A 115,343-nucleotide genomic window follows, 5' to 3' on the forward strand; every position below is an offset into this window, starting at 1 on the left:
CTCAACGGGTGAAGGAACTTGCGCAGCAGTTAAAGCTTGAACATAGAATGCTGCTTAAATCTTCCGGTATGAGTTCAAGCTCTTCCGAAACACTCGCTGTTGAAAAAATCAGTAGCCGAGTATATCTTGTCGAGCAATACACAAATGAGGCTCAGCAATTAGTTGACCAGTTCAATGGCTTGACGACCGCATCGGAAGAAGACATTGCCAGCGCTCTTTCCAGAGTTGAATACCGTTTACTTCAAGTTCGTAATCAACTTAAAGCTCTTGAGCAAGAAAAAACTGAAATCACAAACGCAAAGAATGAAATTTTGCGGACACAAAACAAATTCGACTAACTCCATTGTCGATAGGGAACGCAGCAAGGTCTAATTGCAATACTTCCTGTGCTTCTCACTTCGCTACCTAATATCGTTGGCTTCGGGCTTTGAGCGACAGCTTTAGGATTCGATGCTGACATACCCTAAAATCTTTGAATGTCACTTAATGGCCGCTTGGTTGAGTTCGCCAACGGCTGGTTTGTAGTTCGCCGGTGTGCAGAACCTGGCTTTGGCCGACTGACCGGTTTGGAGAGTCTCGATAGGCGGGTTTGGGTCGATAGCGGTAAGTCAACAATCTCAATCCTCCCGTTTTGCCCTGAACACCGGACTTCCCTGTTGGTTATTCAGCCGCAACTTGCGCAAGACAGAAATATTTTCAGCTACCGGCCAAGATGATGTTTGGACCTGATAATGTATATAGCGGAAATACAAAGGGGACAGCAGCCAGTTTGCCAAGCTTTTACAAAAACCTTAGCCACTGCCCCTTAACTTCAGCGGCGACTCAAACCGCCACGCCCTGCGCATCGAACAAGCCTTCGAATAAAGCAGAGCTCAAATACCGCTCGCCGGAGTCCGGCAGTACCACCACAATGGTCTTGCCGACGTTTTCCGGCCGTTTTGCCACCCGCACTGCCGCCGCGACCGCCGCGCCGCAGGAAATTCCGGATAACAAGCCTTCTTCCCGCGCCAAACGCCGCGCATATTCAATCGCTTCATCATTACTGACTTGTTCGATGGCATCGATCATGGATAAATCCAATACATCGGGCACAAATCCGGCCCCTATGCCCTGGATTTTGTGCGGCCCAGGCTGTATATCTTGGTCGCTGCGATACTGAGTTAACACCGGGCTGGCTTCCGGCTCCACGGCAATAGAAACGATGGGTTTGCTTTGCGTGAGCTTGATATAGCGCGATACGCCGGTAATGGTGCCGCCGGTGCCGACGCCGGCCACTAAAATATCGACCGCGCCATCGCTGTCATGCCAAATTTCCGGGCCGGTGGTCTGCTCGTGGATTTGCGGGTTAGCGGGGTTTTTAAACTGCTGCAACAGTACATAGCGTTCCGGATCGGAAGCGACAATCTCTTCCGCCTTGGCGATGGCACCTTTCATGCCTTTGGCGCCCTCGGTCAGCACCAGTTTGGCGCCGTAGGCCACCAGTAATTTGCGGCGCTCGATACTCATGGTATCCGGCATCGTTAAAGTCAACGGAATGCCGCGGGCGGCGGCGACAAAGGCCAGTGCGATGCCGGTATTGCCGCTGGTTGGCTCGATTAACTCTTTGCCGGGTCCCAGCAGGCCGCGCTGTTGCGCATCGTTGATCATTGCCGCGCCGATGCGGCATTTCACCGAATATCCTGGGTTACGCCCTTCCACTTTAGCCAATAGTGTGACTTGAGCGCCGTCGGTAATGCGGTTAAGCCTGACCAGCGGTGTTTTGCCGATAGACTGCGAATTGTCGGGATACCAATATGCCATAACATTTTCCTTCAAAATGGATAGTCCAAAAAAAGCCAGTGCGCATTGACCTGCACTGGCTGTTTGTGGGGTTGAATTAAGCTCATACCGCTAAATCAGAAAAACGTGCTGCACACGCCCTGAATAGCCGTAGTACCACAGCTCCAAGATTGCGCCTGTTTGAAGATTTTTGCAACCTGCAGCCAGGCGCATCGTGCATCCCTGGGATAGCCGGCCATCAATCAAAGACAGTAAATTCAAGCCGCAAGAAAGCTCCGCCAGCCAAAGCCTAGCGTTACCGGAAAGTAATTGAAGGTTGGAAGAATGATCCTAAATGCGCACACCGGTGAAGGCATGCGCGAAATCGGCAGAATTTACTTTTTGGATGTTCTGATAATTGAAGTCAGATGACGACCGCATTGTGCACAAACGAAGTTTCCGGTGGGTACGCCGGAGACATATTCTTTGGCTAAGGACGGGTGGTCGCAGTGCTCGTCATTTCTGCTTTTAGTTGATGTATCTAATTTCTTTGCGTCCATAATCTTCCCCTTGCTTTACGCATACTTACAGGATTATTTAACAAATTTTTTACGTTAAAAGTTAAGCAAAAAACATACACACAGAACACAAGCTTATGTACTTAAAAGACTTTTAATAGCCGCAGACCAAACCCAGCAAAAGTCGAACCGTCAGGTGTAAATTTTCTCGACTTAGCCATTGACGCTAACCATCCGCTTTACCGATACAACAGCCGCTTAATACGCCAATTTGCAGAATTTGAGCAGCTAATAGAGTGAAATCGAAAAAATCAACTGAACCAGTTTGTTTGCTTGCAAAAAAGCTGCTGTAAAAAATTCCGACAGCTGATAAACGCCGGGGATCTGGCCGGCTACCAGGGAATTTACCGGGCCAAATACCATTATTCAAGCCGCCGGACCGCGCAACCATTTCGGAAAATAATCAATGTTCGGCAAACCGACAGGCACAAAAAAGGGGCTCGTAAGCCCCTTTTTACGATTGCGTGGAGCAGTTTATTTAACCGCTTCAGCAATTTTGTTGAACGCTTCAACCCGTTGCTTGCCGGTATTGGCTAAATCGATGCCATTCTCGACGATCATTTGAATCAAGCCCGGTGTGCTGTAAACGATTTTGCCCATGTAAGCCACTACCGGCACGGCAACAATCGCACCGAACAAGGTACCGATACCTACCATATGTAGCATTTTGGTAATCAACACCACTATATCCAGCGGCAACAAAATCAAAGTACCGAAGTACAACAATACGATGAATGTGAACAGCGCGAACACCACAAACTGCAGCAGTCTTACCAATGCGACATTAAGGTTTTTCATGTTAATTTGTCTCGAATGAATGAAGAATCTTTTGCAAACACAGGCAACGAACTTGTTTTTCGTTGCCATTTCAGCCGGTTAGCCAACTGGCGGCATTATAAAATAAAAGCCCTACTGTTTCTTGCTTTTTTGCCGACTAACCGTGGCTTGGACGCCTATTCATCTGACTGGAATTGATATGCCGCGGGTTTCTTTTCGATAAAAAACGGATGCAGCAAAGCGCCGGCAACGAAACCACCCAGATGCGCCCACCAGGCCGAATCTACTGCGACATTATCTAAAACCGCTGCGGTGAATACATCGCCGATTTGGATAATCACCCAGAATCCAAGAAAGGCTATCGCCGGCACATGGAAAAACAGCGGATAAAACAGGATGGGAACCAGTATCACTACGGTAGCTTGCGGGAAGCGAAAAAAATACGCCCCCAACACGCCGGCGATGGCGCCGGATGCACCCACCACCGGCACCGCCATCTTGGGATAAAAATACCACTGCGCATAGGTTGCCAACAGTCCGCACAACACATAAAACGCCGCAAAGCGTTTATGTCCCATCAAGTCTTCGATGTTGTCGGCGAATATCCATAAAAACACCATGTTCATCAACAGGTGCAGGAAACCGCCGTGCAGGAACATATTGGTAAAAAACGACAGATAATGATCCGGCGGCAAACCAAAACTATAAGCCCAATCCGGATTGGAATAGCGAATCGGCACCATCCCGTACATGTAAACAAAGTGCTGCCCCATTTCGTCCGGCATAAACAGCATCGCTACGTACACTGCTATGCAAATAGCCATGATGCCCCAGGTCACATAAGGCTTGATGTTACAAGGTATCGAATCTCGAATGGGTATCATCTTGGGCTTCCTTCTGTAGTGGGCACAAAAATCAGAGGCTGATTAAAACTTTTCGTTCCAAGTCTTTTCCAGACGCTGCACCGAAACCGGATAAGCCGTTTTCAGTTGCTGCGCAAACAAGGACACACGCAATTCCTCCAAACTCCAGCGGAAGGCTTCGCGTTCCGGCATCGGCACCAAAGTCTTCATTTGCTTTTCGACATGCTGCCAAAAGCGTTGCGATAGCCTGTGCAGACCTTGGATGTCCGCCGAATCGGGCTTTTGCTTATCCAGACGACACTCAATGGCTTTTAAATAACGCGGCATTGCTTGTATCTGCGCCAACGGCGTATATCGTAAGAAACCACTAAACAGCAGCAAACTCAGTTGTTTTTCCAAGTCTTCCCGCAAATTTGGGCTGATGCCAGGCTGCTTCAATCGCTGTCTTACCGTTTGATAGTTTGCCATGATTTCCGTGACATGCTTGCCCACCTGATTCCCAACCGTGACCAGCGTAGCCTTTTTGGCCGCCAACGCTGCTTCGAACTGCTGTTGACTGCGGATCGCACTATCAGCAACAAACACACTGTTAAAGATCAAGAATAGTAGATCCTCCTTAAAATCGCCGCCCGGCCGTTCTGTCAACAACGGATGCTTGGGCAGTTGGTTATAGGCCAATTGCAAAGTAGCCTGGACCCCACTGTTTTTTAACAAATACTGCGCGTCCTTGCGGCATTGCAATTGAAACAATTTGGTTAAACCGTCGAAATGCGCCAGATCGGCCTTGTGCTGGGTATCTAGGATCTTCACCCCCACCGTTTCGCCTTCATCGACAATAGCCGGAAAGCCGATAAAAGTCTGGCCTTTTTGCATGAACTGCCAGGTCTCCGGCAAGTCGTCGAAGGCCCAGGCAATGCAGCCGGTATGGTTCATCTCCTCTTGCGCCAGCTTGTCGAAACTGTCGCCAGCCTTGGTGGCATAGTCGGCTTGCAGCTTGGCCAGGTTACGGCCATAACCCAAGGCCCGGCCATGATCGTCAACGATGCGGAAATTCATCTTCAAATGATCCGGCAAGACATCCGGCTGCCATTCATTCAAGGGTATCGACTCGCCGGTCAACTTGCGCAAGCGCCCGCTCAACCACTCGAACAACGAGCCTTTAAAATCCGGCTCGATCTCCAGGCAAGCCTTGGCGGTATTCGGTACAGGTACGAAATGTTTACGCAGATGCTTAGGTAGCGATTTGATCAACGCCGTGACTTTTTCTTCCAGCATCCCAGGCACCAACCAATCGAAGGGTGCTTGGCGGATTTGATTGAGCTGATGCACCGGCACGATGGCTGTAACCCCATCTTCGTCATGGCCGGGTTCAAAGCGGTAATGCAATTCGATAGTTAAATCACCAACCTTCTTGCTATCCGGAAAGTCCCAATCGTTGATCTTGCCGTCGTCGTGGCGGGTCAAATCCTCCTTGGTCAGAAACAAAATCTTCGGATTATCGCGCTCAACTTTCTTGCGCCATTGATCGAGGGTAATGCCGCTGACCACCTCGGCCGGCAGCTTTTTATCGTAAAACTGATACAGCCATTCCTCGTCTTCCACCAAATCGACGCGACGGCCCTTGTGCTGGATGTAACCCACCTCTTCCAGCAAGGCCTCGTTGGCCTTAAAGAACGGCGCATTGCTGTGATAATCATGATTCACCAGCGCGTGGCGAATAAACATCTCCCGCGCGGCTTTAGGATCGACATTTTCGTAGGGCACTTTGCGCTTGGCCTGCAAGGTCAAACCGTACAATAGAGTGCGCTCGTAAACCCCGCTGCGGCCGGCGTTTTTTTCCCAATGCGGGTCGTAGTAATTCCGTTTAACCAAGTGCTGCGCGGCAGCTTCTATCCATTCCGGCTCGATCTTGGCCACAGTGCGGGCATAGACCTTACTGGTCTCCACTTGCTCGGCGGCCATGATCCACTTCGGCCGCGCTTTGTGCTGGCCGGAACCAGGGAAAATGAAAAACTTCAGGCCACGCGCACCCAAGTATTCGTATTGTTCGTGGCGGAAACCGATGTTGGACAGCAAACCCGGCAGCAGCGCCATGTGGATTTGCTCGTAATTAGCCGGATTGCCGCTAGTTTTCAAACCCAAATCGCCGCGCGCCACCTGCATAATTTGAGTATGAATATCGTGCCATTCGCGCATACGAATGTAGGACAAAAAATTGTCCTGGCAGTATTTGCGGAGCTTGCTGTTGGTCAAATGCTTTTTCTGTTCTTCAAAGGCATTCCACAGATTCAGCAAACTCAAAAAGTCCGAATCTTCGGCCTTGAACTGGGCATGTTTGGCTTCTGCCTGCGGTAGCTTATCGGCCGGCTTGTCGCGTGGGTCTTGAATGCTCAAAGCCGATACGATGATCGCGACCTCGTGCAGCGAACCCAATTGCGCGGCCGCCAGCAGCATGCGCGCCAGTTTGGGGTCGGTCGGAATCTTCGCCAACTGCCGGCCGGTTTCCGTGAGATTGCCCTGCTTATCCAGCGCATCGACTTCGAACAACGAAGTCTTGCCGTCGCGCACCATTTTTTCATCAGGCGGCTCGACGAACGGAAACTCCTCGATGTCGCCCAACTTCAAGGCCGCCATCTGCAAAATCACCGACGACAGATTGGTGCGCAAGATTTCCGGTTCGGTAAATTCCGGCCGCGCCAGATAATCCTCTTTCGAATACAGCCGGATGCAAATACCCTCAGCCACCCGCCCGCAGCGCCCTGCCCTTTGGTTGGCGCTGGCTTGGGAGATACGCTCGATAGGCAAGCGTTGGATTTTACTTTTGTGACTGTAACGACTGATACGGGCATGACCCGAATCGATCACGCAGCGGATACCCGGCACGGTCAAGGACGTTTCCGCCACGTTGGTGGCCAGTACGATGCGCGGCTTGTTGCCGCTGGGTTTGAACACCCGCTCCTGCTCGGAAACGCTGAGTTTGGAATACAGCGGCAACACCTCGTAGCGGGTATTATTGTGCGACTTGCGCAAGGACTCGGTGGTCTCGCGAATTTCGTGCTCGCCACTTAAAAAGATCAGAATATCGCCGCGCATATCCCGATACAACTCGTCCACCGCATCCAGAATGGCTTGCTGCAAATCGGCGGAAGTTTCGTCGTCTTCCTCGATCAGTTCGATGGGCCGGTAACGCACATCCACCGGATAGGTACGACCGGAAACGTTGACAATAGGCGCATCGTTAAAATGCTTGGCAAACCGCTCCGGGTCGATGGTCGCAGAGGTAATCACCACTTTTAAATCGGGACGTTTTGGCAACAACCAGCGAAGATAACCCAGTAAAAAATCGATATTCAGGCTGCGCTCGTGCGCCTCGTCGATGATGATGGTGTCGTATTGATTTAAGTAAGGATCGTTCTGCGACTCGGCCAGCAGGATGCCGTCGGTCATCAGTTTAACCAGAGAATTGGGATGCGTTTGGTCATGGAAGCGCACCTTGTAACCCACCGCCTGACCGATGGGCTGGCCCAGTTCCTCGGCAATGCGGTCGGCGACGGTGCGCGCAGCAATTCGGCGCGGCTGGGTGTGGCCGATCAAACCGGTTAAGCCACGGCCGATTTCCAGACATATCTTCGGCAACTGCGTGGTCTTGCCGGAACCGGTCTCGCCGCAGACGATGGTGACCTGGTGGCTTTTAATCAGCTCGGCAATCTCGTCCTTCTTGCCGCTGACCGGCAAATCCGGGTAATTAATCACCGGCACCGAAGCCCGGCGCTGATTGCACCGCCCGACCGAACGCTCGATCTTATCCGCCACTTGCTGCACTTGTCCGGTCACATCCTTTCCTTTACTCGCCTCGCTGCGTAAGCGGTCGAGCTGGCGCTTCAAGCCGTGGCGGTCGGTGCCCATGCAGTTTTGGAGATTTTTGGCGAGTTGTTTCAGGGTGTCAGCAACAGACATGAGGACGGAGAATCTGATAAAAGCCCTGCATTATAAGGGCAGACGGGGCGGGTTTACATTTGACTTGGGAGAATTAACTTGGCTCCGGGCTGTAAAGTTTTGCCACATATTCCACTGGTTACCAAGCTCCAGCTTGGTAACCGAGGCTCGAAAGCTCCAGCTTTCTTATTAGCCAGGAAGCAATAGCTTCCAATATTTAGGTTCCATACGAGAGCTTGGAAACCAGAATCAACAATTCGCAGGCATTCATAACGGCACACCGTCGCGTTTAACATTTTCCAATAAGCGCGGATGCGCGGAGCTTTCCGGGCAATCCCATTCGGATTGCCAGATAGGCAGGGGCTGGATCAACACCCCGGTTTCCAGCAATACATCGTAGGCAATGTCCGCCAAAGCTAGCTTGGTTTCCAGGAATGGACCGGGCGCACCGGATAACAACACCGCCACGTCGGTGTCGCTTTGCGGCTGATAATCACCACGCGCCCGACTGCCGAACAGCAACGCTCCGACTAAACGGAACTGGCCAGCCGTACGATCAGAGAAAAGCCGCGCAGCCGCTAGGGTGTTAGGGTCGATTGGACGTGGAGGCATAGGTAACGGTAGATCTATAAAACCAAGCCGTATCTTACTATTAGCCGACTCATTGCGAATCGGAATTTTCGCTTAATCTCAGCTACTCCCCTAACATATACTCGCGGCCACGAATCCGAAAAATCAACTAGCTGGATCACGGGCCTAGCGCAGCTCCGCTACGCGCCTATTCTTTGGCCAACATCCGGTATTCAAAGTTTGATTGGATTTTTATCGGAGTGAACGTGGTCTTGATCGGAAGTCGCACTGTGAGGGCTTAGAAAAATCCAATCTTCGCCTTAACCTACCGAGATTAAACCCAATAAATCGCGTATTTCCTTCTACCAGCCACCGATTCCGATAAGATTACGCCATAAGCGAATCACGGCTTTTGGAAGTAGCAAATTGTCGCAATCGACCCGTTGCGGACAGCCCCCGATTTCTGGTGAGCGACTAATTTAGCCTTTACATTAGCCCATGGATCCCGACAGTTTGTTCACAATTTCAAGGTGGCTGTAGGGCGGATAAGCGTAGCGTCATCCGCCAAATGGGTTAAACTCTTTTCATGCCAAACTATCGACGCAATCGCATTCCCGGCGGCACCTATTTTTTCACCGTTAACCTGCTCGAACGGAAATCGATGCTGTTGATCGACCATATTGTAGCGTTACGGGAAGCGGTACGAGTGGTACGGGAAAAGCAGCCATTTTACTTGTGCCCTATGGGTATATCGATGCTTGGGTGGTTTTGCCTGATCATATGCATGCGATTTGGACATTACCGGCCGGTGACGATCTATATTCCAACCGATAGCGAGCTATAAAAAAGCCTTCTCGAAAGCAATCCCTAAAACCGAATATCGTTCAGCAACCGGAATAAAACGCCACGAACGCGGCATATGGCAACGCCGTTTTTGGGAGCATACCATTATCGATGACTCCGACTATTCGGCACATATGGATTATATTCATCATAATCCGGTCAAGCATGGTTGGGCGACAGCGGTTAAAGATTGGCCGTATTCAAGTTTTCACCGCTTGGTCAAGAAGGATATTTATCCATTAAATTGGGCGGGGTTAGATTTGGCATCCTTCGAAGTGGGCGAACCGGATAATTGACGGATTGTCGGCGGATGACGCTTTGCTTATCCGCCCTACGGCCCTAAATACTAAAAGCCAGCGCAAATTATTGGGTTTAGTTTTTCGATCACTTCAAATCGCTTTCCATCAGGATCAATACCGAACAAATTCCAGTTGAATCGATATAGTTTGCCACGAAAACATAGCGGTTCTTTTGTTATGGCAATGCTATCGATTAACTGCGCGATATTTACCTTACTCGACACAGGAATAATCGTCTCGCCATCTAGCTCGCCTCCTTTGCTTTTCTCGACGGTCAAATGATAGCAGCCTTCACAAGCAAGCATCTCGTATCGCGCACTGACAATTGACTCTTCAAGCTGAAGTTTAGATGCCACGAGTAACCCACTAATGGCTATGGCGATTAAACCCAATATAATAATATTAACCTTCATTACTTGATAAGCCTCTGTATTTCATCGTGTTCAATAATGCCTTTTTTAGTTGTTTTTAAAAGCAATCAGCCATTGTGATAGATAGAACGTTTCCCACTGGTTACCAAGCTCCAGCTTGGTAACTGAGGCTCGAAAGCTCTAGCTTTCTTTATTTGCCGGGAAGCAATAGCTTCCAAGATTGAGTTTCCAAGCCAGAGCTTGGAAACCAGAATCCAACAGAGAATCAACCAAAACCAGCCCAGATTCTAGCAAACAAAATCACGCGCGCCCCCAAGAATGGCCTACGCTTTTCTTCTGCGGACCACACCCCGCCATCCGCACTATCAGCCACGCTAAAAGGAGATAAACATGAGTCAAAATCTGATTTCTTTAAGCCTATCCGATAATGATCTGACCGACATAGACGCTGCGTTAAAGATATTGGAAGACCGCTTCGCCGGCTTCCTGGTCTTAACCCCGTAAGAGCGCCGCACTATCCTGAAGATGGGCGATAAAACCGAAGCTTTCTGCCGCCAGACGCTGACGGTGGCCACCCAAAACACGCATGCCATTCCGCCAGGTCTCGATGTCGTCGAAGCGCAAGCCGATCTGGTGACGCTCGATAAACTCCGCCCTCGCCTGCATCGCCTGCGTGATTTAATGAGCAGAGGCGAAGATACCGACATGGCGCTAGGCAGCGACATTTATAGTTTTAGCCTTGATGCTTACGCCTCGTTGAAAATCGCCGGCAAGGGCGCGGACTTGGAAACGCTGCGGCAGGCGATGTCTGTTCGGTTTAATCGCGGCGCCAAGGCCAAAACCCAAGCCACCCAGCCTACCGGCTAAGCAAGATAAGCATAATGATTGCCCGGCAAGGCATTCCGGCTTACCGCCTAAGCTTTATCCCTTGGCGGAATAGATAAAAGCATAGCGCGCAAGCCTTCCCGCTAAAGCCGCAAGCTTATTAGAGTCGCTCGCCACTTTCAAAGCCTTGCCCGCAAGGTAAATCGGCTCGCGGGCAAGGCGATTTGCAATAAACGCAAACCGAAATGGCTTAAGCGCAAGGCCTTGAGGTCAAACCGCCACCTTATTTGGTTCGCGCGCTAGCTTCAATGGTTTGCGCACAAGGAAAAAAGCCTTGCCCGCCAGGCCAATAAGCTTGCGCGAATCCGGAAAAGCCTAGCTCACAACTCTAATAGGCTTGCGCGCAAAGCGCTGAATCTTGCGGGTATGGCAAAAACCGGTGGTGTCCCGAATTTTTGCAAAGCGGACCGACCGACCTGCTTACGAAGACTTGCTTCAATCCAGTCTTACTCGGCCCGCGGTACCATCGACTGTGACTTTGTCGCCGTTCGTCAAAGCATCCAGCACACCTCTGACGCTCATTACTGCGGGTAACCCCACCTCTCGCGCAGTCACTGCGCCATGCGACAAAGGTCCGCCGCTTTCCGTGATCACAGCCGCCGCCTTATAAAATAAAGGCGTCCAGGCGGGATTGGTGGTACGAGCAACCAGTACCGCGTTGGCGGGAAAATCGGCGAAATCGTCCTGCGACAACACCTTAAAAACCACGCCGCTGGCAACGCCGGGGCTACCGGGCAAACCAACAAAATCCCCGTCTTTAGCGGAACAGGCTTGTGACTTACCCAATTCCCATTCCGGTGAATGCCGCCTATGGTTTTGATAAGCCTGTTTTTCCCGGACTATGCTATCCGCCAAACAACGCCACGACGCGGCGTCGTTGAGGCGGATTGTTTCCGAGAGCTGTTCGGCTCGGGCAAAGAACACATCCATCGCTTCCGTAATGATGCCCCTCGCCTGCAAGGCGACACCCAAGGCTCGTAAACCCTTGCGGAACGGCAATGTCAGCCGTGTTGTTTGGTAATGTTCTATGTCGTCCAATGCGGTATAAACCCGCGTCAAGCGCAACAACTCCTGCACAGGAAACCGCAAATCCTCCGGCAATCCGACTATCAATTGCCGCTCGGTTTCCAACATCCGGATTTTCAGAGTACGTTCTTTTTCGGCAGGGTCTTCCAGGGCCGAGTCCAACATCATTTTCAGATTTTCAATCACCAGCCATGGCGCTTCCAACCAGGTCGGATGATAGGGATCAAACTCCACTTCCCGATGCCCATGATCCTGTAAAAAACGCTGGAAAGCGGCCGCAATACCTGCTTCTTGTATAAATCCGCCGGACGCCAGAAATTGCTGACCCGTTTGGGTGCGCAACGCTTGTACGAGTTTGGGGCATTCGGCTATCCGCCGTGCCAGTCGGTACAGTTCCTTATTGACGAAACCCGTTTTGGTTTCACAGTACGCCAACAAGCGATCAAAGGTAGACGGTGCATCCGTTTCGCCAACGGTCGCGCCGACGATGCTGTACACCAGTTTGTAAAGCGTGCGCTGAGTAATGGAAATGGCAATATTAGGAAGAAAATATTCTGCACCCAGCTGCTTCACCCGCAGTACAAAATCCCACAACTCGGGAATCGAGCGTCCTGTCAGCGGCTCGGCCATTAATTCGCCGAGACCGAGTAAATAGCGATCCAAATCGCGCGACCACGTCATCGGTAACTCCTGCACCCAGGCATAGCGTTTGCGCAGTGTCGGTAAAGCGGACAGCAGTTCGGCAACTGAACGCACGTTTAAGGAATTTGCAGTGCCTTCGGCATAAACTTCCACGGCATTCTGATTGCCGTATACATAATTATCGAACAAGGCGAACCACTTGCCGTGAAACGGCGGCAAGCCCATCAATTCGAAAGAATGCGACAGCGATTGGTGAAAACCCTCCGCCACCAAGTCCCAAGCCAGCGGCGTAATCACCGAGGGAAACCGCTCGGCGGATTCGTCACGGGTCCAGCGCGGCGGGATACGGGTAATCGGCCGTGCTTGCAACAGCCATAACTGTTCACCCTCAAAACCCCACTCTATATCCTGCGGATAACCGTAAAACTTTTCGACGCGGCGCATCAAATCGGATAACTCAGCCAATTCAGGTTCACTGAGACAAGGTAAATTAGCTTGATCATCTGACAAGTTCTCGCTGCGCGTACCGGTGCGGTCGGCGACGATGCATGAGGATTTATGGGCTAAAACCGCATCCAATACTCGCCCGGACGACTTATCCAGCAACCAATGATCAACTTGATGCTCACCGCCCACCACCGATTCACCCAAGCCAAAATTGGCATCCACCGATTGCTGCGCAGGATCGCCGGTAACCGGATTGATGCAAAACCCCACGCCGGCGACCCGATTGAAGGCCATTTTTTGCACCACCACCGCCATCGCGGTGTTAGACAAGCCGATGCCGGCCTGCAAGCGGTAAGCTATGGCGCGGGCACTCCACAGCGACACCCAGCAATCCCTGATGCGCGATACAATGTCGTCGATGCCCATGCAATTCAGATACGTTTCGTGCTGCCCGGCGAATGCGGCGCCGCCCAAGTCCTCGGCAGTGGCGGAGCTACGCACGGAGAATGCCGTGTCGCCCGGAAACTCAGCCAACATCTCCGCAATTGCCTGCTTCAAGCTTTCTGGCACCGGTAGCTGGATCAGCTGCTCGCATATACGTGTGCACGCCTGTTCCAAGGCCAGGGGTTCGTCTATAGGCAAATTCTGAAGCAAATCCGGCAATGCATCGTATTGCTCAATGAACGAGTAATAACCCTCCGGCGGCAACACAAAGCCTGGTGGTACCGCAAACCCTCCCTGAGTCAAGCGGGCAAGGTTGGCGCCTTTACCGCCGGATATGGCGGAATCGAGAGCAGACGGATGATAAAAATCAAACAGCGTTGGCATAAGTATCCTTCTTGCTGGGGTTTATGGCAGGGTGATCGGCATGACGGCGAGCTTCGTACAAACCAAAGCCGGCCAACGCCAAGCCGCTGAGGACATCGACAAAATAGTGATAACGCAAATAAAAAGTAGCGATCCATAAACCCAATATCGGCAATAACAACACCCAAAACTCAAGGCGATGATGCCGTCCGGCAAATCCCAGTATATAGAGCGTCACCGCAACATGTAGACTCGGCCAGACATCGACTTTATTACTGCCCTGCTCAACCATCGCTTGATTAAATGCAGTTACCGCGCCGCCGCTGAATTTCACGTTGAACAACTCCGGATAGGCCAGCCAAGGCCCCGCAGCCGGTACCAGCAGATAACCGAGAAACCCCAAACCGTAAACCGCGAATAGGCCGGTGTAAAATTCCCCGAGCAACTCCCGGCGCCGGAAAAAATAACGCAGCAGGCTGACCAGCAATAATGGCATCAATAACAAGTAGCAAGCGCTCATTAGCTCGGTGAGCGGCGGGCTAATCCATTGTTCCAACCATACCGACGGCGTTTCGCCTATCAATAACCTATCCAATGCCAATAACTGGGCATCGAAGCGTACGCTCCTGACAGCGGGGATCGCCCCGGCCATGGCTTGATACGACACATTCATACCAACCGCCAGACTGACGCAAATGGCCGCCAATAACCCCCAACTGCGTTGCCTGGAATACCTGCGTGCCAACCCCGCCATGCCGGCCAGCATTGGACAAAACAATAGACTCCAAACCGTCAGGTGCGCGATTTCTATGGCTGAAACGGCGCCCAGATAGATACTGAAATAGCGTAAGGGCGGGTCGAGAAGTTTATTCATGTGCTTTCCGCTCCGCCAAATTCCGATAGGTTGTTACCAATACCGCCCTCACCTCAGGATGAAAAACCGCGTTACCGAGTGCTACCGTCAATTTACGGAATCGGTACCAAGCCAATAGGCCAACGGTGCTGATCGCGCCGTAAAGAACAAACCAACTCGGCCCGGCTAATAAAAACAAACCCGCGCAAACGGTCACGACCCAAAATAATCCTACCGGCAAACCGACGACCATGCGCCAAAAGGCAATGACATTCGGCTCGTCCGGCAGAAGCTGACTAGCGATATGCCCAGCAGCCAGTACCGGGAAATTCAATATGCTGAAACACCCGATGACAGGCGCCAGCAGTAACCATTTAACTAAATCCCGCTGCCACAACCGGAGCGGTATTAAAGGAAGGCCTTGATGAAGAAAAAGACCTTTATCCTTGGCAACTGCCTCCAACTGCCTTAGCGACTCGGATAAAGCAGGCGCAATCTGCCCCTCGAGTTTTTTTAAGTGTTCAGCGTAAGAAAGATCGGTACTTAAAATACGGGCATAAGCCAATTTTTCTGCCGTTTGCTGAGCTTCGGTATCGACAAAATTAGCCCCAACAGCCTCCAGGCCATCGGTAATCGACTGGTGTATCGCTATCTCGTCGACATTTTGTGGAATGATGGGTTCACCTATCAAAACCTCAACACGGCTTTGCCAGCGAGTAGGGTCTTCATAGTGAACAGCCAAGGGCTGGATAATGGGCCTGACTCCAGCAGCCATGGCTTGGGCTACGATACGCGCGGCACCACGATTAAACGGTAAATGTCGGCAACCGAGCGAACTGGTGCCTTCCGGCATGATGAAGAGTTGTCCACCCACTGTCAGTAACTCTATACATTCCGCCAAGGCTTTGCCGTTATCGGCCTTAATGCCGCGAGCCTTATCCTTGGCACGGGCTACCGCGATACCACGGAACAAAAATCTGCCCAACGGTAAGCGCTGCAGCTGCGCCGATACCATCGGCATGGCCAAAGGAACAGCCAGCGAATACGGTGCGGCATCGAGTGCGCCATTGCGGTGAGTGGCTACAAACACGACAGGGCCGACTAACGTTAGCCGCTCTTTGCCGACGACTCTTATTCGGCTGAATGCCAGATAGCCAATACAGCGCCATACGCCGTGGTGAAGCAATCCCGCAATATTTAGACTCGTCATACTAACGCCCTTCCTTGTCAGGCAATATTCGTAGCACGAAATATAGCTGGAGAATCCGGTTAAGGTATGTCGCTTAGCGGACGCATTGCGGTAAGCCGTATTTGTCAGAACTTTTAAAATTGAAGCTAGCCATCAACCAGCAAACGAAATCCAAAGAATTCGCTGCGTTGGGATTTATCGAAGTGGTATCGGTAGGCGGAACGGGCGAAGGTCGCATCGGCATCCCAGGAGCCGCCGCGAGCAATTCGTTCTGTTGCGGATTCCCAAGACAACGGCGTACTAACTGAGCTTCCGACACTGAAATTCTCTCGCCAAGCATCCTGGCACCACTCCCAAACATTGCCGTGCATCTCGTAAAGCCCCCAGGCATTAGCGGGCAAACTCTTTACCGGCACGGGTTTACCGCGAAATTCGCACTTCGGCGCGTTTGCATAGGGGTAGTCGCCGTTAAAATTCGCTTGCTGCGAATCAATCGTTTCACCAAAATTGAACGGCGTATCGCTACCGCTACGACAGGCGTATTCCCATTCCGCTTCGCTAGGTAGCCGGCCTTGAAAACCAGGGATAGCCTCGTTTAACTGCGCAATAAACGCTTGGGCATTGTCCCAACTCACCCGATGCACGGGAAAGTCGCGATGTTCCTGATGGCGGCTGGGATTATCACCCGGATGAACTTGCAACCAAAGCGCTTGAGTCACAGCGGTGTCGGCCAGCCAAAAACCTGATTCGAAGTCCACCCGCTGCCGGTATTCGTAGTTGTAGCGTCCTGTTTCAGTCTCCGGGGAACCCATCAAAAATGTCCCCGGCTCAATCCAGCGAAACACTTGCCTGACATTGTTGAATATTAAAGTCTGCCATAAGCCATAACCATCCTCGCCCCATTCGCTGGCCCAAGCCAGGGGGAACATCGGAGGCGACAAGTGATTGCGGTAGGGTGAGCTCATAATTTACAGGCAGATAAACATCAGCGGCAAAATTCGCGTTTAGTCTTTGGCAAAAGATACTTCATCATTTTTGACATTCGGCCAGCTTACGCCAATATTTAGGCATCTTCGCCGTCAACCAGGCCGGCGGCGGCTCCGCGACGCCCGCTGTCTGGCCAGGGCGTGTCCCTGGCCGTCACCGGCTCTACGGCTCCGCCTGCCGTTGCTGGCCTGAGCTCAGATTGACCTAGGGCAAGCCGAAAACCGATGCTGAGGTAGCGGTAGTCCTGCGCGTGGCGGTTACGGATGGCTGAGCGCACGTCCCTACCGTAGCTGAGCCAAGAGCCGCCGCGCAACACGCGGTCGCCGCTTGCGTCGGTATCCGCAGGCGTTAACGGATCGACCACGGCCGCAGTGCCCAGATCAGCATGCCACGCATCCCGACACCATTCCCAGACGTTGCCGTGCATTTCGTATAGCCCCCACGGGTTGACCGGCAGCGACTTCACCGCAACGGTCTTTTCACGGTCCCAACTCCAGCCTCGTTCACCGCCAGCATAGGGACGGTCTCCTTCATAGTTGACCTGTTGCGGCGTGATCTTGGCGCCGAATGCAAACGGCGTGGCCGTGCCGGCTCGACAGGCGTATTCCCATTGCGCCTCGGTCGGCAATTGGGCTCGCAAGCCGGGCACCAGAGTATTCAGACGTTCGATAAACCGCTGGACATCGTCCCAACTGATCTGATCTACCGGGTTTTGCGGATCCTTTTTGAAATAACTAGGATTGTCGCCGCCGAGCACCGCCAGCCAGAAAGCCTGGGTGACGACGGTGTCGGCCAGCCAGAAGCCTTGAGTTAAGGTGACCGCATGCAGGGTTTCGTCGTCGTAGCGTCCCGGTTCGTCTTCCGGCGAACCCATCATAAAAGTGCCCGGCTCGATCCAGCGGAAACGCTGGGTGACCCGGTTGACGGTGAGGTCGGCGTAGAGGCCGTATTCATCAAAACCAAGCGACTGGCCGTCATCATTTTTAATCAACCAACCGAAACTTTGCTGCGTATGAAAGGTATGTACATCAGCACTAACCCGAAGGCCACCTTCTACCAACGATCTCAACTCGTAACGCTTACCGGCAAAAAACAGGCTGACAATCAATCCTTCATCAGAACAAAAAATGCTATCCGCCCAATTCGGTTTTCGGAAAGGCATCAGCGTCAATCGGTTCATTCCAGTATCAATCGTCAGGATTTGGCCTTGCAAACGAGGGATAATTTGTAGCGGCTCATTTTCGAGTGGCAATTTAACGAACGATTCCGCGATATTCCAGCGATCATTATCAAGTTCTCTAGTTATCAATCTAATGCTGTCGTGCACTGCAATAAATTGACTGAATTGCACGCCACCAAACTCGGCCGGACGTTGGTCAACACCCGTTAACCATATACTTTCGCCATATTGCCAGACCGCATATCGAGCAAGGTGCGTGGGCTCTCGAATGATAGTCTGAACGACTTCTGCATCATATTCCGCAGGCAACGGAGCGCCGGCCCGCAGTTGCTCGCGGTATGCCAGTCCATACAGCGCGCTGGTATAGCGGTCGTTATAGTGACAAATCGCTTCACCGCTTAACCGGTTTAAATGCCGCCGGGCAAATTGCGTCATGCCGCTGTCGGCCTGGGCACCCTGCAGGGTTTTGGCGAAGCGTTGCATAAAAGCCTCCGCCTGTTGGACATCGGCCAATTGTTCGAGCGGGAAAGCCACCAAAGGCAAGGCGTTGATGACTTCCTCCGCCCAAATCGCCGGAAACTGGCCGATATGCTGGCGTTTGAGCAAACTCAAGACTTGATATTGCAAGCCGGCGTCCAGCTGTTTAAATTCGGCCTGATACTCGGCCCGTTTTTCCGGGCGCATGCTGATGGCGGTATAACCCCATTGCATATCGGCATGCTGATACACCGCCGCTTCGATGCCGCTATCGGCTTGTTCAGCGGGTAAACAGCTTAGCACGGCGCGCAGCAACTCAGGTTCGACGTGTACGGCGACGGATAACAATGCCAAGACCTTGCGGACATGCTCAGCGTGGGCCTTGATATCCGGATCGATCTTTTCCGGTTTGAGCTTGCCGTGTTTGTTCCACAACACTTGGCGGATGGTTTTTAGGCGCTCGGGCTGTTGCTGGGCCGCCGATACGGGTGCCAGCACGATCGGCGTAGTGTTTTTGCGGCTTAGTTGCCGGAAAAAACTGTCCCACCGCGTGCGTATCGGGCTGTGTTGTTCAGCCAATTGCCCCAGGTCGCTGACGATGAACACCACACTTTGCGCGGTGAGCGCTTGCCACTGCTTAAGCTGTTGCTGTTGCTGTTGATCAAACCAATCCCAATATTCGCCTTGCGGGTCATCGTCAATCACGCGAATTTCCAGGCCGTTCAAGCCGTACTGACGGACGATACTTTCACACAAACGATGGGCGTCCAACCAGAACGGCAGCAAGCGTTTGTTCAGATCGAGGACGACATAAACCCGCCCGGCCGGCAGCACTCGTGGCTTGCGCGGTAGATGATACAAGGTTTGCAGGCGGGCGATACGTTTGACCAACTGCGGTATATCCAGTCGCTGCCCCGAGCTATTGCTTATGGATTGCCGCAAAAAATCGCGCATACGGGCTTCGGGTACGATGGCTTGATGCGGCAGCGGTTCTCCGCTGGCAAAGGGTTGCAAATCGGCGTCGGAAAGCGGCTCAACGCCTTGAAGCGCGGGCGGCAAGTTGTCGCCAAGCTGTTGCGGATCGGCATAATGCTCATAATGAGCAAGGGCGTAGAACAATGCTTGCGGGCGTTTCTGAGCGAATTTAGCCGGCGTAGGAACAGGGGCTGGGTCTATTTCGGGTGGCTCCCGAGGGGAAACTTTAAAATCAATTTCATGGCTTATCGTGACTGGCGCAGACCATTCGTAACCCAATATCGTCGCGCCCAGGCATTTTTCGTCCTGAGTTTGACAGCGCTGCAGCCAGCGCAGTAAGTCGCCGCGGCTGGTCTGAGTATGAATCGGCATTACAACGCTTTGCGCAACACAAAGTGCTGGATCTCAGCCAGCAAGCATTGCTGATAAGTATCCCGCTCTTGGCCTTGCACTGAGGAATCAGTCATTTCATCCAGCGCTGCCAATAAATCCAGGTATTCCGCCAAGCCGGCCTTGATGGTGCCGTGGCGCTCAGCCTCCTGCCGGTCGGCGATTAGTTGTTGTAGCGCCAGGCGTTTGATAGCGTGACTGCACTGGCTATCATTGAAATGCACCTTGGCGCGCTCCAAAAACCAGGTTTCAAGGTTTTTATCATCCACCGCCAAATGCAGCACCAGACAGCGCCGAATAAACGCCGCCGGCAATTCACGCTCGTCGTTGCTGGTGATGATCACTAGCGGCGGCGCAGCTTGTTTGTCTGCCGTCTGCAGTGTCTTACCGATGGTTTCTCCCAACAGCGGTACGTCAAAGCCGCCGTTACCCAGCACTTCTAATAGTGCGTTCGGCAACGAAGGTTCGGCTTTGTCGATTTCGTCGATGAGCAAAACAATGCCGTTGTCCAGTTCCCCGTCGTCGGAAATCTGCGGACGGTAGACTTTATGACGGCAGACATCGTTATATTGCTTGGCCGCACTATCCCAGCCAAAGGTCCACCACAGCACACCGGGATTGAGATAATGCTTGGGGTTGAGTTTGTCATCATCTTTGATACCGGCGTGAGCGTCGTTGAGGCGTGCGACCGGATCGTAACGCCAGAGCAAATCCTGACCTTCGGTGTTGATGTTGACGACTTCGGCGATGAATTTGCGCTTGAGTTTGGCCGCAGCCGCGCGCGCCAAGTAGCTCTTGCCGAGCCCCGGTTCACCTTTAACCAACAAAGGCCGGCGGGTCGCCAAGGCCATTTCCAGGGCATAAGCGCTGGCTTTATCCAGAAAATAACGGCCTTGCCGCCAGGAACCACAGTCCGCGTAATCGATAACGCTATCGGCTTGAAAATGTTTGAGGGTGGTTGCTGTCATGTGCTTGGTTGGCTGGTTTCGAGTATGTTGAAGAGCTCTGTGATTTTGGCACTCAACTTGGCTTCTTTTTCCGCTGCGGCTTCGCCATAGTGAACAATAGGTAAATCCGGGAGGCAGTCTGCGGCAATTAAAGCCTGGCAATTGGCGGCATCAAGCAAAGGGTTGTTAGTCAAATTAGTATCCCGCCGATTTAATTCCAGGCGATGCAGTTGGTTTAAGGAGCGATTTTGCCGCTGTTTTATCGTGGAATTCAAAGCCTCAAGCTCAAAGGCGTCAATCGGCTCGGGCGGCGGCGCTTTGTGAATTGCCTTGTAAATGGTTTCGGTGGCGTCTTTTATAAACTCTGTCTGGCTCCAACCGGTTTCACGGGTAAACACGGCAGCATTGATCGTATGCCTGCCATGCACTTTACCGTCATTTCTCACGAACTCGGGATTGGTATCGTAAAGCGCCGCCAGCGACAATTCAGCCGCCATCGCGGTGCGCACCGGCAAGTTAATCAAAGCCTGCTTGATTGCTTGGCATTCCGGGGCCATCAGGCCAGCAAACAAACAGAATAGTTGCCTGAGATTCTGGCGTAGTAACTCGCCGGAATCTTGTTTGAACGCATCGGCACCGGCGCGGAGCAACACATCTAAAACCGCTAAATCATCCTCCTTAAAGGCTTCCAGCAATTTGTCTGTTAATTTTTGATTGGTAGTATTCGCCACATTCAAATTTAATTGACCGGCAATTTGCTTGAACAGAGCGTCCTGCGTGGTCATTTTTGACAAGACATCGCTAATTTGTCGTTTCTGCTCGGCAACGAATTTTTGATGTTTTTGAATCTGGCCTTGTATACCCGTTATTTCTTGGAATTCTTGGTCATTTCGAATTAACCAGGGTATGGAAATAGCAGTGAAACATTCATCACGCTTTTGGGGCGTCGCGGTGATAATCGCAAATAGTTGCGGCCCGTGAAATACCGGCGCCCCCGATAATCCGCACCAACCGGCTTTCTCCAAAGCATCACTTTTGCAGGAAATGGTGAGTTTAGGCGTGGCGACATTCGGTGGAAAGAACTCCCCCATCACCGGTATTTTTTCGCGCAATCCCGATCCAGCTTCCTTGCCGATAGCCGGATAGCCATAACCGCTCCACTGTTCATGGCTTTTTGGATCGCGTGACGCCAATAGGTCTGATGAAAGCGACATGTTTGGTGGGGTTTGGCACCTGAGAATGGCCATGTCGTGTTCATCGCTGCCCCAAACAATTTCGGTGACATTCGTATCGACATGCTTTGAATCCGGCCATTCAATCGCAATAGGCACCGCCTTATCACGCTCATCAAAAACAACGACGTGGCGTGCTGTCAATACCAACCCCTCAGCGATGGGATAACCAGTGCCAATAGCGCGCTTGCCATCCTTTTTCGTCGGCAGAATCTTTGCAATCAGCTTGGTATCCATAATTAATCCCCGCTAAATGCCTCGGTTATTCATCACCTGACAACAATAGTTTACTGGGCTCACCCGTCTGCGGGTCCGGATTCTTCACATCCACCGGTTGTAAACTTAATTTGATCTTATGCGTAGCTGCACTTTTATAAGCGGCTGACGCTTCAGCATCGATGCCGCCCAACACCCAGAAATTAAATTTACCGCCAGCTTTTCCACCGACTGATTTTTCGACCACCATTTGCAATTCCACTTCTACGCTATTGACGTTAAAGCGGATGGTTTCAGCCTCCCCATGCATCGAAGCCGTCACCAAACTTTGTCTCAGCTCTTGAATCACTTCCGCCAAATTCAGCTTGTCATTCTCGTTCATAGCCGCTCCCTTCGTCATTTATTTAAAGTGTTGGGCGTAACCGACTGTGTTTTACCAATTCGTTATCGGGCGCCTTTCTGAGCGCTCTGAATTGTCTTTGAACTCAATCTCCCCAACAGTTATCTTTCCCGTGCTCCAGCGATACGCAGCGCCGGAGCACGGAAACAATGACCGATAAAAAAACTAAGCCAATTTCGGCTTTATCGCGGTCATCAACATGTCCACGCCTTCACGATAAGGCGAATGCACATCGCTGAATCCGAGAGATTGCAGGGTGGATATGACGGCTGGCACATGCATGATGTGGTCCGGTGATTCGTCGCTCAGCAAATGTACCACCCAGTCTTCCAAAAGATCGTAACGCTGCAGTTCCCCAAAGGTCTTGAACCAATGGCGAATGTCGGCTTGCGTGGAAGCCAAATGCCGCGCGGGATCATCGATAGCGAAGCGGTCGCCGTTTGCGAACAATCCACCCGGTTTAAGCACGCGCCAGATTTCGGCAAAGACTTGATCCCGATAGTCATTCAGAAAATTATGAATAGCATAATTCGAGGCCACAACCTCAACGCTGGCGTCCGGTTGCTGCTGTAAAAAGGCTAGCGCATCGCTCTCGATGAATTCGACACGACCGTTGTCGACATACTCCGCCAAATTCGCGCGCGCCTGCGTAAGCATTGCCGCTGAGGCATCGAAAGCGCGCAGATGCAGGTCCTCGCGCTGAGTAAGCAAGGACAGCGTGCTCAGTCCTGTGCCGCAGCCGATCTCAAGCCCCTGTATGCTATTGCCGGGATGCCATGCGGCGACTGTCTCGCCGAGCTTTTGCGTCAGCACCACGACATTGGGACACATCATACCGAGAAAATCGTACTCTTCACCGATGCGGCCGGTAAACGGATTCTGTGCGGTTAAAGAAGGCATCACGGCATTTTCATTCAAATTCATAAATAGCGTCCCGGTTTGTTTAATAAATACGCGCTGGTGCTTGATTGCAGCGGGCAGGAAGGAGTGTGTGGATTTCGTATTTTTGCTCTGAAATTATAATCAGATAAACGCGCTACGGATACCGAGCCACCCACTTCCCCACACGCTGGCATCCTTCGCGTTATCTTCTAGCCGCTAACCTCGATAAATCGCAGTCAACACGCCAAGTTTTAGGATACACGCCTTGTTTCGCATAACGATGAAAACGCGAATGGGGCCAATCTTTAAGCGTTCTAATCCAGCCATGCGTGACCGGATTTCGATGAATGTGGCGGACATGCTGCCGCTAATTCGATACAGCGTTATTGTCATATAAACCCGGCAATATTTTGTTATGATCTGACCCATGTAGTCTGCTCTCTGCCTAGAATACTGGCTTGCCCTTAAATTCCCGGCATTCTTCGTTGCCGCCTGCCGCGGCGCTAATCTACTTGAACCGCTGGACTGCCTGCTGCATGAGAGCGACGATATTGACGGGTTGAATTGGTCATCAAACTAAAGGTTTAGACCTCTTGGGAAAATGATTTTCAAGCGCTTTTAAATTGGAGAAATACGTTATGTCTAAATTACGATTTGTTGTTTCCACGTTGGCGTTGGCTTGGCTACCCAATGCTCAGGCGGCCTACAGCGGTAGTCTGTCGTTTGTTCAACCTACCGGCACTGTCGTTGCGACCGATAACATTCCGATTTGGTTGAAACTAAGTTTGGACGCCACATCGGATCCCTTGGTTTTTTCCAGCACAGGTGGCGGTAACCCGCCGTTTGGCATCAATCCGGCCAACTACCCAAGCAGCTTTACTTATTACGATTCAAACACTAGCCAAAGCAGATACATAGACAATGGCGTACTTATCACCGTGGATAGTATTTCTTTGAGTACTTCTATTGGTTGTGCCGGTACATTTCTGGCCGATAGCTGCTCTTCCGGACCTTACGAATTCAATTTCGACTCCAGCCCGAACAGTATCCTAAGTAAGCAGAATATAGCCTTAAACCCTGGCGATAGCGTTGAGTATTTGCTTGGCGAATTTACCCCGAAAAATGGCGCAGCCGCAGCCGGCGAATACGAGTTTTATACGGCGGGATTGAGTCTATATTTTTACGGTACGGTTAGGGCTCCGAAATTAGATGAAAACGGTGCACCGGTTCTGGATGGGAACGGAGATCCTATTTTGGAAGATTTTGTTAACGCCGACGGTAGCCTGGAAATCGCCAGCACCGCATGTGCAGCGCAACCCGATTCAACTTGCTCAGAAAAATTTGCGCGGACAGTCATCGCAGCTCCCGTGCCTGTGCCCGCCGCTTTTTGGTTATTTGGTTCAACCCTGCTCGGTTTTGTCGGCTACCGCCGGCGCGTTATCTTTACGCGGTCTGTCTGAGTCTTAATTAAAGCACGTCTGTCTTCGCAAATACTCTTAGCCGCCAGCCCTTAAATATGCTGGCGGTTTTGAGGTTTGCAGCCAAATAGTTCAGGTTGCGCGCCCGCATTACCTGACACTTCCGCTGGTCGAAATGATCAAACCCCATAACAGTGCATGCGTTTAAACCAGCCGAGGATTGGTATCTGGAGGCTATTCTCTGCTACCATTCAAATGGGTCGAGGCGGGATTGCTTGGCCGTAAATGGATTTCGGTTTTGCAGGGCAGCCTCAATGCATCATCGAGTAAATCACTATCGATGAGGCGTAATATCAGAGGGACAATAATGGACAAACTTACAGCACTTTCTTTAAGCATCGGCGTATTGGCGGGCGTAGCCACATTTTTGGCGGTGGGACCGGCCAACGGCGTGTTCTTTATCTGGGCCGCCACCATTGCCTGGGCAGCCTATTTTTTCTTGGGTGCGACCAAGGAAGCCTTAAAAAATACTATCGTCTGCGGGATTTTCGGCGTATTCATGGCCTGGGTAACGGCGATTATCTTGACCGGGATTTCGCCGGACACTGCCTTAGGTTTTCCAGCAATGGCCGCCATTACGGTGACTTTTGCAGTCGTGGTGATGTGTCTGGCCGCCAATTTTCCGCAATTGGCAACCATTCCCGCCAGCGTTTTGGGCTATTCGTCTACCTTCGCGTACTTATTGCAAACACCAGACAAGTTGACGCAAGAAGTCTTGTTCGGCGCATCGCTGAGCAATCCTTTGCTGGTGATTTCAATCTCAATTGTAGTGGGTACTTATTTTGGTCAACTTTCCGCGCAATTAGCGGCTAAGTGGACTAAAGAGTAACCACATTTTTAGGCTGAACCGTCGGGCTTACCGGGAAACACCCACTCCGATTGTTCGGCAAAAATAGGCGGAATGTAAAAACTCCGCCTAACTATCAAAAAAATTTCGGTCGTTTAATCATCGTTCCGTTCAGAACTCGCCGGCTCCCAGCGAGGAACGCGAGTGCCGATTTCCCTCCCCTGAGTTTCGCTGCTCGCAGCCTCGGAATTAGCCGCAAATTGCCAATTCATTCTGTTTTAGGCGAAAATGGCACGTTACGCATAGCTCAGTCTCTTTCGGAATAAGCAATCAGATTGCTCATAAGCCGCGCGACCAGCTTATGCACAATGGTCATTTAATGAAGATGCACGGGGTGTCGCTATCGCTCTACCCTGTCTACGCATTAACTTGGTCAGATACCGCTACAGGACGCATCGAGAACAACAAAAATCATGTCTACCCATTCAAGACACATCCAGTTAATGGATACCACGCTGCGCGACGGCGAACAAACCCAGGGCGTGGCGTTTACGCCGATGGAAAAAGTCAGCATAGCCAAAGCTTTATTGCAGTTTTTGCGCGTTGACCGCATAGAAGTCGCTTCGGCGCGGGTTTCGGAAGGCGAAAAAGAAGCCGTCAGCCTGATCAATCAATGGGCACGACACGAAGGTTTTGCCGAGCGCGTTGAAGTCTTGGGCTTTGTCGATCATACCCGCAGCGTCGATTGGATCAAATCGACCGGCGGTAGCGTCATCAACCTACTAGCCAAGGGCAGCGAGAAACATTGCCGCGAACAGCTCGGCAAAACCCTGGAGCAACACAGCGCCGATGTGCTGCAAACCATCACCTATGCCCACGAGCAAGGCTTGAAGATCAATGTTTATCTGGAAGATTGGTCGAATGGTTACAAGGATAGCCGGGACTATGTTTACGGTTTGATGGAACGCTTGCAACAGGCCCCGATCAGCCATTTCATGCTGCCAGATACCTTGGGCGTGATGGCGCCTGACGAAGTATTCGCCAGCTTTAGCGATATGTGCCAGCGCTACCCGACGCTGCAATTCGATTTCCATCCGCACAATGATTACGGTTTGGCGACCGCCAACGTCATGGCGGCGGTGCGGGCCGGCGTCAGCGCGGTGCATTGCACTGTCAACTGCTTGGGCGAACGGGCCGGCAATGCTTCCATCGCCGAAGTGGCGGTGGTACTGCGCGATAAAATGGCGATGGAATTGTCCGTGGACGAGAGCCATTTAGTGCGCATCAGCGAAATGGTGGAAAACTTCTCCGGCAAGCGCGTCGCCGCCAATGCGCCCATCGTCGGTGCCGACGTGTTCACCCAAACTGCCGGCATCCATGCCGATGGCGACCAGAAAGGCGGTTTGTATAAAACCAAGTTGGGGCCTGAGCGTTTTTCCCGTATCCGCAGTTATGCATTGGGCAAAATGAGCGGCAAAGCCTCGTTGAAAAAAAATCTGGAGCAGTTGGAGCTGGATCTGTCGGAAGAAGACCAGAAGAAGGTGCTGGCGCGCATCGTCAGTATCGGCGATTCCAAACAAACCATTACCACCGACGACCTGCCGTTCATCATCGCCGACGTGCTGGAAAGCAAGAGCTATCAGCACATCAAATTACTGGCTTGCTCGATCAACAGCGGTCTGGATTTGCCGTCTACGGTCAGTATCCGCGTGGATGTCAAAGGCGAGAAACACCAGACCACAGGGGCCGGCAGCGGCGGTTTCGACGCCTTTATCGACGCCATCGGCAAGGTATTGCAACATTACGAATACACCTTGCCGACGCTGGCCGATTTCGAAATCCGCATCCCCAAAGGCGGCCACACCAGCGCTTTGACCGAATGCGTGATTACCTGGGATTGCGGCACCGAACTGCGCAAAACCCGCGGCGTACACGTCAACCAGGTGTTTGCCGGGATTTTAGCGACCATCAAGTTGATCAACATCCAGTTGCATGAAAAGGCCAATAGCCCGCAAGCTTAGATGAGCGGCCCGCAGGACAGCCTGCCAAGCCGAAAGCAAACGCCTTCAATCCCTAACCCAGTCATTGTCCGAGGAAAATCCGCTCGTCAAGTTGTACCGAATTTAAGGCATCCACATAGTAAATTTTGATACAGCAAGCCATCATAATTTATATCGAGAAAATACTATGCGGACCACCGTAACCATTGACGACACCTTATACCAAAAGCCCTGAAAATGGCCGACCCGGACATGGATAAAGCCGAAATCTTCCGGGAAGCGATGAAAACCTTTGTATGGGTTCAGGCCGCCAAACGCTTAGCTGCCTTGGGCGGGAGCCTACCGGAGATGACTGATATTCCCCGAGAACGCGGCCAAACCAACTCGTCCGCATGATATTGGTCGATACTTCGGTTTGGGTTAACCCATTTCAAAAATCGTAACGAGGATTTGGTTCGGTTACTGCTTTCCGATTCGGCCTTGATTCACCCTCTGATCATTGCAGAATTGGCCTTTGGCGCGCCACCCGCGCCGAGAACTCAAACTCTGAACAACCTCCGCCAATTAAGGTATTGCAATCAAGCTGGTTTGCAGGAAGTGGAAGACTTTATCGAACGTGAAGCGCTATATGGCTTGGGTTGCGGACTAATCGATTTGCAGTTGCTAGCCTCGGTTTTGATTACGCCCGGCGCCAAGCTGTGGACGTTGGACAAGCGGTTGGCGAAACTGGCTGAGCGGTTTGGTGTGGCTTATCGAATATCGCCGACTACGAATTGATTTACATGTTCCGTGCGGTTCGTTACCTCACCGCACGCTACGAGCTAAGGCTGCGTGATTTATCATCGTTCCCACGCTCCGCGTGGGAATGCAGCCCCGGACGCTCGGGCGTCATTATGAATCAAGGTAAAGCATGGGAAGAAGCCGTTATCTCATCATCGAAGCCGACAAACCCCATTTCATGACCTGCACCGTCGTGGAATGGCTGGCCGTGTTTACCCGCCCGGAAACCGTGCAAATCGTCCTCGATAGTTGGCAATACCAACGCCAACACGCAGGTTTAAAACTCTACGGCTACGTGGTTTTGGAAAACCATCTGCACTTTATCGCCCAAGCCCCGGAACTCGACAAATGCGCTGCCAGCTTCAAAGCGTATACCGCCCGCCGGATCATTGACCACCTCCAGCAGCAAAAAGCCGAGCGCCTGTTGCAACGCCTGCATTTTGCCAAAGCCGCACATAAACGGGATCGCGAATACCAGTTCTGGCAAGAGGGCGTACATGCCGAAATGATTTTGAACGAAGCGATGATGCGGCAGAAGCTGGACTACATCCACGCCAACCCGGTCAAGCGCGGTTATGTCAACTTACCGCAGCATTGGCGTTATTCCAGTGCCGCCAACTATGAAGGCTTGGCGGGGTTGATGGAGATCGATGTTTGGTGATGGACGCTGGAGCGTCCGAGGCTGCGTTCCCACGCGGAGCGTGGGAACGATGAAATGAATCCGGCGCAAAGCTGTGGGCGCTGGACAAACGCTTGGCGATTCTGGTCGAGTGCTTTAGCGGACTATCAAACATTGCAGAGCACGAATTGACTTTAGGCTGTTAGTTTCGATAAATATCCTCGACTTGGATTATTGGCATATGAGCAATCATTCCTGAGGAGATTGACGCTGTTCGCTTTGATTCTTCGTGAGCCACCGCTGCTGTAAGATAAATTAAAGTACTGCGGACCAATTTTAGTAATTTAATCGTTTGCGCTGTAAGTTCAATCTCTGTTATTGGAAAGCTAATTTCTAGCCCATTCAAGGATCTATCGTCCTCAGCGTTATATAAATCATCTACATGAACACGCAAATATTTATGAGCAATATGATTTCTAATATCATGTAGAAGCTTAGCTTCTGGATCGAGAGGGCGATCTGCATTTTTTTGATAATAAAAGTCCCGACTTAATGAAAATAAACCTCTCAGTGGCCAATTATCGCATTCTGTAAATTTTTCAATCAATTTACGTTGATTTCCTTTTCCGAAAAACCAGACTGAATTGAAATCAACTTTATGAATCGGGTGGCCTATTTCCCAATATTCATTAATAATATAGGCAACTTTGTCGAGTATCGTATGTGCTGAGAGAAAAGCCATCTTTAGTTTCTCAATCCATAGCCTATAAAAACGGTAGTCGAGTGTGTCGTACAAAATGATGCCATAATCGGAAAAATGCAACGGCAAGTCTTGCTCTCGCGTTGCTTCAAACAGGAGAAATCTAGCAGAAACAAACTCTTGTTTAAGTTGATTGAATATAGCGTATGGAACTGGCAACCATTCGGGCTTTTCACGGATGTTGGTTACTATTGATGGCAAAGTAAGTGTGTCCTGTAGGCCATCTATTGATGAAGATAAGTCGTTTGCTTGGTTTAAGACAAGTCGATGCTGAACACACCATTTTCTGTAAGCCTTTTCAAGCTCATCTTCTCCACCAAAGATCGAAAAGCCGGGATTTAATTCATCCCAATTTGCTAATTTATTTAAGTGTTCGAGTAACTCTAACATTGGAGCTTTGGCATGATTTTCTACTCCCAATGACAAAGCATTGCAAAAAGCGACTCTACTACTCTTAAGAAATAGTGCTTGAGTTTCTGGATCTTCGATAAATCTCGAATACCAAAAAAGTGCCATACCTCGATTCCCAATTGCCATTGAGAATTCAGGTATATCAGAAATTGCTTGATCCCAATATTCTATAGCTTCAGTAAAACGACCAACATGATTAAGTACATTGGCAAGATTGGTTGTAATACGTAGCTTAAGATCGGTGCCAATTTCCATTGTCGATGAGTTTCTAAGATAATTGAGTGCTGACCTAAGGAAGTAAATTTCGTTATCAACGTTCGGATTAGCCCAAGCAAAATCTTTTCTATCGTTACTCGCCTGTCTTAAACAGGAAAAAACGTTCGCTGTATAGAAGTCTAAGGTAGCATTTTCTAAATCAGTCAGCGTTTTCCTATCGAAACTTTCAATATTTGCCAGTGCTGAATTTAAACTTTGGATGTCTTCAGTCTCAATTGATGTGTCGATCCAACTAGCTAATTTCTCCAATTTTAATTTCATTAGATTTTAGAAACGTAGAGGTAATTAATGAAGTGCAATAACCGAATCATACGAAATATACCACCAATCACGCTACAGCCGTGCCGCGCCAGCGGTATAATGCCTGGGAAGCCAGAGCGTCTGTCGCTGAGTCCTCATGTAGGAGCCTGGGGACAATAAAGACGAATACGTGCGCTGCGGCAAATAAGCCGGCTGCTGGTTATCTTTTTGCCATCGCTTTACTCGGCCGTTGAACATATTTTCTCCATCGGCCAAGCTTTTTTCTCGGTCATTGGACAAAATAACTCTAACGTTTCAGCTCAGAACTCGAGCGATGTAGTTCTTAGGGAGAATGATCAAGAAAAAAGCTCGGACGTTTTGGTTTAGAACTGCAGCGTTTTAGAAAATTTCTTGATCGTTCGAGTCCGGAGCTCGGCCGTTCCGGAAAATTTCTAAAACCTTGCGGCTCTGAGCTCGAACGTTTGAGAAAATCACTCGAATTACCGCCATATCCAACAGCTCGACGGGCTATTCAACCCTGCAGCAACGGTTTTGCTTCCCGGTAATTCAGTAAAAACGTTTACAAAACCCATTCCATTTAGGTTTTGCCTAGGTTTGCCGGGTGGCTGTTTTTCGGGGGAAGCATCGCAACCAATCTGCTAAAATCCGCTGTTTATTTTTCGATAGAAATTTCCTGATTTAACGCTTTAACCACTCAGCACTCACCATCTCATGAAAAACTACAAAATCGCAGTCCTGGCCGGCGACGGCATCGGCCCTGAAATCACCGCGGAAGCCATTAAGGTTTTGAAAGTCATCGAAGAACGTAACGACGTTAGCTTCGAACTGATGCCGGCTTTGTTCGGCGCCTGCGCTTACTTCGCAACCGGCGATGCTTTCCCGCAAGCCACCATCGACATTTGCGATCAAGCCGACGCCATCCTGAAAGGCACCATAGGCTTGAATCACGAAGAATCAAAGAAAATCCCGGTCGACAAACAACCGGAGCGTGGTGCTCTGTTGCCGCTACGTCGCCGCTATAACACCTACGCCAACTTTCGCCCGGTTTTCCTGCCCAGGTCTTTGGCGCATTTCTCGCCGCTGAAGCCGGAAGTGATCGGCGATGGCATCGATTTGATCATGGTGCGCGAGCTGGTGGGCGGCCTGTATTTCGGCCAAAAAGAAGCGGGAGTCAACGAGCAAGGGCTGCGTTACGTGCGCGAAACCTTGGAATACGACGAGGAACAAATTCGTCGCATCATGCACCAGGCCTTCAAACTGGCGCAAAAACGCCGCAAATTGCTGCACAACATCCATAAAAGCAACGTTCTGAAATCCAGCGTGCTGTGGAACGAAGTGATGGAAGAAGTCGCCAAGGAATACCCGGACGTGCAAATCGTCAATTATCTCGTCGATTCGGCCGCGACCGCACTATGTCTGAAACCGACCCAATTTGACGTGATGGTGATGGAAAACATGTTCGGCGACATTCTCAGCGACCAAGGCGGCGGCATTTTGGGCTCGCTGGGCCTGATGCCGTCAGCGTGTATCGGTCCTGAAAAAGCTTACTACGAACCTTCGCACGGTTCGGCACCTGACATCGCCGGCAAAAACATCGCTAATCCATACTCGATGATCGGTTCGGTGGCGATGATGCTGGAAAACAGCTTTGGTATGGAAGCGGAAGCGAAAAACGTCTGGGCAGCAATGCAGGGCGTGTTTGCCGACGGCTACTCTACCGCCGACCTATCCAAACCCGGCAGTGGCGTCACCATGATCAGCACGGTTGAATTTGGCGACAAAGTGGTGGCAAAGCTACGGGAAATGCCTAAGGTCTAATAAGGGCTTGCCATACGATAACGCGGCGTAGGCTGCGTTATCTTTGCTTTTACAAGCCTCGTATCCCAGTTGCTGGTATTAACGTCAAGGACGGGTGATTAAAACAGTATCCGCCGCGACGCCTACTTTTTCGAAAATGCTTTAGTCCCTTACCCACTCTTCAACCAAACGGCTGGGTATATGCGGCGATTCGCTGGATTGCGGGTGGTTTTTGCCGGCGATGACGCAAAAGATCACCCGCAGGGTGTCTGCCAATAATAACCAGGTGATCAGCATAAATAAGCTGGTTAAACCGGCGTTCAAGTAGTCGTTGAAAATCAAATGCGGTGCATTTTTGACTTGCTCGGCTGGGAGAGCGCCGTTGGCAAGTCTGGCGGATAAATCTGCGGCATGCGATAAAAATCCCACCCGCAAATCGGCGGCAAACAATTTTTCCCAAGCGGCGGTGCTGGTGACGATAATCAACCAGGCCAAGGGTGTTGCCGTGACCCACACATATTTCAGTTTGTCCGACTTCACCAATATCGTGGTGCCCACGCATAAGGCTATTGCTGCCAGCATCTGGTTGGCGATGCCGAACAACGGCCAGAGGCTGTTGATGCCGCCTAAGGGATCGATAGTGCCCATATACAGGAAATAACCCCAAGCCCCGACCACCAGAGCGCTGGTCAACAGTATGCTGGGATAGCTGTTGGTTTTAGGCAAACCAACATTGCTCAGAATATCTTGCAGCATGAAGCGGGCGACGCGGGTGCCGGCGTCGAGCGTGGTCAGAATAAACAAGGCCTCGAACATGATGGCAAAGTGATACCAGGCCGCCAGTAGATGCTCGCCAAATACTTGCGCAAACAAACTAGCCATCCCGACCGCCAACGAGGGCGCGCCGCCGGTGCGAGCAAACAAGGTGGATTCGCCCATGGTTTTGGCCAGGGTTTGCATTTGGTCGACGCTCACCGGAAAGCCCCAGCCGCTGATTTTGGCCACCGCGTCCACCGCTTCCTTGCCGACGATGCCGGCCGGGCTGTTGATCGCGAAATACACGCCTGGCTCTAAAACTGAGGCGGCGATCATCGCCATAATCGCAACGAAGGATTCCATCATCATCGCCCCATAGCCGATGAAACGGGCGTCTTGCTCGTTCGCCAGCAGTTTGGGCGTGGTGCCGGAGGAAATTAGCGCATGAAAGCCGGAAATGGCGCCGCAGGCAATAGTAATAAACACGAACGGAAACAGTTTGCCGCCGAAGATAGGCCCGCTACCGTCGATGAACTGAGTCAAGGCCGGCATTTTCAGTTCCGGACGTAACACCACGATGGCAATCGCCAGCGCGCTGATGGTGCCCAGCTTCATGAACGTGGATAAATAGTCTCTTGGTGCCAGCAAAAGCCAGACTGGCAACACGGCAGCGGCAAAGCCGTACAAAATCACCATCAATGCCAGTTGTGGGGCGTCGTAATCGAACCAACCACGGATGGTCGGATTGTCGTCGATCCAGCCGCCGCAGACTACGGCGAAAATCAACAGGGACACACCGATCAGCGTGGCTTCCGCCACCCGGCCCGGCCGCAACTGATTTAAATACAGACCCATCAACATCGCGATCGGAATGGTCGCGGCGACGGTGGAAGTGGCCCAGGGGCTGTGTTTCATCGCATTGACGACTACCAAACCCAATACCGCGATCAGAATCACCATGATCACCATCACGCCCAGCATCGCTGCCGTGCCGCCGATATTGCCCAGTTCATCCTTGGCCATTTGCCCCAGCGAGCGGCCGTCGCGGCGCACCGAGAAGAACAGCGTGACAAAATCCTGGACACAACCGCCCAACACCGCGCCGATCAAAATCCACAAAGTACCCGGCAGATAACCGAACTGTGCGGCCAGAGTTGGGCCGATCAACGGGCCTGGTCCGGCAATCGCGGCGAAATGGTGGCCGAACACCACCCATTTGTGAGTCGGCATGAAATCGCGACCATCGTCGAAACGCTCTGCGGGAGTGGCGCGACTGGGATCCAATACCAATACTTTAGTCGCGACAAATGCGCTATAGAAACGATAGCCCAGCGCGTAGATGCAAAGCGCCGCGACGATTAGCCACATACTATTAATGCTTTCACCGCGTTGCAGAGCAATCCCGCCGACGGCGAAGGCGCCGGTCAGGGCGACGCAAGCCCAGAAAAAAATGGACGGTACTTGTTTGTTAGGGCCAGACATGGCGGGTTCCTTTGGATTGTAATCGGTGTACTGCGTGATAGAGTTGGCAAAATGGTAGCATGCCAGCGTCAATTGCTGTTGGCGGATTCGCTTTCAAACAGGCTGTTTTTCCAGGTTTTACCGCTAATTCGCGATTGTCATCGACTGGTTTGATTCAGCTGGATTGAACAGGCGTTAGCCGCTAAGCTGCCGGCGTATAATAATGGCTTGTATCCATTACTGATAAAGGAGGACGAGAATATGAACAGAACTATTTTCAGCGGCTTATGTTTGGCAGCGGTGGCGTTAATGCCGTTTAGCCTGGCTTTCGCGGAAGCCCAACCGGCTGCTAAACCCGAACATGGCGAATACCGAGACTGGCGTTTGTTGGGCGTGTCTTTACGTCACGATAAAAACAGCATACGCGCCATCGTTGGTAACCATGTGGCTATCGCTGCCGCGCGTGCAGGTAAAGTCAAACCTTGGCCGGACGGCAGCATCATCGCCAAAATTAAGTGGGGCGAAAGAAAGCATCCGAACTGGGAACAAGCGACTGTGCCAGGCGAATTCACTGCGGCGGAAGCGATGGTGAAAGACAGCAAGAAATACGCTGAAACCGGCGGTTGGGGCTTCGGTATTTGGGAAGGTAAAACTTTAAAAATGTTGGATCAGGAAAAATCCGCACCTTGTTTTGCTTGCCATATGCCTATGAAAGACAGCGATTACGTTTATACCCTGCCTAATCTGCAATAAACGCGGTATTTTATGACGAGAGGCGGTTCATTCGCCTCTGGTTGGGCTGCCCATCAAGCTGCGGACATGAGCGGCAACACTGTCAGCTAATGCGCTTAGATTGTATCCACCTTCCAATGCCGAAATGATTCGCCCCTGGCAGCAGGCATTGGCGATGCACAGCAATTCATCGGTAATCCAGCGATAGTCGTCTTCCACTAGGTCCAGCGATGCCAAAGGATCGTCTCTATGGGCGTCGAAACCCGCGGAAACCAAAATCAATTCGGGCTTGAAGGTTTTCACTGCCGGCAAAATGGACTGGCGATATTTATCCCGAAACACCTCGCCGCCGCTGCCGGTGGGCAGGGGAATGTTGATAACGTTCCCGACACCGCTTTCCGAGGGATGGCCGCTGCCGGGGTAATGCGGCCATTGATGACTGGAAGCATACAGCACTTGCGGCTGCTCGCAAAAAGCCGCCTGGGTACCGTTGCCGTGGTGCACGTCAAAATCCACGATGGCGATTCGGGTCAGGCCGTAGCGGCTGCGGGCATATTCGGCGGCAATGGCGATATTGTTGAACAGGCAAAATCCCATCGCATAATCCGGCATGGCATGGTGGCCGGGAGGGCGGGTGGCGCAAAAAGCCCTGGCGTTTTGGCCGGTGCAAATTCTATCGACGGCATCGCAGACTGCAGCCACGGCCCGCAGAGCTGCAGGTTTGGAGCCGGGCGATACCACGGTATCCGCGTCAAAATTGGCGTAACCTTGTTCAGGAATGGTTGATAACACTTTCGCTATCATGGCCTTGCTGTGTACCAGGCCAATCTTATCGAGAATGTCGGCGGGAATGTCGACTGTGATTCTTTGCAATGGCGCAAATTCGGGTGCCGACAAGGCTTGTTCGATCACATGCAGCCGGTCAATGCTCTCTGGATGGGCTACGCCGGTGTCGTGGCCCAAAAAATCCGGGTGACTATAGTAAAGTGTGCGCATAAGCTTACTCCTGCGGATGTTGCTTAAAGTCGTATCTTTATCGGATTGGCTTCGGCAGTGTATATCCCTTGTGCAAATATATCTATAAATATTAAGTGTTTAGCCTATTTTTTATTGATCTGAGTTTTTGCGCTGGGAGATAGCGGCGCGGGGGGTTCGTGGGTAAATAAGGGCTACAAATGATGGTATCGGCCGTGAAAAAACTGTGCAGGAATCGCTTGGCCGTAAGCGATTCCGCATGATTTGGATTTAAAAAATTGGCTTTGAATTAGCTTTCAAAGTTCTCTGGTCTGACTAAAATGAATGTCCGGCCAGCGTTCTTCGGTCAATTGCAAATTCACCCGACTGCTGGCTAGATAAACCAAATAGCCACCACCATCTTCAGCAAGGTTTTCGAAGGCCTTGTTCTTAAACTCTTCCAGTTTGGCCGGATTTTTCGCGCTGACCCAACGTACGGTATTGATCGGCGAAACGTCGTAAGCACATTCGACGTTGTACTCGTTTTTTAGACGATGGGCGGTGACATCAAACTGCAAAATACCCACCGCACCTAAGATCAAATCGTTGTTTTTCAGAGGGCGAAACAGCTGGGTAGCGCCTTCTTCGGTTAATTGAATCAAACCTTTTTGCAGTGCTTTGGCACGCAGCGGATCTTTTAACACCACGCGGCGAAACAATTCCGGCGCGAAGTAAGGGATGCCGCCGAATTTCAAGACTTCGCCTTGGGTAAAGGTGTCGCCGACTTGAATGGTGCCGTGGTTATGCAAGCCTATGATGTCGCCGGCATATGCTTCCTCGACGTTTTTACGGCTGTCCGCTTGAAAGGTAATGGCGTTGGCGACCTGGATGTTTTTGCCAATCCGCACATGATTGACCTTCATACCTTTATCGAATTTGCCGGAACAGATTCTTAAAAAAGCCACGCGGTCGCGGTGCGCCGGATCCATATTGGCCTGGATTTTAAACACAAAGCCGGTGAATTTTTCTTCATCGGGCATCACTTCACGTTGCTCGGCTTGGCGTGATCTAGGACCAGGCGCGTATTCCGCAAAGGCGTCCAGCAATTCGATGATACCGAAGTTATTGATCGCCGAACCGAAAAACACCGGCGTTTGTTGACCCGCCAAATATTTAGCATGATCGAATTCGTGGCTGGCACCTTTTACCAGTTCAATCTCGTCGCGCAATTCTTCCGCCTGATAGCCTAGCAGTTCGTCAAGCTTCGGATTGTTCAAGCCTTTGATGATTTCGGCCTTGGCGATACGACCGCCGTGGTGTGGACTGAACAGCAAGATCTCATCTTTATACAGCTGGTAAACCCCTTTGAAGCGCTTGCCCATACCTATCGGCCAAGTCATTGGCGTGCATTGAATTTTTAGCACGCTTTCGACTTCGTCGAGCAGTTCGATCGGTTCGCGGCCTTCGCGGTCCAGTTTGTTGATGAAGGTCAGGATTGGTGTATCCCGTAGCCGGCATACTTCCATCAATTTGATGGTCCTATCCTCTACGCCTTTCGCCACGTCAATCACCATCAACGCCGAGTCTACGGCTGTTAATGTCCGGTAAGTATCTTCGGAAAAGTCTTCATGGCCCGGGGTGTCCAGCAGATTGATGATGCAATCATTGTGCTCAAACTGCATAACCGAAGTGGTGACGGAAATCCCCCGCTCTTTTTCCATTTCCATCCAGTCGGAGGTGGCATGACGCGCCGCTTTACGACCTTTGACCGAGCCGGCTAACTGAATGGCGCCGCCGAACAGCAGCAATTTTTCAGTGATGGTGGTTTTACCGGCGTCGGGGTGGGAGATGATGGCAAAAGTGCGGCGCCGCTTGTATTCAGGGAATTCCATTGATTGTTTTATTTGCATTTGCATAGTTGTGTACATAGCTATGTACACAAAATTAAAAGTACATTTCCGGCAATGCGATATGCGTTGCCGGAAAATTCTGGAATTATATCGTAGATTCTACCCAGGCGATGACGTCGTCCAAATCCCCGAATTTCCTCACATTAAAAGTAAGCCAAGGGGTCATTAAAAATGGGTCGTTGCCTTACATTGTGTGTAACCGAAATCAAGCAGGTTACCACCATGGAAAAATACCTAGGACACGCCTATTTGCAAAGCATCTGGAATCGCTATCGACAAAGCAGACTCCCCGCGAAAGCATACCAAACCCAATCCGTTTGCTCTTAAGGCCGCCACTGAGCAACAATTGCAACTCATTTTTTCACACGTCCGGGTTACCTCTAATGTGGGGCAAGGACTTTGGTCTTGCGGATTCTCTTTTCTACAAGGCAATACGTTATGTCGCGAAGCAAAATAAGATCAAAACCCCGCCAACCAATGTGGCTGAGTTAAAGATTATCGCTTGGTTTTTGCGATGCGGGCCTTGCTCTGTCGCAGGATGAAGGCTTAAACAGTCCATGGTTTAGCGGTGCTCAACACGCACGGCTTAACTTTAGGGGATTGCGGCCATCTAAAGAAAATTCGGCAATTCACTACTAATCTCCTCCACCACCTTTTTTAACCATCATACCCTTACTCGGGTTATAGCCCATGATAGCCGCGCCCATAAACAGCAAAAACGACGCGCCGGTAAAGATCAGCGCTTGCGGGTTAAATTGCTCGTACAACGCAAAACGAATCAACTCCACCGCTTGCGAGAACGGGTTATATTGCGCCAGGGTTGACAACAACTCGCTGGACTCCTTGATCTTCCACAACGGATACAAAGCGGTGGACATGAAGAACAGTGGAAAAATCACGAAATTCATCACGCCGGCGAAATTCTCCAGTTGTTTGATGAACGACGACAACAGTAAGCCCAATGCCCCTAGCATCATGCCAGCCAGCACCAGCGCCGGCAAAATCCAGACATAACCCATCAGCGGCGCCTGTATGTCGTACAGCCACGCGATGCCCAGAAAAGCGTAAGATTGCAGCACGCCTACCGCAGTCCCGGCGATCAGCTTGCTGCACAATAGAAACCAGCGCGGCAACGGGCAAACCATCAACATGCGCATACTGCCCATTTCCCGGTCGTAAACCATGGACAGTGAGCTTTGCATGCCATTAAACAGCAAGATCATGCCCAATAAGCCGGGGGTAATGTAAACCTCATAAAGGATGTAAGTCTCGTAGGGCGGCGCGATAGCTATGCCCAACGCGGCGCGAAAGCCCGCGGCGAAGACGAACAGCCAGACCAGCGGCCGCACTAAGGCCGAGACGAAGCGTTCGCGCTGATGTAAAAAACGCAGCAATTCGCGGCCGACGATGCCGACCGTTGCTCGCGAGTAATGTAAAACCCTCATGCTTGCGGCCCCTGAGTCAGTTTTTGGAATACCTGGCCGGGATCGGCCCACCCGGTGCTCTGCAATATCTCAGACAGTTTGCCGCTGGCTTTGACCTGCCCCTTGTGTAAAACAATTAAGCTATCGTCTGCGGCAATTTCGTCGATCAAATGCGTGGCCCACAGCACTGCCAGATTTTGCTGACTAACCAAGTCATGCACATGGCTGACGATAGCCTGCCGGCTCGGCATGTCCAATCCCACGGTCGGCTCGTCCAGCAATAGTAAACTGGGTTTATGCAGTAAGGCGCGGGCGATTTCCACCCGGCGCTTGTGGCCGCCATTCAATTGCCGGACCTTTTCGCTGCGGCGCTCGAACATAGCCAAACGCTCCAGCTCTTCTTGGATGCGTTTGTCGGCGACTTTGCGTCCTATACCGTGCAAGGCGGCGTGGTAACGCAGGTTTTGCGTCACCGACAAGTCAGGGTCCAGCGTTGTCTGTTGAAACACTACACCTAAGCGCGTCAAAGCTTGCAGACTTTGTTTTTTTAGATCAAAACCGCAAAGCTCGATGCGCCCTTCCCTGGCATCGTAAAGCCGGGTGATCAAGGAAAACAGCGTGCTTTTGCCAGCACCATTGGGCCCTAGCAAAATCGTGCATTCGCCGGATTGCACATTAAAACTCACGGCATCCAGTGCTTTTTTCGCACCGTAGGCAAAGCTCAGGTTTTCAACCGCTAAGGCAATCTCGGTCATGGTTTAACCGCCACGCCCCAGGGATAACGGCCCACCGCCACCGATTTGGTCACTTTATGGTTTTCCAAATCGATGATCGACACGTCGTTGCTGACGCCGTTGGTGGTGTACAAACGCTTTTGATCCGGCGAAAACGCCAAATTCCAAACCCGCTGCCCAACCAATAAGAACTTCTCCACTTTATAGGTTTGGGCGTTGATCACCGCGACGCGGTTGGCGGGGCCCATCGCCACATAGCCGTACCGGCGCTCCTTATCAATCGCGATCCCCACCGGCTGAATCTGATCGCTGCTGACGCCTTGGACGTCGAGTTTGATGTTCTGCACGATCTGTTTGGACGCCGCATCGATAATGGTCAGCGTGCCGGCCATTTCTGACGTCGCCCATAATTGTTGGCTATCGTCGGTAAATGTCACCGCGCGTGGCCGCGGATCGACCAGCGTGTTATCCGCAATCTGCCGGCTATTGGTATCAATCCAGTGCAGCATATTGGTGGTTTCCGAGGCGCTGATGGTCCATTTGTTATCCGGACTGACGGTAATGCCTTCCGGCTCCACGCCTACCTTGATCTTACCAACGGCTTTTTTTGCCGCGATGTCGATGACCGTCACTTCCGCGTCATCTTCGTTGGACACGTACATAAATTTGCCGTCCGGGCTTAACGCAAAGGTTTCCGGATCTTCGCCGGACGGCAGTTTGCCTATTTCCTTCAGCGTTTCCGAGTCGATCATGCGGATGGTGTTGTCGTCGCTGGTCGCAACGAACAAGGTCTTGCCGTCCTTACTTATCGCTATGCCGCGTGGCCGCTGGCCGACCGGAACGGTTTTGACCAGCTTGCCTTCGACGGGATCGAGCACGGCAATCGCATTATCTTTTTCCAGTGTGACGAATACGGTTTCGGCTTGCGCGGCCGAAGCCAATAAGACGGCGGCCATTCCGGCCATTTTTATCGGGTGCATAAATTTTTCCTTGGTATGCCTGATGTCATTTTACTGGTCTATTTAGTGTAACGAGAGATAACGCTTCACCAACAAATCGATGTAGTCAGCGGAGAGGGATAGATATAAAACCGCTAACACGGCCTATCACAAGCAATGCCCTCCCCTGCGGTTGGGAAGTTTAACCCGAAGCTCGACGGGTTTACATCCCTTCGCGCGTAGGGAAATTATCCTAATTTATCCGACCGTTAAATATCGCCACCGCGGGTAAAAAACGCTGCACCCTGTACCCTAGAACAATACCGGATCAGCTACTGTCAAGGCGAAGATATGCACAACACTCGCCATTTGTTATTTGCATCGCAAAAACCGGCAGAGCGAGTTGCCAAAAAACTTAATTTGGAAACACAAGATCAATTGCTGTTAAATTCAGGCTGCCAAGGACATAGAAATGAAAATTTACCTAATAACGGAAGACCAACTGGAAAACATTGGAAAAAAGCATGATTCTCTGCTTAAAACCGGAAGCATGTGCGATCTGATGCTGGACATCGCGGCGCAAGCCGATGATGTTCAAACCTTCGATGCCGCACTGGAGTTAGCCAACTGTGAGCTGGATAGATTGGAACTGTTTTTCGATACCTGTGACTTGGTTTGAGTTGATTACTGTCGGATTACCGACCAATCACTGTTGCGCAGAGATGCCCTTATCTGCAAAAGCAACGCCGGCCCGCTACAACACCCAAACTAAGCTCGCAGCATTCACACTTGCTGTGGCCCGATCCCAAAAACGAACAGCATAGACATGACTGACTTACCCCCGGCGAGCTTGGCGACGATCATCTCATAGGGCCTCTTCTTCCTGGCTGGAATATAAACCACGAGATACCCAGCCCCCTGATTTTTAATGCCGATTCTGCGTCCGCCAGTTCGCGACGATACCTTCCACATCCAGGTCATCCGGGCCTTCGCGCCAGCTAGTGTAGTAATCGACATCGTTACTTTTCGGCTCCGGATTGGGCCTATAGATTTGCACCCGGGTCGGCAACGGCGCAGCCTCGCCGAGCACTAACGCTTCCCCCCGGCCGAGCGAACTAAGAATGTCGGCCAAATCGCCCTCGGCCTCCGGCACTAGGCCGCGAATATACTGCTGGTCGTCCGGATTGGTGGTGCGCAGACAAATAAACGAGCTGCATTGCGCCAGCATGGTTTCCGACAGTTCGGTGGGCCGTTGGCTAACCACGCCGATAGAGACCCCGTATTTCCGGCCTTCCTTGGCGATCCGCTCCATCATCCGCTTGGTGCCGTCGAATTGGCCGCCTTTTTCGCGCGGGATATAGGCATGCGCTTCTTCGCAGATTAGCGTGATCGGAAATTCGCGGCGGCGCGGGTTCCAGTAGTTAAATTCATACGCCAGCCGCCCAACTTGCGCGGACACCGCCGGCCGCACGTCGGTCGGTACGGAGCTAAGATCGACCACGGTAATGTTGGCTTTTTTTTGCCCCAGACCGACGAATTGCCGGAGCAAATCCGCCATGCTGGCCGAGTTGTTGCGTTTTTTGGGTTTTAACAAAAAGTCGTAACGCACGTCGTTGAAACGGCTCTGCATCGTCACCAGAAACTCGTCGAACTGGCCGAATAAAGCACCCTTGGTTTTACCGAAATCCTTGCGCTCTTCGTTGGCGGCTTTGAATTGCATATACATTTCCGCCAGCGAAAAATAAATCGGCGTGTCTATCGATACCACGCCCAGACCAATGGCTTTGGCTTCCTTACGCTTCAATTGTTGCAGCACTTCGCGCATGAAAGACATCTGCATCGAGGCCCCTCTGTCATCGCGATCAATGAACAAGTCCACCAACTCAGCATAGGACATCATCCAGTACGGCATCTCCAAATCCATGGCATCCACGTAATTGACTTGCTCTTCGGGAAATGCCGATTCGATACTGCCGTCCGGGCGTTTCCAACAGTATTCGCCGTGCAGATCCAGCATGATCATATGGGTCTTAGGCATGGCTTTCATGGTGTGCTGGATCAAGCTGGTGACGGTCCAGGATTTACCGGAACCGGATTGACCGATAATCGCAAAATGCCGGCCAAACAACGCACGTGGGTCCAGGCTCAGGTGATAATCCTTGTGACTGGCCAGCTGCCCAATAAAAAATTCGTAATCGCGGAATTTGGAAAAAATCGCGTTGATCTCGCTGAGCCCAACCGCATAAACCGCCGCGCCCGGCGTCGGATAATGCCGCACGCCGCGAATGAAGATATTGTTTTCGTTCAACTCGCCGACCGGGATTAAGGCAATAAAACGGTCGGTTGCACGATTGCCGGCAGCGTCGAAACGATCGCGTTCCCACATTTTGAACACCAGCGCCAACACGCCTATATGCGACTGCCTGATCACCACGTACGAACCGATATGGCCGGCCAGGATTTCTTCATCGCCGAGTTTGATGATGGGCGCCGCTGTTGAATGTTCTTCAGTGATACGGGCATCCATACCGTCGCCTCTGACTTCGGTTAAATGGCCGATCAGGATGTTTTGCGTTTGTTGGGTCATGATGTTCTCTCTGGTAAAGCCGCTGGGCTAAGCTTAGACGATTTTTACGGCCCGTCCCGTCCAGAGCAGTCTAGGCAACCGCCTGGGACAGCACAGCGCTTTTGCGCCAAAATGGCGAACAAATCGCTACAAACGCGACAACATGGCGCTAGGCTCGTAAGAGTAAGTCGTTGAACATTTGACACTTTTGACTGACAAAGCCATACGGTCTGATTATTGCTGTCATCAAACCGGCATCATTTAATATTGCACAAGAGGTGAATATGAAAATCGGCATACCCAAGGAAATCAAACCTAACGAAAATCGGGTATCGGTGGTACCGTCCGGCGTTGCCGCGCTTGTGAGCGCCGGCCATAGCGTCACGATGGAGAGCGGCGCCGGCGTTGGCGCCGGCTTTGAAGACGCGCTATATCAAGCCGCCGGCGCACAGTTGGTGGACGGTCCGGAACCTGTATGGGACTCCGCTGAGATGATTATCAAGGTCAAGGAACCGATAGAACCCGAATGGTCGCGGATTCGTCCCGGACAAACCCTGTTCACCTATTTTCATTTTGCCGCCAATCGCCCGCTAACCGAAGCACATTTGGCATCCGGCGCTACCTGTATCGCCTACGAGACCGTGCAGTTGCCGACCGGCGAGTTACCCTTGCTGACGCCGATGTCCGAAGTAGCCGGCCGGCTGGCGGTGCAAGAAGGCGCGCATTATCTGGAAAAACTGTACGGCGGCCGCGGCATGTTGCTCGGCGGCGTACCGGGGGTATTACCGGCCAAAGTCTTGATTTTGGGCGGCGGAGTGGTCGGCACGCAGGCGGCAAAAATGGCGGCAGGTTTAGGCGCGCAAGTCACAGTCATGGATTTGTCGCTCGAACGTCTGCGCCAACTTAGCGACATTTTGCCGGCCAACGTGCAGCTGTTGTTTTCCAGCCGTCATGCCATCCTGGAACAAATTCGCACGGCGGACCTGGTCATCGGCGGCGTATTGGTCACCGGGGCCGCAGCACCCAAGCTGATCCGGGCCGACGATTTAAAATCGATGCAACCGGGGGCGGTCATCGTCGATGTCGCGGTGGACCAAGGCGGCTGCGTGGAAACCACCCACCCCACTACCCACGCCGATCCGATTTATGTCATCGACAATGTCGTGCATTATGCCGTTGCCAACATGCCCGGCGCTGTACCGCGCACTTCGACCCTGGCGTTAACCAACGCCACCCTGCCCTATGCTCTACAACTCGCCAATAAAGGCTGGCAACAAGCATTGCGGGACAATTCGGCGTTACTGAAAGGCTTGAATATCGTGGGCGGTAATGTTATTTGCCAAGGGATTGCCGACGCATTTGGTTTTAATTATCTGCCGCCGGAGCAGTTCTTGAGCTGAACCCATCGCCCCGACCGGCCAAAATAATTTGTAAATATCCCCCGGCAAAACCGGGGGATTCATATTCCCGCTTAATTCTACGTTGTCAGACGCTGAAAGGTGTGCATGATTTGGTCTGGGATTGCCAAAGTCGGGTCACCACAGATGGGGCCGAGCTTACCATCCACGGCACTGGATACTCGCTTCCGCACCGGGATCAAGACATTTGCTCAAATCCCATAAAGTAAAGTTAAGCTGTGTTGGGACGACTCAACGCGCTTTATCGGGTTATCAATTCGAAACCCACTCCGCGCCTTGGCTCAGATCACTTTAGAAAATTGCTGCTGTTTCCGCGCCAGGTATTTGTCAAACACCATGCAGATATTGCGGATCAGCAAGCGGCCGGCGGTGGATACTTGAATACCGTCGGCGTCTAAATCCAATAAACCGTCGGCTTTCATCTGCCTCAGTTGTTCCAGCTCGAGGGCAAAATACTCGGCAAAATGGATAGCAAACTCGGTTTCGATTTTGCTGAAAGTCAGTTCGAAATGGCAAATCAGTTGGGTAATGACCGCCCGGCGCAATTTGTCGTCTTCATCCAGATCCACGCCGCGAAACACCGGCAATTTGCCTTGGGAAATTGCCGCGTCGTATTCGTCCAGTTCTTTGTAATTTTGCATGTAAGCATCGCCGACCCGGCCGATGGAGGTCACGCCCAAACCCACCAAGTCGCAATCGGAATGGGTCGAATATCCCTGGAAGTTGCGGTACAACTTGCCTTCGCGTTGCGCCACCGCCAGTTCGTCGTCCGGTTTGGCGAAGTGGTCCATACCAATGTAAACATAGCCGGCATCGGTGAGTTTTTGCCCGACCATTTGCAGGATTTCCAGTTTCACCGTCGGCGTTGGCAAATCGGCGTCATTGATTTGCCGCTGGGTTTTGAAGCGGCTGGGCATGTGGGCGTAGTTGAAGATCGAAAATCGATCCGGCGCGTAGGCCAGCACTTGCTCCAGTGTGCGGGCAAAAGTCTGCTCGGTTTGCAACGGCAGGCCGTAGATCAAATCGATATTAGTCGACCGAAAGCCTTCCTTGCGCGCCGCTTCCAGTACAGCAAAGGTTTGTTCCTTGCTTTGCAGGCGGTTGACGGCTTTTTGCACGTCCGGATCGAAATCCTGCAAGCCCAAGCTGATACGGTTGAAACCGAGCTCGCGTAATTGGGCGATGGTCAGGTCGTTGGTTTCGCGCGGATCGACTTCGATGGAATATTCGCCGCTGTCGTCGTCATGCAAATAGAAATGCTCGCGGGTGGTAGCCATCAAGCGTTTCATTTGCTCGTAGTTCAAAAAGGTCGGCGTGCCGCCGCCCCAATGCAGCTGATTGACCGGCCGGCTGTTGTCGAACAGCTTGCCCTGCATCTCAATTTCCTTGCAAAGATTGTCCAGATACGGCACGGCATGGGCGCGGTTTTTGGTGACGATCTTGTTACAGGCGCAATAAAAACACACCGTGTCACAGAACGGGATATGAAAGTACAGCGACAGCGGCTCGCCGCCGGCGTTGGATTTTTGAATATGCTGCAGATACTCGGCTTCGCCGAAACCTTCGTGCAATTCCAGCGCGGTGGGGTACGAGGTGTAACGCGGCCCGGACTTGTCGTAGCGTTTGATCAAGTCCAGGTCGAATTGAATTGATTGGTCCATTACTGCACTTCTTGATTGATGGTGATGCTGACGCTGGGATTAGCCGAACTTAAATCCACTTCAGCAGTACCGAGCAAATCGCCGGCTTGCGGCATCGCGTTACCGGTTTTGGAGATTCGGGCAACGATGCGCAACTGTTTGAAATCGGCTAGATGGGTTTGCGGTTGCATCGCCATGCTGTCGTTCAATACCACGCTGGCTGGTAAATCAGAAACCTGTTTACGGACGATGGCCAGCGGCATTTTCGGACCGTTGACGGCCTGGGCATAAATAAACACAGTGTGTTGCGGTTCCGCTTTGGCTTTGAGTGCCGCATCCAATTCGACTTTCACAGTAATATCGATAGCAGCCGCCGATGATGCCGGCGCTTGCGGTTTTTGCTGCTCCGCTTCAGCCATCTGTATCATTTTTTGCAATTGCTGCTGGCTTTCGTCCTCGGCCGGCAGCAAACCGGATAATTTCTTCCAATGCGTGATTGCCTGGGCAAAATCGCCGGCTTCCGCTTTAGCCATGCCGGCCAACCATAAGGCGGTGTGGTCTTCCGGTACCAGCTTTAAGGCTCTTTCCACCAGCTCGCTTGGTTCGCCGTCCATTTGGCCGTTACGCGCCATCGACAAGGCATCGGCGTAATGCAGCATGACGGCCGGGTCGTTGGGTTTGCGGCGATTCAGCTCGGCAAATACGTTGGCGGCGTCCTGATATTGCTGTGCGTAAACATAAGCACGTCCCAACATCATCCAGCCTTCCAAATCTTCCGGATGCTGCTTTAGACGCTCTATCAGTTTGTTGACCATGCTTTTGACGTTGTCGGCCACTTTTTGATTGTTGGCCGCCAATTCGGCTTTGACCAAGGCTTGCGGTTCGCCGAGCAAGCCATATAAAAACAGGCTTAGCAGCGGTACCGTAATCGCCACGACCGGCACCATCCAACGGCCGGTTTTGGCACTCGACACGGCCGGCAAATCGTCTTCCAGATCGTCCAGCAGCGTCAGTTGCAATTCGCGATATTGAGCATCGTAATGCTCCTGTGACAACACGCCGTTTTGCAATTGCAGTTTAAGTTCGGCCAGTTGTTGACGAGCGATTGCGGTATTGCGTTGTTCGCCATCGGCGTAACGTAGCGGCGTTTTTTTAAATAATGGCGGCAGCAACACCAACAACGCCAGCACGATTAAACCAGCTATCACTAGCCAAAACTCAAGATTCACGAGTGGTCACCTTTTTCCAAAATGCTGTTTAGCTTGGCTTGTTGCTCTTTCGTTAGCGATTGGTCCTCGCTGGTACTGGTTTTGCTGCGCAACACCCAGACCGTGGCCAAACCAATGACCAGGAACAGCACCGGCCCCAACCAGAGCAGCATGGTTTTTAGTTTCAAGGCCGGCTTGTACATCACAAAATCGCCGTAGCGGTCGGTCATGAAATCGACGATGTCTTGGCGGGATTTACCTTGTTGCAGCATTTCATAGACTTGCCGGCGCAAGTCCTTGGCCAGATCGGCGTTGGAATCGGCGATGGTTTGATTCTGGCAAACCAGGCAACGCAGCTCAGAAATCAAGGTTTGATAAGCCTGTTCCTGCTCGGGTTGTTTGAAGTCACGGTATTCGATCTCAGCTTGGGCTTGAAACACAAACAACGACAAGATCAAGGCGAAGAGAGTTTTCATGCGCTTTCCGCCTTCAGTTTTTCAATCAACGGCAGGAAAATGCTTTCCAGTTCGCCGGGCTGGACCGGACCGGTATGTTTGTAGCGCACCACGCCGCGTTTATCGATCACGAAGGTTTCCGGTACGCCGTACACACCATAATCGATGCCGGTGCGGCCATCAGCATCCATCACGCTGACGTTATAAGGGTTACCGTGTTTGCTCAGCCAGGTGTTGGCAGCCTGCGCTTCGTCCTTGTAATTCAAACCTACCAGCAGCACTTTGTTTTGCTTGGCCAGCTCGATCAATAAGGGATGTTCTTCGCGGCAGGATACGCACCAGGATGCCCAGACATTCAGCAACCAGACTTTGCCTTTAAAATCGGCTTGGCTCAGGCGTTGCTCAGGTGTCGCCAAAATCGGCAAATTAAAGGCCGGCGCCGGTTTGTCTATCAGTGGCGAGGGGATTTCGCGGGGATTGAGTTTTAATCCAATCGCCAAAAAAACCGACAGGGCGATGAACAACAGCAGCGGTAACAGATATTTCATTAATTTTACGCGAGAGGCTTGTTAAGCAAACGATAGCGGCGGTCGCTGGCGGCAATAAGGCCACCCAGGGCCATGAACACCCCGCCCATCCAGATCCAACGAATGAAGGCTTTGTAGTAAACCCGCAAGCTCCAGGCGCCTTGTTTATCCAAAGGCTCACCCAAGGCCACGAATAGATCGCGGAACACACCGGCGTCGATAGCGGCTTCGGTCATCGGCATGGTTTGCACCCGGTACACCCGCTTTTGCGGCGATAACTCAGCAACAGTGGCACCGTCGTGGCTGACGGTCAGGTAGCCTTGTTCGGCGCGGTAATTGGGCCCTTCGGTGCTTTTCACGCCATGGAATTGGAAGACGTAACCGAACAAATCCAGGGTTTCCTCCGGCGCCAAACGTACATCGCGTTCGATGCTGTAGACCGAGGTAAAGGTAATCCCGATCACGAACACCGCGATGCCAAGATGCGCCAAAGTCATGCCGTAAAAACCGGCTGGAATTTGTTTCAGGCGCTCAATTGACCAGCTTTGCAGGCGTTGTTTGAACGCCAGGCCGGTGATCGCCAAAGTCCACAAAGCCAAGCCTGTGCCCAAGGCGGCGCCCCAGGAATAAAACGGCATCAACAGAGGTGTGAGTAACGCCAAGCCGATAGAAGCGGCAATCAGCCAGCGTACCCGTGAACCTAAGGCTTTCAAGTCATCGCTTTTCCAGCGCATCAACACGCCCAAGCCAACTACCAAGGCCAAAGGCGCCATCAGTGGAATGAAAACGGCATTGAAATACGGCGGGCCTACCGACAACTTACCCAAGCCCAGCGCGTCAACCACCAGCGGATACAGAGTGCCCAGTAAAATACTGGCGGCAGTGACGACCAGTAGCACATTGTTAATCAGCAACACCGATTCTTTGGAGACCAATTCAAAACGCGCGTGACTTTTTACTTGCGGCGCACGAATGGCGTACAACAGCAAGGAACCGCCGACCACCACACCGAGAAAAATCAAGATAAACAGGCCACGGGCAGGGTCGCTGGCGAAGGCGTGTACTGAGGTCAATACCCCGGAACGGACCAAAAAGGTGCCTAGCAAGCTCAAGGAAAACGCGAAAATCGCCAGTAATACAGTCCAGGTCTTGAACACCCCGCGTTTCTCGGTAGCCGCCAAGGAGTGAATCAAGGCGGTGCCGACCAGCCAAGGCATAAACGAAGCGTTTTCCACCGGATCCCAAAACCACCAGCCGCCCCAGCCCAATTCGTAATAAGCCCACCAACTGCCCAGCGTGATACCTATGGTCAAAAACATCCAGGCGATATTGGTCCAGGGCCGCGACCAGCGCGCCCAAGCCGCGTCCAGCCGTCCTTCCAGCAAAGCGGCGATGGAAAACGCGAATGCCACCGAGAAACCCACGTACCCCATGTATAGCATCGGCGGATGGATCGCCAAACCGGGATCTTGCAGCAAGGGATTTAAATCGCGGCCTTCGGCCGGAAACGGGAACAAGCGCTCGAAAGGGTTGGAAGTCAGCAATAAAAACAGGATGAAGCCGATGCTGACCAAGCCCATTACACCCAAAACCCGGGCGCGGGTGGCATCGGGGATATGCGCACTGAATGCCGCGACCAGCGCGGTCCAGATCGACAAAGTCAAAGCCCACAGCAACAAGGAACCTTCGTGCGCGCCCCACACCCCGGAAACCAGGTAGATCAGCGGCAACGCGGTATTGGAGTTTTGCGCGACATAAGCCACCGAAAAATCGTGGCTGATGAAGCTGGCGGTCAAACAGCCGTAAGCCACGCCCATGAACAGCAATTGCCCGAAGGCAGCGGGTCTGGCGACATGCACCCAACCGGTAATAGACTTTCCGGCGCCGAAAATAGGCAAGATGCCTTGTACAATTGCCATGCACAAGGCCAGAATCAAAGCGAAGTGGCCGATTTCCGGGATCATGGCTGCGCCGCCGGTTTTTTCAGGCTGCCGGCCACTTCGGGCGGCATGTAGTTTTCATCGTGTTTAGCCAGCACTTCTTCCGCCACGAACACGCCGCGGCCATCCAGCGCCCCCTTGGCGACGATGCCCTGCCCTTCCCTGAACAAATCCGGCAAGATGCCCGAATATTCCACCGTCACTTCCTTTTCGAAATCGCTGAGTTTAAAGCGCACCAATAAATCGGCGTTGGGCCGCTCCACGCTGCCTTTGACCACCATGCCGCCCAAGCGAAACTGCGAATTAGCTGGCGCCTTGCCGGACGCCACATCGCTGGTCGAGAAAAAATACATCAGATTTTCGTTAAAGGCTTTTAGCGCAAAGGTTGCGGCCAATCCCAGCACCGCCAACATTAAAACGATCAATATCAAACGCTGTTTTCGTATCGGTTTCATCGTGCTTGCGTGCGTTTTTGTTTAATGGTGAGTTGCCGCAGTAACTGCTTGCGTTGCAGCACCGGCCAAACGATGTTGACGATCAATACCAGCGCGGTCACGCCGTAAGCCGGCCAGACGTAAACGGCGTAACCGCCCATGTATAAAAAGCTTTCCCAGCTCATGCTTGTTTCTCCAGCAGCGCTTTCACCCATTGCGAGCTGGTTTCGCGCTTTAATAATTCCAGTTTTGCGGCCTGCAATACCGCGATCAAATAATAAAATTTGAAGGCCACTGCCATCAGCAACAGCGGCACCAGCATGCTGAGGTGAATGGAGGGCTTATCCATCTTGCTGACGGTCGGGCCTTGATGCAGAGTGTTCCACCATTCCACGGAATAATGGATGATAGGTACGTTGACGACACCCACCAACGCCAATATCGACACCGCCCGTGCCGCCGAGCGTTTATCCTCAATGGCGCCGTACAAACTGATCACCCCCAGATACTGAAACAACAGGATCAACTCGAAGGTCAAGCGCGCATCCCACACCCACCAGGTACCCCACATCGGTTTGCCCCACAAGGAGCCGGTCACCAAGGCTACGAAGGTAAAACCGGCGCCGATCGGCGCGCTGGCGATCAGCATCACCTCGGCCAGTTTCATGCGCCAGACCAGCGCAATCCCGCCCATCACCGCCATCAGCACGTAAATGAACAAGGACATCCAGGCCGCCGGCACATGGATATAAATGATCCGGTAACTGTCGCCCTGCTGATAATCGGTCGGAGCCCGATACAAGCCCAAATACAGGCCGGAAACCAACAAAATCAAAAAGATAATCGTCAACCAGGGAATGAACCGATCCGCCAAGGCATAAAAATGCGGCGGCGACGAGGTGCGGTGAAAAAACCGGCTAACCGGCGCAGGTATCCAAGACATCAATTAACACTCATTTTTAACGCGGCCGCTGTCGGCAGCGGCACCAATACCAGTGCCGACAACAACATGGCCAATAAGATATATAGTTGGGCGCCTACCGGCAAGCCGCTGGCGGCCCTATCGACAGCGCCACTAGCAAAGATCAACACCGGTACATACAAAGGCAATACCAATAAGGACAACAACATGCCGCCCCGGCGTAAACCGACCGTCAACGCCACGCCGATGGCGCCGATCAGGCTCAGCAGCGGAGTAGCTAAGATCAATGTCAGCCATAAAGTTCCCATCGCTTGCTGCGGTAAGCCCAAAAACACCGCCAGCAGAGGCGCCACCAATAACAAAGGCAAACCGGTCACCAGCCAGTGGGCGATGATCTTACCGAGCACCAATACCGATAAGGCATGCGGACTGAGCAGCATTTGCTCCAGCGAACCGTCCTCGAAATCGCTACGAAACAAACCATCCAGCGACAACAAGGCCGCCAACAAAGCCGACACCCATATCACGCCCGGCGCCATCGCTCGCAGCAGATTGGGTTGCGCGCCGACCGCCAGCGGGAACAAGGTCACCACCAGCACGAAAAAAAACAGCGGATTGGCCATTTCGGCGCGGCGCCGAAACGCCAGCAACAAATCGCGGCGAATGATCGCCCAAAAAGCCTGGATTATTGGCATGCTTGCAGATGAATGCGTTGCAGATTGAGATCGGCCATGCTGAGATCGTGATGGGAAGTCAAAACCGCCATGCCGCCTTGCTCGATGTGTTCGGCCATCAGCGATTCTATCAATTTGATGCCTTGCCTATCCAGCGAGGTAAAAGGTTCGTCGAGTATCCACAGCAAGTTATGCGTGATCAATAACCGAGCCAACGATAGCCGGCGCTTTTGGCCGGCCGACAAGGTATGTACCGGATTATCGTCAAAACCGGCCAGTTGCACCTTGTCCAAAGCTTGCTCGATGTCATATTTGCCTGCACTACCTAGTGCCAGCGCAAACTTCAAATTTTCCAGCACCGTCAATTCCTTTTTTGTACCATCGGCATGACCGACGTAAGCCATGTCATCGTAATAGCTGCTGTCGGCGATTTTGCTGCCGCACCAATAAATCTCGCCGGCATCGGCTTCCCTAAATCCGCACAGAATGCGCAACAACGAGGTCTTGCCGCTGCCGTTGGCACCTTCCAGCAGCAAGGTCTCGCCGGCGTGCAAACTGAAATTCAAATTGGAAAACAACAAGCGCTCATCGCGAAAACACGATAATTCACTGGCTTGCAGCGAAGCGTGTTGCGAGCTTTCCATTCATCCGTCCTGGGGTTGATCTGTTATGAGGGGCGCTATCTTATCATCAAGGCAGCCGGAGTTAGTAATTTGCCGACAGAGAAAATCTCCCCATTTATGCGATAATCGGGCTTGTTTCGACTGATCGCAAATACCGGAGATTTTGCATGACCGCATTGATAGGCATCATCATGGGTTCCACGTCCGATTGGGAAACCATGCAACATGCAGCGCAAACCTTAGAGCATCTTGATATTCCGCATGAAGTGGAAGTGGTTTCGGCCCATCGCACCCCCGACAAGTTGTTTCAGTATGCGGAAACCGCGGAAGGCAAAGGTTTGGAAGTCATCATCGCCGGTGCCGGCGGCGCTGCGCATTTGCCGGGCATGACCGCCGCGAAAACCGCTCTACCGGTACTGGGTGTGCCAGTGCAATCCAAAGCCTTGAACGGTATGGATTCTTTGTTATCCATCGTGCAAATGCCGGCCGGCATTCCGGTGGGCACCTTAGCCATCGGCAAAGCCGGCGCTATCAATGCCGCGTTGCTGGCCGCCGCGATTATCAGCAATAAACATCCGCAATACCGCCCCGCCCTGGATGCTTATCGGCAACAACAAACCGACAGCGTGATCGCCACCCCCGATCCGAGACAGGTGGCAGGATGAAAATTGGCATTTTAGGTGGCGGCCAGCTCGCCAGAATGATCGCATTGGCCGGTTATCCACTGGGCTTAAAATTCATCGTGCTCGATCCTGACGTCAACGCAGGCGCCGCCGGTTTAAGTGAACATTTGCTGGGCGCTTACGACGATCCTGACCTACTGGCGGAACTGGCCGAGAAAGCCGACATCGTGACTTACGAATTCGAAAACGTGCCGGCGCATGTCGCCGAATTCCTGTCCAGCCATACTACTGTATACCCGCCCGCGGGTGCGTTGGCCGTCGCCCAAGACAGATTACTGGAAAAGAATTTCTTCAAGGATTTAGGCATCCGCACCGCACCGTTCGCTCCTATCGATAGCCTGGCAGACTTGCAACAAGCCATGCCTGAAATCGCCTACCCAGCTATTCTGAAAAGCCGGCGCATGGGCTATGACGGCAAAGGCCAAGTGGTTATAAAATCGGCCGACGAACTAGAATCCGCCTGGCAAAGCATGCAAGGCGCCGCCTCCATCGTCGAAGGTTTCGTGCCGTTTCAACGCGAAGTATCTATTATCGCCGCTCGCAGCCCATCCGGCGAAATCGCTTACTATCCATTGTCTGAAAATCAGCATCGCGGTGGCATTCTGCGCGTGGCCGAATGCCGTGCCGACGATCCCGAACAGGCGATTGCGGAAAATTACGTCAGCCTGTTGCTGGAAAAACTGGATTATGTCGGCGTCATTGCTCTGGAGTTGTTCGATCTGAACGGCGAACTCCTAGCCAATGAATTTGCGCCGCGCGTGCATAACTCCGGACATTGGACCATAGAAGGCGCGGAAACCAGCCAATTCGAAAACCACTTGCGGGCCATTCTGGATTTGCCGCTGGGCTCAACCCAGCCACGCGGGTATGCGGGCATGGTGAACTTCATCGGTGGTCTGGCCGACGACGCGACACTGTTAAACATTCCCAACGCGCATTTGCATCTGTACGATAAAACACCGCGCAAAGGCCGAAAAGTCGCGCATGCAACGGTCAGAGCCGACGCGGAATCCACCTATCGCGAGGCCTTACAGCATTTGGCTAATTTAGCGCTGGCTGTAGACGAATCATGATCTCTTAGCTTGAATCCGGGCGGTTTTGGCACCCAAGCCAAAATCGCTCCGCAGAACATAGAGAACACAACCATGAAAAAAATTTTATTCTTATTGTTGATAATGGTCGGCATCGCCATCGCGGCATTTGTCATTTTTAATCCTGCCCCTGCCACCTACAAATCGCAAGGCGATATTCCTTATTCCAACTTCATCCAGGATGTGCGCGGCAAAATGGTAGCCGAAGTGGTGATCGACGGTAGAGCCATCAACGGTCTGAGGCATGACGGCACACGTTTTACCGCATATAGCCCTGGTGACATCACGGTGATAGACGATCTATTGCAGAACGGTGTGAAGATCATCGTGCAAAGACCGTTAACCCAATCGACATTCATGCAGGTGTTTTACTCCTGGGCACCGACCTTTTTGCTGATTGGCGTATTGATTTATTTCATGCGCAAACAACTGCTAGGCGCCGGCGCGCAAAACAATTTCGGTAAAAGCCGCGCCAAGTTGATGACGGAGAATCAGGTAAAAATCCGTTTCAGCGACGTTGCCGGCGTTGAGGAGGCCAAGCAGGACGTCGCTGAATTGGTCGATTTCCTGAAAGCACCCGGTAAATACGAGGCCCTGGGCGGTAAAATCCCCAGAGGCGTGCTAATGGTCGGCCCTCCCGGCACGGGTAAAACCTTGCTGGCCCGCGCGATTGCCGGCGAAGCCGGTGTACCTTTCTTCTCGATTTCCGGCTCTGACTTCGTGGAAATGTTTGTCGGCGTTGGCGCATCCAGAGTACGCGATTTATTCGTGCAAGCCAAAAAGCAGGCCCCGTGCATCATTTTTATCGACGAAATCGACGCAGTCGGTCGGCAGCGCAGCCCCGGCAATATGGGCGGCACGGAAGAGCGCGAGCAAACGCTGAATCAATTGCTGGTGGAGATGGACGGCTTTAGCGGCAACGAAGGCATCATCGTCATCGCCGCCACCAACCGCATCGATGTATTGGATAAAGCCTTGCTGCGCCCCGGACGGTTCGACAGGCAAGTGCAAGTCAGCCTGCCGGACATTAAAGGCCGCGAACAAATTCTAAGGGTACATTCCAGCCGGGTACCCTTAGCCGATGACGTCAATTTGAATGATCTGGCGCGCGGCACACCGGGCTTTTCCGGCGCCGAATTGGCTAATCTGATCAACGAAGGTGCATTGTTCGCCGCCCGCAACAATCAGCGGGAAATTACGATGAACGACCTGGATAAGGCTCGCGACAAAACCATCATGGGCGCGGAAAAGCGCACAATGATAATGAGCCGCGAAGACCTGCTGATGACCGCCTACCACGAAGCCGGACACGCCATCGTCGGCCGTTTGGTACCCGAGCACGATCCGGTTTACAAAGTCAGTATCATGCCGCGCGGCGGCGCGCTCGGCATTACCATGTTTTTGCCGGAGCGCGATGCATACAGCGCCAGCAAGGACAAATTGGAAGGCCAAATCTCCAGCCTGTTCGGCGGCCGAGCCGCGGAAGCACTGGTTTACGGTAAGAATAAAGTCACCACCGGCGCGAGCAACGACATCCAACGCGCCACCCAATTGGCCCGTAATATGGTCACCAAATGGGGGCTATCCGACAACCTGGGGCCGCTGGACTACGGCGATAACGAAGGCAGCTACTTGGGACCGCAAGCCAAACCCATGTCGGAACACATGGCGCGCTTGATTGATCGGGAGATCAGGTTAATTGTGGACAACAATTATCAACGGGCCGAAAACCTGCTGAAGGAAAATATCGATATTCTGCATAATATGGCGCAAGCCTTATTAGACTGGGAAACATTGGACAAACATCAGATAGATGAATTGATGCAAGGTCGAACCATCGCTCCGCCGACACCTGATGTAAAACAATCATTGGACACAGACACTCCAGAGCAGTAGCGCGCTTTTCTCATCAAGCAGAATAGAGTCTGTCAGATATACAGCGGGGCCATTCTGCGCCAGTAGTGGCCTTGATGCGCACGCCCTTCCCATTCGTATAAGGCATGGGGAATACCCTTGGCCGCTAATATGTGACTTAACTCGTGATTGTTCTGCAAAAACGGATCTTCCTTACCGATCACCAAAGTAATTTCCATTTGCTGCAAATGCTTTAATTGCGCTTGGCAATTCAGGTTGGGTAAAAAATGCGTTGGCGTATGAAAATAAACATGATCGTCATAGTAGCCGTCGAACAAATTTTTGAAACACTCTACTTCCAGCGTCAAATCGAAACGACCGGAGAAGGCTACTAATTTTCTGAACAAATGCGGGTGGCGGAAAGCAATATTGGCCGCATGATAACCGCCTAAACTACAGCCGTGCGCGATGACGCAGGGGTGTGGATTTTTCAAGGCCATGAACGGCATGATTTCGTTCAGTATGTAGTCTTCGAAAAACATGTGCCGCTGAATACGGTCTTTCGGCTTGCGCCAAAAGCAGTAAAAAGTTTCATGATCAATGCTGTCAACACAGTACAGTTGTATGTGTCCCGCTTCAATTTTATTGCGTAACCGTTCGACAATGCCGAGGTTCTCGTACTCGTAAAACCGGCCGTCGCGAGTAGGAAAAATCAGTACTTTGGCTCCGGCATGCCCGAAAACCAGGAATTCCATGTCGCGACCCAAGCGCGGGCTGTACCAGTGATGATATTCGCGATTCATAATCTAAAGCGACGATTCCCCGAAAAAACTTTGCAGCTCCGCAATCAGCTGCCGCTCCTGATCATGTTGGCGCGGATAATCAAAATGCCCCGCATCCAATATAAATAACTGTTTATCGCCGGCCCAAGCGTTGTAGATTGCAAATTGTCCGGGTGGCGCTACGACCGGATCGAATCGCGCGACGGCACCATGCAAGGGTTGCAATGCATAACGCGCAGAGACAGCGGCATCATAATAGGCTAATGTGTCAAACACATTATGGTGAGATTGACTGTAGGCTTTCAAAGCCGCGGCACTGCCACTGGTAGGCAAGCTTAAACGCAAAGGTTGGTTGCCGAAGGTGGGCACATTTAAGTGTACTCGCTTGATCCTGGCGTCCCAGGGCGCGGCCAGCGCTCCGATTCCGCCACCAAAGCTAATGCCCATGTAGCCGATCTTATCCACGCTTACTGGATAATGCTCAGCTAGAACGGATACAGCCAACCATAGATCTTCTACGCATCCGCCGATTACATAATGATTAGGATCATCAATGCCTTGCACGACATGTTGATTGGGTTGTTCCGGCAAACGCTCGCAGCGGCTGCGAGATATGCCGCGAAAACAAGGAAAAAGCAAGGCGGCACCCGGTATGTTCAGATGAAAGTCGGGTTGCTCTCTGCCACCGTAACCATGGCCAACCACTATGCTCCGAGTAATGGGTTGCGCATCCGGCTCAAGCAACCAGCCGGCTATCTGAAAATCATCGGTAGACCGATAGCTAACGTCATAAACCCGATAGCCTGCGCGCTGGCATTGGTAATTCAGAGAAAATTGCGGAGAGACCGTTAAGGCTTTTTGATATTTATCCTGCCAAAACCGACAGAAATCTGCAGGCTCTTGCGGTGCGGGAACACTTAACAGATCGTCGAGACTGTAGCCATAGCCAGGATCATAGCTGTAATAATGATCAAATAAGCTCACGGGCTACCGGCCTGATTAAATTCTAGCTAGATCCTGTATTAAGGGTCTATTTAGCAATGGGGCAAAATTTTAAGCGGCGGACACTGCCGCCACTAGAAAATCATCTAAAGTACAACACCATCCCTAACATGGGAGGGCGTCGCTATTGTTGGTTTACAAGCTATCGTCAATCGACGATTTTGTATTTTTCCCTGGAAGCATCAACCATATCCCGTAACTCCTTTCCCGGTTTAAAATGCGGCACATGCTTTTCTGTTAAGGACACTGAATCGCCGGTCTTGGGGTTACGTCCCAGTCGTGCAGAACGATGGTGTAACGAAAAACTGCCAAAACCTCTAATTTCTATCCTATCGCCACTTGCCAACGTATCGCTCAAGTGATCAACAACGCATCTAACTGCCAATTCAACATCTTTAAGCGCGAGATGAGGCTGTTTTCGTGCCAGCATCTCTATCAATTCTGATTTCGTCACATCCAGCCCTGAATAATCAAAAAAGGGTGACATGAGCTAGTCATGCCACCCTTGGAGATGGTTTTACTACTTGTCCATTTGTTTAAAGATATCGCCTAATGTGGCTGTGCCAGCATTTTGTGACGAGTAATCTTTAATAGCATTAGACTCTTCTTCGACATCTTTCGCTTTGATAGACAAAGAAATAGATTTAGTCTTTTTGTCGACACCGACAAATTTAGCTTCGATTTCTTCGCCTTCTTTCAACAAAGTACGCGCATCTTCGACGCGGTCACGTTGGATTTCGGAAGCGCGCAGATAGCCTTCAACGTTATCAGCCAAGGTCACCACTGCACCTTTAGCATCGATTTCCTTGATGACGCCTTTAACTAAGCTGCCTTTTTCATGCACGGCAATGTAGTTTTGGAAAGGATCTTGTTCGAGTTGTTTGATACCCAGGGAGATACGTTCGCGCTCGGAATCAACAGCCAGAATGACGGTTTCAACTTCGTCACCTTTTTTGTAATTGCGAATCGCTTCTTCGTCGTTCTCGTTCCAGGAAATATCGGACATGTGAACCAAACCGTCGATACCACCGTCCAGACCGATGAAGATACCGAAATCAGTGATGGATTTGATTTTGCCGGAGATTTTGTCGCCTTTGTTGTGCGTGGCGGCAAATTCATCCCAAGGGTTGGAACGGCATTGTTTCATGCCCAGTGAAATCCGACGACGTTCTTCGTCGATTTCCAGAACCATAACTTCAACTTCGTCGCCCAATTGCACGACTTTGGATGGATTGACGTTTTTGTTGGTCCAATCCATTTCGGAAACGTGTACCAAGCCTTCGACGCCTTCTTCGATTTCCACAAAGCAGCCGTAGTCGGTCAGGTTGTTGACCTTACCGAACACGCGAGTGCCGGCTGGGTAACGACGAGCAATGTTTTGCCATGGATCTTCATCCATTTGTTTCATGCCCAACGAGACGCGGGTTTTGTCTTTGTCGAATTTCAGGACTTTAACTTTAACTTCCTGACCAATTTCTACACACTCGGATGGGTGACGTACACGGCGCCATGCCATATCGGTAATGTGCAGCAAACCATCGACGCCGCCCAGATCGATAAACGCACCGTAATCGGTGAGGTTTTTAACGATACCGGTAACAATCGCGCCGTCTTGCAACGTTTTAACCAACTCTTCGCGTTCTGCGCTGTATTCGCTTTCGACGACCGCACGACGTGACAACACGACGTTGTTACGTTTTTGGTCGATTTTGATGACTTTAAATTCCAGATCGCGGTTTTCCAGGAAAGCGGTATCGCGTATAGGACGAACGTCAACCAGAGAGCCTGGCAAGAAGGCGCGCAACGCACCGACTGCAACAGTGAAACCGCCACGTACTTTGCCGTTGATACGGCCGACGATGGTTTCTTGTGTTTCAAAGGCTTTTTCCAGTTCCGCCCAAGCTTTACTTTTCTTGGCTTTATCACGGGAAAGAAGAGTGGCGCCCAGGCCATCTTCAAATAAATCGAGAGCAACCTCAATTTCGTCGCCTACGTTGACCTCTAGGTCGCCGTCGGCGTTCAGAAATTGCCATTTAGGAATGACCCCTTCTGATTTGGCTTGTGTGCTGACGATAACAAATTCATTTTCGATATCAACAACTGTGCCAATTAGCATTGCGCCAGGACGCATTTCGGTCTTGGCATAACTCTCTTCAAACAACTCTGCAAAGCTTTCGCCCATCTCTACTTTCCCAAACTTGCTAAGACTCAAGCAAGCTTTCTCTTCTCTGAAATTAAAATAAAGTCATCGACAACAATTCGATAACCACCAATAGCCTTAATCGACTAAATTTACTACCTGATCAATCACTTGTTGAATAGTCAAACTAGATGAATCGATAAAATGTGCACCTTCCGGTACGGTGAGCGGAGCTGTAGCTCGCTGCTGATCGCGAAAATCGCGTTCTTCTATTTCCCGAGTGATTTGGGGAAGGTTAGCATCAATTCCCTTTTCAATCAACTGTTTATATCTTCTCAGCGCTCTTTCCTCCGCGCTGGCGGTTAAATAAACCTTGATATTGGCGTCCTGAAATACGACGCTACCCATGTCTCGACCATCGGCGACCAAGCCCGGAAGCCTTTGAAAATCCTTTTGTTTTTGCAATAACACTGCCCTTACTTCCGGATAAGCGGCAATGATGGACGCAGTATTGCCGGTGGTTTCGGAGCCAAGTTGGCTAGTAATATCGGCGCCATCAAGCTTAACGATCAACTGTTCGCCACAATCGAATTCTAACGACATAGCTTCAGCGACTCGGCAAATAGCGGTTACGTCCGATAACTCGACACTGGATTTTAAGACTGCTACAGCCAACGAGCGGTAAATCGAGCCACTATCCAGATAATTCCAGCCCAAAAGTTTCGCGACGGCGCGGCTGACCGTGCCTTTACCTGCGCCACTGGGACCATCTATCGTCAATACGGGTACTTGCATCTTAAAAACTCGTTAATGCCAAACCCAGTTTGGTAGCCAAATCGCGGAACTCCGGAAATGATGTATTCACGTTCGCACAATCCCTGATGGTGATCGGGCCGTTGGCGCGCAAACCGGCAATCGAAAAGGACATAGCGATACGGTGATCGCCATGCGATTCCACTTCCCCAGTGCCAATGTGACCGCCGCCGTTAATCACCATACCATCTTTGGTTGGCTGCGCATCGACACCGAGAATTTGCAAACCGTCAGCCATCACTTGAATCCGGTCGGATTCCTTGACTCGTAATTCTTCGGCGCCAGTCAATACGGTTTGGCCTTCCGCACAAGCAGCGGCCACGAACAAGACTGGAAACTCGTCGATGGCCAGCGGCACCAAATGCTCGGGGATGTTGATGCCTTTCAACTGTGCCGAACGCACACGCAAATCGGCTACGGGTTCACCGCCGACTTCTCTCTCGTTCAATACTTCGATATTCGCCCCCATCAGGCGCAAAATATCGATCACGCCGGTACGTGTCGGATTGATGCCGACGTGACGCAAGGTCACATCCGAATCAGGCGCAATACTGGCACCGACCAGAAAGAACGCCGCCGAGGAAATATCGCTGGGTACATCAATGCGCGCGGCAGTCAATTTGCCTTGATTGGTAATACGGGCTGTGCTGCCTTCGCGGATGACTGGATAACCAAATCCGTTCAACATCCGCTCGGTATGGTCGCGGGTCGGCGCTGGTTCGGTGACGCTGGTTTCACCTTCGGCATACATGCCCGCCAACAGCAAACAGGATTTGACCTGAGCGCTGGCGATAGGCATATCGTAATGAATGCCTTGCAATTTTCCGGCCTTGCCTTTGATATGCAGCGGCGCGGTGCCGTTTTCCTGGGTAACAATCTCGGCGCCCATCAGCGCCAACGGCACGGTGACGCGCTTCATCGGCCGCGATTCCAGCGACTTATCGCCAGTCAACACCACATCGAACGGCTGACCTGCCAACAGACCACTCAGCAGTCGCATTGAAGTACCGGAGTTGCCCAAATACAAAGGTTTCTCCGGCGCTTGCAAACCGTGCTTGCCAACGCCGTGTATCGTCACTTCGCCATTGACCGGCCCTTCGATTTTTACACCCATGGCCCGGAAAGCTTCCAAGGTAGAAATGGCATCTTCCGCGTTTAAAAAACCGGTGACGTGGGTGACACCTTCCGCCAGTGAACCCAGCATAATCGAACGGTGCGACATGGACTTATCACCCGGCACACGGATTTCGCCGCGCAAACTGCCGCCCGGCTGTACTTGAAAAGTAATGGTTTGTGACATGTTAATCTTCTTAGTCTTCTTGTTGATCGAGAAAACGCTGCCGGGCATTTCTGGCATACGTAAAGGTTTCGAACAATTGCGCAGACTTATCCTCAACCAGCAATTGTTCTATTTTGCTTAATTCCGCTTGAAACTGGCGAATCAAGGGCACGATTTCCTGCTTATTGGCCAGACAGATGTCCTGCCACATGGTCGGGTCGCTGGAGGCGATGCGACTGAAATCCCTGAAACCGCCGGCGGCATATTTGAATATCTCGCGCTGTTCGTCCTTGCGCCCCAACAAACCAACCAAGGCAAAGGCTAGGATATGCGGCAAGTGGCTAGTGGCAGCCAGCACGGTATCATGATGTTCTACCGACATCACCGAAACGCTGGAGCCGATCTTTTCCCAAAATGTATGGATTTTCGCCAGCGCCAGCTTATCGGTGCCTTCTAGCGGCGTCAGGATCAGGCGGCGATTGACAAACAAATCGACGGTCGAAGCATCCACACCGCTGCGCTCGGCGCCGGCAATCGGGTGCGCAGGCACAAAATTGCTGGGTACGGTACCGAAAACTTCCGCCAATGCGGAAACCACGCTGCCCTTGGTGCTGCCTGCATCGCTGTAAATAGCATTCGAGTTCCAGTGCGGTTTAATTTGTTCGAAAATAGCCTTCATGCTACCGACCGGCGTGGCGACGATTACGCAATCGGTATTTTGCAATGCCGCAGCTATGTCGGTGTAAAACTGGTCGATGACACCGAGTTGCTTCGCCAATTGCATATTCGGCAGATTTTTCTCGCGGCCGTAGGCAACGACTTCACGACATAAGCCTTGGGCGCGCGCGGCCCTGGCAATAGAACCGCCGATCAAACCGATGCCGATGATGCACAGGCGGTTAAACACCGCTCAGCACCTCGCGCAACGCTTTTATGAATATGGCGTTTTCACGTTCCGTGCCGATACTGACACGCAGGTGGTTAGGCATTTCGTAATTGGCAACCGGCCTTACGATTACGCCCTTGCGCAGCAAGGCCTCGTAAATCGGCAAAGCCGGTTGTTTCACATCCACGGAAACGAAATTGCCGGACGAGGGAATCCAGGGTAAATCCAATTCCTTAAAAACATCAGTCAGTTGCGTCATACCGGCGTTGTTAAGAGCCACGGTCTGATTCAGGTAATCTGTGTCCCCCAGCGCGGCTTCCGCTGCGGCTAATGCCAGCATGCTGCAATTGAAAGGTTGGCGCACTCTGTTCAACAGATCGGCGATGTCAGGGGAGGAAATCCCGTAACCGATACGCAACCCCGCCAAGCCGTAGGCCTTGGAGAACGTGCGGGCAATAATCAGATTCGGATAACGATTCGGCCAAGCCAACGATTCGGTTCGCACGGCAGGATCGACAAACTCGTAATAAGCCTCGTCTAAGACGCACAGCACATGCGCTGGCAAATCAGCGATAAAGCTTTCCAGTTCGTTTTTATTCAGCAAAGTACCGGTTGGATTGTTGGGATTGGCAATAAACACGACTCGGGTTTTTGGACCGACTTGCGCCCGCATTGCCGCCAAATCATGCCCGTAATTTTTAGCCGGCACCACTTTGGCTTTGGCGCCGACGGCTTGCGTCAGAATTGGATATAACGCGAATGCGTGCTGGGAAAACACTACTTCCAGTTCCGGCGTAACGAAAGTCCGCATCACCAATTCCAGAATCTCGCTGGAACCGTTACCCAGGGTAATTTGCTCGGGCGCCACATTTAATTTGGCCGACAATTCGGCTTTCAATGTAAAACCGCTGCCGTCGGGATAACGGGTTAATTCGGGCAAGGTTGCTTGAATAGCCGCCGCGACTTTGGCGCCGGTGCCCAATGGATTTTCGTTGGAAGCCAGCTTGATGACTTCTGCGATACCCAGCTCGCGCTGCAATTCATCCACCGGTTTACCGGGCACATAAGGCACCAGCTGTTGAACGCCGGCAGTAGCAAGTTCTAAAAATTTGTTCATCGAATTAAAGATTAAATGACGGCTTTTGGATAAGAGCCGAGGATTTTCAACATTTTGACGTTGTTTTGCAGGGTTTCCAGAGCTTTGGCGACATCGGGATCGTCGCGATGACCATCGATATCGATAAAAAACACGTATTCCCACAAGCCCTGCCGCGATGGCCTGGACTCGATATGCGCCATGCTGATGCCGTATTCGGCAAACGGCCCCAAAATCTTATGCAAGGCGCCGGCTTGATTGCCGGTGGACACCAAAATGGATGTTTTATCCAGCCCGGTGGATGCCGGCTGCTGTTTGCCGATGACGATAAAGCGTGTGGTATTGTTGGATTCATCCTCGATGTGTTGCTCGATGATGTTCAACTCATACAATTCGGCCGCCATCAGACCGGCTATCGCGGCTTTATTGTGGTCCAAAGACGCCAGCCTGGCGGCTTCGGCATTACTGCTGACCGCCGTGCAGGGCACACCCGGCAAATAGCTATTCAGCCATTGCCGACACTGCGCCAAGGATTGTTGATGCGAATAGACTTCGTTAATCGCCGCCAACGTGTCCATTTTACCGAGTAGGTTTTGATGCACCCGGATTTCGACTTCGCCGCAAATTTGCAAGGACGTGGTCATAAAACGGTCCAGCGTATGCGCAATTACGCCTTCGGTGGAATTTTCCACAGGCACCACGCCGAATTGACAATGACCGGTTTCCACCGCCAAAAAAATCTCCGGTATTGTCGCCACCGGAATGCCCTTCACGGCGTGACCGAAATGTTTGAAGGTTGCTTGCTGGGTAAAGGTGCCAACCGGCCCCAAAAACGCCACTTCCAAGGGTTTTTCCAAAGCCAAACAAGCCGACATCAATTCCCGGAACAAATGCACCGAAGCATCGTCACTCAATGGACCCGGATTCAGCTCCTTGATTTTGCGCAACACCTGAGCTTCGCGATCAGCACGGTAAAAACTACCGGTTTCGCCTTCGGCCATTTTGGTTCTGGCTACTTCAATAGCGCACTCCGCCCGCCGATTGATCAACTGCAATATTTGCTGATCAATCGCGTCGATACGTTCGCGCAGCTCCGATAAAGGAATAATCGCCGTCATTTTGGATTGCTTAGTGAGTACGTTCGAACTCGGCCATGAAATCGATCAAGGCATCGACCCCGGCTTCCGGCATAGCATTGTAAATACTGGCGCGCATGCCACCGACGGAACGGTGGCCTGCGAGCGTGCTAAGGCCGTTTTTCTCGGCCAAGACCAAAAACTCTTTATCCAGCGCCGCATCCGCCAACACGAAGGGCACGTTCATTCGGGAGCGGTAGTCTTTCACCACCGGATTGCTGTAAAGGCTGGATTCATCGATAACTTGGTAAAGCTTGCCGGCTTTACGAATATTATGCTGCTCAATGGCCGCGATACCCCCTTGCTGTTTCAGCCATTGCAACACCAACCCCAACAGATACCAGTTATAGGTGGCAGGCGTATTCAACATGGAGTCGGCTTTTGCCTGTTGCTGGTAGTCGAACACAGCCGGCACGGTTTTTGGTGCCAAGCCGACTAAATCATCGCGAACGATAACCACGGTCACGCCGGAAGGCCCCATATTTTTCTGAGTACCCGCATAAATAATGCCGTAGCGACTGACATCGACCGGACGCGACAAAATGTTCGAAGACATATCGCACACTAAGGGCAAATCCCCTGCGTCGGGAACTTCGGAAAATTCCACGCCGTGAATGGTTTCGTTAGAGGTGTAGTGCAGATAAGCGGCGTCTTTATCGATATTCCAGGTATCGAGCGCTGGAATAGTAGTAAATTTTTCGGCTTCCGAGGTGGCAGCAAGCTGTACTTCGCAATATTTACCGGCTTCTTTGATAGCACTGGTAGACCAGGCTCCAGTGTTCACGTAATTGGCCTTGGTTTTGCCGTTCAGAATGTTTTGCGGGATCATTGCAAATTGCGCGCTGGCACCGCCTTGCAGAAACAGGACCTTGTAGTTGGCCGGAATGGCGAGCAATTCGATCAAATCATTTTTCATCGCTTCGGCGATGGCCATGAAATGCTTACCGCGGTGGCTCATTTCCATCACCGACATGCCGCTATCTTGCCAATTCAACATCTCTTGTTGAGCTTGCACCAGTACCGATTCCGGCAACATGGACGGACCGGCGCTAAAGTTGTAAATCCTTGCCATCGTTACTCCTCTTCTCCGCCTTGTTCGGCGCTGTCTGTTTCCACCACATCAACATCGTTTTCGTCGATATCGCCGTCCACATCGTCTTCATCGCCCAGACCATCGATACAATCAACGCCAACGACTCTTTCGCCCTTATCCAGACGAATGACGGTAACACCTTGAGTATTTCTGCCGACGATGGAAATTTCCTTAACCCGTGTCCGCACCAGCGTACCGCCGTCAGTGATCAACATGATCTCGTCAGTATCGTTAACCAATACCGCGCCGACTACCGCACCATTCCTCTCGGAGGTTTGAATCGCGATTAAGCCCTGTCCGCCGCGCCTATGCTGGGTAAACTCTTCCAGCTTAGTGCGTTTGCCGTAACCGTTTTCGGTGATATTCAACACCGTGCCTTCGCTGGCGATGATTAAGGATATGACTTTTTGGCCTTCCTGCAGACGGATACCGCGTACGCCGGTAGCGGTCCTGCCCATGGAGCGCACATCGGTTTCGTTGAAGCACACGGCCTTGCCATCACTGCTGAACAACAACACGTTTTGCTGCCCGTCGGTAATCGCCACGCCCACTAAAGTGTCGTTTTCGTTTAGATCGATAGCGATTTTGCCGTTACTGCGCTGGCGTTCGAACTCGGGCAACGGGGTTTTCTTCACGGTACCCGATGATGTGGCCATGAAAATGTATTTATCCGCACTGTACTCACGGACCGGCAACATCGCATTGATCTTCTCGCCTTCTTCCAACGGCAACAGATTTACAAACGGCTTGCCGCGCGATGCCCGGCTGGCGACCGGCAGATTAAACACCCGTAACCAATAGACTTTACCCGCCGAAGAGAAGCACAGAATCGTATCGTGAGTATTAGCGATGATTAGTTTTTCGACGAAATCGTTTTCCTTCGTTGCAGTCGCCGACTTACCGCGGCCGCCGCGGCGCTGAGCTTTGTAATCGCTGAGCGGCTGCGTTTTCACGTAACCCTCGTGCGACATCGTCACCACCATATCTTCTTCGGTAATCAGGTCTTCAGCGGACAGATTTGAATAATCCTGGACGATTTCGGTGCGGCGGGTATCGCCGTATTGAGTTTTGATCTCTTCCAGCTCTTCGCGAATTACTTCCATCAAGCGCACATCGCTACCCAAAATATGCAGATATTCGTCGATCAGTTCCAGCAGCTGCTTGTATTCGTTGACGATTTTTTCTTGTTCCAAGCCGGTCAAGCGATGCAGACGCAAATCCAAAATAGCCTGCGCCTGATTTTCGGATAAGCGGTAAGAGCCGTCTACCAAGCCAAATTCGATAGACAAATCGTCCGGCCGCGAACGATCCGCATCGGCTCTATCCAGCAAGGACGCAACCAAACCGGCATTCCAGGTCTGCGCTAGCAGGCCGACTTTGGCTTCTTGCGGGCTGGGCGAGGATTTGATCAGCTCAATCATCTCGTCGATATTAGCCAATGCAACCGCCAAACCTTCCAGAATATGCGCCCTCTCCCGTGCCTTGCGCAGGTTATAAATGGTTCTGCGGGTAACGATCTCGCGACGGTGATCGACAAACGCCGCCAGAATCTCTTTCAGATTCATCAAATGTGGACGGCCGTCGTACAGCGCCACCATATTGATACCAAATACGGTCTGCATTTGGGTTTGTTTGTACAGATTATTCAGCACCACGTCCGGCACTTCACCACGACGCAGTTCAATCACCATGCGCATGCCGTCCTTATCGGATTCGTCGCGCAGGCCCGATATACCGTCTAACTTACCTTCTTTAACCAGTTCGGCGATTTTTTCCAGCAAGCGGGCTTTGTTAACCTGATAGGGTAGCTCGGTGGTGATGATGGCTTGGCGACCGCTATCGCCAATGTCTTCAAAATGGCTGCGGCCACGCAGGTAAATCCGGCCACGACCGGTGGCATACGCTTCAAAAATACCGGAGGCGCCATTGATGATCCCTGCGGTCGGAAAATCCGGTCCCGGCACAATTTGCATTAATTCAGGAATCGTCAGATCGGGGTTTTCGATCAAGGCCAGGCAGGCGCTGATAATCTCACCCAGATTATGTGGAGGAATATTAGTGGCCATACCGACCGCGATGCCGGCAGAGCCATTGACTAACAGAGTAGGCACCCGAGTCGGCATCACAGTGGGTTCAGATTCCGATTCGTCGTAGTTGGCAACGAAGTCCACGGTTTCCTTATCCAGGTCCGCGAGTAATTCATGGGCGATTTTGGCCATTCGCACTTCGGTATACCGCATCGCCGCCGGCGAATCACCGTCCACCGAACCGAAGTTGCCTTGACCATCGATTAACATGTAGCGCAAGGAAAACGGCTGCGCCATCCGCACCATGGTGTCGTAAACCGCTGTATCACCATGCGGATGGTATTTACCGATCACGTCACCGACGATACGCGCCGACTTTTTATAAGGTTTGTTCCAGTCGTTTCCGAGCTCGTTCATCGCGTAAAGGACGCGACGGTGCACCGGCTTGAGGCCGTCTCTGACATCGGGGAGTGCCCTGCCGACGATGACGCTCATGGCGTAATCGAGGTAGGATTGTTTCATCTCGTCTTCGAGATTGACGGGGATAATTTCTTTAGCGAAGTCTGACATGGGTCCGTGGTTCCAGTGCAGTCGAAAGCTTATCGATCGACGGGTTAGCCTGAAGCATCAATTCCATTTAAGCATGGCTAACAGGTTTATAAAGCAGTCGATTATAGCAAACGCCACCCTCTGCCGTCAGGCAAAAATCTCGCTCAAAAAGTTTTGCATCGCCTGCCAAGACCGGCGATCAGCAACCGGCTGATAAACGGTACCAAAATCAGGATTATTAGCCACCGGGTTGGTAAAGGCGTGCATCGTATGCCCGTAGCTATGCAACTGCCAGTCCGCACCAGCCTTGGTTAATTCGTCTTGTAAGGCAAGCACTTGCTCAGCGGAGGCCATAGGGTCGTCATAGCCATGCAACACCAGTACCTTCGCCTTGATTTGAGGGTTCGGGATATTTTCAGGCGCACCGAGCAATCCATGAAACGACACTACTCCACGCATATCCACACCGGTCCGCGCCAAATCCAGCGCGCATAAACCACCAAAACAAAAGCCTATCGCCGCAATCCTGGCGTTGTCGGCCCAAGGCATCAGCTTGACTGTGGATAGTGCTGCCTGTAAGCGCTGTTGCAATTTCGCCCTATCTTGTATGAAGGGTTGCATCAATTTGGCGTTTTGTTCGGGCGTCTTACCTAGGACGCCTTTGCCGTACATATCGGTAGCGAACGCCAAGTAACCCAATTCCGCCAACTTGAAGGCCTTGTCAGCCACAAACTGGTCTCGCCCACCCCAAGCATGATGGATCAACACCACCGGTCTCTGACCGACAATCGCATCGTCGTAAGCAAAAAAACCTTCCAGCACCGTGTCGCGATCCAGGTAACTGACCGTATTCGAGATTATCGCCATGAGCTTTTTCCTACCCCGTTAATTACAGATCGCCCGTTTGTTGCAATGCCTGCAAAAATCCCGCCGATGCCTCTTCGACCATATCCAGCACCCGCTCAAAACCATAACTACCACCGTAGTAAGGGTCTGGCACTTCGCGTTGATTCAAGTGCGGTGCATAATCGAGAAAATGGCGAATTTTATGACTCAAATCAATCGGACAGGCTTCTTTTAGTACGGCGTGATTTTCGTCGTCCATGACCAGAATGTGATCGAACGCTTCGAAATCTGCGGACACAACTTTGCGCGCCCGCAGATGTTTCAATTCAATCCCCCTGTCGCGAGCGGCTTTTTGCGCGCGCAGATCGGGCGCATCGCCAACATGGTAGGCATGGGTACCGGCTGAATCTATTTGAAAGCGCTCCGCCAGGTTTCTTGTAGACACTAAATGAGAGAAAACGCCTTCTGCGGTGGGCGATCGACAGATGTTACCCATACACACAAACAAAACCTTGATTTTCCGCATAGTTGTTAAGTTTTTAGAATAGTTGACGCTAAATTGTAAGCTATACTCGGTTGGCATGTCTTCAGGGCGGTACTGGAAAGACAGTTAATACAAGAAATTTAAAGCGTATTTTAGGGGAGTTTCGGATGTTGATGATGAACTGGCATTCTGTAGGGGTAAAGGTGGTTTCTATCACCATGTCGGTGCTAACACTTTTAGGCATAGCCATCTTGGTTGTTTACTCAAGCTTTGAGAAACAAAAGCTGATTGACCGGGAAATCAAAGCCTCGCGGCAACTACTCACTTTGTCCGAATCAATCCGCGACAATGTCGTAAAAAAATGGGAAGCCGGCATCTACACGCCTGAGCAACTCATGCAATTGGTCGAACAAAAAGGTAGCTCTAAAGCCAGAGAACTGGTGATCGCCACCGTACCGACGGCCAATGCCTGGGATGTCATCGAAGCAGAAGCCAAAGAGCACGGCTTTCGTTTTAAAGCACCGTCTCTTAACCCCCGAAACCCCCGGAACGCAGCGGATGACATCGAGCGTCAAGCGCTGGAGTTTTTCAGAAGCAACCCGTCCGCCCAAGACTTCAGCTACGTAGACGAAGAAAAACAGGAAGTCCGCTATTTACGCCCGGTCAAATTAGTCAAACAATGCGAATTGTGCCATGGCGACCCCAAGACATCGCAAAGTCTCTGGAATAACGAAAAGGGCCAAGATTTACTGGGGTATCCGATGGAAAATCGCCACGCCGGCGACTTGCATGGTGCATTTGAGATCGTCACCCCATTTAGCGTGGCGCTAGCCGAGCTGAAGAATAATACCTTCTACGCTATCGGCTTCTTATGCATAACACTGATCATCATTGGTTTTACCGGCTACTTCACGATGAGCAAAATCATCATCGGTCCGCTGACAGCATTGGCTTTGAAACTGCAGGACATCGGTAGTGGCGAAGGCGACCTGCGGGCTCGCCTGGATGCGAGCGGCAAGTCGGAATTTGCCTGGATTGCATCGAGTTTTAATACCTTCGTGCGCAAAATAGCCAAAACCATCGACCAGATCAGCTCCACCAGCGAAAAACTGGCCAGCTCTTCCCATAAGCTTGCGAATATCACCCAATCGACTCAAGCCGGTGTTGAGCGGCAATTGCACGAAACCACGTTGGTGGCTAATGCCATGAAGCAAATGACATCGACGGTGCAAGAAGTCGCAAAAAATGCCGTTAGAGCATCGGAAGCCGCCGAAATCGCCGACCGTGAAGCGTCGTCAGGCAAAAACATCGTGAAAGATGCGGTACATGGCATCAACAGCTTGGCGTCTGAAGTGGAAAACGCCGCCAATGTGATACACGAACTGGAAAACGACAGTAACAGTATTGGCGAGGTATTAGGCGTGATTCAAGGTATTGCCGAGCAAACCAATTTGCTGGCACTGAACGCCGCCATAGAAGCCGCGAGGGCTGGCGAGCAAGGTCGTGGCTTCGCGGTAGTAGCGGATGAAGTGAGAACCTTGGCCAGCCGCACCCAAAACTCCACTTTGGAAATTCAAAAAACCATCGAACGCTTGCAGGACCGCGCGAAACAGGCCGTGGCCGTGATGGAAAACGGTAGAAGCCGCGCCAACTCCAGCGTAGAGCAAGCCGCATCCGCCGGTGGTTCGATAACCACTATCAGCGAACGTATCGATACCATTAACGATATGAATAATCAGATAGCCAGCGCGGCCGAAGAGCAAACCGCTGTAGCCGAGGAAATCAATCGCAACATCAGCAATATCAGCCGGGTATCCGAAGAGACTTCGATTGGCGCGAAAAATACGGCGGATGCCTGCCACGAGTTACTCGACCTGGCGAATCAGTTGCGCTCCATGGTTGGAAACTTTAAGACCTAGCTAAACCGCTATCCGCTTGGCTCGGCGTAACCCTTATTCAGGCGGCGCCGGGCTCTGAACCGGTTTAAATTTATAAGGTTTGTTCGCCGAGGCTGGCTATAATTCACTAAGAATAATTACAGTTTCGTAGCTTAAGGATGAAGACATGCCCACAAAAATGAACCAACTGTTCGATGAAATCCATAAAATTCCGCAAGTACCCGAAGTCGTAAGATCCCTCATCAATCAGCTAAACAATCCCAACGCGGATATGCTCGACATAGCCAAAAACGTGGAAAAAGAGCAGGTGATTGTTTTAAAAATCCTGCGTTTGGTCAACTCCGCGCATTTTGGTTTATCCCGTAAAATTGGCTCTATAGATGAAGCCATCACCTTGCTGGGCATGAACCAGCTGAAAACCTTGGTGATCGCATCCGGGATTGTCGGTGTGGTACCGCAATTGGATAATTTCGATGTCAAACAAAGCTGGCGGAATAGTTTTCGCACAGCAGGTTATGCAAGATGGTTCGCGGCCCAAGCGGGCCTGGCAGCAGACATCGCCTATACTGCCGGGCTAATCAGCAATCTGGGCAACCTGCTCATTCACATTGGCAGTCCCCGTGAAGCCAACGAAATTGATCAGCATGTGAAAAACGGCAACGTCAGATTGGAAATTGAAAAAAGGCGCTTGGGCTATACCAGCCCGGCGGTCTGCGCGGAGCTTTGCCGTCGCTGGAAATTTGCTGACGAATTGGTCGAAACCATCGAACAATCGGCGGAACCTTTAGCCGCGGACACGCCCAACAAATTAGCTTGCGCAGTTTTCCTCGCCCATACAATCAGCGACTGCCAGGATCAGGGTTTGGATGAAAATCAAATTTTGGCTTCGCTACCCAATCAAGTCACCGCACTTTTAGGCCTATCGGACCAACTTCTTAAGGAAAAATTGCCGGATGTTCTAGCGGCTAAATCTGAGCTCGACGGCCTTCTGGATTAAGAAACATAATTTTCAATAATCGTTCAGACGAAATTATTTTGCCTGAACGACGGCTAATTTATTCCTTCTCAGCCCCCGCCCTAAAACCAACTATCAGCGCGCCGTCATCCCCAAATTGACCGCAATATGAGCAAGCTCTGTGGTAGTGTCCACCTGGAGCTTTTTCTTGATTTGCGTGGCGTAGTTCGCCACAGTTTTATGGCCTAGACACAGCTGATCGGCGATCTTATGCACCGTCAACCCTTGGGCAAGCAAGCTAAATACATCGAACTCGCGTGCAGAAAAACCGGCGATTATCGCGTGATAACCGGTGTGCTGGCGTTCTTCACCGCCCCCCTTGACCAAACCGCGCTCGACATACTGTTGACCAGCCATAATTGCCGCTATCGCTTCGGCAAGAATACCGGGAGCGCTATTTTTGGTGATATAGCCCTGCGCGCCGGCTGCCAATGCCCGGCTGACATAAACTTGTTCATGATGCACACTAAAAACTAAAATTCTTGCCTCACTATCGCGCTGAATGATCCGCCGAATAGTTTCCAAACCGCCAATCCCCGGCATGGACAAATCCATCACCAACATATCGGGCTGTAATTCTTGATAAAGCTGAATAGCCTGTTCACCACGCTCGGCTTCGCCGATAACTTCGACACTATCCCCGGCAGCCAACAGCATTTTAAAACCAGCCCGCACCACCAGGTGGTCATCCACCAACACGATTTTTATCTTGTTATTCATACGAGTGGGATTCGCGCATTAACCAACATACCTGAACCAGGGCGAGACAACACCTGCAATTCGCCGTCCAGCGACTTGATACGTTCTTTTATACCCAGCAAACCAAAGCCTTGACTGGTAGTCTGCAAATCGCAGCCGCGTCCGTCATCCTGCACTTTAAGTTGCAAACATGCCTGGGGGAGATCCAGCTTATCCAAGTCAATTGTCACGCTATGGGCTTGTGCATGGCGCACCACGTTAGTCAAACACTCCTGAATCACCCGAAACACTTGAATAGTCAGATTTTTATCCAAACCATCCACTGCGTCGCTACAACGAATCGTCAGACGCAGGTCGGCATTGCGTTCCGACCAATGATTAACCATCTCTTCCAAAGTGGCCTTCAATCCTAATTCGGTCAAGACCAGAGGATGCAATTGCTGCATCATCGAACGCACCACAGTCATTAAGTGATCGCAAATTTCCGCGATTGTTGCGGTTATTTTAGCCGCGTCGGCTTTACGATGCGCTGCCGTAACCGCCATCACTTTGATAGCCGTCAGGGATTGGCCAAATTCGTCATGCAATTCCTGAGACAGGCGTTGGCGCTCTTCTTCCTGAATGGCTAGCGAATGCTGTGTCAATGCGCGATTTTCCTGGCGGGTTTTTTCCAATTCAACCGTCATATGATTGATTGCCTTGGCAATATCATCGAATTCCTGCGTGGAAAATGGCGGCAATTGTTGCCGATATTGGCCGGTTTCGATCAGGCGCAAGGCGTCCACGATGACCGCAATCGATTGCAAAGACTTATTAAATACCAGATTGACCGCCAGAAAAGTCAACATAGTCAACAAGGAAATCGACGCAAAAAACGCCACGCTTTCCTGCCAGACTTCAGTGATTTCATCGAGCGGCTGAGCCTGAATAATCAGCGTCAATAACTTGCCGTCCTGCATGTTCAGCTGATGCTCGACTTTGGGATAGTCGCCCTTCACCAAGCGGATAAACCAACTAGGCGGCATTTCTTCGGGATTGGTCGGTTGATTTTCGCCGGCGAAATGGATTAACTGTCCGTCCGGCTTTTGCAATTGAATGCTCAAATGCCGCGTTTGCCGCAAGGCGCTGAAGCGGGATAAATCGTCGCTTTGTTGAAATACCGGGGTATCGGTGATGCCCAAGGTCAGCTGCAAGGCCAGATGAATCGAGGCATCCACCTCCTTCTCGACCGCTTGGCGGGCTTGCCAGACCGCAATCGCCCCGCCCAATACCAAAATACAAACCGAAGACAGCAGGATGCGACAGATAATCTGGTAGCGAAGGCTCATAACGTGGAGTGCGTTGAAAACCCTCTATTATCCCGTCTAGCTTCCCACACAGCTATAGGAAAAATTCTTATTTATTTCCTGGCGATGAGAACTGCAAATTGGAGCCCCTGAATCATGGAGAGGCTCGGGATATGGGTTACTCAAGCTCGATCCTATTTAACCAAACGAAAGCCTCGGCGCTGACTCAGCCTACCCAAACCCGAGCATTTCTGAACATTCGCAACCACGCCCCATCTTCCAACCAATCGGCAGGATGCCAGGAGTTCTGTATCGCCCTGAAACAACGTTCCGGATGCGGCATCATGATGGTAAAACGGCCGTCGACGGTGGTTAAACCGGTAATGCCCAGCGGTGATCCGTTCGGGTTGGCCGGAAAGGCTTCGGTTTCATTGCCGTAGTTATCGACATAACTGATCGCAACCTCGGCTTCGGCAGGGTTTTCGGAATCGAACTCGGCGCGCCCTTCCCCATGCGCCACCACGACCGGCAATATAGAACCCGCCATGCCTTGGAAGAAAATCGACGGCGAAGCCTGCACCTTGACCATCGCTACCCGCGCCTCGAATTGTTCCGACAGATTGCGTTTGAACTGCGGCCAGTGTTCCGCACCTGGAATAATATCCTTCAGGCCGGACATCATCTGACACCCGTTACAAACCCCCAAACCAAACGTATCGGGGCGGGCAAAAAACGCGGCAAATTCGTCGCGTGCTTTCGGGTTGAACAAGATGGATTTGGCCCAACCGCCGCCCGCACCAAGCACGTCACCGTAAGAAAAACCGCCGCAAGCCACCAGACCGGTAAAATCGGCCAGCGATACCCGGCCGCTGATGATGTCGGTCATGTGTACATCGATAGCCGCGAAACCGGCTCTATCGAAGGCTGCCGCCATCTCGACGTGGCCGTTGACGCCTTGTTCGCGCAGAATAGCCACTTTCGGTCGAACCGCATCCGCGAATTTTGCAACGATGTTGTCGTTGATGTCGTAAGTCAACTGAGCGGACAAACCTGGATCGTTGTCATCGGCGATCCGCTCGAATTGTTGCCGCGCACAATCGGGATTGTCGCGCAAGGCCTGCATTCTGAAGCTGACTTCCGACCAGGCTTGTTGCAGTTCAGCGCGTTTCGCACTGTAAATTTCCTTGCCGTTACGGACGATTCGTAACCTTTGATCTGAACTTAATTTACCGACGATATGGGTAAATTCGTCCAGCCCGGCCTGATCCAACAGTCGCGCGACATGATCCAATTCAGTCGTTTTTACTTGCAGTACCGCGCCCAATTCCTCGTTGAACAAGGTCGCCAGCGTGTCGTCGCCCAGTTCGGAAATATCTAGTTCAACGCCTTTACGGCTGGCAAACAGCATTTCGGTTACCGTAGCCAGCAAACCACCGTCGGCCCGATCATGGTAAGCCAGAATCAGCCCTTGGTCGTTCAAGGCTTGAATGGTATCGAAGAAACGCTTGAACAAACTCGCATCGTCCAGATCCGGTGCCTGGTTGCCGAGCTGATTGTAAACTTGGGCCAGCACCGAACCGCCGAGACGGTTCTTGCCCCGGCCAAGATCAATCAACAGCAACACGCTATCGGCATTTTTCAACTCTGGAGTCAGTGTACAACGCACGTCCCGTACCGGCGCGAAGGCAGTGATGATCAGCGACAGTGGCGAGGTCATGGTCTTCTCATGCCAGACGCTTTTCATCGACAGCGAATCCTTGCCTACCGGAATCGCAATGCCCAATTCCGGGCACAATTCCATACCCACCGCCTTGACGGTATCGAACAGCGCGGCGTCTTCACCGGGGCTGCCGCAGGCGGCCATCCAGTTCGCGGACAGTTTGACATCATTAAGCTTGCCGATACGAGCCGCTGCCAAGTTGGTCAACGCCTCGCCTATCGCCATGCGTCCGGAAGCAGGACCGTCGATCAAAGCCAAGGGCGTGCGCTCACCCATTGCCATTGCTTCGCCGGTGTGGGCATAAAAGCCGGAAGCCGTGACCGCAACATCAGCCACCGGCACTTGCCAGGGGCCGACCATCTGGTCGCGAGCGACCAAACCCGTCACTGAGCGGTCGCCGATGTGAATCAAGAAGCTCTTGTCCGCCACGGCCGGAAACGCTAAGACCCGTTTCACGGCTTCGGCCAACTCGACATTGTCCAGTTGCAATTCTGGCAAATTCTTGGTCAAACGCTGGACGTTTCTATGCATTTTCGGTGGCTTGCCGAACAATACCGACATCGGCAGGTCAACGGGTTTACCACCCAGCCATTCGTCGCTCAGCGTCAGATGTTCCTCGTCGGTGGCATGACCGATCACCGCGTACAAACAATGCTCGCGTTTGCAGAAGGATTCGAATAATGCCAGCGACTCAGGTTTGATCGCCAACACATAGCGTTCCTGCGCCTCATTGCACCAGATTTGCATCGGCGACATGCCTTTGTCGGCGTTCTGCACCTTGCGCAATTCGAAACGGCCGCCACGATCGCAGTCGTGAATGATTTCCGGCACCGCGTTGGACAAACCGCCGGCACCGATGTCGTGAATAGAGATGATGGGTGTGTTTTCGCCCAGCGAATTACAGTGATTAATCACTTCCTGGCAACGGCGCTCCATTTCCGGGTTTTCCCGCTGCACCGAAGCAAAATCCAGCTCCGCAGCGCTTTCGCCGGAAGTTTGCGATGATGCCGCGCCACCGCCTAGACCGATCAGCATCGCCGGGCCGCCGAGGATGACGATCAACGAGCCGGCCGGAATCGGATGCTTGTCGACCAGCATCGGCCGGATGTTGCCCATGCCGCCGGCAATCATGATGGGTTTATGGTAGCCGCGATATTGGTTCGCTTCGCCAGTTTCAGCCGGTTGTTCGAAACTGCGGAAATAACCGGCGATATTGGGCCGGCCGAATTCGTTATTGAACGCCGCGCCGCCGATTGGCCCTTCCAGCATGATGTCCAACGCCGAGACGATGCGCTCCGGCTTGCCGTAATCCGCTTCCCAGGGTTGAGAAAAGCCGGGGATTTTCAGATGCGAAACGCTGAAGCCCGTCAAGCCGGCCTTGGTCGCCGAACCGCGACCGGTGGCGCCTTCGTCGCGAATTTCGCCGCCGGAACCGGTTGCTGCGCCGGGATGCGGGGAAATCGCAGTCGGATGGTTGTGGGTTTCCACCTTCATCAACATGTGCGCCTGTTCTTCTACATAACCGTAGGCGTAGTTATTAGCTGCATCGCGGATGAACACCTTGGCTGTAGGGCCTTCCAACACCGACGAGTTGTCGCTGTAGGCGGACAGCACACCTTGCGGGTTTAGAGTGTGAGTATTGCGGATCATCGCGAACAAAGACTTGGCTTGCTCTTCGCCGTCTATCGTCCAACTGGCGTTGAAAATTTTATGCCGGCAATGCTCAGAGTTGGCCTGAGCGAACATCATCAGTTCCACATCGGTCGGGTTGCGGCCTAAGCCGATAAAACTATCGGTCAAATAATCGATCTCATCGGTAGACAAGGCCATGCCTAATTCAGCGTTGGCCTTAACCAAAGCATCCCTGCCCTGCTCGATGATAGCCACGGTTTGTAAAGGTTGAGGATCGTGCTCGGCAAACAAATCAAGTTCAGCCTGATCGTAAACCACTTGTTGGATCATTCTATCGTGCAGTAAAGCCGCCAGTTGGTGTTTAACGGCATCGCTCAAAGTATCGGTAGTGGTAAAGCGATATTCGATACCGCGCTCAATGCGTTTTACGACCGACAGGCCGCAACGCTCGGCTATTTCCGAAGCCTTACTGGACCAAGGCGAAATAGTGCCCAAACGCGGCACCACCCACAAGGAGAAAAACGGGGATTCAGGCGATTCGCCGTTCCCTTCCACCGCCGCATTTTCGCTGTTTTCATCGCTTTGGCCGTAATCGAGCAAGCGTTCCAGCATCGCCGATTGCTCTGCGGATAGCTGACCATCGATTTGCACGAAATGCTGAAACCGGGCAGTAACGGCAGTAATGCTGCCGGCGACTGTCTGTAGTTCGGTCAGCAGTTTTTCAATACGAAAACGGGAAAGAGCGGAGGTTCCGGATAGGGTCAACATGGGCTGTGTTTGAGTCGATTTTTATAGCTGAAAGAGATAAATACGGGACATTCTGGACGTACAGCGCGGTAAGCCCCAAACCGCAAGCAATGCGGCGATTTTATGGGGCCGCTGCACTATCGGCCGCGCCATCCGACTTGTTAGGGGTGCTGCTGGGTATATCCTGATTAATGCCTTCGGTGATCAATCTGAGCAAAGAGGTCGCAGCGACATTTGACAGGGTCTTACCATCACTATCTTGCACCGTCACTTCGGTAAGCAGTTCATCAAGTTGATGCAGGCTTACCCGATATTCCTGTTCCTGGCTGGGATCGTCGCCGAATAAAAAAGTGATTTCGTCCAGAATGGAACCGTCTTCCGGCTTAATCGCGTCAGGATCGTATTTGACGAAGAAATAGCCTTTGTCCATATTCCGCTCGACCACTTCCAATTTTTGGCGGCTCAAGGCTTTGCCGACTATCCACCACGCTTGAGTGGCAGATTGATCGATTTGTAAACTGCTGACGCCACTGCTGCCGGCCGCTTGCACACTTTTCCCGGAACCGGCTGCCGCGACAGTCTCTTTAGCTTCGGTTTTTTCCGGCTTACTAGGCGCCGGCTCTGCGGCTGCCGCGGATCGGACAGGCTCCTGCCGCACCGGCTCTGGTGCAGGTTCCGGCGCATTGCTTACCGGACGGGTCGCCAAGGTCTTGGTTTTTAGATCGTCCGGGACAACTAATTCGGGGATTTCGGTAGTAAATTGATAATCTCTTTCCTTATCCGGAAACCAGCTCTTGATGGTGCTGCACGAGGCATTCAACAGCAACGCCGAAACCAGCGTCAGACGACCGTATAGGCGAGTTTTCATGGTTATAAAACGCCGGCTTGATGCATCGCCGCGCGCACGGTAGCAAAACAGTCTTCAGTCAGCCAAGTCAAAGGCAAACGGATGCCTTGGCCCATCAAACCCATTTCCGCCACCGCCCATTTGACCGGAATGGGATTGGATTGTATGAAGAGACTGCTGTGCAAACCGGTCAACTTGGCGTCTATCGCCTCGGCAGTCGCGCGATCACCCACCATTGCCGCCGCCAACATTTCGTGGACCAGTTTCGGTGCCACGTTGCCGGTCACGGTGATGCTGCCGTTGCCGCCCAATAAACAAAATTCGCAGCTGGTGGCGTCGTCGCCGGTGTACAGCGCAAAATCGTCACCGGTTAAATCCCGGATTTCTTTAACTCTTTCCAGCTTACCGGTGGCTTCTTTCACACCCACGATGTTATCGATTTTCGCCAGTCTACCCACGGTTTCCGGCAACAAGTCGCAAGCGGTACGCCCCGGCACGTTGTACAGAATTTGCGGAATATCGACCGCTTCGGCGATGGCTTTGTAATGCAGGTACAAGCCTTCCTGGGTCGGTTTGTTGTAATAAGGCGTGACCAGCAAACAAGCGTCCGCGCCGGCTTGCTTGGCTTTTTGAGTCAGGTGTATCGCTTCGCGGGTGCAATTGGCACCGGTGCCGGCGATAACCGGTATCCGTCCGGCCACGCAATCGACGATTAATTTAATGACTGCGCAATGCTCGTCTTCGTCGAGAGTTGCCGATTCGCCAGTGGTACCAACCGCTACCAATGCGTCAGTCCCTTGCTCTATATGAAATTCGACCAGCCGTTTGAGACTGGTTTCATCCACCGCACCGTCTTCCGTCATCGGGGTTACCAGCGCAACGATACTACCTTGAATCATGCAAATCTCTCGTGTTTAGGTATATAAAACCGGGGCATTATATCAAGCTAACCCTGAAAACTCAGCCTGTTATATTTGCCGGGCGGCCAGAAATCTATCCAGCGCGTTGGCGAAATTTTGGACATCTTTGGCCGTCATGGCCGCCGCACCACCGGATGCCAAACCGTTGTCGCGCAAGCCTTCCATGAAATCGCGCATGGCCAGTTTTTCACCGATATTCTCCACCGTATAAGCTTCGCCGCGCGGATGAATCACAAACCCCTGCTTGGCTAGGATTTTTGCAGCCAACGGAATATCGCCGGTAATCGCCAGATCGCCGGCCCGCAGATGCTCGACGATATAATCATCAGCGACATCGAAACCGCCGCTGACGCGAATGGATTGGATATAACGAGATGGCGGCACGGCGATGCTTTGATTGGCAATCAGCAGCAATTCCAACTGCCTTTTTTGGGCGACGCGGAACAAAACCGTTTTAATCAAATTAGGACAGGCATCCGCATCCACCCAAATCTTGATTGCCACCGTCATTGCGCGGTCTTCACTTCCGGTTTTGTTCGTATATACCAACCGTAGTACAAGGCATAAGCCACCAAAAATACCAGGTATCCGGACCACAAAATATCCGACGCGAAATGCCCGCCCGAAGTCATCCGGGTAAAGCCCAGGGTCCAAGCCAAGACTATGGTCAGAAGAAAATAAATCGCTTTGTGGTTTTGCGACAGAAAATACAATACAAAAAATGTATAGCCCACCGAACAGTGACCGCAGACGAAAGACTTATCCGGGGTGTGGCCAAATTTGGCAGGCGGCACATATTGGTACTCGCCGCCGAACTGGCTGACATGCACCGGCCGGGGTCTTCCCCAGTGATCTTTGACAATCAGATTAACCACCAAGCCCGGCCCCAAAGCAATGACCAATAAAATATACAAGGCCTTACGGCGAAAGCGTTGCGTATGAGTATTGAAATGACTGAGGACATAAACCGCTAAAGCTATCAGACCGGCCCACAAGGTGAACGGAAAAGCATAGTCATACAGCAGTTTCCAGGGCCACCAATGCTGGGTCGGCCAGACATCGCCGGGATTTTCCGGATGATAAAACAAGGCCGCCAGGCGCAAATCCAGGTCTGTCAGCCCAAACAATAGCGTGGTCAGTGCCGCCAATAGCAACACGAGCATGAGTTCGTTGCGCGCGCGTCTAATTTTCCGATGGGGCATAGCTTTCCTTATCCAATGTTAGCCGGACGGTTTCCGGCCAAAACTTCAGGTTTTCACCTAAATACAGGTAATACGGGGAACTCGGCTTGGCAGGACTGGGGATTTGCGCCAAGAAGCGAAAATTTTGAAACGCCGCTTTCAATTCTGCGGGTAGGTTTTCCTCCGAGGTTTCACCCAGCACAAAGCCATTTTTGCCGACAAACGCCTGCGGACCAGGCCAAACTTCGTACTGCGACGTCACCACACCACTGGGTTCGTAACGATAAACCTGGGGATGATCGGGCAAGTAAAACGCCAACTCGCTCGCCAGATAACGATGGCCCAAGGCTACCACAAAGGTGTTATCCAGATTGGGCAAACTGATCAAGCGCTCGAAATGCATGTTAATCGCCAACTCCTGCCAACTGTTGAAACGCTTGGTGGGATCGAAGGCCGTGTTTTGCAATTTAAATACTTGCAACACGATGGGCAGCAAATAGGTCAACAGCACCATTGCCAAACCCAATGCAACACCGTATTTCAAGGCTTTCTTCCAGGCGCCGGCCAGCCAGTTGCCGGCCAACAAAATCAAGCCGGTAAAATAAAACGGCATCGGCCAATTGCCTTGGGCTTTTTGCAGCACACTGAGCAGCAACACACCAAGCAACAAGGCTGGCCCCATCAATAGCAAAAAGCGTTGTTCCGCAGCCAGGCGTTTAAAATTGAACGCCGCTTGCGCGCTGCTAATCAGCACCAGCACAAACAACACCGGCGAGACCAGTAACAGCTGGTAAAGCAGAAAATCTCGGGCCCATTGTAAATGCTTAAGTACGCTGACCGGTTCATGGTTACCGAAATGACCTCTACTATGCCCGAACATCACCCAATCGTGTTGCTGGTTCCACCATAAAATCGGCACTGCCGCGATCACGATAGGGCTTAAATAAATCAGAAACTCTTTTTTCAACAGCCCCCGGCGTTGCTTATCCAAGGCTAAAAAGATCAGTAACATTAACGGCAAGATCAATGCTGATTGCTTGCTGAGCAAGGCGGCGGCGCTGGCCAAACCGGCCCATAGCCAGGCGTGCGCCTGATTGTCGAACAGTGCCCGTCTTAAATAGTAAACGGTGATTATCCAGAAACAATACAGCGGCGCGTCGATGGTCATCAGGAAGTTGGCCAACACATTGATCGGCGTCGCCAACACCAGCAACAGCGCCAAAGCCCCGCCGCGCGCACCGTAAAATGCCTTGGCCGTGGCGTGAAAATACCCCAGAAATACTGTACCCAACAACAGCGCCGGCAAACGCACGGTAAACGTATGATCGCCCAATAACCAGGTAAACGCACCGATCAGCCAGGCGATCATCGGCGGCTTGCTGTAATAGCACCAGTCCGGTCGCCGCGACCAATCCCAGTAATAGCTTTCGTCACCGATCAAATCAAAGCCATTGATCAGCAGAAATCCGCCGCGCAACAACATGAGCGCCAGCAGCAAAGCCAACGTATGTGCGTCTATCCAGCGTAACAGTCTCTCAGACATAGGCGCTTATTCCCATTTCTCCAGATAATGCAACAACAGTTGCAGGCTGCGTTGGCCGCGAAATTCGTTAATATCCAACTTATAGGCCGCGTTGATTTTTCGGCAACCCAGCCATTTTTCCGGGTGATCGGCAAAAAACGCGATTGCATCCAGCAACTGGCCGCTAAACGGCAAGCGCAACACAAACTTTAAATGCTGCTGCCCGACGATGCGGCACTGGATCACATCGAATACGCCATTGAATACCGGCTCCGGGAAGGTTTGCCCCCACACCGCCGCCTGCTGCAGCGTTTCCGCGAAGACCAAAGTCATATGCTGCTCATCCAGTTCACCATCGGAATAGACCTTCTGTTCCAGATCCACCAGTTCCAGTTTCGCTGCCACTGTCTCGGCAAAAGCCAGGGCAAAATGCGGATAGTCGTGTAGCTTAATCGTCAGACCCGCTGCCATCGCGTGACCGCCGAATTTGCTTAATATCTGTGGATGTTTGGCAGCAATCTCGCTGAGCACATCGCGAACATGCACACCGGTGATGGAACGCGCCGAACCTTTGATATCGCCATTATCTGCCGGCGCAAAGGCGATAACCGGCCTGTGCAAGCGGTCCTTGATCCGCGACGCCAGGATGCCGATCACCCCCTGATGCCAATTGCCGTCATATAAACACACACCAGCCGGCACGTGTTTTTCATCCAGAGCCTTCATTTCCGACAGCAAGACCATCGCCTCGGTCTTCATCTGCCCTTCGACTTCTTTTCGATCCTGGTTCAAGGCATGCAATTGCTCGGCAATATCATGCGCCAAGCCGGCATCGTCGGTCAGCAAACACTGAATGCCTAAGGACATATCGTCCATCCGGCCGGCCGCGTTCAAACGCGGTGCGATGGAAAAGCCCAAATCGCTGGCATGAATCCCGGCCAATTGCTTGCCGGCCACTTCGGCCAAGGCTTTGATGCCGGCCTGACATTGCCCGGAACGGATGCGCAATAAGCCTTGATGCACCAAGATCCGGTTAACTTGATCCAAAGCCACCACGTCTGCCACCGTACCCAAGGCCACGTAGTCGAGCAAACGCGCCAGATTCGGCTCCGGGATGCCGGCTTTTTCAAACCAATGCAGTTCACGTAAACGAATCCGCAAGGCCATCAAAATATAAAACATCACCCCCACGCCGGCGATGTTTCGGCTTGGAAATTTATCGTCGGGCAAATTGGGATTGACGATGGCATCGGCGTCCGGCATTTCCAGCCCCGGTAAATGGTGATCGGTAATCAACACCTTGATACCTGCAGCCTTGGCCGCTTTGACACCGTCAATACTGGATATGCCATTATCGACGGTGACAATAATCTCTGGACTCTGCCGCTTCACCAGTTCAACGATTTCCGACGTCAAGCCGTAACCGTATTCGAAACGGTTGGGCACCACAAAATCCAAGGCTTTCGCCCCGAGCAGCGCGAAGCCTTTTAAAGCTAGGGCGCAGCTGGTGGCGCCGTCGGCATCAAAATCGGCGACCACGGTAATTTTTTGCTGCTGTTTGATCGCCGACACCAAATGCTCGACCATCTCCTTCATGCCGGTCAGCAGCCAAGGCGATGGCAAGCTCGCCAAGCTCCGATCCAGTTCATCGGCACTCTGCACGCCACGGCTGCTAAAAATCCGTTGCAGCACCGGGTCCATCTCACCAAAGTGCGGATTCTTATTCTGCACCGGCCTGGGCAGGATGACTTTTTTAACGCTTTGCAAATACATATCAGGCAATAAAAAAGCCGGCAATTGCCGGCTTGTCGATGCTCATCGCTAGACTCACATCGAATCCAGAATGGCTTTTTTTACCGCATCCAGCGTCGCGTCTATCGTGATGGGTTGATCGTCCTTGCATTGCGCGATGGCGGTGTCGGGGTCTTTAATGCCGTTACCAGTCAAGGTACAGACGATGGTACTGCCTTCCGGGATGTTGCCGTTAGCGATGTCGTGCAAGGCACCCGCCAACGAGGTCGCGGAGGCAGGCTCGCAGAAAATACCTTCATAAGCCGACAGCATTTTTTGTGCGGCCAGAATTTGCGGGTCGGTAAACGATGCGAACCAACCGCCGGATTGTTTCTGCGCGGTCCAAGCACCGTCCCAGGATTGTGGATTACCGATGCGGATTGCCGTAGCGACCGTTTCCGGATTTTCCACCGGATGGCCGGCTAAAAATGGCGCGGCACCGGCCGCTTGATAGCCGCACATTACCGGACGTTTTTTGGTCACGGCTTTATGCGTGGCCGTATCGGTTGAATATTCTTTATAGCCCTTCCAGTACGCGGTGATATTACCGGCATTGCCGACGGGCAAACAATGGAAATCCGGGGCATCGCCCAAGGCATCGACAATTTCGAACGCCGCGGTTTTTTGGCCGTCGATCCGATAAGGATTGATCGAGTTAACTATGGTTACCGGCGCATGATCGGCAATTTCCTTGACGATAGACATACCGGCATCGAAGTTGCCTTTGATCTGGATGATTTTCGCGCCGTACATCATGGTCTGTGCCAACTTGCCCAGTGCAATTTTGCCTTCAGGAATTAGAACGAAGGCACGGATGCCGGCACGTACCGCATACGCCGCAGCGGCGGCGGAGGTATTGCCGGTGGACGCGCAGATAATGGCTTGACTGCCCTCTTCCACGGCCTTGGTAACTGCCATGGTCATACCGCGATCTTTAAACGAACCGGTCGGATTCAAGCCTTCGAATTTCACATAGATATCAACATCCTTACCTATCAAGCGCGGGATGTTTTGCAGTTGAATCAGCGGGGTGTTGCCCTCGCAAAGACTGATCAACCTGGTGTCGGCGGAGACCGGCAAGCGGTCGCGGTAGCGTTCGATGATGCCTGTATAGCGTGTTTGCGTTGTCATTATTATCCTAGAGTTTCCAAGCGAATCCGCGCCACTTTACCGCTGACTGTCGCCAGCGCTTCGATGGCCGCAATCGCGGCGTTCATTTCTTTTTCCAGCGTCAGTTGCGTCAGCATGATGATCGGCACGGAAGTCTCGCCTTGCGGCGGTTCTTTTTGAATCAAAGCTTCAATGCTGATGTTGTGCGCCGCCAAAATCCGGGTCACATCGGCTAACACGCCGGGCTTGTCTTCGGCGGTCAGGCGCAAGTAATAGGCGGTCTTGATTTGCTCAGCAGGCAATACCGGAATGTCGGCGATGGCATCGGCCTGGAACGCCAGATGCGGCACCCGGTTTTCCGGATCGCTGGTCATCGCTCTGACCACATCCACCAAGTCGGCCACCACAGCGGAAGCAGTCGGTTCCGCGCCGGCGCCGGCGCCGTAATACAAGGTGGGACCGACCGCATCGCCGCAGACCAACACCGCATTCATCACCCCGTCAACGTTGGCGATCAAGCGTCGCTTGGGAATTAAGGTGGGATGCACGCGCAACTCGATGCCATCCTCGGTTTTACGGGCAATACCCAAGTTTTTTATCCGATAGCCCAGGGCTTCGGCGTATTCGACATCCAGACGGGTGATTTTGGTAATGCCTTCGGTAAAGACTTTTTCAAACTGCAACGGAATACCAAAGGCAATTGACGCCAGAATGGTCAATTTATGCCCGGCGTCTATACCCTCCACATCGAAAGTCGGATCGGCTTCGGCATAACCCAAAGCTTGCGCCTCGGCCAATACATCAGCAAAATCGCGGCCCTTGTCGCGCATTTCGGTGAGGATGAAATTGCCGGTGCCGTTGATGATACCGGCCAACCATTTGATGCGGTTGCCGGCCAAGCCTTCGCGGATGGCTTTGATGATGGGGATGCCGCCGGCCACCGCCGCTTCGAACAACACCATCACGCCTTTTTTGCTGGCTTCGGCGAAGATATCATTGCCGTGCAAGGCAATCAGGGCTTTATTGGCGGTAACCACGTGTTTGCCATTGGCAATCGCGGTTAACACCAATTGTTTCGCCAGATCGTAGCCGCCGATCAATTCGACAACCACATCAATGTCCGGGTCGTTAACGATTTCGAACGGATCGGCCGTTAAGATAATGCCATCGGTAGCGCAAATCCGCGTCCGGTTCAGGTCGCGCGCAGATGCGCGGGTGACCAAGATTTCACGGCCGGCCCGGCGAGCGATTTCCCCGGCATTCCTTTTCAGTACGTTGACGGTACCGCCACCGACGGTACCCAATCCCAAAACCCCAACTGTTACCGGCTTCAAACCTGACTCCTAGCGTTATACCCAAAAATGGCGGCGATTATACTACGTTGTCTTTTTTCAGCATATTGCGGATGCTGCGCAAGGCCTGCCGGGTTCTGTGCTCGTTTTCGATCAAACTAAAGCGAATATGGTCGTCGCCGTGCTGCCCAAAACCAATGCCGGGCGATACCGCGACTTTAGCATCAATGATCAATTTCTTGGCAAACTCGATGGAGCCCATTTCCCGATAGGCTTCGGGAATTTTGGCCCAGACAAACATGGTAGCCTTGGGTTTCTCGACGTGCCAACCCATCGCATTCAAGCCGTCGCACAACACGTCGCGGCGCGCTTTGTACATCTCGCAGATTTCTTTCACACAATCTTGCGGGCCTTCCAATGCAGTAATCGCCGCAACCTGGATCGGTGTGAACGTGCCGTAGTCCATGTACGATTTAATCCGGGTCAAGGCCGCCACTAAAGTGGGATTACCGCACATAAAGCCAACGCGCCAGCCGGGCATATTGTAACTTTTAGACAAGGAGAAAAATTCAACAGCGATGTCTTTGGCACCTTCAACTTGCAGAATCGACGGCGCTACATAGCCATCGAATACGATGTCGGCGTAAGCGATGTCATGCACGATCCAGATATTGTGTTCCTTACAAATCGCCACCACTTTTTCGAAGAAATCCAGCTCCACGCATTGGCAGGTGGGATTGCCCGGAAAATTCAGAATCAACATCTTCGGCTTAGGCCAGCACTCGGCTATGCCTTTTTGCAATTCCTCAAAAAAATCGACACCTGGGGTCAACGGCACATGGCGAATATCCGCGCCGGCAATCACTACGCCATACGGATGAATCGGGTAAGCAGGGTTCGGCACCAACACTACATCGCCGGGGCCCAGGGTGGCTAAAGCCAGATGCGACAAACCTTCCTTCGAACCTATGGTGACAATCGCTTCGGTATTGAAATCCAGATCAACGTCAAAGCGCCGTTTGTACCAACCGCAAATCGCTTTGCGCAAACGCGGAATGCCTTTGGAAACCGAATAACGATGGGTATCATCGCGCTGCGCCACTTCCAGCATTTTATCGAGGATGTGTTTTGGCGTGGGCTGGTCCGGATTGCCCATGCCAAAATCGATCACATCTTCGCCTTCCGCGCGGGCTTTGGCTTTCAGCTCGTTGACGATATTAAAAACGTAAGGCGGCAGGCGGCTAATACGATGAAATTCTTCCATTAATCACTCTTGAGATTCTGAATTTTAAAGACGGCTTCTAAAAGAAAGCCGGCTAAGGTACTGTTGTTGCAAGGCGATGTCAATTTTGGTGCAGCGAGACGCTTCCGAAAATGCTGATCGGGCGAAATTTAAGGTTGCGCGGCTGTCGTTGCCGGGACTTGAGCACTATCCGCGCTCTGCTGATGCAAATAAGAACCGCCGACCAGAAAAGTCAGCACCAATAGGTACAAAACTGCGGCAATATTTTTAACTTTCTTGCTGTCGTCGTGATGCTGGTTGTTCATGAATTAAAGTCTCGTGAATAAATAGTTGCTAAGGCAATTGTAACGCTTGCGCAAGCAGCTGAGAATGAGAAGCTCGAACTAAGCACCCGGCCAAACAATGACCGCGGTCCGCAAGCGCGACTTGCCGAAACAGGACATGCGGTCGAAATCCTCACGGGCGATGGGAATAAACTGGCAATCCAACTCATTCTGCCGGCCGTCATCCGGGTCGGAATCATGCATGTACAAACAATCCTTATCAAAGCCGCTCATCACCACCCAATGCGGGGCTTTTTTGCGGTCCATCGAAAAGGTGCTGATCAAAATTAAAGGTATTGCCCCGGCTTCGAACGCGGCTATCAAGTCGTTTTGCGTGACATTGGCATAATGTATCGCCACGCCCTGCCCCGCCGCTTCACGCTTGAAACAGGTATCGACTAACTCGACGATCTGTTTTTTATCCTCGCTGCGCACACTGTCGATAAACAAGGAGCCGGTTTGATTGATCCATACTTCCACCGAAAACTGCCGGCGTTTGGCGGCTAGGGCCAAACCTATGGGATGGCAACCGCCATGTCCGGAAGTCATGAAAATCGTCGTCGCTTCGCGCCAGAGTTCGATTTCCTGCTCGCGAGACGGCAAATACGTTTTATTCAGCGCGTGCATCGCCATCATCAACGCCGCCGGGCCGCAAGTAAACGGCGTGGTTTGCCGCAGCCAATGCACCGAACGATGCTGCGGCGTATCACGATAACGGCGGATGCGCTTTTGGTAGCGCAACGCATCTTTATGGTCTTGGTAATAGTCGCGGTACAAACCAAATTTTTGGAAGCCCAGCGCCTCGTAAAGGCAGATGGCCGGCGTGTTATCCACGCTGACCTCCAGGCGCAGATACAGGCGACCGTCGTCGTTCGCGGCTTGCTCGCCGGCCAGCATCAAGGTCTTAGCAATACCCTTGCCACGTAACTGTGGGGAAACGGCTAGCGAATAAATCCGCGCCAAACGGGTACCGGGATGATAAATGATCAAAATATAGCCAACCACCAGGCCCGCCCATTCCGCCAGTAACAGGGCGCGATGATCGGAACTTAACCAATGCCGAAAACTGCGCCGGCTTAATTTATCGGTGGCAAAGCTAGCATTTTCCAAAGCCACCAAGCCCTCCAGATCGGCGCTTTGCGCCGGACGCACCGCCAACTCAGTGGCTAAAGCTGTCACGAGGACACTCCGCGCAGCGCCTGACCCAGAACCTGCCGCGCGCGAAACAACACCATTTCCTGCCAGGCGTTGTCGTTGGGACAGAAATGCTGGCGCATCACCATACTGTGCGCAAAACGCTGATCGTTAATATCCTCGGCAGCCCAGAGTTGATGATCGCGCAGCAACACTTCAAACAAGTGGTCGGTGCTGTAAGTGCCAAACTCCAGCGTGACATAACAACTTTGCGGATTCATGTTGGCGTGCCACAGATAATCTAATAAACCCAGTTTGGGTACCGAGCTTGACGTGCCCGCCAGCGGCAAAGTAACCGAATCGCCGTACCAGTGTTGCGCGACCGCTGCCCCGGCACTGTCGGGCAGATGATCGCAGATAATTTCCCCGTAACCGTAAGGACCCAGACCAGTATGCAAATCCACCACGGCCACACGGCGTTTAGCCAGACCGTGCCGATTGATCAAATCCTCGCAGACCAGCCGGCCATGCGCCGGCGCCCGGCCACCGTAAAACGGCCCGGACGGGTCGCGGTATTGGCCGCCGCTGATGGCTTTTTCCAGCGCGACTCGGCCGTATTGCCGGCTAAAATCAGCAAACGCCTGCTGTCTTTGCCCCACACCCGCCACGAATAAACATTCCCGCAACTTGTCGTAATCCGGGTTCTCCGGCAAGGGCTGGGAAAAATCGACCGCATTGCGATTCAAATCCACACCGTCGCCGTCGCAGCGCCGCGACCAGGCATAGCCCCAGGGCGTTAAGGCGTGAACCAGCAATAGCACCGTATCATTGGGAATGTCCAGCTGGCGTTTGCTTAAACCGTGCAGCAGATCAAGCTGAATCGCGCTGCCCGCAAAGCCTTCCACGCCGTGCGTCGCGGCAAGGCACACCACCACATTTTCTGCTTGTTCATCGCCTATCCAGGCGGTATCGGTCAGCAAAGATTCGCCGTCCGGCCCCAGTCCGGCGCATTGATAAATCTCGTGCCGCAGCGGCTGTTCTATCTGAGCGATGAGCGACAACCAAGCCTGGCGTGCATTGGCATAACTAGCCGGGAAAACGCGGGTATCGATTTCGGTGCCGTAGGGGGACAAACTCATCTGCATACTCAACTTGTTCGGAGACGGTGATGGTACAGTGTGGCAAACCCCTCAGCCGCAAGCAATAGGCAGCAGCAGAGGGAATTGCAGAATTCGGCTTGTCTTAAAACCCGAGTGGTTTCAAAATCCCCGCCCAACACAAACCTTTCGGGCATTTTTTACCATGGCAAGCACGCTGTTGGTCGTCGACGACCTTTCGGATTGGAATCCTTATTACCCTAGTGATCAGGTCGTCAGCTTTGAAGACTATCTGGCCAGTGAGCAAACCGATCCCGATCAGCGGGTGCGGGTGATCAATCTGTGCAGCAGCTACACCTATTTATCTGACGGCTATTATTGCTCGCTACTGGCCGAGGCCCGCAATCATCATGTGATTCCGTCGGTTAAAGTCATCAACGACCTGGGCAAGAATGCCTTGTACCGCTTGCAACTGGAAGACTTAAACCAGCCACTGGCGCGGGCGTTCAAACATCAAAACAAGAACGGCGAATTTACCCTGCACAGCTATTTCGGCACCACGCCGGAACCGGCTTTTCAAGAACTGGCGCGGCTATTGTTTGAGCGTTTCGCCTGCCCGATTTTGGAAATCAGCTTGCGCTTTGAGCAGCAATGGCAAATCACCGATCTAAAAGCCGTCTCCCCCAAGCAATTGGACGATGCCATGCAGACTTTGTTCGCCGATGCGCTGGATCGCTTCAGCAAAAAGGTCTGGCGAAAAAGCCGGACCCGAAAAACCGCGCGTTACGATTTGGCCATTCTGATCAACCCCTCCGAACAATTACCGCCCAGCAATCGCGGTGCGCTGAAAAAATTTATCGATGCCGGCCGGCAACTGGGTATTGATGTAGAACTGATTACCTTGAATCATTACGGCCGCCTGCCGGAATTTGATGGTTTGTTCATTCGCGAAACTACCGCCATCGACCATCACACCTACCGTTTCGCGAAAAAAGCGGAAGCAGAAGGTTTGGTCGTCATCGACGATCCCACCTCCATTTTGCGCTGCGCTAATAAAGTCTATCTCGCAGACTTGTTTCGCACCCACAAAGTCCCCTCTCCCAAAACCTGGATCTTGCACAAAGGCAATACCCAACATCTCGATAACTTGGAAGCCAGCGCCGGTTATCCGGTGGTGATCAAAATTCCCGATGGCTCGTTCTCGCGCGGCATCGTCAAAGTGCACAACCGTCAGGAACTGGAAAGCAAAGTCGCCGAGTTATTCGAGCAATCGGCGCTGTTGCTGGCTCAGGAGTTTTTGTACACCGATTTTGATTGGCGCATCGGTATTTTCAATCAAAAGGCTTTGTACGCCTGCCGCTACTTCATGGTGAAAAACCATTGGCAGATTTACCGGCACGGCGCCAAACGCACCGACAGCGGCAATTTCGACACCCTGCCCACTTTCGAAGTACCCAAAGGCGTGCTGGACGCGGCATTACGGGCCACGCAACCGATCGGTAACGGCTTGTACGGCGTCGATGTCAAGGAAATCAAGGGCAAAGGCTATGTCATTGAGGTCAACGACAACCCCAGCATCGACAGCGGTGTGGAAGACAAATATCTGGGCGACGAATTGTATAAAGCCATCATGAGCGAATTCCTGCGGCGGATGGATAATCGCAGCAAAGGAGTCGCGCAATGACAATCAATCCGCTCGACGTGCTTTGTATCGGCCATGCCAGTTACGATCTGGTGTTTTCGGTGCCGCGTCATCCCGGCGCCGATGAAAAAATCGTCGCCGACGACTTGCTGGGCGTTGGCGGCGGACCTGCTGCCAACGCCGCCATCACCGTCGCCAAATTGGGCGGCAAAGCCGGCTTTTGCGGCTATTTGGGTCATGATGTGTATGGCGACAGTCATTTGCGGGAGTTGCAAGAAAACGGTGTCGATACCCAGCTTGTTGTACGCGGCGCGTCGCCAACGCCGCTATCCACGGTGCTGGTCAAACCGAACGGCCAACGCGCCTTAATCAATTACAAAGGACAAACCAGCGCCCGGCCCGCCACAGCAATAGACTTTGACGACTTAGCAGCTAAAGTGCTGTTGTTCGATGGTCATGAACCGCATATTTCCCTGCGCTTACTGAATCAGTTAACCCACCCGGTACCATCGGTGTTGGATGCCGGCTCGCTGCACGACGGTACTTTGGCTCTGATGGGTAAAGTCGAATATCTGGTCTGCTCGGAAAAGTTTGCCGTGCAATATGCCGGCGATGAAAACCTGGCCTTATCCAAACTGGCGCAAATTGCCCCGGTGGTAGTCATTACCCTGGGCGAACGCGGCTTGATCTGGCAACGTGGCCAGGAGCGCGGTAGTTTAAACGCCCCGCCTATCGTCGCCATAGACACCACCGGTGCCGGCGACGCCTTTCACGGCGCCTTTGCCGTGGGCCTTGCAAATGGGATGGATTGGATAGAGTTACTACAATACGCCAGCGCCGCCGGCGCGTTTTGCTGCACCAAAATTGGCGCTAGGCCGGGTTTACCTGGCTTGAGTGAACATCAAAAGTTGCTGGAAAGCTGGATTGATGGCGATTGACTTGAACAAACAAGAAAAGACAGATAAGCCGCCGTTCAATCGTGCGCTTAGCTTGCTTAATCGCATTTCGAAGCCAACACTCCTCCGATTACGCCATTTCTGATCGGAGCGGGCTGCAATTGGATGATTACCAGATAATTTTTTGTCACCGATGATATATAGAAGAGGAAACTATATGCATATCAAAATATTTTTGTTTCAAAGAGTATTTTTATTAAAAATACTGAAACAATCTAATTAATAGTTATATGGAAAATTCAAGCATGGATAAGCAAACGCCTAGGAATAAAAATGTTTAGAGTTAATGATTGTGTCAAATTTGAAGGTAAAGAATACCTTATCTCAAAATTCTTAGGCCAAGGTGGAATGGGACATGTTTTCTTAATTGAAGAAAAGGCCGGAGACTCTAAATTCGCGCTGAAGTCTTTACAACATTATCTTCCTGATGACAATAATCACCGCTCTCTAATAAATGAGTGGGAAAAAGCAAAAAAAATATCTCACAAAAATACGATTCGTTATCACGGCTTTCACGACGGTTTATCAGATCCTAGAACACCATACATTATCACCGAATTAGCTAATGATGGCTCCCTAGAAGATTTTTTGAAACATCAGACTTGCTTATTGGATGAAGATGCTTGCTTGGAAATTTTTCATCAAATTATCGATGGAATGGAAGCTGTCAATGAAATACTAGTTCACCGAGACATAAAACCAGACAACATATTTATAGATAATGGGGTTTTTAAAATAGCAGATTTTGGCTTAGCAAAAATAGCTGAAGAAAAAACACGCTCGAAAACCTTCAAGGGATGGGGTACTGAGCCGTACATTGCACCAGAAGCTTATCGGGCTGAAACCAATACAATTCAAATGGATATGTACTCGATAGGGCATGTTTTTTATCAAATAGCAGCTTTAAGTCATGCTTTTGGTGCCCAGAGTAACTGGGAGCAAGCACACCTCACCATTGTCCCTAGAGCCTTAAATGAAGCGAATGCAAATATTTCACCAAAAGTTGCGTCTGTCGTTAAAAAATTAATGGCAAAAAGACCTGGTGATCGCTACAAAACTTGGGATTGCGTAAGAAAAGATCTTATCTGTTCCGTTCAAAATGTTGGTGATCATAAATCGGCAATTGACAAAATACTGAAAAATAAGATCTCAAAAGATCTGGAAGCTGAAAAAGCATTGTCAGAACAACAGTTAAGGGACAAAGAGTTGCAACGAAAAAATGATATTTTAAGTTTTCAATTTAGAAATGAGGTGTTTCAGCCTATCGGCGATTTTGTTGATAATTTCAACAAGGTTTCAGGATCAGGCGTTGAAATGAGACTTTCTGCAATTTCAGGAAGGAGCGATTTGACTTGTAAAATTATTTTTGAAAGTAAAACCGTCAACATATGGTTTCATCCCCTAACTGAGTCAGACGTACTTAGCCGCTATGCAAATGATATGTGGGGGGATAAAAGACTTTACATTACTAAACCTACCATGCAAGGTAAGGCAGTTATGGCTTGGGGTGGAGTAGAGTGTTCAGATAGGACGGGTTTGAATATTATTTTGGTGTCCTCAGAATCTGATGAATACGGTGATTGGTATTTATTGAAAAACACACATTCTGGTTTGACTCGCTATAGAGAAAATAGGCCTGATCCTTTTGCTTTTACTAGCGATGAGCTATTAAAGGAAATACACAATATTGGTGTCACGCATGTTTATAATTTAAACGCAAAACAACTAGATATTAGTGAGTTAATAGATTTCATATCTAACGCTTTATGATACCTCTCAATGCATGACGCTATCGCTTATGCATCCTACGACTGTGGACGATTATATGCTGGCAAACGAACAAGGCCATAAGGTGCGCTGACTATAGGGTGCCGCCGTTAGGCGCACCGTTCGCGATCATTGCGCCTCGCATGGCTCGGCACAACCTATACAATTTGAGATTACCGCTAACAGCTATAGGTCAATCAACAGACCTTCGTCAGAAAAACCAACCGTCTGCCTATGACCGGTAACCGCGCAAGCCTGCCAACAATACATGGATCAATTGCATTCAAGTCCAGGGCGATGGGTAGGGCCGAGCATGATTTTTCTTTGGGGCGTTCGGAATTTCCCCCTCATTCGGGCCTCGACGCCTCGCGCTAATCGCATTGAGCTATTCGCGCAAACCCCGTTCGCTCGGACTCAAACTAAAACACGTTGCCGCCTGGCTTAGTAAGCTGGCGATTAATAAAGAAAGCTTTGCGACAATAGCAAAATACCTCGTGTGCGAGCCTAATCCCTTTGCGCGCGAGGCATTCTGCTTTACTGGCGAATGAATTTGCCTCGCTCGCAAGGCTTTTAGTTTTAATCGCCAGGCTGGGCAGGCTTGCGCGCAAGGTAAAAAGGATTGCGACGATAGCAAAATACCTCATGCACAAGCTCAAACGAGTTGCGCGCTAGGCGTTTTGCCGGACGGGCAAATCAATTTGCCTCGCCCGGAAGGCTTTTAGGTTTATTTGCCAGCTTGGCAGGCTTGCGCGTAAGCTAAAAAAGTTTTCGACAATAGCAAAAGACCACGTTCGCGAGCCTAAATGCTTTGAGCGGAGCGTCATCTGCCACGTTGGCTAAAACTCTCGGTGCATCATGCAATTCTTTATGTATCCAGTGATTGCGGACAATTTTACGTCGGCACATGAACAGTTTGATGTCTTTGAATTGGCTTGAGGAAGCAAGCCTAGCCAATAGGTACGCGGTGCGTATCTAAATTCTTAGGGATTTTCACTTGATATGCTTACCCAAAATCCACTACCGCTCAAAATACTCCAACAAAAAGTCAATAAACGTCGTCAACTTGGCTGGATAAAACCGCCGTTGCAGATAGGTAGCATAAATGGCGATGGCCGGACGGCGGTATTGGCTGAGGATTTCTATGAGTTCGCCGCTTTTTAAATACGGTGCGACCGACAATCTAGGCGCTTGCACAATACCCATCCCCAGGGCCGCCGCCTGGCACAATGCGCGCCCGTTGTTGGATGCCAATACCCAATCGGATTTGATTTTTTTTAATTCGCCGTCAACATCAAACAACCAAAATTCGCCATGCGGGGTATCCACGTAGTGTAAGCATTGATGCTTGTTCAGCTCGTCTATGCTCTGCGGGCAGCCTTTTTCCGCCAGGTAGGCCGGCGCGGCATAGGTGCACAATTCGGTCTCGGCAATCTTGCGCGCCACTACGCCGGGGTCTAGGGTGTCAGTCACCAACAGGGAAATGTCGATACTGCCGACCCGCAAATTCGGCGGCTTGTTATCCAGCGACATTAAAATCTTCACTTCCGGGTAGCGCTGCAAATACGCTTCTATGGCTGGCACCATGTACATGCCACCAAAATCGATGGGTGCGCTGATCTTGATGGTGCCTTTCACCCGCTCGCCCAATTGTGCGGTGGATGCTTCCAAATCGGCCAAATCTTCCAGCAATTGCTTGCTGCGGTTGTAGTAGGCTTCGCCGGCACTGGTCAGGCTTAGGCTGCGCGTAGTCCGATGCAGCAATACCACACCCAGGGATGCTTCGAGTTGGGCGATATACTTGCTAATCATCATCGTCGATAGCTTTAACTCCTTCGCTACCGCAGAAAAAGTCCCTAACTCGACGATTCGGCAAAATACCCGCATGTTGTTAAACTTGTCCATGACGCCTTCACTATAAACTTAAGGTTTATATTTTATAAACCAATTAGCGTCTTTAAACCAGGATTCCGCTTGGCTACAATGCCGCCCGGAGATAGTCGTTACCTCGTCTGGTTTGCTGTTCAGGCCAGACGTTTTTTTACCCACCGAGGTTTTTATGAGCAAAATTCACAACGAAGTACTGTTAGCCAACCGCGATTATGTATCCAGCTTCACCAAAGGCGATTTGGCTATGCCCCCCGCTCGTCAGTTTGCCATTCTGACCTGTATGGATGCCCGACTGGATCCCGCTAAATACGCCGGTTTATCGGAAGGCGACGCGCATGTGATTCGCAACGCCGGTGGCCGCGCCAGCGACGACGCGATTCGCTCCCTGGTTATTTCCTACAAATTACTCGGCACCAAGGAATGGTTTGTGATTCATCACACCGACTGCGGTATGGAAACCTTTACCAACGACATCATGAGCGACTTGCTCGCCAGCAGTTTGAAAACCGCCAGTGTCGATGCCACCGGCTGGCACGACAGCGGTGTTGGCCCTGGCTCTACAGACGGTAAATATATCAACTGGTTGACCATCAAAAATCAAGCCGAAAGCGTGTTGGAAGATGTGAAACGCATTAAAGCCCATTCGTTGGTGCCTAGCGATATTCCGGTTTACGGTTATGTTTACGACGTCAAAACCGGCCGTTTAATCGAAGTACCGGAAGCGACTGCCGCCGGCCAAGCCAGCTAAAATTTGCTGCCAGCCTTAGGAATCCGTCTGTTCTATTGCGAAATAGACAGAGGCATTCCCGTAGAAAGTGAAGTGATAGGACTCAAAGTTACGCTACTTTAAGCAATGCGCTCCCGCAAATGCGGGAGCGATTTAATCGCCAATCCTAAAATTGTCAGCTTTTGCTTAGCTGAAAATCAAAAGTCTATTGGACTTACCGCCCGAAGACTCAATCGCAAAACGCCGCAGAAATATCAGCGGTTTTGTCGTAGAAGCTTTGCAATATCCAACTACCTGAAGTGGCAACGGAACACAAATCCTTACCGGCGTTCAGAGTCTTTGTTGGTCCCGCGGAGACAGCGGAAAGATTGCATCCATTTGTTATACCCAGCATCAATAACCTCGACGGCGCGGCATATTTCGGAACATATAAAACAGAAAAAAGCTGAAAACCCACCCAACCGCCGGGATAGGAACAACTGCATTCATGGCGCTAACATTAACTTGGTAGCCACTTGTGCTCTCCAGGGAAATGGCGATACCCAGAATATTTATCGTGTGAGAGCCGGCAGTCAATATACCGTCAAAGGACCAAGCTTCATCGGCAGGTCCGGCACTTTTAGCCAATGGACTTCCATCCAAGTTGACGGCGTATAACAGACTCCCAGTGTTAGCTTCTAGGGAACTCACTGAAACCCTAACTTGACTGCTGTTGTGTAAATTAAAAGTCCAATCATCAAGCACATTGGTTTCGATACGTAGGCCGGTTACTATGCCGAATAGATCCTGCGGCGAATTTTGACCTGATTGCAAACTTCCGAGAATAGGGCCGTAACCGGTAATTGTGCTCCAACTTAAAGTTGACGCATTAACTTGAAATGAAAATGACGCGATGACCAGGCATATTATCGTTAAGTAATTTTTCATAAAAAGCCCCAAAGCAGATGGTAAAGATACGCTTATACATATCTTTGCCTATCAGGGAAACGGTAATATTTCCCGCAATGATTATTTTCGGCTTGCCGGTGCTTGTTCGGTAATATGCTTTGGCGACCCTTCAAATAAAATCAGGGTCAACGTATTCTCACCATGCAAAAGCCGGCAAACCGTCCAATGACTTTGCCATGGAAACGACTTAAAGTACCCAAAACTCTTAATCTACATTGCGTATTGTGCCCCGTGCGGGAAGTATTTTGACAAAAAAAGGGGCCTTGCGGCCCCCTTAATCTTTAACTACCTGATAAAACTCAGTTAAAGCTGGAACCCGGTGTTCCTGGCAATTGCGGCATGGTTTGCGCTGGGAATTCACCGGTCAGCGCATTCAAAAACGCGACGATGTCAGCCACGTCAGCATCGGACAACTCTTGATTTAATTGCAATTTACCCATCAACCAAACGGCTTTATCCAAGGTTTTTACGGAACCGTTGTGCATATAAGGTGCGGTCAAAGCCACGTTACGCAGAGTCGGAACTTTAAACAGGTGCTCGTCGCTTTCTTTTTTGGTGACTTCAGCCAAGCCTTTGTCTTTTTGAAAGTGGTATTGCGCTTCGAAGTAGCCGCTAGGGTTAACAGGGAATTTTTGGAATACCCCTGGGCCGTTAAAGGCCGGACCACTGTGGCAACTGGTGCAACCCAGTTCCACTGCTTTTTTCAGGCCGCGTTCCTGCTGTTCGGTCAAGGCGTCTTTATCGCCTTTGACATATTTGTCGTAGGCGCTATTCGGTGTAATCAACGTTCTTTCGTAGGCGGCAATCGCTTTGGTGGCGTTGTCTTTGGTAATAGCTTCGGCATCGCTACCAAAGGCCACTTCGAAAGCATGGCGATAGCCTTTGATGGTTTTCAAGCGAGCAACCACGTCATCCCAGCTTTTCATACCCATTTCAATTGGGTTGGTGACTGGACCTGCCGCTTGCGCTTCCAGACTGTCGGCGCGGCCGTCCCAGAATTGCACTTTGTTGAATGCAGCATTCCAGACCGTTGGTGCACTGCGGCCGCCGGTTTGGCCGTTGACACCCATGGAGTTGGGCCGGTTATCTTCGCCGCCCAGCATGGTGTTGTGACAAGACGCGCAAGAAACGGTGCCCGTGGAAGACAGACGCGGATCGTGATATAGCATTTTACCCAGTTCAACTTTTTCGGGGGTTGTGGGGTTGTTGGCAGGCGCTGGCGCCGTGGTGGGCAGCGCATCCGCCGCCATAACAGACATCGAACTAGCCAGCGCTATCGCAGAAACCAGCATACGAAATTTAAACATGAGATCCTCCTAAGTAATTATTTTAGCCGTGGGCTACCGAATTGTAAGATATTGACGCTGGGCAGGTAAATTAAATTGCATCGTTATCGACCGCACGCTGCAAAGCCGGGGTTAGGCTGGCGTTAGAGTTTTTGCAGCAACTCGCTCAGTTGCGCCAGTGCCTCGTCGATGGCAAATCGGTCGATTTTTTTGGCGATGTCCTCCAGCAAGGGCAAATACTGATGACCGGCCATACTACGCTGTAATTGCTCCAACATGGCTTCGGCCGCGCCTAGATCGCTTTCCAGCAATCGCGACAATGTCTGTAAATCCGCCGCTATCTCGGCGTCGGTAACCCCAGTCACAAGCGGATCCGTGTCGGGCGCTTGACTGCTCGCCAGTGCTTGCAAGGCCTCAATTTGCCCGATGACTTGGCGCAAAAATCCTTCCATGTACTGCAAGTGTTCAGCGGGCGGTATTTGATTTTGCTTAAGGACAATATCCACACCGGCGGCGGCTTCGAATAAATCCGTCGCCCCCAGATTGCCGCTAACCCCTTTCAAGGCGTGGCAACGCTCTTCAGCCTGTTTGAGTTCCCCGGCATTGATCAAGCCGCGAATCTCGGCGACCGCATCCGGGTAGTGTTCTTTAAAACGGTATAACTGTTTGCGATAGGCCTCCGGATTACCGCCGATCCGGCGTATGCCTTGCACAATATCCAGACTGGTCAAGGTTTGTAAATCTTCGGGATAATCGGCAGCTTGATAAATCCGCGCCGCCTCCTGGCTCTGTTCGCCGTCGGCCGTGAGCGGAATCCAGGTTGCCAATGCTTTGAATAACCGGTCGGGATCAATCGGTTTCGTAACGTGATCGTTCATACCTGCCTCCAGGCTTTTCTCGACATCGCGGGCCATGGCATGGGCGGTCATCGCGATGATGGGCATAGTTGCAAAACGTTGATCGTTCTCGGATTCCGCTAAGGCCCGAATTTTGACGGTGGCTTGCAAGCCGTCCAGCACCGGCATCTGGATGTCCATCAAGACCGCATCGTAATGATGCTGCCTAACCATGCTGACCGCTTCTTCGCCGTTCACCGCTTCGTCAACCTCAATCTCGTGGCTGCGCAGCAATTCGCAGGCAAATTCGCGGTTGATTTCGTTATCTTCCACCAGTAACAACCGAATCCCTTGCAGTTGTTTGATACCGGCAATATCCGCCCCGCCCAATTGCTTAAATTTATCCACCGCCCCAAGCACCCGGCCACGTCCAAGTGCCGACAAAATCGCATCCAGTAGGGAGGACGGCGATACCGGTTTGATCAAAAAGCCATCGATACCGGCCCGGCCCGCCAAAACCATCACATCTTCGCTGCCGTAAGCGGTGACCATGATAATCTTGGGCTGCGGCATCAGGCTGGTGTCGGCGCGAATCTGCCTGATCGCCTCATCGCCGTTCATACCCGGCATTTTCCAGTCCATCAACACCACATCGAAAGGCTGATCGGCCGGCGCCTCCCGCAACGCTCTCAGCGCCCCGGCCGCACTGGCCGAACAGCTCACCCGTAGCTGAAACGGCCGCAACATATCGCTGATGATTTCCCGGGAGGCCTCGTTGTCATCCACCACCAATACCCGCACCTCGGCCAACAACACGCCTATGCTTTGCTCCAGCGCGTCTTGATGCAGCAAAGTATCCTTAGCCACGCCCAAGCGCACGGTAAAACAAAAGGTTGTGCCCTGGCCCAATTGCGACTGCTCGATCCAGATCCGGCCCTGCATCATTTCCACCAGGGTTTTACAGATGGCCAAGCCTAAACCTGTGCCGCCAAAGCGCCGGCTGGTGCCCTGATCGGCTTGGGTAAACTCTTTAAACAGTTTTTTCTGATCGTCTTCCGCCATACCGATGCCGGTATCTCTGACCGATACCCGCAAATCGATAGTGCTATCGGTTTTGGCCAGGCAATAGAATGCCAGTTCCAATTCACCGGCTTCGGTGAATTTCAGCGCGTTGCCGCATAAATTGGTCAACACCTGGCCGAAACGCAAGGGATCGCCTAACAACACCGGCGGAATTTGCGGATCGTGACGGATCAGAAACTCGATACCTTTCAAGCCGGCTTGGTAACCGATCATGTCAGCCAATTGCTCCACCACGCTATCGAAGCGAAATTCGGTTTCTTCCAGCGCCAATTTACCGGCCTCGATTTTGGAAAAATCCAGAATATCGTTAAGAATCCCCAATAAGGTACGTGCGGAACTGTGGGCTTTTGCCAAATAGTTGCGTTGCGACGCGGTCAATTCGGTCTGCAAAGCCAGATGCAACATACCCAGCACGCCGTTCATCGGCGTGCGAATCTCGTGCGACATATTTGCCAGAAACTGGCTTTTAGTCTGGGTGGCTGACTGGGCGGCGTCCCGAGCCTCTTTCAACGCCAGCTCGGCCTGTTTGCGTAAGGTCACATCCTCGTAAGTACTGACGAAACCGCCATCGGCTATCGGCCCGCCGCTGATCTCGATGACCCGGTTGTCCAATCTTTGCCGGGTAAAATTGTGCGGCCGAAAATGTCTTATTTCTTCCAGCAATTGCCGCAGTTCGGTATCGGGATCACGGAAACGCAACTGCGGATCCATTAAATCAAACTGCACGAAATCGGCATGGTCCCTGCCCACTGCCAGCATGCTTTCCGGATAACCGCGCACCTCGCTGAGTTTTTTATTCCAAACCAATAACTTTAAGTTGCTGTCAAAGGCTATCAAGCCCTGCGACATGCTATCCAGCACGGTGGCCAGCATTACGCTGTTATGCGCCAATTTGGCGTTAATTTCCGCCAACTCCGTGGTGCGGGCAGCCACGCGCTCTTCCAGACCTTCGTTGATGCTGGCCAATAGTTTTTCGTTCTCGGCAAGCTGCCGGTTCAAAGCCAACAGTTCGCTATCGCGAGCTTCGATGGTGGCTATCATCGTGTTGAAGGCTTGAATCAGCGCACCCAATTCATCGTTACTCTCTTGTGCGGCGCGCAAGGTGTAGTTCTTTTCACTGTTGATCGTTTCGACGGTTTTCTTCAACCTGACCAGCGGACCGGACACCACTTGCTGCAAACTGGAAGCCAATAGCAAGGCGAACAGACCGGATAACATCACAATGCCCATCGCCGCAGCCAAAAAATCCCGCCATAATGAATCCAGCTCCGCCAGGCTGGAGGCTATCCAAACCCTTCCCAAAATACGACCGTCCAAGGCTATCGTTTCGCTTATGGTGCAATAGGCATCGTCGAATCGCGGCCGCTCGCTAGCCGAAGGTTCCGGATGTTGCAGCGGACAGGCCAAGCCGGGGTCGTAAAGTGCAAACAGCTGATTGGCGCTATCGTAAATACAGGCCGAAACCACGCTCTGCTTGACGCTTAAAGCGGCCAAAGTGGCGTTGGCGACGCTGCTGTCATTAAACGACAAGGCCACGGTACTGCGATTGGCAATGATACGAGCCAGAGAACTCAAATCCCGGCCCATATCCTCTTTTACCCGCATGTGTTCCTGGGCAATAAAACCGGCCCCCGCCAGCAGCAGGGACAAGATGCTGGTTGCCAACATGATCAGCACCAGCTTGGTTTTTATGGTCAGATCGCGTTTAAATTCAGCCTGGTTTGTCATGGGATTCCGGAGTGAATTAACGGACGATACGGGCGATTTCCATCAACAAGGCGTTGACTTTTAATTGCGCACGGCGCACGGCGTCCGGATTGATTTCCAGTTTGATCTGGCCGTTTTCGCTATAAAAACCGATACAGCCGCCGCGACCGGCAAACCCCTCGGCATCGCTGACAGTTAATATCTGATTGCCGCGCACCTGCTGTATCAAGGCTGGCAATTCCGGCGCGTCATGGTCGATATACAAAATCTGGCAAATCTGCGGGTCGTCTATGCCCGACCAGATTTGCAATAAATGCCCCTTGGTATCGCGGCTGGCCAACTCGCTCAGCAAGTTAACGATAGGTTCGGCGCCGACGATGCAGACATGCAGCGTATCGTTCATCAGCGCCGGCCACTCCACGAACTTGGTGAAATTGAACACGTAATTGGCCTTGGTTTTGGCGTTGAGCATGTCGTCGGCAGCGGCAGCGTCGAAACTGCTGAGCAACACCCACAACAATAAACCCGCGCTCACTAGCTTGCCCGGCATCAAAACTCCAGGCGGGCGGTCAATTTCACCGTCAAACTCGGTCCGGCCAGCACAGTCAGCGGCGCCCCCAAATTCGGCGAGGCAAAGTCGCTGTTAAATGCCGCATAATTTTTAAAATCGAATAAATTCAATACATCCAGGCGCAGTTTCATCCGGGTGTCGTGCGGCGTATCGAAACTTTTTATCAGCGCAATGTCGACTTGTTTGTATCCCCACCACTGCCCCGGAAAAATAAAATCGCTACCTTGCGGCGTAAAGGTATCAAAACGGCAAGCACCGCTTGCACAGTTGACGCCGGAGCGGGTGTCCGGGGTCGCCAGCGTCAGCTTAGTGGAAAAAATCAAATCCCACGGCAAATCGACACTGGCGGTTGTCACCAGCTTATGTTTTCTGACCCCGGCGGTATCCAGCCAGCCATTGGTGTGGGTATTGGGATGTTCAAACAAATAACTGCTGTTATCGAAGAAAGACTGCGGTTTGTTTTCCTCGGAATCGGTAAAGGTGTAGGCAAACGTCATACCCCAGCCGCTGTCTTTGCTGTACGGTTTTTCGGCTTTGACAAATACCGAATTAGTTTTGGTCTGTACACCGTTATCGAACAAAATTAATTGCCCAAAGCCAGGCACGGCCTGAAAGGTACCCCCGAACCCGGACCCGGCTGCGTAAAAGCTGCCGTCGGCATTGCGGCCGCCCAGCAAACCGACCAAACCGTTGTAACTGTGCACGTGCGACACGCTGACTTCGGTATGCCAGTCGCCGAAACGATTGCGCATGCCGATATTAAATTGGTTGGCATAGGGCGTGCGCAGATTGTTGCGCATTAAATTGATTTCCCGGCTGCTACCCGTACCTACACCGGTCAGTGCGGACAATTGCGCCGGCGTATAGTTTAAATATTCGGGATTCCAGGCGATGCAATCGACGCCGGCCACGCAATCGTAATTGGGGTCGCCCTGAAAATTGACGCTAAAACTGGGATAACTGCCCTTGGTACGTTCCAGTTGCAACACGTCGTAAATATGGCGGTCGTAGGCTTTAGCGTAACCGCCGAACAACACATGCCGCTGATCTTCGAATAAGTCGTATGCCAAACCTAATCTGGGCGCAATATTATTGCTGTCGGCCGCCCGGTTAGCGCCGTTACTAAGGTAGTTCTCGATGTCGTAACCCGTATTCGCGTTGTGAATGTTACGCCAGTTGCGGAGCGCGCTGCTGACATCGCCCGGCGTGACATGGTTTAGATAGCCGGGGTTGTATTCGTAATCCCAGCGGACGCCCAGGTTCACGCTCAAATGTCGATTAGGGTTCCAATCGTCTTGCAGATACGCGCCGAATTGCGTCACATCGGATTGGGCGGAACCGTCACCGCCGCCGGCCAAGGGCGTTGCCCAACGCACTTGATACGGGTTGCCGGCAGGATTGTTTAAATTCAAGCCGAACTGCGGGTGGTAAGGATCGCGCTCTACCGCGCCCAGTTCTATCTGTTTAACTTTAGCACCCAACTTGACGACATGGGTGCCATGCCAATCCAAACCGCTGAAGGTTAGATCATCTTGAAAACCCGGCCCGCTTTGGCCCTTATCCTGATAATTGGTCGCGCCGCCGCTATTCAACACACTCCGGCTATTCAGATTTCCCCCGCTCAAACTGCCGTCCAGGCGACGCAGCTGCAAACCCGCGCTTTGCGTGGCCGGCAGTTGCCGCCAATTGGCATCTTCATAAGTAAACCGGGCTTCGTTGACCCAATGTTCGGCGCTATATTGATATTTAAAGTCCAGGCGTTTTTCACTGTTACCCTTGGTCAGCGCGTAAGACTCTGAGTTTTCACCGCCTATGCCCAATGTTTCGGTTTCGTCGCGCAACTTAAAAGACACTTCGATCAAGTTGCTCTCGTTGAGCGCCCAATCCAACTTACCGAAAAACAAATCAGCCGTAAACGGCCGATTCACGCGGCCTAGTTGCGATTGATACGGCTGGGGTAAGCGGGAGCCGTCGCCAGCGCTGACATTGGCGTAATCGTCGTTGAGTTTACGTTCGTACGCCATGAAAAAATGCGCGACATCCTTGGCTATTGGCCCACTTAAGGTCACCCCGAATTGCGCTTGCTCGGTATCCCGCTTGCCGCCGGCGAGCTGCTCACCGGGCGTGACGCTGCGCAGATCTTGATTGGTATGATCGTAAAATGTTTCGCCGTGAAAGGTATTGCCGCCGGATTTGGTCTGCACCGAAATTGCCGCGCCGCCGACTTGATCGTACTCGGCCTTATAGTTCTGGCTAATGACCTTATATTCGGCAACGGCCGATTCCGGAAACACATTGCCGCGACTGGAATCCTGGCCGGCTACGCCCCCCCTGACCACATAGTTTTTCTGACTGACGCCGTCGATAAACAAATTGACGCTATCCGGCCGCTGCCCGCCGCTTTGCAAGCGAGTACTGCCATTCTCATCGTTTACCACGTTCACACCGGGCGCCAGATCGGCATAATTCAGAAAATTGCGGTTTACCTGCGGCAAGCGCTGCATTTGCTCGGGCGTTAAATAGGTAGCCAACTCCGCGGAATTGCCCTCACTCGTCTGTTCGGCAACGCTATTATCATCGCCTAACGCAACGTCTACCAAAGCCACCTGCCCCACTTGCAGCGTCAGCTCTTGACTGTTTTGCTGGCCTTCCAAACCTAACACCTTGAGCTGGTAACGGCCGGGTTTCAATGCCATCAGCACATAAGAGCCATCAGCTCGGGAAAAGGTCCGCGTGGAAAAACCCCGCTCCAGGCTGGTGACGATGATTTGCGCGCCTGCCTGAGTGTCAGCCCCTCGCAGCGTGACTTGACCGCGAATTGTCGCCGCACTGATGTCGGCCTGCACGGGATGGCTCCAACAGCTTATCGTCAGCAGAACGCTGGCGGCGCTTGATAACCGGCAGACCGTAAAACCGACGAGCCTCTGCCAAGTTATCGTCTTGCGCAGAGGATGTTGATTAAAAACCGGCCGCATCTTAAAACTCCATTCCGGCTTTAGTAGCTGAGTTGCCTGGATCAGACTGATTCATGTCCTCCCCCGGATGCACGTTGGATTCAATCATGGCGGGGCGTCCCCAGCGGTGCCGGTTTGCCCAGATAAAAACCTTGCGAAAAATCGATACCCAGCTCAACGACCTTGGCTTGGATCTCCGCACTACCCACAAATTCGGCAACCGTGCGCATACCCAAGCGCCGCGCAGCATCGACTATGACGCGGGCAATCACTTCAGAATCCGGATTGTCGATAATATTCATGATGATGGAGCCGTCGATCTTTAAGTAATCGATCTTTAACCGCAACAAATGCACGAAATTGGAATAGCCGCTACCGAAATCGTCAATCGCAAAGTGACAGCCATAGCCTTTCATGCGATTAACAAACTGGCGCACTTCCTCGTAACTTTCGATACCTTCAGATTCGGTAATCTCCAATACAATGCGCGAACCGACGCCGGGCTGAGAGAGTTTTTCGGCAATAAAGCTCACCGTATTGGCATCGATAATATCCTCGACGGTTAAGTTGATACTCATCTCCCCCTCCGACTCGGGCAAGGCTTTCACCACTTGTTCGACGATGGTGCGAGTCAAGGCGGTATATTGCCGGGTGCGTTTTGCCACGCCGAGAAAGCTGGGCGGAATGACATTACCCTCTTCGTCTATCATCCGCATCAGCGCTTCATATTTCACGACTTTCCCGTTGCGATTGTCGATGATGGGTTGATAAAAAGGCACGATGCGGCCGTCGGCCAGGGCACTGCGAATTTTCTGGCTCCAGTGGATGTTGTCCTTGTAGTGCGACTTGATCTGCATCTGATCGGTATAAATCAAATAATCCCGACGTTCGATCCTGGCGCGCTCCAACGCCAGCGCCGCATGCGTATAAGGACTGTCGGCCCCCGAACAGATGCCTGCAGTCACGCGGATGTTAATCTTGTCTTCGCCGCAATCGATCGCTTCCGATTCCAAATGCTTGATAATGCTGTCTATCAATTGCTCGAAACGGCCCGGATCGCCACCGGTTTTGGAGAGCAAAGCAAATAAATCGCCGCCGATGCGGTAAGCCTGCGCATCGGCGCCGCTCATTTTTTGCAAACGCTCGCCAATTTCCAACAAAACTTTATCGCCGTTGCGCAAACCGTAAAAATCATTGATGGCTTTGAATTGATCGATGTTGATCATGCCCAATATCGACGGACCGGCGTTTGCCAAATCCTGCATCAGTTTCACCCGGTTGGGCAAACCGGTTAACGCATCCGTGGTCTGTTCCCGAATCAACTCTTCCTGTTTGATCAAATGGGTGACATTAACGCTGGTGGATATAAACTCGCGAATCGAGCCGTCGGCGTCAAGGATGGGGACGATGGTATTGTTGATGTAAATCACCTCGCCACTTTTAGTAAGATTGCTGTAGGTCCCGCGCCAGATTGCACCGCCTAGAATCGTGTTCCATAACTCCCGATGCAAACCCGGAGCCGCGTCGGGATCTTTGAGAATCCGGCTGGTTTTGCCTATAACCTCCTCGCGGGTATAACCGTAGGTTTGCACAAACGCATCGTTTACAAAAGTGATGACGCCGTGCGGATCGGTGCGGAATACGATATTAGACACATCGGTGGCATGCCGGTATTCGCTCAGACGTTTCACCCGGCCTTCCAGAGCGCGGCGTAAGCGGCTCAGTTCCAGATGCGTTTTGACCCTGGCCCGTACTTCGTCAATATCAAACGGCTTGGTAATGAAATCGGCGGCGCCCATGGAAAAACCGCGAATTTTTTCGATGGACGCTTCGACTATCGTCACGAAGAGAATGGGTATACCCGCGGTTCTAGGATCGCTCTTGAGCCGCCGACAAACCTCATAGCCATCCATACCCGGCATTCTGACGTCCAGCAATACCAAATCAGGCGGCGTCGGGCCCTGCGCCAACTCCACCGCACGCATGCCTTCCGTCGCCACCATAATGCCGTAATCGTCCTTGAGTGCTTCGAGTAAGCCGTGAATATTTTCGGGAAGATCGTCTACCACCAAAATAGTCGGCCTGGGATTGAGCGATAGGGATTTGTCTTTGTTCATTATCCAAGGAAATAGTTAGATCAGCGTTGCTTGACCCCAACGATTATAGTCTGCCATAGCGTTTCCGATAGGTGGCTAGCTCCAAATGCAGTCTAACCCGAGCTAGAAGCAACTCAGGCACTACGGGCTTGAGTAAATAGTCGTCGGCGCCCAGCGCCATACCCTTGGCGTCGTCACCGACTTCGGCGGCCGCAGTCACAAAAATGACCGGGATTTCGGCCGTTGCCGGATCATCGCGCAGATATTCCAACACCTGGTATCCATCCATTTCCGGCATTTTTATATCCAGCAAAATCAAATCCGGAGCCGACGCGCGCCGGGCGATTTCCAAGGCTTTTTCACCGGAAGTAGCAGCCATCACCGCATAATCTTGCCGCAAAATATTCAGCAAGGTATGCAAGTTTTCGTGAACATCATCGACGATCAGAATTTTTGGTTTTTCGTTTGAAATACAAATATCGTTCATAGAGCTCCCCCGTTCACTCCGATAGGCCATCGACAAAATGTGAGTTCACTCTCCAGCAAACTCCTGCGCAAACTTAGACCACGATCCACTGAAGAGCAAAGTTCAACAGTTTATTTATCCGACAGAATATGGTTAACCGAGTACAACTAAGGGCTGATCGGGCGCTAAACCAATGACTAAACTGGATTGTCTTTTAGGGAAGTAACGCCCATGGGAAATTCAATGCCTAGGCCAATAACCGAGAAAATACTCGTCCGAATTGCAAAATAACCGTGTATCCATTATCCTAGTCGGGATTGGGTGGTCGCTATCACGGCGACAAAAGCAGATTAAGCTATGAAGCGATGAATTTCTGAAGCACTAAATCTGCTGATCAGCCCAAAAATGTATTAGGAGAGATGGCCGAGCGGTCGAAGGCGCACGCCTGGAAAGTGTGTATACGGCAACGTATCGAGGGTTCGAATCCCTCTTTCTCCGCCAACTTATAAGTTATTGAATAACAATAATTTTTTTGAAAAAGCCTCTTGTGTAACAGAGTTTGCTAAACAACCCTGTTACACAAGAGGCTTTTTTGTGGGGGCAATTTCCCCTATCTTTTTAACCGATGCAGCAACTACCTCAAAATTAACAGTCCTGCTCAGCATCAAGAAGCGCTCGCTCAACGCAACTGAAATTGTACGAAGCTTAAAGACTGAAAGCCAGTCATGCAGCGATTCCGCTTGCTTTGCAACTTGCGCTAAATGTTGCATTGGCTTTCAAATTAAAATTCTCAGCACTCAATTATATCGACTCTTTCAAATGTCTTTTAGCAGCTGATTACGCTCGGATGCTGCTATCAAACTCTTGAAGCTTTCGACCGCGTCGATCAGCAGCGGTTGCTGGTTGCTTTCCGGCAATTGGTTTTGCCCGCATTGCTCCAGTGCGTTGATCACAAAGCTGATGGTCAGGATATGAATGTCTATAGCCGGCAGATAGACCTCGTCGCTACCATCAGGTTCTTTCAGTTCGGCCAGCAGGTGGCTAAGCAGTAATTTCGCCAGCACTTCCTGAATGATCGCTATAGGTATGGCCAGCTTGCCGGCGATGTCGGCTGCACTTAAGGGAGTCTGCAACTGGCTAAAGTTTTTGACTATCAAATGCATGACTTGTAAAGCCACCAGTTTTTTCAGCGCAAAACTTAAATGGGCAAAGCGATTATTGTTTCGATAGGTTTGGTAGTTTTGGGTAAAAAAAGCCATCTCGCAACCAAACAAAACAATCATCCAGCAGCTTTGCAGCCAAACCACAAACAAGGGTAGCGCCGCAAAACTACCGTAAATGGCGTTATAACTCGACACGCCGATCTGCAAGCTTAAATACGCCCATTGCAACAAATGATAACTAACGCCCGTCACCACACCGGCGATAATGCCGGCGCGAACGTGTATTTTATGATTAGGCATAAAAATAAACGTAAAGGAAAACAAGGCAATCATCAGCAGCACCGGCGACAAACTCAGCGCTTTGACCACCAGCCAGCTGGCAAACGCCGGCAATTGCATGACGGTAATAAACCAAGTGATTTGCGTACTAACAAAGACGGTGATGCTGCTGGCGGCGATCAGCAACACCGGCGCCAACAACATCAGCGACAAATAGTCACTAAATTTGCGGCCCAACGACCGGCTCTTGCCGATTTTCCAGATGTAGTTGAAAGACTCTTCGATATTGCCTATCAAGCTGATCACGGTCCAAAACAGCACGACAATCCCTATCCCGGCCACCACTTCACCCTTGGCGCTTTCCAACAGGTTTTTGGCAAAACCGATTAGCTGCACCACTAGCGCATCTCGCTCCGGCATGCGCTGCAACAGTTCTTGCTCCAGCATGATTTCAAAGCCAAAGCCCTTGGCAATGCCAAACAACATGGCAATGACCGGCACTATCGACAAAATGCTGTACAAGGTTAAAGCGGAGGCACGTAGCTGACAAAGATCCAAACCAAAACTTTGCCAGGACAAAATAACGATTTTTAAATACTTGATCAGTTTTTCTTGAACATAAGGCAGATCTTGCTCGTGCAACAACCAAATATCGTCTCGGACAAACGTCATTAATTTGTGGTGCATGGCTGGACTTGGCGGGTGGCGGTAACTGGGAAGATAGAATCCGTTCTCCGCTGACAGTATAAATTGAAAAAGCCAAGTTGATGGCTATATGTAGCGGCTTGCAATCGAAAACGCGCAAACCAGCAATCAGCGCAATTTTCGACCAGAATTAAATGCAACTGACGAGCGCTCCAACCGAGATTATTTGCAACTGAACCTGCAATCGTTACCGCCGACCTGCAATCATCCGCCGTAAACCAGGATTATTTGCAACTAAAACCATAGTGAATTCAGATCGGTAATCCAGCCAGGCGCATCCGATCCCGTAGGTCGCTGGCACGGACCGGATCGAGCTGGTTGGCAAACAGTGCTTTGATTTCTGCCGATTTGGCGTCGAAGTTCTGCACCAATTCCCGCAGACCATAGCCTTGCCGGGTAATGGCGGCCTCCATATCGTCCAAATGCTTGGATAGCACCGTTTCGACCAATTCAGCATCTACCGGTAATTCGCCTGATTGATAACCGGCTTCAAAAGCCTGAGTGAGATGCCATTCAATCTGTAAGGCTGTCCGTAACCGGCTTGCCAAGAGGTCAATGGCATCGGCGGTCATCAATGCCTCTATCCCTTCCTGGCGTCCGGTACAGGTAGTGAGCAACCATCGAATGTATTCACGCTGGCTGCCAGTGATACCATCCAGTGAGAACATATCGGTACGTAAGCCGATTTCTTCCAATTTGGGGCGGCGCAAATCATTACGCAGCTTGGGCCAACCCGCAAGCACGACTGACAAGCATCCGCCATCGCTTTCAATTACTTCCATCAGCCGTTTGATGCCGGTTAGGGCCTCATCTTTCAGGGCATGGGCATCGTCGATAAATAAAGCCACCGGGCGTTTGCCCTTTTTGACCAACTCCTGTAATTCCCGTTCGCGGTCCTCTGATCGGGAAGGTACCCTGACCTTCTTTCCCGTGGAAAGATCGTAGAACAGCGCCGCCATCAGTGTGTTCAGTTTAACGTTGTGCTTTTCCACCGCTTGCGAGCGGGAGACGGTGACTTTATTCTCATCTTTCAATTG

Annotated in this window: 93 protein-coding genes, 1 tRNA gene and 1 pseudogene (2 of these 95 running past the window's edge); 23 read left to right on the forward strand and 72 right to left on the reverse strand. The window is 51.8% G+C overall.

The window, feature by feature from the left end; all coding sequences use genetic code 11:
- Positions 1-338, forward strand: partial view of a hypothetical protein gene (locus tag JL719_RS14145; RefSeq protein WP_129871416.1) — the 3' portion only. Its footprint begins 199 nt before the window's first position; the window shows 338 of its 537 coding nt (coding positions 200-537); its start codon lies beyond the left edge, outside the window; its stop codon occupies positions 336-338.
- Positions 339-822: 484 nt separating this feature from the next.
- On the opposite strand, the gene cysK is transcribed toward JL719_RS14145, so the two are convergent.
- From cysK to JL719_RS14170, 5 genes are all read right to left on the reverse strand, one after another.
- Positions 823-1,800 (reverse strand): cysteine synthase A, encoded by a 978-nt coding sequence (gene cysK / locus JL719_RS14150; protein ID WP_033158038.1) that lies wholly within the window; start codon positions 1,798-1,800, stop codon positions 823-825.
- A gap of 1,010 nt (positions 1,801-2,810) precedes the next feature.
- Positions 2,811-3,134 (reverse strand): hypothetical protein, encoded by a 324-nt coding sequence (locus JL719_RS14155; RefSeq protein ID WP_033158040.1) that lies wholly within the window; start codon positions 3,132-3,134, stop codon positions 2,811-2,813.
- 155 nt (positions 3,135-3,289) lie between these two features.
- Positions 3,290-3,997 (reverse strand): rhomboid family intramembrane serine protease, encoded by a 708-nt coding sequence (locus JL719_RS14160; RefSeq protein ID WP_033158041.1) that lies wholly within the window; start codon positions 3,995-3,997, stop codon positions 3,290-3,292.
- A gap of 42 nt (positions 3,998-4,039) precedes the next feature.
- Positions 4,040-7,933: an ATP-dependent RNA helicase HrpA gene (gene hrpA, locus JL719_RS14165; protein WP_033158042.1), complete on the reverse strand. Its 3,894-nt coding sequence runs from the start codon at positions 7,931-7,933 to the stop codon at positions 4,040-4,042.
- A 246-nt stretch (positions 7,934-8,179) separates the two neighbouring features.
- Positions 8,180-8,524 (reverse strand): nucleotidyltransferase family protein, encoded by a 345-nt coding sequence (locus JL719_RS14170; protein ID WP_033158043.1) that lies wholly within the window; start codon positions 8,522-8,524, stop codon positions 8,180-8,182.
- A gap of 544 nt (positions 8,525-9,068) precedes the next feature.
- On the opposite strand from JL719_RS14170, the pseudogene JL719_RS24485 reads away from it, so the two are divergent.
- Positions 9,069-9,621: pseudogene (locus JL719_RS24485) on the forward strand (REP-associated tyrosine transposase).
- A gap of 50 nt (positions 9,622-9,671) precedes the next feature.
- On the opposite strand, the gene JL719_RS14175 reads toward JL719_RS24485, so the two are convergent.
- The gene (locus JL719_RS14175) at positions 9,672-10,037 is read right to left on the reverse strand and encodes a hypothetical protein (protein WP_033158044.1); all 366 of its coding nucleotides are present in this window, start codon (positions 10,035-10,037) and stop codon (positions 9,672-9,674) included.
- Positions 10,038-10,520: 483 nt separating this feature from the next.
- Between JL719_RS14175 and JL719_RS14180 the strand changes: the two genes are divergently transcribed.
- Entirely contained in the window at positions 10,521-10,862 is a 342-nt protein-coding gene (locus tag JL719_RS14180; RefSeq protein ID WP_051670232.1) for a hypothetical protein, read from the forward strand.
- A 453-nt stretch (positions 10,863-11,315) separates the two neighbouring features.
- Here JL719_RS14180 and JL719_RS14185 read toward each other — a convergent pair whose 3' ends face one another.
- The 9 genes from JL719_RS14185 to JL719_RS14225 all read right to left on the reverse strand — a co-directional run bounded on the left by JL719_RS14185 (position 11,316) and on the right by JL719_RS14225 (position 23,572).
- Positions 11,316-13,823 carry a PEP/pyruvate-binding domain-containing protein gene (locus tag JL719_RS14185; protein ID WP_033158045.1) on the reverse strand — a complete coding sequence of 836 codons (2,508 nt, stop codon included), beginning with the start codon at positions 13,821-13,823 and terminating at the stop codon, positions 11,316-11,318.
- Positions 13,807-14,676: a phosphatase PAP2 family protein gene (locus JL719_RS14190; RefSeq protein WP_051670234.1), complete on the reverse strand. Its 870-nt coding sequence runs from the start codon at positions 14,674-14,676 to the stop codon at positions 13,807-13,809. Before JL719_RS14190 ends, JL719_RS14185 begins: the two co-directional genes overlap by 17 nt.
- A complete protein-coding gene (locus tag JL719_RS14195; protein WP_051670235.1) occupies positions 14,669-15,865 on the reverse strand; it encodes a 1-acyl-sn-glycerol-3-phosphate acyltransferase in 1,197 nt (398 codons plus the stop codon). The genes JL719_RS14190 and JL719_RS14195 overlap by 8 nt, the downstream gene beginning before the upstream one ends.
- Before the next feature lie 125 nt (positions 15,866-15,990).
- The gene (locus tag JL719_RS14200) at positions 15,991-16,809 is read right to left on the reverse strand and encodes a formylglycine-generating enzyme family protein (RefSeq protein ID WP_051670237.1); all 819 of its coding nucleotides are present in this window, start codon (positions 16,807-16,809) and stop codon (positions 15,991-15,993) included.
- Positions 16,810-16,907: 98 nt separating this feature from the next.
- Positions 16,908-19,835: a formylglycine-generating enzyme family protein gene (locus JL719_RS14205; protein WP_129871417.1), complete on the reverse strand. Its 2,928-nt coding sequence runs from the start codon at positions 19,833-19,835 to the stop codon at positions 16,908-16,910.
- Complete coding sequence (locus JL719_RS14210) at positions 19,835-20,821, reverse strand: AAA family ATPase (RefSeq protein ID WP_051670238.1); 987 nt, start codon at positions 20,819-20,821, stop codon at positions 19,835-19,837. Before JL719_RS14210 ends, JL719_RS14205 begins: the two co-directional genes overlap by 1 nt.
- Complete coding sequence (locus JL719_RS14215; RefSeq protein ID WP_033158046.1) at positions 20,818-22,269, reverse strand: trypsin-like serine peptidase; 1,452 nt, start codon at positions 22,267-22,269, stop codon at positions 20,818-20,820. The genes JL719_RS14210 and JL719_RS14215 overlap by 4 nt, the downstream gene beginning before the upstream one ends.
- Before the next feature lie 25 nt (positions 22,270-22,294).
- The gene (locus JL719_RS14220) at positions 22,295-22,630 is read right to left on the reverse strand and encodes a trypco2 family protein (RefSeq protein ID WP_033158047.1); all 336 of its coding nucleotides are present in this window, start codon (positions 22,628-22,630) and stop codon (positions 22,295-22,297) included.
- Between the two features lie 183 nt (positions 22,631-22,813).
- Positions 22,814-23,572, reverse strand: coding sequence for a class I SAM-dependent methyltransferase (locus JL719_RS14225; protein WP_033158048.1), 759 nt, complete (start codon positions 23,570-23,572; stop codon positions 22,814-22,816).
- 596 nt (positions 23,573-24,168) lie between these two features.
- Here JL719_RS14225 and JL719_RS14230 point away from each other — a divergent pair.
- The 6 genes from JL719_RS14230 to JL719_RS14255 all read left to right on the forward strand — a co-directional run bounded on the left by JL719_RS14230 (position 24,169) and on the right by JL719_RS14255 (position 29,236).
- Positions 24,169-24,990: a PEP-CTERM domain protein gene (locus JL719_RS14230; protein ID WP_033158050.1), complete on the forward strand. Its 822-nt coding sequence runs from the start codon at positions 24,169-24,171 to the stop codon at positions 24,988-24,990.
- Positions 24,991-25,315: 325 nt separating this feature from the next.
- Positions 25,316-25,837, forward strand: a complete 522-nt coding sequence (locus tag JL719_RS14235) for a DUF1097 domain-containing protein (RefSeq protein ID WP_033158051.1) — start codon at positions 25,316-25,318, stop codon at positions 25,835-25,837.
- Positions 25,838-26,268: 431 nt separating this feature from the next.
- Positions 26,269-27,816 carry a hydroxymethylglutaryl-CoA lyase-like TIM-barrel protein gene (locus JL719_RS14240; protein WP_033158052.1) on the forward strand — a complete coding sequence of 516 codons (1,548 nt, stop codon included), beginning with the start codon at positions 26,269-26,271 and terminating at the stop codon, positions 27,814-27,816.
- 216 nt (positions 27,817-28,032) lie between these two features.
- The gene (locus JL719_RS14245) at positions 28,033-28,191 is read left to right on the forward strand and encodes a hypothetical protein (RefSeq protein ID WP_201798994.1); all 159 of its coding nucleotides are present in this window, start codon (positions 28,033-28,035) and stop codon (positions 28,189-28,191) included.
- An 84-nt stretch (positions 28,192-28,275) separates the two neighbouring features.
- Positions 28,276-28,572 carry a VapC toxin family PIN domain ribonuclease gene (locus JL719_RS14250; protein WP_201798995.1) on the forward strand — a complete coding sequence of 99 codons (297 nt, stop codon included), beginning with the start codon at positions 28,276-28,278 and terminating at the stop codon, positions 28,570-28,572.
- A gap of 133 nt (positions 28,573-28,705) precedes the next feature.
- Complete coding sequence (locus JL719_RS14255; RefSeq protein ID WP_033158053.1) at positions 28,706-29,236, forward strand: REP-associated tyrosine transposase; 531 nt, start codon at positions 28,706-28,708, stop codon at positions 29,234-29,236.
- A gap of 160 nt (positions 29,237-29,396) precedes the next feature.
- Here JL719_RS14255 and JL719_RS14260 read toward each other — a convergent pair whose 3' ends face one another.
- A complete protein-coding gene (locus JL719_RS14260) occupies positions 29,397-30,902 on the reverse strand; it encodes an LA2681 family HEPN domain-containing protein (RefSeq protein ID WP_033158054.1) in 1,506 nt (501 codons plus the stop codon).
- Between the two features lie 711 nt (positions 30,903-31,613).
- On the opposite strand from JL719_RS14260, the gene leuB reads away from it, so the two are divergent.
- Complete coding sequence (leuB, locus tag JL719_RS14265; RefSeq protein WP_033158055.1) at positions 31,614-32,720, forward strand: 3-isopropylmalate dehydrogenase; 1,107 nt, start codon at positions 31,614-31,616, stop codon at positions 32,718-32,720.
- Between the two features lie 141 nt (positions 32,721-32,861).
- Here the strand turns inward: leuB and JL719_RS14270 are convergent, their stop codons facing one another.
- Entirely contained in the window at positions 32,862-34,937 is a 2,076-nt protein-coding gene (locus JL719_RS14270) for a carbon starvation CstA family protein (protein ID WP_051670258.1), read from the reverse strand.
- 240 nt (positions 34,938-35,177) lie between these two features.
- Between JL719_RS14270 and JL719_RS14275 the strand changes: the two genes are divergently transcribed.
- Positions 35,178-35,669, forward strand: coding sequence for a cytochrome P460 family protein (locus tag JL719_RS14275; RefSeq protein WP_051670240.1), 492 nt, complete (start codon positions 35,178-35,180; stop codon positions 35,667-35,669).
- Positions 35,670-35,696: 27 nt separating this feature from the next.
- On the opposite strand, the gene JL719_RS14280 is transcribed toward JL719_RS14275, so the two are convergent.
- The 5 genes from JL719_RS14280 to JL719_RS14300 form a co-directional block, all read right to left on the reverse strand.
- Positions 35,697-36,644 carry a histone deacetylase family protein gene (locus tag JL719_RS14280; RefSeq protein WP_033158056.1) on the reverse strand — a complete coding sequence of 316 codons (948 nt, stop codon included), beginning with the start codon at positions 36,642-36,644 and terminating at the stop codon, positions 35,697-35,699.
- Positions 36,645-36,919: 275 nt separating this feature from the next.
- Positions 36,920-38,530, reverse strand: a complete 1,611-nt coding sequence (locus tag JL719_RS14285; protein ID WP_174843457.1) for a peptide chain release factor 3 — start codon at positions 38,528-38,530, stop codon at positions 36,920-36,922.
- 617 nt (positions 38,531-39,147) lie between these two features.
- Entirely contained in the window at positions 39,148-39,957 is an 810-nt protein-coding gene (pedC, locus tag JL719_RS14290; RefSeq protein ID WP_033158057.1) for a lanthanide ABC transporter permease protein PedC, read from the reverse strand.
- On the reverse strand, positions 39,954-40,691 hold the full coding sequence (gene pedB / locus JL719_RS14295; RefSeq protein WP_033158058.1) for a lanthanide ABC transporter ATP-binding protein PedB/LutE: 738 nt from the start codon (positions 40,689-40,691) through the stop codon (positions 39,954-39,956). The genes pedC and pedB overlap by 4 nt, the downstream gene beginning before the upstream one ends.
- Positions 40,688-41,650, reverse strand: coding sequence for a PQQ-dependent catabolism-associated beta-propeller protein (locus tag JL719_RS14300; RefSeq protein ID WP_033158059.1), 963 nt, complete (start codon positions 41,648-41,650; stop codon positions 40,688-40,690). The genes pedB and JL719_RS14300 overlap by 4 nt, the downstream gene beginning before the upstream one ends.
- Before the next feature lie 430 nt (positions 41,651-42,080).
- Here JL719_RS14300 and JL719_RS14305 point away from each other — a divergent pair, with 430 nt between their 5' ends.
- Complete coding sequence (locus JL719_RS14305; protein ID WP_033158060.1) at positions 42,081-42,287, forward strand: hypothetical protein; 207 nt, start codon at positions 42,081-42,083, stop codon at positions 42,285-42,287.
- A gap of 246 nt (positions 42,288-42,533) precedes the next feature.
- On the opposite strand, the gene JL719_RS14310 is transcribed toward JL719_RS14305, so the two are convergent.
- Positions 42,534-44,195 carry an ATP-binding protein gene (locus JL719_RS14310; protein WP_033158061.1) on the reverse strand — a complete coding sequence of 554 codons (1,662 nt, stop codon included), beginning with the start codon at positions 44,193-44,195 and terminating at the stop codon, positions 42,534-42,536.
- A gap of 263 nt (positions 44,196-44,458) precedes the next feature.
- On the opposite strand from JL719_RS14310, the gene ald reads away from it, so the two are divergent.
- The gene (gene ald, locus JL719_RS14315) at positions 44,459-45,574 is read left to right on the forward strand and encodes an alanine dehydrogenase (RefSeq protein WP_033158062.1); all 1,116 of its coding nucleotides are present in this window, start codon (positions 44,459-44,461) and stop codon (positions 45,572-45,574) included.
- A 299-nt stretch (positions 45,575-45,873) separates the two neighbouring features.
- Here ald and hemN read toward each other — a convergent pair whose 3' ends face one another.
- From hemN to ccmA, 10 genes are read right to left on the reverse strand one after another with little or no spacing between them, the layout of a single operon-like run.
- Positions 45,874-47,253, reverse strand: a complete 1,380-nt coding sequence (hemN, locus tag JL719_RS14320) for an oxygen-independent coproporphyrinogen III oxidase (protein ID WP_033158063.1) — start codon at positions 47,251-47,253, stop codon at positions 45,874-45,876.
- The gene (ccmI, locus tag JL719_RS14325; protein WP_033158064.1) at positions 47,253-48,461 is read right to left on the reverse strand and encodes a c-type cytochrome biogenesis protein CcmI; all 1,209 of its coding nucleotides are present in this window, start codon (positions 48,459-48,461) and stop codon (positions 47,253-47,255) included. Before ccmI ends, hemN begins: the two co-directional genes overlap by 1 nt.
- On the reverse strand, positions 48,458-48,916 hold the full coding sequence (locus tag JL719_RS14330; RefSeq protein ID WP_033158065.1) for a cytochrome c-type biogenesis protein: 459 nt from the start codon (positions 48,914-48,916) through the stop codon (positions 48,458-48,460). The genes ccmI and JL719_RS14330 overlap by 4 nt, the downstream gene beginning before the upstream one ends.
- Positions 48,913-49,443: a DsbE family thiol:disulfide interchange protein gene (locus tag JL719_RS14335; RefSeq protein ID WP_033158066.1), complete on the reverse strand. Its 531-nt coding sequence runs from the start codon at positions 49,441-49,443 to the stop codon at positions 48,913-48,915. Before JL719_RS14335 ends, JL719_RS14330 begins: the two co-directional genes overlap by 4 nt.
- A 5-nt stretch (positions 49,444-49,448) precedes the next feature.
- Entirely contained in the window at positions 49,449-51,386 is a 1,938-nt protein-coding gene (locus JL719_RS14340) for a heme lyase CcmF/NrfE family subunit (protein WP_033158067.1), read from the reverse strand.
- Positions 51,383-51,817 (reverse strand): cytochrome c maturation protein CcmE, encoded by a 435-nt coding sequence (gene ccmE, locus JL719_RS14345; RefSeq protein ID WP_033158068.1) that lies wholly within the window; start codon positions 51,815-51,817, stop codon positions 51,383-51,385. The genes JL719_RS14340 and ccmE overlap by 4 nt, the downstream gene beginning before the upstream one ends.
- The gene (ccmD, locus tag JL719_RS14350) at positions 51,814-51,981 is read right to left on the reverse strand and encodes a heme exporter protein CcmD (RefSeq protein WP_033158069.1); all 168 of its coding nucleotides are present in this window, start codon (positions 51,979-51,981) and stop codon (positions 51,814-51,816) included. The genes ccmE and ccmD overlap by 4 nt, the downstream gene beginning before the upstream one ends.
- On the reverse strand, positions 51,978-52,739 hold the full coding sequence (locus JL719_RS14355) for a heme ABC transporter permease (RefSeq protein ID WP_033158070.1): 762 nt from the start codon (positions 52,737-52,739) through the stop codon (positions 51,978-51,980). The genes ccmD and JL719_RS14355 overlap by 4 nt, the downstream gene beginning before the upstream one ends.
- Complete coding sequence (gene ccmB, locus JL719_RS14360) at positions 52,739-53,413, reverse strand: heme exporter protein CcmB (RefSeq protein ID WP_033158071.1); 675 nt, start codon at positions 53,411-53,413, stop codon at positions 52,739-52,741. The genes JL719_RS14355 and ccmB overlap by 1 nt, the downstream gene beginning before the upstream one ends.
- Positions 53,404-54,036 carry a cytochrome c biogenesis heme-transporting ATPase CcmA gene (gene ccmA / locus JL719_RS14365; RefSeq protein WP_033158072.1) on the reverse strand — a complete coding sequence of 211 codons (633 nt, stop codon included), beginning with the start codon at positions 54,034-54,036 and terminating at the stop codon, positions 53,404-53,406. Before ccmA ends, ccmB begins: the two co-directional genes overlap by 10 nt.
- 146 nt (positions 54,037-54,182) lie before the next feature.
- On the opposite strand from ccmA, the gene purE reads away from it, so the two are divergent.
- The 3 genes from purE to ftsH all read left to right on the forward strand — a co-directional run bounded on the left by purE (position 54,183) and on the right by ftsH (position 57,685).
- Positions 54,183-54,680 (forward strand): 5-(carboxyamino)imidazole ribonucleotide mutase, encoded by a 498-nt coding sequence (gene purE / locus JL719_RS14370; RefSeq protein WP_033158073.1) that lies wholly within the window; start codon positions 54,183-54,185, stop codon positions 54,678-54,680.
- The gene (locus JL719_RS14375) at positions 54,677-55,771 is read left to right on the forward strand and encodes a 5-(carboxyamino)imidazole ribonucleotide synthase (protein ID WP_033158074.1); all 1,095 of its coding nucleotides are present in this window, start codon (positions 54,677-54,679) and stop codon (positions 55,769-55,771) included. The genes purE and JL719_RS14375 overlap by 4 nt, the downstream gene beginning before the upstream one ends.
- Positions 55,772-55,843: 72 nt before the next feature.
- The gene (gene ftsH / locus JL719_RS14380) at positions 55,844-57,685 is read left to right on the forward strand and encodes an ATP-dependent zinc metalloprotease FtsH (protein ID WP_033158155.1); all 1,842 of its coding nucleotides are present in this window, start codon (positions 55,844-55,846) and stop codon (positions 57,683-57,685) included.
- 32 nt (positions 57,686-57,717) lie between these two features.
- On the opposite strand, the gene JL719_RS14385 is transcribed toward ftsH, so the two are convergent.
- The 13 genes from JL719_RS14385 to JL719_RS14445 form a co-directional block, all read right to left on the reverse strand.
- Positions 57,718-58,446 carry an esterase family protein gene (locus tag JL719_RS14385; protein WP_033158075.1) on the reverse strand — a complete coding sequence of 243 codons (729 nt, stop codon included), beginning with the start codon at positions 58,444-58,446 and terminating at the stop codon, positions 57,718-57,720.
- A gap of 3 nt (positions 58,447-58,449) precedes the next feature.
- Positions 58,450-59,409, reverse strand: a complete 960-nt coding sequence (locus tag JL719_RS14390; RefSeq protein WP_033158076.1) for an acetylxylan esterase — start codon at positions 59,407-59,409, stop codon at positions 58,450-58,452.
- Between the two features lie 166 nt (positions 59,410-59,575).
- On the reverse strand, positions 59,576-59,881 hold the full coding sequence (locus tag JL719_RS14395) for an integration host factor subunit beta (RefSeq protein ID WP_084153381.1): 306 nt from the start codon (positions 59,879-59,881) through the stop codon (positions 59,576-59,578).
- 66 nt (positions 59,882-59,947) lie between these two features.
- A complete protein-coding gene (rpsA, locus tag JL719_RS14400; protein WP_033158077.1) occupies positions 59,948-61,609 on the reverse strand; it encodes a 30S ribosomal protein S1 in 1,662 nt (553 codons plus the stop codon).
- A gap of 96 nt (positions 61,610-61,705) precedes the next feature.
- A complete protein-coding gene (gene cmk / locus JL719_RS14405) occupies positions 61,706-62,362 on the reverse strand; it encodes a (d)CMP kinase (RefSeq protein WP_033158078.1) in 657 nt (218 codons plus the stop codon).
- Position 62,363: 1 nt separating this feature from the next.
- Positions 62,364-63,680, reverse strand: a complete 1,317-nt coding sequence (gene aroA, locus JL719_RS14410) for a 3-phosphoshikimate 1-carboxyvinyltransferase (RefSeq protein ID WP_033158079.1) — start codon at positions 63,678-63,680, stop codon at positions 62,364-62,366.
- Between the two features lie 10 nt (positions 63,681-63,690).
- Complete coding sequence (locus JL719_RS14415) at positions 63,691-64,566, reverse strand: prephenate dehydrogenase (protein ID WP_033158080.1); 876 nt, start codon at positions 64,564-64,566, stop codon at positions 63,691-63,693.
- Positions 64,559-65,662, reverse strand: a complete 1,104-nt coding sequence (gene hisC, locus JL719_RS14420; RefSeq protein WP_033158081.1) for a histidinol-phosphate transaminase — start codon at positions 65,660-65,662, stop codon at positions 64,559-64,561. Before hisC ends, JL719_RS14415 begins: the two co-directional genes overlap by 8 nt.
- 11 nt (positions 65,663-65,673) lie before the next feature.
- Positions 65,674-66,759, reverse strand: a complete 1,086-nt coding sequence (gene pheA, locus JL719_RS14425; protein ID WP_033158082.1) for a prephenate dehydratase — start codon at positions 66,757-66,759, stop codon at positions 65,674-65,676.
- A gap of 10 nt (positions 66,760-66,769) precedes the next feature.
- Complete coding sequence (serC, locus tag JL719_RS14430; protein ID WP_033158083.1) at positions 66,770-67,849, reverse strand: 3-phosphoserine/phosphohydroxythreonine transaminase; 1,080 nt, start codon at positions 67,847-67,849, stop codon at positions 66,770-66,772.
- A gap of 2 nt (positions 67,850-67,851) precedes the next feature.
- A complete protein-coding gene (gyrA, locus tag JL719_RS14435) occupies positions 67,852-70,467 on the reverse strand; it encodes a DNA gyrase subunit A (protein WP_033158084.1) in 2,616 nt (871 codons plus the stop codon).
- A 126-nt stretch (positions 70,468-70,593) separates the two neighbouring features.
- Complete coding sequence (locus JL719_RS14440) at positions 70,594-71,313, reverse strand: dienelactone hydrolase family protein (protein ID WP_033158085.1); 720 nt, start codon at positions 71,311-71,313, stop codon at positions 70,594-70,596.
- Between the two features lie 22 nt (positions 71,314-71,335).
- Positions 71,336-71,818: a low molecular weight protein-tyrosine-phosphatase gene (locus JL719_RS14445; protein ID WP_033158086.1), complete on the reverse strand. Its 483-nt coding sequence runs from the start codon at positions 71,816-71,818 to the stop codon at positions 71,336-71,338.
- Positions 71,819-71,943: 125 nt separating this feature from the next.
- On the opposite strand from JL719_RS14445, the gene JL719_RS14450 reads away from it, so the two are divergent.
- Together JL719_RS14450 and JL719_RS14455 are read left to right on the forward strand one after the other, a co-directional pair.
- Positions 71,944-73,695 carry a methyl-accepting chemotaxis protein gene (locus JL719_RS14450; RefSeq protein WP_033158087.1) on the forward strand — a complete coding sequence of 584 codons (1,752 nt, stop codon included), beginning with the start codon at positions 71,944-71,946 and terminating at the stop codon, positions 73,693-73,695.
- Positions 73,696-73,840: 145 nt separating this feature from the next.
- Positions 73,841-74,671, forward strand: a complete 831-nt coding sequence (locus tag JL719_RS14455) for an HDOD domain-containing protein (protein WP_033158088.1) — start codon at positions 73,841-73,843, stop codon at positions 74,669-74,671.
- A gap of 93 nt (positions 74,672-74,764) precedes the next feature.
- Here JL719_RS14455 and JL719_RS14460 read toward each other — a convergent pair whose 3' ends face one another.
- The 15 genes from JL719_RS14460 to JL719_RS14530 form a co-directional block, all read right to left on the reverse strand.
- Complete coding sequence (locus JL719_RS14460; protein WP_033158089.1) at positions 74,765-75,409, reverse strand: response regulator transcription factor; 645 nt, start codon at positions 75,407-75,409, stop codon at positions 74,765-74,767.
- Positions 75,406-76,716 (reverse strand): sensor histidine kinase, encoded by a 1,311-nt coding sequence (locus tag JL719_RS14465; RefSeq protein ID WP_033158090.1) that lies wholly within the window; start codon positions 76,714-76,716, stop codon positions 75,406-75,408. Before JL719_RS14465 ends, JL719_RS14460 begins: the two co-directional genes overlap by 4 nt.
- Before the next feature lie 184 nt (positions 76,717-76,900).
- The gene (gene purL / locus JL719_RS14470) at positions 76,901-80,794 is read right to left on the reverse strand and encodes a phosphoribosylformylglycinamidine synthase (RefSeq protein ID WP_033158091.1); all 3,894 of its coding nucleotides are present in this window, start codon (positions 80,792-80,794) and stop codon (positions 76,901-76,903) included.
- Between the two features lie 100 nt (positions 80,795-80,894).
- Positions 80,895-81,641: an NlpB/DapX family lipoprotein gene (bamC, locus tag JL719_RS14475; protein WP_033158092.1), complete on the reverse strand. Its 747-nt coding sequence runs from the start codon at positions 81,639-81,641 to the stop codon at positions 80,895-80,897.
- 2 nt (positions 81,642-81,643) lie between these two features.
- On the reverse strand, positions 81,644-82,519 hold the full coding sequence (dapA, locus tag JL719_RS14480) for a 4-hydroxy-tetrahydrodipicolinate synthase (RefSeq protein ID WP_033158093.1): 876 nt from the start codon (positions 82,517-82,519) through the stop codon (positions 81,644-81,646).
- Positions 82,520-82,588: 69 nt separating this feature from the next.
- Positions 82,589-83,050 carry a YaiI/YqxD family protein gene (locus JL719_RS14485; protein WP_211555156.1) on the reverse strand — a complete coding sequence of 154 codons (462 nt, stop codon included), beginning with the start codon at positions 83,048-83,050 and terminating at the stop codon, positions 82,589-82,591.
- Positions 83,047-83,742 (reverse strand): phosphatase PAP2 family protein, encoded by a 696-nt coding sequence (locus tag JL719_RS14490; RefSeq protein WP_033158094.1) that lies wholly within the window; start codon positions 83,740-83,742, stop codon positions 83,047-83,049. Before JL719_RS14490 ends, JL719_RS14485 begins: the two co-directional genes overlap by 4 nt.
- Positions 83,723-85,264, reverse strand: coding sequence for an ArnT family glycosyltransferase (locus JL719_RS14495; RefSeq protein ID WP_033158095.1), 1,542 nt, complete (start codon positions 85,262-85,264; stop codon positions 83,723-83,725). Before JL719_RS14495 ends, JL719_RS14490 begins: the two co-directional genes overlap by 20 nt.
- Positions 85,265-85,270: 6 nt before the next feature.
- Positions 85,271-87,016, reverse strand: a complete 1,746-nt coding sequence (gene recJ, locus JL719_RS14500) for a single-stranded-DNA-specific exonuclease RecJ (RefSeq protein ID WP_033158096.1) — start codon at positions 87,014-87,016, stop codon at positions 85,271-85,273.
- A 54-nt stretch (positions 87,017-87,070) separates the two neighbouring features.
- Positions 87,071-88,165, reverse strand: a complete 1,095-nt coding sequence (gene thrC, locus JL719_RS14505; protein ID WP_033158097.1) for a threonine synthase — start codon at positions 88,163-88,165, stop codon at positions 87,071-87,073.
- 2 nt (positions 88,166-88,167) lie between these two features.
- Positions 88,168-89,478 carry a homoserine dehydrogenase gene (locus JL719_RS14510; protein ID WP_033158098.1) on the reverse strand — a complete coding sequence of 437 codons (1,311 nt, stop codon included), beginning with the start codon at positions 89,476-89,478 and terminating at the stop codon, positions 88,168-88,170.
- Positions 89,479-89,515: 37 nt separating this feature from the next.
- Complete coding sequence (gene alaC, locus JL719_RS14515) at positions 89,516-90,700, reverse strand: alanine transaminase (RefSeq protein ID WP_033158099.1); 1,185 nt, start codon at positions 90,698-90,700, stop codon at positions 89,516-89,518.
- Between the two features lie 128 nt (positions 90,701-90,828).
- The gene (locus JL719_RS14520) at positions 90,829-90,984 is read right to left on the reverse strand and encodes a hypothetical protein (RefSeq protein ID WP_165385966.1); all 156 of its coding nucleotides are present in this window, start codon (positions 90,982-90,984) and stop codon (positions 90,829-90,831) included.
- Positions 90,985-91,062: 78 nt separating this feature from the next.
- A complete protein-coding gene (locus JL719_RS14525) occupies positions 91,063-92,181 on the reverse strand; it encodes a GNAT family N-acetyltransferase/peptidase C39 family protein (RefSeq protein ID WP_084153372.1) in 1,119 nt (372 codons plus the stop codon).
- Entirely contained in the window at positions 92,178-93,275 is a 1,098-nt protein-coding gene (locus tag JL719_RS14530; protein ID WP_033158158.1) for a DUF2817 domain-containing protein, read from the reverse strand. Before JL719_RS14530 ends, JL719_RS14525 begins: the two co-directional genes overlap by 4 nt.
- Positions 93,276-93,438: 163 nt before the next feature.
- Between JL719_RS14530 and JL719_RS14535 the strand changes: the two genes are divergently transcribed.
- From JL719_RS14535 to JL719_RS14545, 3 genes are all read left to right on the forward strand, one after another.
- Positions 93,439-94,917, forward strand: a complete 1,479-nt coding sequence (locus JL719_RS14535; protein ID WP_033158100.1) for a RimK family ATP-grasp domain-containing protein — start codon at positions 93,439-93,441, stop codon at positions 94,915-94,917.
- On the forward strand, positions 94,914-95,813 hold the full coding sequence (locus tag JL719_RS14540; RefSeq protein ID WP_033158101.1) for a carbohydrate kinase family protein: 900 nt from the start codon (positions 94,914-94,916) through the stop codon (positions 95,811-95,813). The genes JL719_RS14535 and JL719_RS14540 overlap by 4 nt, the downstream gene beginning before the upstream one ends.
- A 291-nt stretch (positions 95,814-96,104) precedes the next feature.
- The gene (locus JL719_RS14545; RefSeq protein ID WP_033158102.1) at positions 96,105-97,601 is read left to right on the forward strand and encodes a serine/threonine-protein kinase; all 1,497 of its coding nucleotides are present in this window, start codon (positions 96,105-96,107) and stop codon (positions 97,599-97,601) included.
- Between the two features lie 1,014 nt (positions 97,602-98,615).
- On the opposite strand, the gene JL719_RS14550 is transcribed toward JL719_RS14545, so the two are convergent.
- Positions 98,616-99,500, reverse strand: coding sequence for a LysR family transcriptional regulator (locus JL719_RS14550; RefSeq protein WP_033158104.1), 885 nt, complete (start codon positions 99,498-99,500; stop codon positions 98,616-98,618).
- 154 nt (positions 99,501-99,654) lie between these two features.
- Between JL719_RS14550 and JL719_RS14555 the strand changes: the two genes are divergently transcribed.
- A complete protein-coding gene (locus JL719_RS14555) occupies positions 99,655-100,233 on the forward strand; it encodes a beta-class carbonic anhydrase (protein WP_033158105.1) in 579 nt (192 codons plus the stop codon).
- Between the two features lie 372 nt (positions 100,234-100,605).
- On the opposite strand, the gene JL719_RS14560 is transcribed toward JL719_RS14555, so the two are convergent.
- The 7 genes from JL719_RS14560 to JL719_RS14590 form a co-directional block, all read right to left on the reverse strand.
- On the reverse strand, positions 100,606-101,139 hold the full coding sequence (locus JL719_RS14560) for a hypothetical protein (RefSeq protein WP_033158106.1): 534 nt from the start codon (positions 101,137-101,139) through the stop codon (positions 100,606-100,608).
- Positions 101,140-101,459: 320 nt separating this feature from the next.
- Complete coding sequence (locus JL719_RS14565; RefSeq protein ID WP_033158107.1) at positions 101,460-102,467, reverse strand: cytochrome-c peroxidase; 1,008 nt, start codon at positions 102,465-102,467, stop codon at positions 101,460-101,462.
- 122 nt (positions 102,468-102,589) lie between these two features.
- Positions 102,590-106,093, reverse strand: a complete 3,504-nt coding sequence (locus tag JL719_RS14570; RefSeq protein ID WP_051670242.1) for a response regulator — start codon at positions 106,091-106,093, stop codon at positions 102,590-102,592.
- 16 nt (positions 106,094-106,109) lie between these two features.
- The gene (locus JL719_RS14575) at positions 106,110-106,622 is read right to left on the reverse strand and encodes a YfiR family protein (protein WP_033158108.1); all 513 of its coding nucleotides are present in this window, start codon (positions 106,620-106,622) and stop codon (positions 106,110-106,112) included.
- The gene (locus JL719_RS14580; protein WP_165385967.1) at positions 106,622-109,489 is read right to left on the reverse strand and encodes a TonB-dependent receptor; all 2,868 of its coding nucleotides are present in this window, start codon (positions 109,487-109,489) and stop codon (positions 106,622-106,624) included. The genes JL719_RS14575 and JL719_RS14580 overlap by 1 nt, the downstream gene beginning before the upstream one ends.
- A gap of 209 nt (positions 109,490-109,698) precedes the next feature.
- Entirely contained in the window at positions 109,699-111,714 is a 2,016-nt protein-coding gene (locus JL719_RS14585; RefSeq protein WP_051670247.1) for a GGDEF/EAL domain-containing response regulator, read from the reverse strand.
- Positions 111,715-111,757: 43 nt separating this feature from the next.
- The gene (locus tag JL719_RS14590; RefSeq protein ID WP_033158109.1) at positions 111,758-112,180 is read right to left on the reverse strand and encodes a response regulator; all 423 of its coding nucleotides are present in this window, start codon (positions 112,178-112,180) and stop codon (positions 111,758-111,760) included.
- Between the two features lie 392 nt (positions 112,181-112,572).
- Here JL719_RS14590 and JL719_RS14595 point away from each other — a divergent pair.
- Positions 112,573-112,660 (forward strand) — tRNA-Ser (locus JL719_RS14595).
- 74 nt (positions 112,661-112,734) lie between these two features.
- Here JL719_RS14595 and JL719_RS14600 read toward each other — a convergent pair.
- The 3 genes from JL719_RS14600 to JL719_RS14610 form a co-directional block, all read right to left on the reverse strand.
- On the reverse strand, positions 112,735-112,929 hold the full coding sequence (locus JL719_RS14600; RefSeq protein ID WP_033158110.1) for a hypothetical protein: 195 nt from the start codon (positions 112,927-112,929) through the stop codon (positions 112,735-112,737).
- Between the two features lie 45 nt (positions 112,930-112,974).
- Complete coding sequence (locus JL719_RS14605) at positions 112,975-114,288, reverse strand: YihY/virulence factor BrkB family protein (RefSeq protein ID WP_033158111.1); 1,314 nt, start codon at positions 114,286-114,288, stop codon at positions 112,975-112,977.
- Positions 114,289-114,557: 269 nt separating this feature from the next.
- Positions 114,558-115,343: the 3' portion of an ExeA family protein gene (locus JL719_RS14610; RefSeq protein WP_033158112.1), read on the reverse strand. It continues 186 nt past the right edge of the window; the window shows 786 of its 972 coding nt (coding positions 187-972); the start codon falls outside the window, past its right edge — the gene reads right to left on this strand; the stop codon is at positions 114,558-114,560.

The sequence above is a fragment of the Methylomonas sp. LW13 genome (genome assembly GCF_016865255.1).
Lineage (GTDB): Bacteria > Pseudomonadota > Gammaproteobacteria > Methylococcales > Methylomonadaceae > Methylomonas.

Excerpts from the sequence above, each read along its gene's own strand:
- cysK (WP_033158038.1), bottom strand. The coding sequence starts at position 1,800 with ATGGCATATTGGTATCCCGACAATTCGCAGTCTATCGGCAAAACACCG.
- JL719_RS14155 (WP_033158040.1), bottom strand. The coding sequence starts at position 3,134 with ATGAAAAACCTTAATGTCGCATTGGTAAGACTGCTGCAGTTTGTGGTG.
- JL719_RS14160 (WP_033158041.1), bottom strand. The coding sequence starts at position 3,997 with ATGATACCCATTCGAGATTCGATACCTTGTAACATCAAGCCTTATGTG.
- hrpA (WP_033158042.1), bottom strand. The coding sequence starts at position 7,933 with ATGTCTGTTGCTGACACCCTGAAACAACTCGCCAAAAATCTCCAAAAC.
- JL719_RS14170 (WP_033158043.1), bottom strand. The coding sequence starts at position 8,524 with ATGCCTCCACGTCCAATCGACCCTAACACCCTAGCGGCTGCGCGGCTT.
- JL719_RS14175 (WP_033158044.1), bottom strand. The coding sequence starts at position 10,037 with ATGAAGGTTAATATTATTATATTGGGTTTAATCGCCATAGCCATTAGT.
- JL719_RS14180 (WP_051670232.1), top strand. The coding sequence starts at position 10,521 with ATGGGCGATAAAACCGAAGCTTTCTGCCGCCAGACGCTGACGGTGGCC.
- JL719_RS14185 (WP_033158045.1), bottom strand. The coding sequence starts at position 13,823 with ATGCCAACGCTGTTTGATTTTTATCATCCGTCTGCTCTCGATTCCGCC.
- JL719_RS14190 (WP_051670234.1), bottom strand. The coding sequence starts at position 14,676 with ATGAATAAACTTCTCGACCCGCCCTTACGCTATTTCAGTATCTATCTG.
- JL719_RS14195 (WP_051670235.1), bottom strand. The coding sequence starts at position 15,865 with ATGACGAGTCTAAATATTGCGGGATTGCTTCACCACGGCGTATGGCGC.
- JL719_RS14200 (WP_051670237.1), bottom strand. The coding sequence starts at position 16,809 with ATGAGCTCACCCTACCGCAATCACTTGTCGCCTCCGATGTTCCCCCTG.
- JL719_RS14205 (WP_129871417.1), bottom strand. The coding sequence starts at position 19,835 with ATGCCGATTCATACTCAGACCAGCCGCGGCGACTTACTGCGCTGGCTG.
- JL719_RS14210 (WP_051670238.1), bottom strand. The coding sequence starts at position 20,821 with ATGACAGCAACCACCCTCAAACATTTTCAAGCCGATAGCGTTATCGAT.
- JL719_RS14215 (WP_033158046.1), bottom strand. The coding sequence starts at position 22,269 with ATGGATACCAAGCTGATTGCAAAGATTCTGCCGACGAAAAAGGATGGC.
- JL719_RS14220 (WP_033158047.1), bottom strand. The coding sequence starts at position 22,630 with ATGAACGAGAATGACAAGCTGAATTTGGCGGAAGTGATTCAAGAGCTG.
- JL719_RS14225 (WP_033158048.1), bottom strand. The coding sequence starts at position 23,572 with ATGAATTTGAATGAAAATGCCGTGATGCCTTCTTTAACCGCACAGAAT.
- JL719_RS14230 (WP_033158050.1), top strand. The coding sequence starts at position 24,169 with ATGTCTAAATTACGATTTGTTGTTTCCACGTTGGCGTTGGCTTGGCTA.
- JL719_RS14235 (WP_033158051.1), top strand. The coding sequence starts at position 25,316 with ATGGACAAACTTACAGCACTTTCTTTAAGCATCGGCGTATTGGCGGGC.
- JL719_RS14240 (WP_033158052.1), top strand. The coding sequence starts at position 26,269 with ATGTCTACCCATTCAAGACACATCCAGTTAATGGATACCACGCTGCGC.
- JL719_RS14245 (WP_201798994.1), top strand. The coding sequence starts at position 28,033 with ATGGCCGACCCGGACATGGATAAAGCCGAAATCTTCCGGGAAGCGATG.
- JL719_RS14255 (WP_033158053.1), top strand. The coding sequence starts at position 28,706 with ATGGGAAGAAGCCGTTATCTCATCATCGAAGCCGACAAACCCCATTTC.
- JL719_RS14260 (WP_033158054.1), bottom strand. The coding sequence starts at position 30,902 with ATGAAATTAAAATTGGAGAAATTAGCTAGTTGGATCGACACATCAATT.
- leuB (WP_033158055.1), top strand. The coding sequence starts at position 31,614 with ATGAAAAACTACAAAATCGCAGTCCTGGCCGGCGACGGCATCGGCCCT.
- JL719_RS14270 (WP_051670258.1), bottom strand. The coding sequence starts at position 34,937 with ATGTCTGGCCCTAACAAACAAGTACCGTCCATTTTTTTCTGGGCTTGC.
- JL719_RS14275 (WP_051670240.1), top strand. The coding sequence starts at position 35,178 with ATGAACAGAACTATTTTCAGCGGCTTATGTTTGGCAGCGGTGGCGTTA.
- JL719_RS14280 (WP_033158056.1), bottom strand. The coding sequence starts at position 36,644 with ATGCGCACACTTTACTATAGTCACCCGGATTTTTTGGGCCACGACACC.
- JL719_RS14285 (WP_174843457.1), bottom strand. The coding sequence starts at position 38,530 with ATGTACACAACTATGCAAATGCAAATAAAACAATCAATGGAATTCCCT.
- pedC (WP_033158057.1), bottom strand. The coding sequence starts at position 39,957 with ATGAGGGTTTTACATTACTCGCGAGCAACGGTCGGCATCGTCGGCCGC.
- pedB (WP_033158058.1), bottom strand. The coding sequence starts at position 40,691 with ATGACCGAGATTGCCTTAGCGGTTGAAAACCTGAGCTTTGCCTACGGT.
- JL719_RS14300 (WP_033158059.1), bottom strand. The coding sequence starts at position 41,650 with ATGCACCCGATAAAAATGGCCGGAATGGCCGCCGTCTTATTGGCTTCG.
- JL719_RS14305 (WP_033158060.1), top strand. The coding sequence starts at position 42,081 with ATGAAAATTTACCTAATAACGGAAGACCAACTGGAAAACATTGGAAAA.
- JL719_RS14310 (WP_033158061.1), bottom strand. The coding sequence starts at position 44,195 with ATGACCCAACAAACGCAAAACATCCTGATCGGCCATTTAACCGAAGTC.
- ald (WP_033158062.1), top strand. The coding sequence starts at position 44,459 with ATGAAAATCGGCATACCCAAGGAAATCAAACCTAACGAAAATCGGGTA.
- hemN (WP_033158063.1), bottom strand. The coding sequence starts at position 47,253 with ATGGACCAATCAATTCAATTCGACCTGGACTTGATCAAACGCTACGAC.
- JL719_RS14330 (WP_033158065.1), bottom strand. The coding sequence starts at position 48,916 with ATGAAAACTCTCTTCGCCTTGATCTTGTCGTTGTTTGTGTTTCAAGCC.
- JL719_RS14335 (WP_033158066.1), bottom strand. The coding sequence starts at position 49,443 with ATGAAATATCTGTTACCGCTGCTGTTGTTCATCGCCCTGTCGGTTTTT.
- JL719_RS14340 (WP_033158067.1), bottom strand. The coding sequence starts at position 51,386 with ATGATCCCGGAAATCGGCCACTTCGCTTTGATTCTGGCCTTGTGCATG.
- ccmE (WP_033158068.1), bottom strand. The coding sequence starts at position 51,817 with ATGAAACCGATACGAAAACAGCGTTTGATATTGATCGTTTTAATGTTG.
- ccmD (WP_033158069.1), bottom strand. The coding sequence starts at position 51,981 with ATGAGCTGGGAAAGCTTTTTATACATGGGCGGTTACGCCGTTTACGTC.
- JL719_RS14355 (WP_033158070.1), bottom strand. The coding sequence starts at position 52,739 with ATGTCTTGGATACCTGCGCCGGTTAGCCGGTTTTTTCACCGCACCTCG.
- ccmB (WP_033158071.1), bottom strand. The coding sequence starts at position 53,413 with ATGCCAATAATCCAGGCTTTTTGGGCGATCATTCGCCGCGATTTGTTG.
- ccmA (WP_033158072.1), bottom strand. The coding sequence starts at position 54,036 with ATGGAAAGCTCGCAACACGCTTCGCTGCAAGCCAGTGAATTATCGTGT.
- purE (WP_033158073.1), top strand. The coding sequence starts at position 54,183 with ATGACCGCATTGATAGGCATCATCATGGGTTCCACGTCCGATTGGGAA.
- JL719_RS14375 (WP_033158074.1), top strand. The coding sequence starts at position 54,677 with ATGAAAATTGGCATTTTAGGTGGCGGCCAGCTCGCCAGAATGATCGCA.
- ftsH (WP_033158155.1), top strand. The coding sequence starts at position 55,844 with ATGAAAAAAATTTTATTCTTATTGTTGATAATGGTCGGCATCGCCATC.
- JL719_RS14385 (WP_033158075.1), bottom strand. The coding sequence starts at position 58,446 with ATGAATCGCGAATATCATCACTGGTACAGCCCGCGCTTGGGTCGCGAC.
- rpsA (WP_033158077.1), bottom strand. The coding sequence starts at position 61,609 with ATGGGCGAAAGCTTTGCAGAGTTGTTTGAAGAGAGTTATGCCAAGACC.
- cmk (WP_033158078.1), bottom strand. The coding sequence starts at position 62,362 with ATGCAAGTACCCGTATTGACGATAGATGGTCCCAGTGGCGCAGGTAAA.
- aroA (WP_033158079.1), bottom strand. The coding sequence starts at position 63,680 with ATGTCACAAACCATTACTTTTCAAGTACAGCCGGGCGGCAGTTTGCGC.
- hisC (WP_033158081.1), bottom strand. The coding sequence starts at position 65,662 with ATGAACAAATTTTTAGAACTTGCTACTGCCGGCGTTCAACAGCTGGTG.
- pheA (WP_033158082.1), bottom strand. The coding sequence starts at position 66,759 with ATGACGGCGATTATTCCTTTATCGGAGCTGCGCGAACGTATCGACGCG.
- serC (WP_033158083.1), bottom strand. The coding sequence starts at position 67,849 with ATGGCAAGGATTTACAACTTTAGCGCCGGTCCGTCCATGTTGCCGGAA.
- gyrA (WP_033158084.1), bottom strand. The coding sequence starts at position 70,467 with ATGTCAGACTTCGCTAAAGAAATTATCCCCGTCAATCTCGAAGACGAG.
- JL719_RS14440 (WP_033158085.1), bottom strand. The coding sequence starts at position 71,313 with ATGGCGATAATCTCGAATACGGTCAGTTACCTGGATCGCGACACGGTG.
- JL719_RS14445 (WP_033158086.1), bottom strand. The coding sequence starts at position 71,818 with ATGCGGAAAATCAAGGTTTTGTTTGTGTGTATGGGTAACATCTGTCGA.
- JL719_RS14450 (WP_033158087.1), top strand. The coding sequence starts at position 71,944 with ATGTTGATGATGAACTGGCATTCTGTAGGGGTAAAGGTGGTTTCTATC.
- JL719_RS14455 (WP_033158088.1), top strand. The coding sequence starts at position 73,841 with ATGCCCACAAAAATGAACCAACTGTTCGATGAAATCCATAAAATTCCG.
- JL719_RS14460 (WP_033158089.1), bottom strand. The coding sequence starts at position 75,409 with ATGAATAACAAGATAAAAATCGTGTTGGTGGATGACCACCTGGTGGTG.
- JL719_RS14465 (WP_033158090.1), bottom strand. The coding sequence starts at position 76,716 with ATGAGCCTTCGCTACCAGATTATCTGTCGCATCCTGCTGTCTTCGGTT.
- purL (WP_033158091.1), bottom strand. The coding sequence starts at position 80,794 with ATGTTGACCCTATCCGGAACCTCCGCTCTTTCCCGTTTTCGTATTGAA.
- bamC (WP_033158092.1), bottom strand. The coding sequence starts at position 81,641 with ATGAAAACTCGCCTATACGGTCGTCTGACGCTGGTTTCGGCGTTGCTG.
- dapA (WP_033158093.1), bottom strand. The coding sequence starts at position 82,519 with ATGATTCAAGGTAGTATCGTTGCGCTGGTAACCCCGATGACGGAAGAC.
- JL719_RS14485 (WP_211555156.1), bottom strand. The coding sequence starts at position 83,050 with ATGACGGTGGCAATCAAGATTTGGGTGGATGCGGATGCCTGTCCTAAT.
- JL719_RS14490 (WP_033158094.1), bottom strand. The coding sequence starts at position 83,742 with ATGCCCCATCGGAAAATTAGACGCGCGCGCAACGAACTCATGCTCGTG.
- JL719_RS14495 (WP_033158095.1), bottom strand. The coding sequence starts at position 85,264 with ATGTCTGAGAGACTGTTACGCTGGATAGACGCACATACGTTGGCTTTG.
- recJ (WP_033158096.1), bottom strand. The coding sequence starts at position 87,016 with ATGTATTTGCAAAGCGTTAAAAAAGTCATCCTGCCCAGGCCGGTGCAG.
- thrC (WP_033158097.1), bottom strand. The coding sequence starts at position 88,165 with ATGACAACGCAAACACGCTATACAGGCATCATCGAACGCTACCGCGAC.
- alaC (WP_033158099.1), bottom strand. The coding sequence starts at position 90,700 with ATGGAAGAATTTCATCGTATTAGCCGCCTGCCGCCTTACGTTTTTAAT.
- JL719_RS14520 (WP_165385966.1), bottom strand. The coding sequence starts at position 90,984 with ATGAACAACCAGCATCACGACGACAGCAAGAAAGTTAAAAATATTGCC.
- JL719_RS14530 (WP_033158158.1), bottom strand. The coding sequence starts at position 93,275 with ATGAGTTTGTCCCCCTACGGCACCGAAATCGATACCCGCGTTTTCCCG.
- JL719_RS14535 (WP_033158100.1), top strand. The coding sequence starts at position 93,439 with ATGGCAAGCACGCTGTTGGTCGTCGACGACCTTTCGGATTGGAATCCT.
- JL719_RS14540 (WP_033158101.1), top strand. The coding sequence starts at position 94,914 with ATGACAATCAATCCGCTCGACGTGCTTTGTATCGGCCATGCCAGTTAC.
- JL719_RS14545 (WP_033158102.1), top strand. The coding sequence starts at position 96,105 with ATGTTTAGAGTTAATGATTGTGTCAAATTTGAAGGTAAAGAATACCTT.
- JL719_RS14550 (WP_033158104.1), bottom strand. The coding sequence starts at position 99,500 with ATGGACAAGTTTAACAACATGCGGGTATTTTGCCGAATCGTCGAGTTA.
- JL719_RS14555 (WP_033158105.1), top strand. The coding sequence starts at position 99,655 with ATGAGCAAAATTCACAACGAAGTACTGTTAGCCAACCGCGATTATGTA.
- JL719_RS14560 (WP_033158106.1), bottom strand. The coding sequence starts at position 101,139 with ATGAAAAATTACTTAACGATAATATGCCTGGTCATCGCGTCATTTTCA.
- JL719_RS14565 (WP_033158107.1), bottom strand. The coding sequence starts at position 102,467 with ATGTTTAAATTTCGTATGCTGGTTTCTGCGATAGCGCTGGCTAGTTCG.
- JL719_RS14570 (WP_051670242.1), bottom strand. The coding sequence starts at position 106,093 with ATGACAAACCAGGCTGAATTTAAACGCGATCTGACCATAAAAACCAAG.
- JL719_RS14575 (WP_033158108.1), bottom strand. The coding sequence starts at position 106,622 with ATGCCGGGCAAGCTAGTGAGCGCGGGTTTATTGTTGTGGGTGTTGCTC.
- JL719_RS14585 (WP_051670247.1), bottom strand. The coding sequence starts at position 111,714 with ATGAACAAAGACAAATCCCTATCGCTCAATCCCAGGCCGACTATTTTG.
- JL719_RS14590 (WP_033158109.1), bottom strand. The coding sequence starts at position 112,180 with ATGAACGATATTTGTATTTCAAACGAAAAACCAAAAATTCTGATCGTC.
- JL719_RS14600 (WP_033158110.1), bottom strand. The coding sequence starts at position 112,929 with ATGCAACATTTAGCGCAAGTTGCAAAGCAAGCGGAATCGCTGCATGAC.
- JL719_RS14605 (WP_033158111.1), bottom strand. The coding sequence starts at position 114,288 with ATGCACCACAAATTAATGACGTTTGTCCGAGACGATATTTGGTTGTTG.